The 115,343-nt window shown below is 46.2% G+C and carries 108 protein-coding genes, 1 other RNA gene and 2 pseudogenes (2 of these 111 only partly in view); 42 read left to right on the plus strand and 69 right to left on the minus strand.

The window, feature by feature from the left end:
- The 6 genes from D0A37_RS09555 to D0A37_RS09580 all read right to left on the minus strand — a co-directional run.
- The gene (locus D0A37_RS09555; RefSeq protein WP_242715677.1) for an IS630 family transposase occupies window positions 1-97 on the minus strand; it reaches 859 nt to the left of the window's first position. Within the gene, window positions 1-97 belong to an annotated coding region that runs on past the window's edge; the region does not span the whole gene.
- A 181-nt stretch (window positions 98-278) separates the two neighbouring features.
- Window positions 279-1,001 (minus strand): calcium-binding protein, encoded by a 723-nt coding sequence (locus D0A37_RS09560; RefSeq protein WP_242723562.1) that lies wholly within the window; start codon window positions 999-1,001, stop codon window positions 279-281.
- A 428-nt stretch (window positions 1,002-1,429) separates the two neighbouring features.
- The gene (locus D0A37_RS09565) at window positions 1,430-4,726 is read right to left on the minus strand and encodes a CHAT domain-containing tetratricopeptide repeat protein (RefSeq protein WP_242723564.1); all 3,297 of its coding nucleotides are present in this window, start codon (window positions 4,724-4,726) and stop codon (window positions 1,430-1,432) included.
- 6 nt (window positions 4,727-4,732) lie between these two features.
- Window positions 4,733-5,500 (minus strand): DUF928 domain-containing protein, encoded by a 768-nt coding sequence (locus D0A37_RS09570; RefSeq protein ID WP_242723565.1) that lies wholly within the window; start codon window positions 5,498-5,500, stop codon window positions 4,733-4,735.
- 533 nt (window positions 5,501-6,033) lie between these two features.
- Entirely contained in the window at window positions 6,034-7,989 is a 1,956-nt protein-coding gene (locus D0A37_RS09575) for a sensor histidine kinase (RefSeq protein ID WP_242723566.1), read from the minus strand.
- Window positions 7,989-8,660, minus strand: a complete 672-nt coding sequence (locus tag D0A37_RS09580) for a response regulator (RefSeq protein WP_242723568.1) — start codon at window positions 8,658-8,660, stop codon at window positions 7,989-7,991. The genes D0A37_RS09575 and D0A37_RS09580 overlap by 1 nt, the downstream gene beginning before the upstream one ends.
- Before the next feature lie 299 nt (window positions 8,661-8,959).
- On the opposite strand from D0A37_RS09580, the gene D0A37_RS09585 reads away from it, so the two are divergent.
- Window positions 8,960-9,775: a class I SAM-dependent methyltransferase gene (locus D0A37_RS09585; protein ID WP_242723571.1), complete on the plus strand. Its 816-nt coding sequence runs from the start codon at window positions 8,960-8,962 to the stop codon at window positions 9,773-9,775.
- 86 nt (window positions 9,776-9,861) lie between these two features.
- On the opposite strand, the gene D0A37_RS09590 is transcribed toward D0A37_RS09585, so the two are convergent.
- Complete coding sequence (locus D0A37_RS09590) at window positions 9,862-10,437, minus strand: helix-turn-helix domain-containing protein (protein ID WP_445242511.1); 576 nt, start codon at window positions 10,435-10,437, stop codon at window positions 9,862-9,864.
- 203 nt (window positions 10,438-10,640) lie between these two features.
- Between D0A37_RS09590 and D0A37_RS09595 the strand changes: the two genes are divergently transcribed.
- Window positions 10,641-11,168 carry a hypothetical protein gene (locus D0A37_RS09595; RefSeq protein WP_242723573.1) on the plus strand — a complete coding sequence of 176 codons (528 nt, stop codon included), beginning with the start codon at window positions 10,641-10,643 and terminating at the stop codon, window positions 11,166-11,168.
- A complete protein-coding gene (locus tag D0A37_RS09600) occupies window positions 11,155-11,757 on the plus strand; it encodes a hypothetical protein (protein WP_242723575.1) in 603 nt (200 codons plus the stop codon). The genes D0A37_RS09595 and D0A37_RS09600 overlap by 14 nt, the downstream gene beginning before the upstream one ends.
- Before the next feature lie 61 nt (window positions 11,758-11,818).
- On the opposite strand, the gene D0A37_RS09605 is transcribed toward D0A37_RS09600, so the two are convergent.
- From D0A37_RS09605 to D0A37_RS09620, 4 genes are all read right to left on the minus strand, one after another.
- Window positions 11,819-12,415: a Uma2 family endonuclease gene (locus tag D0A37_RS09605; protein ID WP_242725451.1), complete on the minus strand. Its 597-nt coding sequence runs from the start codon at window positions 12,413-12,415 to the stop codon at window positions 11,819-11,821.
- A gap of 79 nt (window positions 12,416-12,494) precedes the next feature.
- A complete protein-coding gene (locus D0A37_RS09610) occupies window positions 12,495-14,735 on the minus strand; it encodes a phosphoketolase family protein (RefSeq protein WP_242723578.1) in 2,241 nt (746 codons plus the stop codon).
- A gap of 195 nt (window positions 14,736-14,930) precedes the next feature.
- Window positions 14,931-15,164 (minus strand): hypothetical protein, encoded by a 234-nt coding sequence (locus D0A37_RS09615; protein WP_242723579.1) that lies wholly within the window; start codon window positions 15,162-15,164, stop codon window positions 14,931-14,933.
- A gap of 9 nt (window positions 15,165-15,173) precedes the next feature.
- The gene (locus D0A37_RS09620) at window positions 15,174-15,482 is read right to left on the minus strand and encodes a S1 family peptidase (protein WP_242723581.1); all 309 of its coding nucleotides are present in this window, start codon (window positions 15,480-15,482) and stop codon (window positions 15,174-15,176) included.
- Window positions 15,483-15,496: 14 nt separating this feature from the next.
- Between D0A37_RS09620 and D0A37_RS09625 the strand changes: the two genes are divergently transcribed.
- Both D0A37_RS09625 and D0A37_RS09630 read left to right on the plus strand, forming a co-directional pair.
- The gene (locus tag D0A37_RS09625) at window positions 15,497-15,721 is read left to right on the plus strand and encodes a hypothetical protein (protein ID WP_242723583.1); all 225 of its coding nucleotides are present in this window, start codon (window positions 15,497-15,499) and stop codon (window positions 15,719-15,721) included.
- A 138-nt stretch (window positions 15,722-15,859) separates the two neighbouring features.
- Complete coding sequence (locus D0A37_RS09630; RefSeq protein WP_242723584.1) at window positions 15,860-17,236, plus strand: cytochrome P450; 1,377 nt, start codon at window positions 15,860-15,862, stop codon at window positions 17,234-17,236.
- On the opposite strand, the gene D0A37_RS09635 is transcribed toward D0A37_RS09630, so the two are convergent.
- Window positions 17,223-17,399 (minus strand): hypothetical protein, encoded by a 177-nt coding sequence (locus tag D0A37_RS09635; RefSeq protein WP_242723586.1) that lies wholly within the window; start codon window positions 17,397-17,399, stop codon window positions 17,223-17,225. The two genes, D0A37_RS09630 and D0A37_RS09635, sit on opposite strands and share 14 nt — an antisense overlap.
- Before the next feature lie 377 nt (window positions 17,400-17,776).
- Window positions 17,777-18,064 carry a hypothetical protein gene (locus tag D0A37_RS09640; RefSeq protein WP_006632921.1) on the minus strand — a complete coding sequence of 96 codons (288 nt, stop codon included), beginning with the start codon at window positions 18,062-18,064 and terminating at the stop codon, window positions 17,777-17,779.
- 496 nt (window positions 18,065-18,560) lie between these two features.
- Here D0A37_RS09640 and D0A37_RS09645 point away from each other — a divergent pair, with 496 nt between their 5' ends.
- From D0A37_RS09645 to D0A37_RS09655, 3 genes are all read left to right on the plus strand, one after another.
- Entirely contained in the window at window positions 18,561-18,821 is a 261-nt protein-coding gene (locus tag D0A37_RS09645; protein ID WP_242723588.1) for a MoaD/ThiS family protein, read from the plus strand.
- A 498-nt stretch (window positions 18,822-19,319) separates the two neighbouring features.
- Window positions 19,320-20,618: a threonine synthase gene (gene thrC / locus D0A37_RS09650; protein WP_242723590.1), complete on the plus strand. Its 1,299-nt coding sequence runs from the start codon at window positions 19,320-19,322 to the stop codon at window positions 20,616-20,618.
- 124 nt (window positions 20,619-20,742) lie between these two features.
- Entirely contained in the window at window positions 20,743-21,018 is a 276-nt protein-coding gene (locus D0A37_RS09655) for a MoaD/ThiS family protein (protein ID WP_242723592.1), read from the plus strand.
- Between the two features lie 244 nt (window positions 21,019-21,262).
- On the opposite strand, the gene D0A37_RS09660 is transcribed toward D0A37_RS09655, so the two are convergent.
- The 3 genes from D0A37_RS09660 to D0A37_RS09670 form a co-directional block, all read right to left on the minus strand.
- Complete coding sequence (locus D0A37_RS09660; RefSeq protein WP_242723594.1) at window positions 21,263-23,137, minus strand: ribonuclease J; 1,875 nt, start codon at window positions 23,135-23,137, stop codon at window positions 21,263-21,265.
- 274 nt (window positions 23,138-23,411) lie between these two features.
- Window positions 23,412-24,335 carry a 4-hydroxy-tetrahydrodipicolinate synthase gene (dapA, locus tag D0A37_RS09665; RefSeq protein ID WP_242723596.1) on the minus strand — a complete coding sequence of 308 codons (924 nt, stop codon included), beginning with the start codon at window positions 24,333-24,335 and terminating at the stop codon, window positions 23,412-23,414.
- A gap of 107 nt (window positions 24,336-24,442) precedes the next feature.
- Window positions 24,443-25,486, minus strand: coding sequence for an aspartate-semialdehyde dehydrogenase (locus D0A37_RS09670; protein WP_242723598.1), 1,044 nt, complete (start codon window positions 25,484-25,486; stop codon window positions 24,443-24,445).
- Between the two features lie 118 nt (window positions 25,487-25,604).
- On the opposite strand from D0A37_RS09670, the gene D0A37_RS09675 reads away from it, so the two are divergent.
- The 5 genes from D0A37_RS09675 (at window position 25,605) to clpX (ending at window position 30,315) form a co-directional block, all read left to right on the plus strand.
- Entirely contained in the window at window positions 25,605-25,760 is a 156-nt protein-coding gene (locus tag D0A37_RS09675) for a hypothetical protein (RefSeq protein ID WP_242723600.1), read from the plus strand.
- A 740-nt stretch (window positions 25,761-26,500) separates the two neighbouring features.
- Window positions 26,501-27,925, plus strand: coding sequence for a trigger factor (gene tig / locus D0A37_RS09680; RefSeq protein WP_242723602.1), 1,425 nt, complete (start codon window positions 26,501-26,503; stop codon window positions 27,923-27,925).
- A gap of 8 nt (window positions 27,926-27,933) precedes the next feature.
- Entirely contained in the window at window positions 27,934-27,999 is a 66-nt protein-coding gene (locus D0A37_RS29425) for a hypothetical protein (protein WP_445242545.1), read from the plus strand.
- A 273-nt stretch (window positions 28,000-28,272) separates the two neighbouring features.
- On the plus strand, window positions 28,273-28,962 hold the full coding sequence (clpP, locus tag D0A37_RS09685; RefSeq protein ID WP_278187177.1) for an ATP-dependent Clp endopeptidase proteolytic subunit ClpP: 690 nt from the start codon (window positions 28,273-28,275) through the stop codon (window positions 28,960-28,962).
- A 9-nt stretch (window positions 28,963-28,971) separates the two neighbouring features.
- Window positions 28,972-30,315 carry an ATP-dependent protease ATP-binding subunit ClpX gene (gene clpX / locus D0A37_RS09690; RefSeq protein ID WP_242723604.1) on the plus strand — a complete coding sequence of 448 codons (1,344 nt, stop codon included), beginning with the start codon at window positions 28,972-28,974 and terminating at the stop codon, window positions 30,313-30,315.
- A gap of 240 nt (window positions 30,316-30,555) precedes the next feature.
- On the opposite strand, the gene dnaX is transcribed toward clpX, so the two are convergent.
- Window positions 30,556-33,903 (minus strand): DNA polymerase III subunit gamma/tau, encoded by a 3,348-nt coding sequence (dnaX, locus tag D0A37_RS09695; protein ID WP_242723606.1) that lies wholly within the window; start codon window positions 33,901-33,903, stop codon window positions 30,556-30,558.
- On the opposite strand from dnaX, the gene D0A37_RS09700 reads away from it, so the two are divergent.
- The gene (locus D0A37_RS09700; RefSeq protein ID WP_242723608.1) at window positions 33,883-34,152 is read left to right on the plus strand and encodes a hypothetical protein; all 270 of its coding nucleotides are present in this window, start codon (window positions 33,883-33,885) and stop codon (window positions 34,150-34,152) included. The two genes, dnaX and D0A37_RS09700, sit on opposite strands and share 21 nt — an antisense overlap.
- 289 nt (window positions 34,153-34,441) lie before the next feature.
- Window positions 34,442-35,353 carry a hypothetical protein gene (locus D0A37_RS09705; protein ID WP_242723610.1) on the plus strand — a complete coding sequence of 304 codons (912 nt, stop codon included), beginning with the start codon at window positions 34,442-34,444 and terminating at the stop codon, window positions 35,351-35,353.
- Window positions 35,354-35,370: 17 nt separating this feature from the next.
- On the opposite strand, the pseudogene D0A37_RS09710 reads toward D0A37_RS09705, so the two are convergent.
- The 4 genes and pseudogenes from D0A37_RS09710 to D0A37_RS09725 form a co-directional block, all read right to left on the minus strand.
- Window positions 35,371-36,093: pseudogene (locus tag D0A37_RS09710) on the minus strand (DevA family ABC transporter ATP-binding protein).
- A 343-nt stretch (window positions 36,094-36,436) separates the two neighbouring features.
- Window positions 36,437-36,721 (minus strand): transposase, encoded by a 285-nt coding sequence (locus tag D0A37_RS09720; RefSeq protein ID WP_242723612.1) that lies wholly within the window; start codon window positions 36,719-36,721, stop codon window positions 36,437-36,439.
- Window positions 36,721-36,990, minus strand: a complete 270-nt coding sequence (locus D0A37_RS29430; protein ID WP_445242546.1) for a transposase — start codon at window positions 36,988-36,990, stop codon at window positions 36,721-36,723. Before D0A37_RS29430 ends, D0A37_RS09720 begins: the two co-directional genes overlap by 1 nt.
- A 286-nt stretch (window positions 36,991-37,276) precedes the next feature.
- Entirely contained in the window at window positions 37,277-38,014 is a 738-nt protein-coding gene (locus tag D0A37_RS09725; RefSeq protein ID WP_242723614.1) for a phycocyanobilin:ferredoxin oxidoreductase, read from the minus strand.
- A gap of 128 nt (window positions 38,015-38,142) precedes the next feature.
- Here D0A37_RS09725 and tatA point away from each other — a divergent pair, with 128 nt between their 5' ends.
- Entirely contained in the window at window positions 38,143-38,334 is a 192-nt protein-coding gene (gene tatA / locus D0A37_RS09730) for a twin-arginine translocase TatA/TatE family subunit (protein WP_190734631.1), read from the plus strand.
- A 61-nt stretch (window positions 38,335-38,395) separates the two neighbouring features.
- On the opposite strand, the gene panB is transcribed toward tatA, so the two are convergent.
- From panB to D0A37_RS09750, 4 genes are all read right to left on the minus strand, one after another.
- A complete protein-coding gene (panB, locus tag D0A37_RS09735; protein ID WP_242723616.1) occupies window positions 38,396-39,172 on the minus strand; it encodes a 3-methyl-2-oxobutanoate hydroxymethyltransferase in 777 nt (258 codons plus the stop codon).
- Window positions 39,173-39,461: 289 nt separating this feature from the next.
- Window positions 39,462-41,513, minus strand: coding sequence for a tetratricopeptide repeat protein (locus D0A37_RS09740; RefSeq protein WP_242723618.1), 2,052 nt, complete (start codon window positions 41,511-41,513; stop codon window positions 39,462-39,464).
- Window positions 41,514-41,780: 267 nt separating this feature from the next.
- The gene (locus D0A37_RS09745) at window positions 41,781-43,073 is read right to left on the minus strand and encodes an ATP-binding protein (RefSeq protein WP_242723620.1); all 1,293 of its coding nucleotides are present in this window, start codon (window positions 43,071-43,073) and stop codon (window positions 41,781-41,783) included.
- 119 nt (window positions 43,074-43,192) lie between these two features.
- Window positions 43,193-44,950: a serine/threonine protein kinase gene (locus D0A37_RS09750; protein ID WP_242723622.1), complete on the minus strand. Its 1,758-nt coding sequence runs from the start codon at window positions 44,948-44,950 to the stop codon at window positions 43,193-43,195.
- 631 nt (window positions 44,951-45,581) lie between these two features.
- Here D0A37_RS09750 and D0A37_RS09755 point away from each other — a divergent pair.
- From D0A37_RS09755 to D0A37_RS09765, 3 genes are all read left to right on the plus strand, one after another.
- The gene (locus tag D0A37_RS09755) at window positions 45,582-47,012 is read left to right on the plus strand and encodes a form I ribulose bisphosphate carboxylase large subunit (RefSeq protein WP_242723624.1); all 1,431 of its coding nucleotides are present in this window, start codon (window positions 45,582-45,584) and stop codon (window positions 47,010-47,012) included.
- A 137-nt stretch (window positions 47,013-47,149) separates the two neighbouring features.
- Window positions 47,150-47,560 carry a RuBisCO chaperone RbcX gene (gene rcbX, locus D0A37_RS09760; RefSeq protein WP_006632944.1) on the plus strand — a complete coding sequence of 137 codons (411 nt, stop codon included), beginning with the start codon at window positions 47,150-47,152 and terminating at the stop codon, window positions 47,558-47,560.
- A 45-nt stretch (window positions 47,561-47,605) separates the two neighbouring features.
- Entirely contained in the window at window positions 47,606-47,941 is a 336-nt protein-coding gene (locus tag D0A37_RS09765; protein WP_006632945.1) for a ribulose bisphosphate carboxylase small subunit, read from the plus strand.
- A 185-nt stretch (window positions 47,942-48,126) separates the two neighbouring features.
- Here the strand turns inward: D0A37_RS09765 and D0A37_RS09770 are convergent, their stop codons facing one another.
- The 3 genes from D0A37_RS09770 to D0A37_RS09780 form a co-directional block, all read right to left on the minus strand.
- Window positions 48,127-48,768, minus strand: a complete 642-nt coding sequence (locus D0A37_RS09770) for a restriction endonuclease subunit R (RefSeq protein ID WP_242723626.1) — start codon at window positions 48,766-48,768, stop codon at window positions 48,127-48,129.
- A 168-nt stretch (window positions 48,769-48,936) separates the two neighbouring features.
- Window positions 48,937-49,170 (minus strand): hypothetical protein, encoded by a 234-nt coding sequence (locus D0A37_RS09775; protein ID WP_242723628.1) that lies wholly within the window; start codon window positions 49,168-49,170, stop codon window positions 48,937-48,939.
- Window positions 49,171-49,180: 10 nt separating this feature from the next.
- Complete coding sequence (locus D0A37_RS09780; RefSeq protein WP_242723630.1) at window positions 49,181-50,404, minus strand: hypothetical protein; 1,224 nt, start codon at window positions 50,402-50,404, stop codon at window positions 49,181-49,183.
- 219 nt (window positions 50,405-50,623) lie between these two features.
- On the opposite strand from D0A37_RS09780, the gene D0A37_RS09785 reads away from it, so the two are divergent.
- Entirely contained in the window at window positions 50,624-50,893 is a 270-nt protein-coding gene (locus D0A37_RS09785) for a hypothetical protein (protein WP_190660572.1), read from the plus strand.
- Window positions 50,894-50,999: 106 nt separating this feature from the next.
- On the opposite strand, the gene D0A37_RS09790 is transcribed toward D0A37_RS09785, so the two are convergent.
- On the minus strand, window positions 51,000-51,374 hold the full coding sequence (locus D0A37_RS09790; RefSeq protein WP_242723634.1) for a hypothetical protein: 375 nt from the start codon (window positions 51,372-51,374) through the stop codon (window positions 51,000-51,002).
- 663 nt (window positions 51,375-52,037) lie between these two features.
- A complete protein-coding gene (locus tag D0A37_RS09795) occupies window positions 52,038-53,465 on the minus strand; it encodes an IS4 family transposase (RefSeq protein ID WP_242715793.1) in 1,428 nt (475 codons plus the stop codon).
- Window positions 53,466-53,724: 259 nt separating this feature from the next.
- Here D0A37_RS09795 and D0A37_RS09800 point away from each other — a divergent pair, with 259 nt between their 5' ends.
- Together D0A37_RS09800 and D0A37_RS09805 are read left to right on the plus strand one after the other, a co-directional pair.
- Window positions 53,725-53,862 carry a hypothetical protein gene (locus tag D0A37_RS09800; protein WP_242723637.1) on the plus strand — a complete coding sequence of 46 codons (138 nt, stop codon included), beginning with the start codon at window positions 53,725-53,727 and terminating at the stop codon, window positions 53,860-53,862.
- Between the two features lie 552 nt (window positions 53,863-54,414).
- Window positions 54,415-54,984 (plus strand): Uma2 family endonuclease, encoded by a 570-nt coding sequence (locus D0A37_RS09805; protein WP_242723639.1) that lies wholly within the window; start codon window positions 54,415-54,417, stop codon window positions 54,982-54,984.
- A 7-nt stretch (window positions 54,985-54,991) separates the two neighbouring features.
- On the opposite strand, the gene ruvC is transcribed toward D0A37_RS09805, so the two are convergent.
- The 5 genes from ruvC to D0A37_RS09830 all read right to left on the minus strand — a co-directional run bounded on the left by ruvC (window position 54,992) and on the right by D0A37_RS09830 (window position 60,720).
- The gene (ruvC, locus tag D0A37_RS09810) at window positions 54,992-55,525 is read right to left on the minus strand and encodes a crossover junction endodeoxyribonuclease RuvC (protein ID WP_242723641.1); all 534 of its coding nucleotides are present in this window, start codon (window positions 55,523-55,525) and stop codon (window positions 54,992-54,994) included.
- A gap of 90 nt (window positions 55,526-55,615) precedes the next feature.
- Window positions 55,616-56,731, minus strand: a complete 1,116-nt coding sequence (gene bchI / locus D0A37_RS09815; protein ID WP_242723643.1) for a magnesium chelatase ATPase subunit I — start codon at window positions 56,729-56,731, stop codon at window positions 55,616-55,618.
- A 552-nt stretch (window positions 56,732-57,283) separates the two neighbouring features.
- Window positions 57,284-57,661 carry a type II toxin-antitoxin system VapC family toxin gene (locus D0A37_RS09820; RefSeq protein ID WP_242723644.1) on the minus strand — a complete coding sequence of 126 codons (378 nt, stop codon included), beginning with the start codon at window positions 57,659-57,661 and terminating at the stop codon, window positions 57,284-57,286.
- Entirely contained in the window at window positions 57,651-57,905 is a 255-nt protein-coding gene (locus D0A37_RS09825) for a type II toxin-antitoxin system ParD family antitoxin (protein ID WP_242723646.1), read from the minus strand. The genes D0A37_RS09820 and D0A37_RS09825 overlap by 11 nt, the downstream gene beginning before the upstream one ends.
- 289 nt (window positions 57,906-58,194) lie before the next feature.
- A complete protein-coding gene (locus D0A37_RS09830; protein WP_242723648.1) occupies window positions 58,195-60,720 on the minus strand; it encodes an EAL domain-containing protein in 2,526 nt (841 codons plus the stop codon).
- Window positions 60,721-61,021: 301 nt separating this feature from the next.
- On the opposite strand from D0A37_RS09830, the gene dapB reads away from it, so the two are divergent.
- From dapB to D0A37_RS09850, 4 genes are all read left to right on the plus strand, one after another.
- Window positions 61,022-61,849, plus strand: coding sequence for a 4-hydroxy-tetrahydrodipicolinate reductase (gene dapB / locus D0A37_RS09835; protein WP_242725459.1), 828 nt, complete (start codon window positions 61,022-61,024; stop codon window positions 61,847-61,849).
- Window positions 61,850-62,024: 175 nt separating this feature from the next.
- Window positions 62,025-62,735: a DUF8619 family protein gene (locus tag D0A37_RS09840; protein WP_242723651.1), complete on the plus strand. Its 711-nt coding sequence runs from the start codon at window positions 62,025-62,027 to the stop codon at window positions 62,733-62,735.
- Window positions 62,736-62,808: 73 nt separating this feature from the next.
- Entirely contained in the window at window positions 62,809-63,000 is a 192-nt protein-coding gene (locus D0A37_RS09845) for a DUF4160 domain-containing protein (protein WP_242723655.1), read from the plus strand.
- 25 nt (window positions 63,001-63,025) lie between these two features.
- Window positions 63,026-63,358, plus strand: coding sequence for a DUF2442 domain-containing protein (locus D0A37_RS09850; protein ID WP_242723657.1), 333 nt, complete (start codon window positions 63,026-63,028; stop codon window positions 63,356-63,358).
- Between the two features lie 18 nt (window positions 63,359-63,376).
- Here D0A37_RS09850 and D0A37_RS09855 read toward each other — a convergent pair whose 3' ends face one another.
- The 5 genes from D0A37_RS09855 to D0A37_RS09875 form a co-directional block, all read right to left on the minus strand.
- Complete coding sequence (locus D0A37_RS09855) at window positions 63,377-64,000, minus strand: precorrin-8X methylmutase (protein ID WP_006632961.1); 624 nt, start codon at window positions 63,998-64,000, stop codon at window positions 63,377-63,379.
- A gap of 163 nt (window positions 64,001-64,163) precedes the next feature.
- Entirely contained in the window at window positions 64,164-64,967 is an 804-nt protein-coding gene (locus D0A37_RS09860) for a TPM domain-containing protein (protein WP_242723659.1), read from the minus strand.
- A 94-nt stretch (window positions 64,968-65,061) separates the two neighbouring features.
- Window positions 65,062-65,430 carry a hypothetical protein gene (locus D0A37_RS09865; protein ID WP_242723661.1) on the minus strand — a complete coding sequence of 123 codons (369 nt, stop codon included), beginning with the start codon at window positions 65,428-65,430 and terminating at the stop codon, window positions 65,062-65,064.
- Window positions 65,411-70,879: a WD40 domain-containing protein gene (locus D0A37_RS09870; RefSeq protein ID WP_242723663.1), complete on the minus strand. Its 5,469-nt coding sequence runs from the start codon at window positions 70,877-70,879 to the stop codon at window positions 65,411-65,413. Before D0A37_RS09870 ends, D0A37_RS09865 begins: the two co-directional genes overlap by 20 nt.
- A gap of 683 nt (window positions 70,880-71,562) precedes the next feature.
- Window positions 71,563-72,894, minus strand: a complete 1,332-nt coding sequence (locus D0A37_RS09875) for a P-loop NTPase fold protein (RefSeq protein WP_242723665.1) — start codon at window positions 72,892-72,894, stop codon at window positions 71,563-71,565.
- A gap of 338 nt (window positions 72,895-73,232) precedes the next feature.
- Here D0A37_RS09875 and D0A37_RS09880 point away from each other — a divergent pair, with 338 nt between their 5' ends.
- Together D0A37_RS09880 and ftsZ are read left to right on the plus strand one after the other, a co-directional pair.
- On the plus strand, window positions 73,233-74,135 hold the full coding sequence (locus D0A37_RS09880) for a cell division protein FtsQ/DivIB (RefSeq protein ID WP_242723667.1): 903 nt from the start codon (window positions 73,233-73,235) through the stop codon (window positions 74,133-74,135).
- A 335-nt stretch (window positions 74,136-74,470) separates the two neighbouring features.
- Window positions 74,471-75,745 carry a cell division protein FtsZ gene (gene ftsZ / locus D0A37_RS09885; RefSeq protein ID WP_006632966.1) on the plus strand — a complete coding sequence of 425 codons (1,275 nt, stop codon included), beginning with the start codon at window positions 74,471-74,473 and terminating at the stop codon, window positions 75,743-75,745.
- Window positions 75,746-75,801: 56 nt separating this feature from the next.
- Here the strand turns inward: ftsZ and D0A37_RS09890 are convergent, their stop codons facing one another.
- A complete protein-coding gene (locus D0A37_RS09890) occupies window positions 75,802-76,566 on the minus strand; it encodes an MBL fold metallo-hydrolase (RefSeq protein WP_242723670.1) in 765 nt (254 codons plus the stop codon).
- Between the two features lie 184 nt (window positions 76,567-76,750).
- Between D0A37_RS09890 and thiD the strand changes: the two genes are divergently transcribed.
- Window positions 76,751-77,560, plus strand: a complete 810-nt coding sequence (gene thiD / locus D0A37_RS09895) for a bifunctional hydroxymethylpyrimidine kinase/phosphomethylpyrimidine kinase (protein ID WP_242723672.1) — start codon at window positions 76,751-76,753, stop codon at window positions 77,558-77,560.
- Between the two features lie 62 nt (window positions 77,561-77,622).
- Here thiD and dndE read toward each other — a convergent pair whose 3' ends face one another.
- A complete protein-coding gene (gene dndE / locus D0A37_RS09900; protein ID WP_006632969.1) occupies window positions 77,623-78,024 on the minus strand; it encodes a DNA sulfur modification protein DndE in 402 nt (133 codons plus the stop codon).
- Window positions 78,025-78,289: 265 nt separating this feature from the next.
- Complete coding sequence (gene dndD / locus D0A37_RS09905) at window positions 78,290-80,287, minus strand: DNA sulfur modification protein DndD (protein ID WP_242723674.1); 1,998 nt, start codon at window positions 80,285-80,287, stop codon at window positions 78,290-78,292.
- On the opposite strand from dndD, the gene D0A37_RS09910 reads away from it, so the two are divergent.
- Entirely contained in the window at window positions 80,262-80,465 is a 204-nt protein-coding gene (locus D0A37_RS09910) for a hypothetical protein (RefSeq protein WP_242723676.1), read from the plus strand. The genes dndD and D0A37_RS09910 overlap by 26 nt on opposite strands.
- 76 nt (window positions 80,466-80,541) lie before the next feature.
- Here D0A37_RS09910 and D0A37_RS09915 read toward each other — a convergent pair whose 3' ends face one another.
- The 4 genes from D0A37_RS09915 to dndB all read right to left on the minus strand — a co-directional run bounded on the left by D0A37_RS09915 (window position 80,542) and on the right by dndB (window position 85,209).
- A complete protein-coding gene (locus D0A37_RS09915) occupies window positions 80,542-81,105 on the minus strand; it encodes a GxxExxY protein (protein WP_242723678.1) in 564 nt (187 codons plus the stop codon).
- Between the two features lie 130 nt (window positions 81,106-81,235).
- Window positions 81,236-82,921, minus strand: a complete 1,686-nt coding sequence (gene dndC, locus D0A37_RS09920; RefSeq protein WP_242723680.1) for a DNA phosphorothioation system sulfurtransferase DndC — start codon at window positions 82,919-82,921, stop codon at window positions 81,236-81,238.
- Window positions 82,918-83,931 carry an HNH endonuclease gene (locus D0A37_RS09925; RefSeq protein WP_242723682.1) on the minus strand — a complete coding sequence of 338 codons (1,014 nt, stop codon included), beginning with the start codon at window positions 83,929-83,931 and terminating at the stop codon, window positions 82,918-82,920. The genes dndC and D0A37_RS09925 overlap by 4 nt, the downstream gene beginning before the upstream one ends.
- A 165-nt stretch (window positions 83,932-84,096) precedes the next feature.
- The gene (dndB, locus tag D0A37_RS09930) at window positions 84,097-85,209 is read right to left on the minus strand and encodes a DNA sulfur modification protein DndB (RefSeq protein WP_242723684.1); all 1,113 of its coding nucleotides are present in this window, start codon (window positions 85,207-85,209) and stop codon (window positions 84,097-84,099) included.
- 480 nt (window positions 85,210-85,689) lie between these two features.
- Between dndB and D0A37_RS09935 the strand changes: the two genes are divergently transcribed.
- Window positions 85,690-87,282 carry a DGQHR domain-containing protein gene (locus D0A37_RS09935; protein WP_242723686.1) on the plus strand — a complete coding sequence of 531 codons (1,593 nt, stop codon included), beginning with the start codon at window positions 85,690-85,692 and terminating at the stop codon, window positions 87,280-87,282.
- A 98-nt stretch (window positions 87,283-87,380) separates the two neighbouring features.
- Here D0A37_RS09935 and D0A37_RS09940 read toward each other — a convergent pair whose 3' ends face one another.
- The 15 genes from D0A37_RS09940 to D0A37_RS10010 form a co-directional block, all read right to left on the minus strand.
- The gene (locus D0A37_RS09940) at window positions 87,381-87,740 is read right to left on the minus strand and encodes a type II toxin-antitoxin system RelE family toxin (protein ID WP_242723688.1); all 360 of its coding nucleotides are present in this window, start codon (window positions 87,738-87,740) and stop codon (window positions 87,381-87,383) included.
- Window positions 87,733-87,969, minus strand: a complete 237-nt coding sequence (locus D0A37_RS09945) for a hypothetical protein (RefSeq protein ID WP_242723690.1) — start codon at window positions 87,967-87,969, stop codon at window positions 87,733-87,735. The genes D0A37_RS09940 and D0A37_RS09945 overlap by 8 nt, the downstream gene beginning before the upstream one ends.
- Before the next feature lie 38 nt (window positions 87,970-88,007).
- The gene (locus D0A37_RS09950) at window positions 88,008-89,066 is read right to left on the minus strand and encodes an endonuclease/exonuclease/phosphatase family protein (RefSeq protein ID WP_242723692.1); all 1,059 of its coding nucleotides are present in this window, start codon (window positions 89,064-89,066) and stop codon (window positions 88,008-88,010) included.
- A 10-nt stretch (window positions 89,067-89,076) separates the two neighbouring features.
- Window positions 89,077-89,547: a DNA phosphorothioation-associated protein 4 gene (locus D0A37_RS09955; RefSeq protein WP_242723695.1), complete on the minus strand. Its 471-nt coding sequence runs from the start codon at window positions 89,545-89,547 to the stop codon at window positions 89,077-89,079.
- Between the two features lie 134 nt (window positions 89,548-89,681).
- Entirely contained in the window at window positions 89,682-90,011 is a 330-nt protein-coding gene (locus D0A37_RS09960) for a nucleoside triphosphate pyrophosphohydrolase (protein WP_242723697.1), read from the minus strand.
- A 12-nt stretch (window positions 90,012-90,023) separates the two neighbouring features.
- A complete protein-coding gene (locus tag D0A37_RS09965; protein ID WP_242723699.1) occupies window positions 90,024-90,677 on the minus strand; it encodes a Uma2 family endonuclease in 654 nt (217 codons plus the stop codon).
- Between the two features lie 49 nt (window positions 90,678-90,726).
- Window positions 90,727-91,383, minus strand: coding sequence for a Uma2 family endonuclease (locus D0A37_RS09970; RefSeq protein WP_242723701.1), 657 nt, complete (start codon window positions 91,381-91,383; stop codon window positions 90,727-90,729).
- Window positions 91,373-93,439, minus strand: coding sequence for an AAA family ATPase (locus D0A37_RS09975; protein WP_242723702.1), 2,067 nt, complete (start codon window positions 93,437-93,439; stop codon window positions 91,373-91,375). The genes D0A37_RS09970 and D0A37_RS09975 overlap by 11 nt, the downstream gene beginning before the upstream one ends.
- Window positions 93,436-93,711: a hypothetical protein gene (locus D0A37_RS09980; protein WP_242723704.1), complete on the minus strand. Its 276-nt coding sequence runs from the start codon at window positions 93,709-93,711 to the stop codon at window positions 93,436-93,438. The genes D0A37_RS09975 and D0A37_RS09980 overlap by 4 nt, the downstream gene beginning before the upstream one ends.
- An 86-nt stretch (window positions 93,712-93,797) precedes the next feature.
- Window positions 93,798-95,144: a DNA phosphorothioation system restriction enzyme gene (locus D0A37_RS09985; RefSeq protein ID WP_242725462.1), complete on the minus strand. Its 1,347-nt coding sequence runs from the start codon at window positions 95,142-95,144 to the stop codon at window positions 93,798-93,800.
- Window positions 95,145-95,234: 90 nt separating this feature from the next.
- Window positions 95,235-95,810 carry a Uma2 family endonuclease gene (locus tag D0A37_RS09990; RefSeq protein WP_242723706.1) on the minus strand — a complete coding sequence of 192 codons (576 nt, stop codon included), beginning with the start codon at window positions 95,808-95,810 and terminating at the stop codon, window positions 95,235-95,237.
- Window positions 95,811-95,844: 34 nt separating this feature from the next.
- A complete protein-coding gene (locus tag D0A37_RS09995) occupies window positions 95,845-96,288 on the minus strand; it encodes a hypothetical protein (protein ID WP_242723709.1) in 444 nt (147 codons plus the stop codon).
- 198 nt (window positions 96,289-96,486) lie between these two features.
- Complete coding sequence (locus D0A37_RS10000) at window positions 96,487-96,870, minus strand: phasin family protein (RefSeq protein WP_006632990.1); 384 nt, start codon at window positions 96,868-96,870, stop codon at window positions 96,487-96,489.
- Window positions 96,871-96,893: 23 nt separating this feature from the next.
- Window positions 96,894-96,990, minus strand: an RNA gene (ffs, locus tag D0A37_RS10005) — signal recognition particle sRNA small type.
- Window positions 96,991-97,013: 23 nt separating this feature from the next.
- On the minus strand, window positions 97,014-97,280 hold the full coding sequence (locus tag D0A37_RS10010; protein ID WP_006632991.1) for a YciI family protein: 267 nt from the start codon (window positions 97,278-97,280) through the stop codon (window positions 97,014-97,016).
- A 120-nt stretch (window positions 97,281-97,400) separates the two neighbouring features.
- Between D0A37_RS10010 and D0A37_RS10015 the strand changes: the two genes are divergently transcribed.
- The gene (locus tag D0A37_RS10015; protein ID WP_242723712.1) at window positions 97,401-97,955 is read left to right on the plus strand and encodes a 2'-5' RNA ligase family protein; all 555 of its coding nucleotides are present in this window, start codon (window positions 97,401-97,403) and stop codon (window positions 97,953-97,955) included.
- Between the two features lie 136 nt (window positions 97,956-98,091).
- On the opposite strand, the gene D0A37_RS10020 is transcribed toward D0A37_RS10015, so the two are convergent.
- Window positions 98,092-98,778, minus strand: a complete 687-nt coding sequence (locus D0A37_RS10020) for a ComF family protein (protein WP_242723715.1) — start codon at window positions 98,776-98,778, stop codon at window positions 98,092-98,094.
- 72 nt (window positions 98,779-98,850) lie between these two features.
- Here D0A37_RS10020 and D0A37_RS10025 point away from each other — a divergent pair, with 72 nt between their 5' ends.
- Window positions 98,851-101,337, plus strand: coding sequence for a putative PEP-binding protein (locus D0A37_RS10025; protein ID WP_242723718.1), 2,487 nt, complete (start codon window positions 98,851-98,853; stop codon window positions 101,335-101,337).
- A gap of 143 nt (window positions 101,338-101,480) precedes the next feature.
- On the opposite strand, the gene D0A37_RS10030 is transcribed toward D0A37_RS10025, so the two are convergent.
- Window positions 101,481-101,696: a hypothetical protein gene (locus D0A37_RS10030; RefSeq protein ID WP_242723719.1), complete on the minus strand. Its 216-nt coding sequence runs from the start codon at window positions 101,694-101,696 to the stop codon at window positions 101,481-101,483.
- Window positions 101,697-101,757: 61 nt separating this feature from the next.
- Here D0A37_RS10030 and D0A37_RS10035 point away from each other — a divergent pair, with 61 nt between their 5' ends.
- Both D0A37_RS10035 and D0A37_RS10040 read left to right on the plus strand, forming a co-directional pair.
- Complete coding sequence (locus D0A37_RS10035; RefSeq protein WP_242723721.1) at window positions 101,758-102,204, plus strand: hypothetical protein; 447 nt, start codon at window positions 101,758-101,760, stop codon at window positions 102,202-102,204.
- Between the two features lie 116 nt (window positions 102,205-102,320).
- Window positions 102,321-102,476, plus strand: a complete 156-nt coding sequence (locus D0A37_RS10040) for a hypothetical protein (RefSeq protein WP_242723723.1) — start codon at window positions 102,321-102,323, stop codon at window positions 102,474-102,476.
- Here D0A37_RS10040 and rbp (D0A37_RS10045) read toward each other — a convergent pair.
- Window positions 102,473-102,760, minus strand: a complete 288-nt coding sequence (rbp, locus tag D0A37_RS10045; RefSeq protein ID WP_006632996.1) for an RNA-binding regulator — start codon at window positions 102,758-102,760, stop codon at window positions 102,473-102,475. The genes D0A37_RS10040 and rbp (D0A37_RS10045) overlap by 4 nt on opposite strands.
- 96 nt (window positions 102,761-102,856) lie before the next feature.
- On the opposite strand from rbp (D0A37_RS10045), the gene D0A37_RS10050 reads away from it, so the two are divergent.
- Window positions 102,857-103,927, plus strand: coding sequence for an IS630 family transposase (locus D0A37_RS10050; protein WP_242723725.1), 1,071 nt, complete (start codon window positions 102,857-102,859; stop codon window positions 103,925-103,927).
- A 648-nt stretch (window positions 103,928-104,575) separates the two neighbouring features.
- Here D0A37_RS10050 and D0A37_RS10055 read toward each other — a convergent pair.
- Window positions 104,576-106,153, minus strand: coding sequence for a HAMP domain-containing methyl-accepting chemotaxis protein (locus D0A37_RS10055; protein WP_242723728.1), 1,578 nt, complete (start codon window positions 106,151-106,153; stop codon window positions 104,576-104,578).
- A 962-nt stretch (window positions 106,154-107,115) separates the two neighbouring features.
- Here D0A37_RS10055 and D0A37_RS10060 point away from each other — a divergent pair.
- Window positions 107,116-107,271: pseudogene (locus D0A37_RS10060) on the plus strand (transposase); the annotation flags it as partial.
- An 89-nt stretch (window positions 107,272-107,360) separates the two neighbouring features.
- Here the strand turns inward: D0A37_RS10060 and D0A37_RS10065 are convergent.
- On the minus strand, window positions 107,361-107,579 hold the full coding sequence (locus D0A37_RS10065; protein WP_242723731.1) for a ssl0294 family protein: 219 nt from the start codon (window positions 107,577-107,579) through the stop codon (window positions 107,361-107,363).
- Between the two features lie 165 nt (window positions 107,580-107,744).
- Between D0A37_RS10065 and egtC the strand changes: the two genes are divergently transcribed.
- The 3 genes from egtC (at window position 107,745) to egtD (ending at window position 111,299) form a co-directional block, all read left to right on the plus strand.
- Window positions 107,745-108,533, plus strand: coding sequence for an ergothioneine biosynthesis protein EgtC (egtC, locus tag D0A37_RS10070; RefSeq protein WP_242723734.1), 789 nt, complete (start codon window positions 107,745-107,747; stop codon window positions 108,531-108,533).
- Window positions 108,505-109,863, plus strand: a complete 1,359-nt coding sequence (egtB, locus tag D0A37_RS10075) for an ergothioneine biosynthesis protein EgtB (RefSeq protein WP_242723736.1) — start codon at window positions 108,505-108,507, stop codon at window positions 109,861-109,863. Before egtC ends, egtB begins: the two co-directional genes overlap by 29 nt.
- A gap of 380 nt (window positions 109,864-110,243) precedes the next feature.
- Window positions 110,244-111,299: an L-histidine N(alpha)-methyltransferase gene (gene egtD / locus D0A37_RS10080; protein ID WP_242723738.1), complete on the plus strand. Its 1,056-nt coding sequence runs from the start codon at window positions 110,244-110,246 to the stop codon at window positions 111,297-111,299.
- Between the two features lie 293 nt (window positions 111,300-111,592).
- On the opposite strand, the gene D0A37_RS10085 is transcribed toward egtD, so the two are convergent.
- On the minus strand, window positions 111,593-112,204 hold the full coding sequence (locus tag D0A37_RS10085) for a hypothetical protein (RefSeq protein ID WP_242723740.1): 612 nt from the start codon (window positions 112,202-112,204) through the stop codon (window positions 111,593-111,595).
- Window positions 112,205-112,718: 514 nt separating this feature from the next.
- Window positions 112,719-113,030: an RNA-binding regulator gene (gene rbp, locus D0A37_RS10090; RefSeq protein WP_006633004.1), complete on the minus strand. Its 312-nt coding sequence runs from the start codon at window positions 113,028-113,030 to the stop codon at window positions 112,719-112,721.
- A gap of 979 nt (window positions 113,031-114,009) precedes the next feature.
- Between rbp (D0A37_RS10090) and D0A37_RS10095 the strand changes: the two genes are divergently transcribed.
- The gene (locus D0A37_RS10095; RefSeq protein WP_242723742.1) at window positions 114,010-114,780 is read left to right on the plus strand and encodes an SDR family NAD(P)-dependent oxidoreductase; all 771 of its coding nucleotides are present in this window, start codon (window positions 114,010-114,012) and stop codon (window positions 114,778-114,780) included.
- 219 nt (window positions 114,781-114,999) lie between these two features.
- A protein-coding gene (locus D0A37_RS10100; RefSeq protein ID WP_242723744.1) for an MBL fold metallo-hydrolase crosses the window boundary here: on the plus strand, window positions 115,000-115,343 show its 5' portion. The gene runs 493 nt beyond the window's last position; 344 of the gene's 837 nt are visible here — the first part of the coding sequence; the start codon lies at window positions 115,000-115,002; its stop codon lies off the right edge, out of view.

A 115,343-nucleotide genomic window follows, 5' to 3' on the forward strand; every position in this document is an offset into this window, starting at 1 on the left:
CTACACAAAAACGGTTAGCTATTGCTCTTTGTGACAGCGGTTCATTATGGTACACATCCATAATTTTTTGTCTAAAATCAATCGAATAAGTTTTCATTTTTACTAATGCGTGATCCTTGCTAAAATTTGAGATAGTTGTCATTCTAGTGACTGCTGCGGGTCGAGGGACTACTGCTCGAAGATCGCCCTATTTAATTAGAGCTGTATAACATTTTGAAGTTCTATATTTTTCACTCCGTTTAAGTCAGTTATATTATACCTCATCTTTCTAAGAAATGCTATATGTCGCCGGAATTCCTAACTTTAATTAGAGTGCCTTGACTCTGTATCGGTTGAGTATCGAAGGCACCTGGCGGGGTAAAGAGTTTGGCACTTTCTGGTGCATCAAACCCAAATAAAACTGTCACGTTTGTCACGTATTGCAAGTCTACATCGCTAGCAGTCAAACCGCCTGCCAATCCAATTCTATCGGCGCCAACTCTGAAACCTACAATAAAATCGGCATTATTGACATCTGTAACTCCGGGTTCTGCTTGGACGACGTACAAATTGCTGCCCCCGATTTTGATTGAACTATTATTATCATCCAAAGCTCCTAAAATGTCGCGACCCAAACCTCCCACCAGAGTGTCATTTCCGTTACCGCTGACTAAAAAATCATTGCCTCTACCGCCCAAGAGAATATCATTTCCCGCAGCACCTATCAGAAAATCTGCATCTTGACCGCCGCTGAGAGAGTCATTTCCCTCATCTCCAATCAGGAAGTCTTTACCTTTTCCTCCGAATAAAGAATCGTTGCCCAAATCCCCGCTGATAATATCTTCTCCTTCATTGCCATAAACCAAATCATTAGCTGTTGAGCCAGTGACGAAATCGTCACCTGCAAGCATCCAAGCTCCCAAAGGAAAATTAGTTGCCTCTGCGATCGACAAAGTAACAAATTCGGATGTATTGTCGCCAAGTAATTGTCTAGATTCTGACAGATCTGGTTGTAAAGCCATAAAAAAAATCCTCTTAACACTTGACTTAAATCTTAAGCAACCCAGATGAGAAAATCATTCGTTCTACCCACAGACTTGATGAAGTACGGGGTGCAAAATAGATTGCGGGAAAGTGCAATATATGTGAATATGTAGAGTAGATGGTTCATTTCCATCAGTTTTGAGATTGAGAAAATAACTCGGCGGTTTCAACCGCGTCTAAACAAACAAAGTCGGCCTGCGCCGACTAAAGAATAAAGAGCATTTCCGATTGCATCGGAATTATTAGTATCCGAAAAGGAGACGGCAGTGCCGTTTCCCTACAATGTTATTTTGGGTAGGGAAACCGCACTGCCGTCTGCTCTATTATTCCGGTACAACCGGAATTGATATAATTTAGGAGAAAATTTAGGAGAAAAACATTGAGCCAATTCGCTATTAATAAAAACTTACTCTGCCTCCCCAATTAAGGTGAACGCTGCCCAATTTCGCGGCCCAGGATGAGTTTTCATCGTGGTTAACATTGCCTGCCGAAGTGCCTGTGCTTTATTCGGATTCTTCTGAAGGTTTTGATAAAATGCCTGCATCAATTCCGATGTCGGCGCATCGGGAACCGCCCATAAAGAAACAATCACGCTGGGAACGCCTGCCGAAATCAACGCACGCGACAAACCAATCACCCCGTCCCCGGTAATTCTGCCTTCTCCAGTGTTGCAAGCACTCAAAACGACTAAATTTGCTTGCAGTTTCATGTCGAAAATCTCTTCTGCGGTCAATAAGCCGTCATCGCTACCAGAAGGAGCCAGGGCGATCGCACTTCCCAATCCATGCACATCATCCAGCAATCCATGCGTTGCCAAGTGAATAGTCGATGCTTGGGGCATTTTTTGAACGATCGCAGCTTTTGTCCCTTGTGCGCCTGTGATGGCTTGAGTGTTGAGCAGAGGCGCGATCGCGATCGCTTCAGCTTCGGCTCCAGGTAGAGGAGACAATTGCTGTTTGGGCTCTCCCAGAGAGAGAGACACGCTTGGCATGGTGGGATTGCCCAATACTAGAGCCCTGCTGCTGTTGACTGGCTTCTGTGCTAACTTCTGTCGTTGTTGTCGAGTCAAATCCAATACTTGAATCGAGGGGGCGGTGAGAATCGTGTGTTTTTCGATTAAGTAAGTGCCGCTGGCATCTTGCAGGGCCGGAAAGGGCACCTGGAACAGGGCACCTTGGGGAATGAAAATGACGCGGGCATTGGGGTCTGTGGGTAGGAGGCTGGCAATGGGATCGATCAGCAGTTGATGCAGTGTCGGTAAGTCGGGTTGGGGTTGGGTGGAGCCAAGACTGCTGCGACTGCGGACGGCGAGGAATTCTTGATTGCCCACGATCAAGCTGGCTAGAGAGGCGTTGTGTTGCTGCCAGAGGGGTTTAAGGTCAACTTGGCGGAAGGTAATTTCGCCTGTCGGTTGAATTACCCAGATGTAGAGCGCGGATTCTCGCGGTTCGCTTTTTCCCTGAATCTGAAACTCGTCGTAGACGATCGAATACTGCACCAAAGTGGCGTTCTGTGCTTTGGCGATTTGGCGAATTTGCTCCTGGTTCGGAGAAGTGTTTATCATCGGATTGGTAGAACCTGACGATAAGCGTTCTGTCAGGAGATCGACAAAGGCACGAGCGCGTCCCCGTTCGGCAATTTCTAAGGCGGCGATCGGGTTATTCTGAGCCACCCGGACTTCTTGTAAAGTCTGATAGGTGCGCTCTTGCCCTTCAAAGATGGAGACTTTATTCGCGTCGTTGGAGCCGAGCATTTGCCGCATCGATTCCCAAACTTGAATCCCATCGAACAGCATTTTTTCAGCTTCTGTGAGGTTGCCAGCTCTCAAGAACGCCGCTCCCAGGTTGTTGAGCGCCGCACCTTCTCCGTTGCGGTCTTTAATGGAGCGGGCGTTGGCTAAACTGAGCTGTGTATATTCAATGCCTTTGGTATAGTTGCCCAGAGAGTAGTAAGCGGCTCCCAAAATGCCCAGTGCATTCCCTTCCGCTTGACGGTCTTTAATGGAGCGGGCGATCACTAAACTCTGCTGTGTATACTCAATCGCTTTGGCATAGTTCCCCACAGACCCGTAAGCAATTCCCAGATAGCGCAGCGCCGCACCTTCGTCTCGGCGGTTTTTAATTTCGCGGGCGATCGCTAAACTCTGCTGTGAATACTCAATGGCTTGAGCATAGTTGCCCAGAGAGTTGTAAGCAAATCCCAAATCGCCCAGCACAGCACCTTCGTCTCGGCGGTTTTTAATTTCGCGGGCGATCGCTAAAGTCTGCCGTGAATACTCAATGGCTTTGGCCCAGTTGCCCAGAGAGCGGTAAGCGAGCCCCAAATTGCCCAGTGCATTCCCTTCCCCTTCGCGGTTTTTAATGGAGCGAGCGATCGCTAAACTCTGCTGTGCATACTCAATGGCTTTGGCCCAGTTGCCCAGAGAGCCGTAAGCGAGTCCCAAAATGCCCAGCGCATTCCCTTCCCCTTCGCGGTCTTTAATGGAGCGGGCGATCGCTAAAGTCTGCTGTGTATAATCGATGGCTTTGGTATAGTTGCCCAGAGAGTAGTAAGCGGCTCCCAAAATCCTCAGTGCCCTCCCTTCTCCCTGGCGGTCTTTAATGGAGCGGGCGATAGCTAAACTCTGCTGTGCATACTCAATGGCTTTGGCCGAGTTGCCCAGAGAGAGGTAAGCAAGTTCCAAATTTCCCAGTGCCAGAGCCTCCCAATGGCGGTCTTTAATGGAGCGGGCGATGGCTAAACTGAGCTGTGAATACTCAATCGCTTTGGTATAGTTGCCCAAAAAGCGGTAGGCGAGTCCCAACTTGCCCAGTGCCACACCCTCCACTTGGCGGTCTTTAATGGAGCGGGCGATCGCTAAACTCTGCTGTGTATACTCAATGGCTTTGGTATAGTTGCCCAGAGAGTAGTAAGCGGCTTCCAAAATGCCCAGTGCCGTACCCTCTCCTTTGCGGTTTTTAATTTCGCGGGCGATTGCTAAGCTCTGCTGTGAATACTCAATCGCTTTGGCCCAGTTGCCCAGATTGAGGTAAGCACCTCCCAAATGCCCCAATGCTAAACCTTCCCCTTGGCGGTCTTTGATTTCGCGGGCGATCGCTAACTGTTGCTGTGAATACTCAATGGCTTTGGCCGAGTCGCCCAGAGAGAGGTAAGCGGCTCCCAAAATGCCCAGTGCCACAGCTTCTCTTTGGTGGTCTTTTCTTTCGCGGGCGATCGCTAAGCTCTGCTGTGAATACTCAATGGCTTTGGCCGAGTTGCCCAGAGAATAGTAAACTCTTCCCAAATCGCGCAGTGCCAAACCTTCAATGTGGCGGTTTTTAATTTCGCGGGCGATGGTTAAAGCCCGCTGCTTATACTCAATGGCTTTGGCCGAGTTGCCCAGAGAGTCGTAAGTATCTCCTAAAAGGCCTAGTGCTACACCTTCCCCAAGGCGGTTTTTGAGGGCGCGATAAATTTGCAGTGCCTGTTGCCAGGAATTCAGCGCTGCTCTTATTTGACCAGTCTGATACTGTTGAAGCCCCTGCTGTATTAGCCGATCGGCCTCTACTTGACGAGCATCGATCGCCTGAGCGTTAGCCGGAAGTGAGGAGTGGGGAGGAATGTAAAATGCAACAGACAACAGGCAAAAGGCGAGGGGAAACAGGAAGCCCGATCGCACTTTACGATTACTGAATTTAAACAGTGCTAGCGAGAAAGGCTGCATGGGATTTTAGGGTTTGGGTTGCGGGAGTTGGCGTTGTTGTTCGATCGCTCTTATTTGCTTCAATCGATCGCTCCAATCTTTCAAAGGTTCGGCTTCCGAACTAGCGAGAGAATCTAGCAGTTCCAGCACAGCCGCTTGGCTTTGAGAAGTGTCAGAGGCTTTGCGCGCTTCGGCGATCGCGTCATACCACAGCCCCGCCTCCGCATACAGGTCGATCCGCTGTTGGGGAGTTTGGGCGGCTGCAAGTTGAGTCTGCAACGACGCAGCAGGCTGGACTACTTGGATTTCTGCCGTCGCCACCACATTCCTCGAAGGAACCATCGGATCGCAGACCAACACCACTTGCCACTGATAGGATTGCCCGATCGACAGTTGGGGCAGATTTGGGGGCAAAGCAACCGACATAATCCCTTGCTGACTCTGCATCTCGGTTTTGTAGAGCAGTTGTCCCGTGCGAGTAAACAGCCTCAATTGCAGCGGACGAGGAGTGCGATCGGGTACAAACCAGGTAAAGGTCGGATGCCCAGAAATCGTCTCTCCGACATGGCTAAACGGCACCAAGACAGTCAATCTCGCCGATGAATTAGCTTCGCAACTGCCCCCGCGAGTGGTATTCGTCCCGGTGTCTTTCGGTTTAGAAGGGTTTTCAGGAGGAGTATATTTTGCCAGCGCTACAGGAGCGACCCAGAACGAAACACTCAGCATTAAACTCGCAATGCCGGCAGAGTAAACCGTTCGACGCTTCAACTCGTGAGTCATCATCTGAATCCTCATCTGTAACTATCTTCTAGAGTAATCACGAATACACAAACACAATAGAGGACTGTCCGCAAGCTTCGTTTGCGGGAAGGTGCAAAGATATTGGTGTCAGCTTAAGGGCAAACCCTCAGTCCGGCAGTCCGGCAGGGGTTTAAACCCCTGCCTCAAAGCGAAAGTCGTCTGAAGACGACTAATGAGTTCTTCAGTCCTCTTTGAGAGGACTAATGAGTTCTTCAGTCCTCTTTGAGAGGACTTTCGCTATGAGACAGGGAATTCATTCCCTGGCGGACTGCCGGGTGGGCGGGAGGACTGGGTGGACTGACAGCTTAAGTTGACACGCTTTGGGCATTGCCCTATCCAGAGTTGCCGTGTTATCGATCGTTAGATCTGAGCTCTTAAACCATTCTCAAGAACGGGCAAGATGCCCGTTCCACAAAGAGTGAATTTCTTGTGGAACGGGCATCCTGCCCGTTCATAAACGCCTTATTGAAAATGGTGCAATATCTCATCTCAATTAGCTCCGATTTAACCAGCGTGAACCCCACCGCTCACCAGAACCACCGCCGTTTTGCTGGCCAGGTTAACTCGCACACTGTCCCCTTCGGTTGATTCGGGTAGCGCCGAAATGCTCCGCCTAACTGTTTGGCTAAGTTCTTTGCAAGCTGGGTTCCTAATCCTGAGGGTTGAAGTTTAGGGTTTGGATCTTCGGGTATTTCCTTGTCTCGCTCCATTGCAGCCAAGCTAAGCGTTTCTGACTGAGACTGTTTCCCCCTACCATTATCCGCCACCCGAATCACCTGCCGATCGCCCTCTTGAGTGCAAATTACAGTCAAGCGAGTGGCTTCGATCGCGTGTTTCCCGACATTGCAGAGCGCTTCTTCCAGAAAGCGGCAGAGTGCTCGCTTGTGTTCCAACCGCAGATGCGAGGTGTTCAAGGGATCGAACTGCACAATTTTGAATTTGATCGTTTTGAGGTAGGGCAATTCTTGTTCGAGCGTGTTGGAATAGACCTTGTAGAGCAATTCATGCAATGGAGCCTGCAGGGCCAATTCGATCGCACTCCCCATGCGGAGATGCGGTTCATCCGCGATCGCGTCTCGTTGCACAGAGCCGTAAACTGCCCGCAATTCTTGATTCAAGCGTTGCAACTCCGGTAGAAATAACGGCGGTGTGGCTTGTTCTTGAGCAGTTCTCAAAATCACAACCAATGTTTGTAACGGGCCGCTATGAATTGCATTAAAGGTCTGCTCGATCGCAAACTGACGTTCCTCCAACCGCAGTCGGAGTTCCTGTTCGTGGCGATAAAATAACGCTGCCATCAAGCCAGCCCCATTCAACACCAGCACCAACAACACAGGCACGATCGGCACCCACCATCCCAAAAGAATCAGCCAGTAACAGAGCGCGATCGAGCTGACACTGGCGACTAAGAGCCCCAACAAAATTTTCCAGGGCGATCGCAAAAACCGTCCCAGACTTATCCCCAAAAGTCCCCATGCCACAATCCAGAGATATTCCCCTGCGTCTGCCCAAACCCGAAGCAACGATCGGCGATCGAGCACCGCACTAACGATCTGGCTAGTGGCGTGCGCCTGGATTTCGACTCCGTAAATCCGTCCCGGATTGATGCCAACGATCGCACCTGAACTTGCCAAATCCTTCGCGCTAAAAGACATCATCCCAATCAGCACAATCCTGCCTCGAATCCAATCCGGGTTGACCTGTCCCGATTTGATTTGCGAGAGAGAAAGCACGCGAAACGGCATTGTCCCGCTGCGAACATTGAGTAAAATCTGGTTGCCGCCAGCATCCGCCCCCACATATCCGCCAGAGTTTGACTGCACTCTGGTCAATTCAATGCTGCCAAAGCGCATCGCCTCCCGATCGCGAATTCCATTGCCCAACTTAATTCCTCGGGCTGCTAAATAGCGTTCCGCCAGCCGGATCGCCAACGAAAAACGGTATTCCTGCTGGGGGTTGTGAGCCCCCAACAAACTGCGGCGCTGGTAGCCATCCGCATCGAGAACGGCATCTGCAAAGCCAACCTGTTCCGATGGCAGCGCGGGCGGAGGTGCGACGGTAAAGCCACTGCGATCGGGCAGGGCAATCTCCACTCCGATCGCATTCTTGCTGCTGCGAAACACCGATGTTAGTTCAGCATTACCCGGCTCAACCGGAATATCGCGTACAATATCCAGCCCGATCGCAGTCGGTTGATAGGCCTGCAAGCGTTTAAGCAAATCGGCAATTTCGCGATCGGGAATCGGATAAGTTCTGGCGCGTTGAATATCTCCCTCGGTGATACTTACGATTACAATCCTTTCATCGATTGGCTCAGCGGGACGCAGGCGCAGAAATCGATCGAACGTCACCAACTCCAAAAACTGAAGCGCACCGGTCAATCGAGCGATCGTCACAGCGACAATCACCATTACCCCTGGAAGCGCTCCTCGTCCCCAAGTCGTGACGCCCGCTTTCACTGCTTGCCATCGATCGCGCTTCACTAATCAATCAATCCTTGTTCCCTAGCCCGCACTTCCGTTTGAATCCGCAGATTCTTATCATCATCCTTATACACCTCTAGCACATCTCGAATCTGACTCCAGTAAGACTGCACAGTGCGTTCAGAAACATTCATCCGTTTGGCGATCGCAGTATCCTGTAAGCTCTCTTGAAAAGCAAATTGCAACACCTGCATCCAGGCGGGTTTGAGTTGCAGCCCATTGCGGATCTCTCTGGGTGTATAAATCCGCTCGTGCAGCGCCCAATCAACCATGGCCAGCAAGTCTTTCATCGGCTGGCTCTTATCGACAACTGTGAAGCCGCCCATGTGATTGTCGATCGACGGTTTCAGCCAAACTAAAGTCCGAACATGGGCACTCTGCACCACAATATTCAGACTCGGATACTGCTCCATCAACGTTTTGAGGAGTAGAAGCCCTGAATTTGCTTGAGCTATTTCGCCGATCGTCTCTGGCATCACCAGATCCACAATCACCAAATCCGGGGTCGTCTGCGCTATTTGCTCAAGGGCTGCCTGAGCCGTCGGAGCCGTCAGAATGTCTGCCTCTGGATATTCTTGCTTCAGAATGTTAAGCGTGCCACCTAACACCATCGCATGGTCATCCACGACTAAAAATGTTCGTTTCTCTGGTTGAGGTAAAGTCTGGGGCATAATTGATTCGTTACCACACAACATCGTCAGTTTAGGTAATCCGTCAACCCATTTTAGATTGGGAATTTACGATTTTCGATTTGTGACCTAGTTAAAACTAGGGGCTTTAAACCGCTGAAATTCTCATTCAAAATCCCAAATCTAAAATCGTCTCGGTCATCTTCTTACAATAGAGGAATTACCTGGCTCCCGTCCTGCATCTGTCCGCCAACTGGGGTTGTGGATGTCCGCAACGAGAATTGCGCTAAAGCGCAGTTCTATTATAATCTAGGTGTCGCAGCAGGAAAAAGGATAATTTTATGGTAGGAGAAGGTTCGTACAAAGCAAACACGTACAATCTGGAATTTGAGGGAGAAATCCAACGGTTAAAAGCTCAAGTTCTCCTCAGTTGGGAAAAGGAAGCGCGCACTTTAACTTGGTTCGGTTTAGCCGACGGGATGAATGTTTTGGAAGCGGGTAGCGGGCCGGGATTTTTCACCGAAAAACTGTTAGAATTGCTGCCAAACAGTTCGGTAACAGCGGTAGAAATTGACCCGGTACTGCACGAAAAAGCAGTAGGATATTTGCAGGACAAAGGAGGCGATCGAGTAAATCGCATTCAAGCATCGGTGGCGGATACTGGTTTGGATGATAACACGTTTGACTTTGCGATCGCCCGTTTGCTGTTCGTTCACCTTCCAGAGCCCGTCGCAGCAGCTAGAGAAATATTCCGCATCTTGAAACCGGGCGGCAAACTGGTGATTATTGATAGCGACGCGGATTTGTTTTGGCTGACAAATCCACCTTGGTCAGTCCAGATTGTCCGCGAGAAATTCAAGCAGGTGATGGCATCGCGGGGCGGCAATTTATGCGTCGGGCGAAATCTGTGCCGCATTCTCAAAGAAGCTGGGTTTGGTAGCGTTGATTTAGAAGCGGTTGTCAGCCACAGCGATTTAATTGGAATTGAAGCGTTTGAACCTTTGCTGGACTCCGGGCCCATTTTGCAAATGGTCAAACAAGGGTTGATTTCCGAGTCGGAAATAGAAAGCTATCTGGTTTCGCGGGATGAGTTTGTAGCTGCGGGCGATCGATCGATGATGAGTTTTTGGTTGATGGCGTGCGGGGAAAAAAATTAATAAAATTAAAACCAATTTTTCACAAAACATTGATGTTCTGCCGCAGCAAAACCTCTAGCACTCTCGCTACATTCCCAGCCAACAAATCAAATTTCTAAATCCACCCTATTGAGTTCATTCAAGGGTAGATTTAGCGCTTCTGCAATTTGCTCATCCGTCAAACCAAACTGACGCAACTTATCAATTAATTCAATTATTGCGAGGTCTGTGTAATTATTGCTTTGCTGCTGGAAGTCAGGAGTGGCAGGCTGACTTTCATCTGAGGTAGAAGCTGAAGCATCGGGGCAATTGTTGGTGTAACCTATATTAACATTGTTTTTATTCCCAGTGTTTTTATTTCCTAAAGTTATATTTACATTTATGTGACGTTCTAGCACAGATTCAAGATTACTTTTTTTAACTTGTTCGCCAAAGATATCAGATAACATTTGCAAAAGCTCGTGACTGACTTTTTTAACGTGCTTGTCACTGTAACCGTATGTTTCTGCAACCCCAGCATACTTTTGACGATTCAGTATTCCCGCGATAATTCTGCGCTGCAAGTCGTTGAGATGCTTACCTGTCTTAGCGCAGACAGCTTCATCGACGGATTGCAAAGTCTGAGGAATGTCCATAGGTAGGCCGATGAGATCAATGCCGTTACTATATCCTACTTTTTCCAACTTTCTCCAACTTTTTTGACCTCGCCTGCGAATTGTTTGGGCTAATTTGAAAAAGATCCAACTTTTTCCAACTTTTTTTGTATTTAAGTTTTTACCTTAAAAGTCTACTATGAGAATATTAAAATTTCATCACCCAATATAAATCAGAAATTATACAAGGAAGTGATATTGTACCTAATTACTTGCCAATGCAGAGGTAGGAAATGACCGATAAAAAACTAGATCAACCAAGAAATATCACTTTGCTGCCCTATCAGATGCAGAGTGGAGAGAGCCTAACACAAGACACTCAATCCGACATCGAAATTTATAAAGAGGTTCTGGCTGAAAAATTTGCACTAGCGAAAACCGTAGAAGAATGTGATCGACTAATAAAAGTTAGACAAACAGTTCAGGAATTAGATAGAAATAATAGGCAATTAAACTATACAGAACAATCGGCAAAGGCTCAGCTTGTTGAAACCCAACAAAAAGCTACTTTCCAACGTAGACAACAGGTTATCGCTAGTGTTATTTCAGTTGGGATTGGCATTTATTTTATACAAGCTTCTTCTTTGGCAGGATTGCTGTTTTTGATTTTAGGATTGGCTAAACCTTTAGGCTATTCATTGGGAGAGATCGGTGAGCTTTTCGATGGTTTGAAAGGGTTTGCCAAAGATTCAAATAAACTTCTATCTAATGGTAACGACCGGGATATTCAGTCTGAGGAGCCTAAAAATGCAAGATTCTAAACTAGATTTAATTAGTGCGTTAAAATTTGAAAAGCGACTTAAAACTTCGGTTGCGGTGTATCTATCCATAATCCTTCTTACTATAATTGGTGTGTTAGTCAAGATTGATATGGCTTCTGAGTTACAGCAGGCATTGATAGTTATTTTGGGCTTAATTACAATTGCTACTATTGATGCGTTCAGAAAAGCTTTAGATAACACACGATCTTCTTTAGTGGATCAGTTTAGCCAGATCATTGTTCAGGATGGAGGTTTGTACGTTGGTGGTGATTATATGGAGAGTCGAACCGTTAATCAAGGAATTGAAAGAAGACAAACACTTGCAGAAGCTGCTGACGAGATTCAGCAACTTCTGATGCAACTGGAGAAGTCCCAGCCTGCTGCTACTGAAGCTGAAAAAGTAGCCTACGTTAATGATGAAACTCCTATCGATTTAAAATCTCGTTTAGTTAATGCCCTCAAAGCTGGTGGTGAATCTGCTGTCGTCGAAACTACTCTGGATAATAGTCCTTATGTTAATGTTGTTAAGGCTATTCTAAAAGGATGGATATCTTCAAGGGATCTCAGTAGCACAGATAACGATACCTAGAACACAAGAATAACCGATATTACCGATCGGTAATAGCATAGGGACTACTAACTCTGCTTAATTACTGCGGCTGAATCCCCTTCAAAAACTCCCTCCTTGCCTCAATCCTTGAAGGCATTAAAACGCAACGCACCAGCAATTCTAAATCCAACTCTGGCAACAACTCACTTCTTGAAAGTTGCTCGTAATTATCCTCGCACAACCGATAGACAGAAAGTTGATTATTTTTCCAAAACCAGACTTCAGGGATGCGAAGTCGCAAATACTTAGCTAGTTTATTTGTACTCCCGCTAGTCATCGTCACTTCTATTGCTAAATCGGGATGCTCTTTCTTTTCACCTATATAATAAGACTCATCTGGTTCAAATGACACATCTTTGGTTTTATCCCTGCGAGTAGCACTTCCTACAGGAATAAAGTTAATCCCTTTCTCGAAAAAGTAAAGTGCTATAAATATAGCCAAAATACTTTTGATCTCTTCATGGTCTTCGCCCAGTGTCATAAACTCGATCCACCCATCAAAATAAGTTATCCGCAAACCAGGAGAGTCGGCCATCAAAGATTCTAGAGCCTCAAATTGCTCCCAACTATAATAACCGGGGAGAATCAATCGCTGTTCGCCAAGCGTAACTGTTTCTTCTAAAAGTTTTGCTGTCATGGGTAGAGCCATTCTATTTTAAATATTGCTAGCCCCCACCCAGTACAAACCAGGCAGGGGCATTCTCTCACATTCTAACTTAATGAACTAGCTCGATCGCCCTTTTAGTCAACGCCTCAGCAGTCAACCCATTAAACGCCATCAACTGACCAGCACTAGCAGTAGTTTCCCCCCGCTTCCAAGCAAAAGTATCCCGCTTGCAATTGCTGCGTAGCATCACAGGTTCCAACATCCCAGAAGCACCACCTGTCACCCCAATCAAGGCATCTCCGCCAAACATTTCGGCAAATTTCTCATCGCTCAAGAAACCCCCGTCAGCTTCCGAACAAGTATCCCAAGCAACATCAGTTGGGCGGTACAAACGCCGGGGATTCACAATAGAAACAATCCGCACTCCAATTCCTTCTGTTTCCAAAAATGCCGCCGCTTCAAACACTGGCATTAACGTCATGTCGCCGACAACTGCAAACACAACTTTCTTGCTCCCCCCTTGATTGTGGGGAGCTTGGGGGGAATTGACTTCGTGCAGCACTATTGCACCGTCTTGCAAACCTTGGCGAGTCTGTTCAAAAGTAGTGCGAATTGGCAGCGGCGACTTACTTGCAGTAATCACAACTCCCTTATTTCTCGCATTCAAAGCCCACTCATAACAAGCTTGAATACTGTTAGCATCCGGTGGAAACAAAGGAAACACATTTCCGTTCCGCATCATCGCCGCAAAATAAGCCTCAATTTCCGGTCGCTGGTGCGTCCAACCGTTGCGACCTTGTTCCAATGCACCCGCTGTAAATAAGGTGACAGTTGCCGGAGTTGGACGGCGCAATTCTGCCATTGCTTGGGTTACAGTTTGCCAAATTGGTAAACCGTTAATGGCAAAAGATTCGTAGGAACACCACAAACTACGCGCTCCGAATAGCGATAAACCTACCGCTAAACCGGCGCAAGCATCTTCGCTCAAAGGTTCATAAACTTGACCGTTTGGCGATTGATTGTACAGGTCATCTCTCGTCGGGTGAATAATCTTGAGAGCTTGGTTGATATTGGCAATTGCCGATGCTTCATTGCCGTCAGCATTAGTGACAAGAAAATTACGATCGCGCTCGCCAACTTTCCCTACCAAAACCCCCATTGCTGTGGTCGAAATCTTCGGTTCTCCCCCAACTGCAAATTCTTCTAAAGGCAATTCGCCTAAATCGGGTAGCGGCAATGTAAACTCAGTAACAACTGTTTTCGCCGCCGGGCCGCCGCCCGCACGCTCGCAATTTGTCCGCACCAACTCCCAAGCAGCAGCAGTCAAAGCGCGCTCTTTTAAAGCACTGATAATGTGCGGAGCATCCAGCGTATCTTTCGGATAAAGGTTGTGAGATTTTGCGCCGCGCGCGTGGACGCCGGCACCTTTCAACTGTTTGATAATAAACGCAGTTAATTTGCCACCGAGAGCAGATTTTGCCGCTTTGTCAACTCCTTGTAAAACAGCTTTGGTAAATGCCATGCGCTGTTCGAGCGAAAAAGCAGTGCTGTCAACATAATCTTCCGGTTGATTTTTATCGTCAAATTCCTTAGCATCAACTAAGATAACTTCTTCAAAACCGTTACCTTGCCAATAAGCAATCATTTCAGCATTAGTTTTAGTGGAAACCATGCTGTGATGTTCCTGAGAATATCCGTTCCAAACCAACACAGGCAAAAAGTTCGTAACGCTGGGATAAGCAGTGTGGAAATGCGCCATGCTGCTCATCGGATAGGGTTCGCCCATGCCGCCGTCCCCCATTGTGAAAGCAAACAGTTTTTCGCGGTGCAAAAGCGCTCCAGCCATTGCGAAATGCTGCCCTTGTCCGAGGGGACCGGCCGGTGCTAAAAGACCGGGAATGAAACCGGAAAGATGTCCTAACAAACCGTCTTTTTCTCGGAATTTATCGCGCACTTGCTGCACGTTAACAATTCCCATATCCTCCAAAGATCGATCGAGAAACATCGCACTGTAAAATCCCGGCGCGTGATGGCCGACTTCGGTGACAATGTTCTTGTGTCCGAGCATCACCAAAGCGGCATAAGCCTCAGCTTGGCTAGCAAAACCCCCTGGATGTCCCGATGCCTTGCTAGCGGTAACTTGCAGCGTCAGGTAGCGCAGGGCGTCTGCTCCCAGCATCGTTTGAAAGACGGCGACGGGATCGGCAGGATCGGCGATCGACTTGCTCCCCTCGGCGATCGCAGGTGCTTTCCCATAACTCTCAAAACCCGGCACACTCTCGGAGAAATACTGGATTCCTTCGCAAAAACTGGGAATTGCTGACGTTGCCTTCGGCGTAGTTGCAGTCATGCTTTATACCTGAAAAATTTAGATTGGATTAATGTAACAGTAATTTTATAGCTTTCTTGTTGCAAAAAATCATCACTTCTGCTATATCGAATGATAAATAAATAAAATCTCTCAAAATTTAAGCTGAGATCGCCCCACATTTCCACAAGCAAATCAGGGCGATCGAGCAGGAAAAAAATCCTTGCTGATTACCAATTAGGGTTCGCTAATCTCTAACCCTTGCGGAAGTTGATACACAGTCACCGGTTCGCCCGTCGAGGTATCGCGCACAAAGCCCTCCTGAGCGAGGTTCGGTTGGCTTTGGCTAGAGGCGCGGCTGATAGAAATATTGCTGAGAATATCCCAGCCGTTAGGCTTAGTTTGTGATAACAACGCCGTAAAAGCATCGATCGGGATTGCTGTATTTAACCCGGTTTTAATCTCCTCCATCTGACCGTTTCACTGACTCATAATTGTGCCAACAGTATCCCCCTGGGCGTCAATTCCCACAACTCTGCCATCAGCATCAAATACAGGCCCGCCACTCATACCGCGCCTTGTCACAGCTTGATAGCGCAGTCCATAACTTGATGATGCGCGATCGAGGCGAGAAGAGATGATACCAGCAGTAAACTTGAGTTTTCTTTCATATCCAAAGGCGATGGGGAACGGATAGCCAGCAACGTAAATACTAGAACCGACAACAGCACGTTCCGACTCGCCCCTTGGGGCTACTGGATACTGTTCTCGGCTCTGAAACTGTACCAAAGCTAAGTCTTGGTTTGGCTGGTTATCGCCTCAAGATCGATCGCGACCTCGGAATAGCTACCGTGGATCTGCGAGCCTCCGGAAATTCGCGGCAGAAATTGCAAAATCTGTCGAGTTGTCAGATGTTAGGTTTGTTCGGGGGTGTGCGCCAAACTTTAACCAGTTATGCTCCTTGGCAAATCAAAACTGTTCGTTTTACAGAGCTTGGAGAGGATATTTTGAGCACCGTTCGAGAATAAGCTATTAAAATTATTGGAGATGGGACTTACGCAATTCTCCCCTTAAAAACAAGGGTTGGGAGAGATTGAACAAACCTTCAAACCCTTTGAGATTTGTTGATACGGCTAAGTCCTGTGACCCAAACCCCGGTAATTCCTATGACACTACCTAACGGCCCCAAAACCCCCCGCTTTGTGCAGCTAATTCAATGGATCAGCGATCCGCTGACATACCTGGATAAATGTGCCAAACAATACGGCGACATTTTCACAGCTCAATTTGGCAACATGGAGCCATTGGTGATGATCAACCACCCGCAAGCTGTCCAGGAGATGCTCAACAGCAACGCGCTTCACGCTCCAGGCAGCCTGAATAGTATTCTCAAACCCATGCTGGGAGAACAATCCATGGTTATGGTTTCAGGAGAAAGGCACAAACGATCGCGCCAATTATTGATGCCACCTTTTCACGGGGAACGGATGCGGAATTACGGCCAACTAATTTGCGATATCGCTCAAGATGTTGCCAGCAAGTGGTCGGTCGATCGACCTTTTGTGGCCCGCAGCGCCATGCAGGAAGTTACCATGCGGGTAATCTTACAAGCTGTCTTCGGTCTGGATGACGGGCCCCGGTTGGAAGAGATCAAGCCCCTACTTGCCTCACTCGTGGATATGACTGGTTCTCCGTTGCGATCGAGTATGCTGTTTTTCGGCTGGATGCAGCAAGATTTGGGCCCCTGGAGTCCTTGGGGACGCATGAAACAGCGGCAGCGGAAAATTGACGATCTGATATATGCCGAAATTGAAGAACGCAGACTGCAACCAGACGCCAACCGCACCGACATTCTCAGCTTAATGATGGCCGCGCGCGACGAAAACGGGCAACCAATGACCAATGAAGAATTGCGCGACGAGTTGATGACGCTGCTGTTTGCAGGCCACGAAACCACAGCAACGGCCCTAGCTTGGGCGTTTTACTGGATTCACAGTTTGCCCTCGGTGCGCCAGAAGTTGCTGCAAGAATTAGACAGTTTGGGGGAAAATCCCGACCCGATGGAGATTTTCCGCTTACCTTACCTGAGTGCAGTTTGTCAGGAGACGCTGCGAATTTACCCGGTGGCAATGCTGACGTTTGCGCGAGAAGTTATCACGCCCGTGGAACTGATGGGACATCAACTCGAACCGGGTACGGTTGTTTTCGCCTCGATTTATTTGACCCACAGACGGGAGGATTTGTATCCAGAACCGCTGCAATTTAAACCGGAACGGTTTTTGGAGAGGCAATTCTCGCCTTACGAGTATTTGCCCTTTGGAGGCGGCAGCCGCCGCTGTATCGGCTTGGCGCTGGCGCAGTTGGAGATGAAACTGGTGCTGGCAACCATTTTGCGGGATTTCGACCTAGTATTGGCCGAGAAAAAGCCCGTACAGGCCAAACGCCGAGGGGTGACTATAGGGCCTGCCGGCGGCGTGCGGATGGCTCTGCTGGGGCGGCGGATGCGGCAACAGAAGCCTGAACCTGTCGCTAGTGGGGTTTGAAGTCGCAGCGGTTACAGCGGGCGATCGAACTTTCTGCTTTGAGTGCCAACAATTTAGGGAGAAGGTGCGATCGTCCGCCAAGGCCACCATTTTTTGTAGCACCCGCTACAGATAAATAGCTAGAATCCTTAACCTGTAACGCTCGCCCCTTCTCACTTTTCAAATTTTCAGTCTAAAATAGTTGCAGCCTTGCAAACGCAGCCTAAAAGCAAAAGTGGGTGATTGCAATAGTCCTCTTGATATCTCAAAAGCCTGCCTGCCATACTTTAAAAACATATGCATACCCTGTTATTCAGCAAGGTCGGAAGCGCGTTGGCATTGCCAGCAATCTTCCGGCCTCTTTATTTTTTGGGCTACTTGAGGCATTGGAGACAAGATGCAGAAGGCAAGGCAAAAGTATAAATTCTCCCCCTGTCCTCGTCTCCCCCTGTCCCCAATCTAGAGCTTCTGCCTCTAATTCCAATAGAATCTGACAGCAAGTTTAAGGAATCACTAAGGAATAATTAATAACTTGTTAAATTATCTCCTTCTGCCCTTCTCTCAATCTTCTGTTTTCAGAAATTCCGATACCGAGACAGACTTCGGGAGACTCTCCAGATCTTGAATTTCGCTTTCGTGGGCAAAAAACTCGACTTCTTTGTCGTCAATCTGGATCTGATAGCTAGCGGTAGCTGTCACAACCCGCCGCTTTTTTTTATCTTCTATTAAAACCCAACACACGACCGGTCTTACCCATCTCTCAACGTGCTGACTTTGCTTTGTACTTCCAAAGGCATACCAGCCTTTAGCTTCAATAATTTGAAGCACTTTAAAATCGTTATTGGCCATATATATCTCTATCGTGTTAACTTCAGTATTTTTCTTAGATAGAACGGTAGGCTTGCTAAGCAGGACAAGAGTTAGGAAATTCCACGCCACACTTGAAAACCTGATTTTTAGTCAGGATAAGGGGGTTGGCAGGGCCCGGTCTGCGTTGTTGCCTGCTAAATTTAGTGCGATCTTTTTTGTACTCTCCCACAATTACCGTAAAGTATCTATACCGCCGCGTCAAAATGAGTCTCACAGTAGCATCAATAGCCGCCAACTAGACCTTAGCTAGCTGCATTTAAGTGGATGCCACCTGCTTCTAACGCCGGGTTGGTGAGAGCGATAGCTATACAATCCTGTTCAGACTTTTTGCTGCAATCAACTGTCCTTTTTGCCTGATCGGGTAAAACTTAACTAGAGATTGCCGCTTTTAATTTTAAGCCTCGGCGCGCCTAATTCGTAATTAATTGTATGGTGTAGTTGATAATTGCCAAAGCGTCGATCGCACTCAACAGCCGTGTCTAACTCTTCGATTACCGTCACCGTTAAACTGTTCGCCGCCTTCGGTGAAGCCTACGGTGTTTCGGAACTTACATTAGAACTTTCTCCCGAAACCCCAGTGTCTCAAGTGCTCGAAAGCTCGATCGCCCAATATCCTCAATTAGAACAATGGCGCGATCGCACCCGCTTCGGTCTTAACCTAGAATTCGTCTCCCCCGACACCATCCTCCAAGACGGCGACGAAGTTGTACTCATCCCCCCCGTCAGCGGCGGGTAGCCTAAGTTGGTTAATCTGAAATGTTGCACCATTCTCAATAAGCTTTTTATGAACAGGCAAGATGCCTGTTCCACAACAGATGAATTTTCTTGTGGAACAGGCATCTTGCCTGTTCTTGAGAATGATGCAATATCTCAGTTAATCAAAAATTCGAGGTTTTGTAGTTGTGTTCGATCGCACGACTGCCCAATTGTTAGCCCAAAAAAGATTTATTAAGTTTTGTAACAATTTCGTCGGCCAATCCTCCTTCAGCTCGCTCAGGCTCGCGTGCGGGCCTGACAATCTGGATTTCCAGCCCGATCCTGAAAACAAGTCAAATCCTTGTGGGGTCGGCGTCCCGCCCGCCCAAATATCAAAGTTAAATACACCACTGTTTAACTCAAAAGTAACTGAAAAATCAATCCCGACTAAAAAAATCGGGTATGGTTGACGGGGTAAATTGACCGTGCTAATCTTGCACAAGACTAAGAAAACATCGCAAAACTAGAGAGTTGAGCTATGACCCAGGCGACCAGAACCCAATCCACTGCAGCAACCTTCACAGCCCTTAAATGTAAAGAATGCGGTGAAGAGTATGAACTCCAAGCCAAGCACGTCTGCGATTGCTGTTTTGGCCCGCTTGAAGTCAAGTACGACTACGACGCCATCCGCCGCAGCGTCACTCGCCAAACCATCGCAGCCGGCCCCAACTCGATCTGGCGCTACCGCGCATTTTTACCAGTCGCTACAGATAACGTCATCGATGTCGGCACAGGGATGACTCCTCTATTAAAATCCCACCGCTTGGCGCGCCGCCTCGGTCTAAAAAATCTTTATATTAAAAACGATGCCGTCAATATGCCCACTCTCAGCTTTAAAGACAGAGTGGTGTCAGTTGCGCTCAGCAGAGCCAGAGAATTAGGTTTCACCACAGTATCCTGCGCCAGCACCGGCAATTTAGCTAACTCTACGGCTGCGATCGCCGCCCACGCCGGACTCGACTGCGTAGTCTTCATTCCCTCCGACTTAGAAGCAGGCAAAGTCCTCGGCACTCTGATTTACAATCCCACTGTCATGGCAGTTCACGGCAACTACGACCAAGTTAACCGCCTCTGTTGCGAAGTCGCCAATACACATGGCTGGGGATTTGTCAATATCAACTTGCGTCCCTACTATTCCGAAGGCTCGAAAACCCTCGGCTACGAAGTTGCCGAACAGCTAGGCTGGCAATTGCCCGATCACATCGTCGCTCCCCTGGCATCGGGCTCTTTGTTCACAAAGATTTACAAAGGCTTTAATGAATTCATCGAAGTCGGTTTAGTGGACGAAAAGAAAGTCAGATTCAGCGGTGCCCAAGCTGACGGCTGTTCCCCAATCGCCCAAGCCTTCCGCGAAGGCCGTGATTTCGTCAAACCGGTGAAACCGAATACAATTGCTAAGTCGATCGCGATCGGCAATCCAGCCGACGGTATGTACGCCCTCGACATCGCCCGCAAAACAGGTGGCAATATTGAATCCGTCAGCGACACCGAAATCATCGAAGGCATGAAACTGCTAGCAGAAACTGAAGGCATTTTCACCGAAACCGCCGGCGGCACTACAATTGCAGTCTTGAAGAAACTCGTAGAAGCAGGTAAAATCAACCCGGACGAAACTACCGTCGCCTACATTACCGGCAACGGCTTAAAAACCCAAGAAGCCGTCCAAGGTTACATCGGCGAACCCATCACCCTCGAACCAAAAATTGAAGCCTTCGAGCGCGCCCTAGAGCGCGCCCGCACACTCGAACGTTTAGAATGGCAACAAGTTTCGGTTTAATAGTCATTAGTCATTAGTTATTAGTCATTGGTCATTAGTTATCAAGCTGTTGACTGTTGACTGTTGACTACTGACTAATGACTGTTGACTACTGACTAAGGACTACTGACTAAGGACTAAAAAAATGACTGTTAAAGTTTTAATTCCCACTCCCCTGCAAAAATTCACCAACAATCAAGCCACAATAGAATGCGGCGGCGGCAACATTTCCGAACTGATTGAATCGCTGGAAACAAATTGTCCCGGCATCAAAAAGAGCCTGTGCGACGAACAAGGAGCACCTCGCAGATTTCTCAACTTCTACGTCAACAGTGAAGACATCCGGTTTTTGGAAGGTACAGAAACTGCTCTTAAAGATGGTGATGAAGTGAGTATTGTACCGGCGGTTGCTGGTGGTTGATTTTTGACCGCAGATGGGGGCTGATAAACACTGATAAACGCAGATAGTTATTGAATCTATCTGCGTTTATTTTTTGTGTTTATTTTTTGTGTTTATCTGCGGTTGCAAATCAAAGTTTTAATTCCTCTGATTTTTTTTGCAACCGCAGATGGGGGCTGATAAACACCGATGAACGCAGATAATGATTTAATTTAATTTATCTGCGTTTATTTGCGTTTATCTGCGGTTGCAAATCACGATCGAACTAGGAGGCTACGGAAGCTTCTTTTGCAGCAGCAGTCCGGGGACGGCGGCGGCCTGTTACTTTATTCACAGGGGCTGGTACTGGCGATGGTACTGATGATGCTAGTTTAGGCGCTTCAATGGAAAGCTGAGATGTTTGAACAGTTTCCGATCGCACTGCTTCTTCAGGAATTTGCATCAGGAATACCAGCAGCGGATTGCTTTGCAGTTCCCGGCGCATTACCCGCTGAATTGCTTTTTCTATTTGGGTTTGCACTCCTACCCAGTCAATGTCAACTTGCGAGTCAGCAGTGGCGGGTTTGACAAATTCTGACCAGCGATCGCTCAACACTGTTTCAATGGTTTGAGTGATTAATTTAATCACCTCGGCGCGATCGGCTGATGTCACTACACCTTTCAAGTGGACTTCTGGTTTGGCAACTAATTTGCCTTCCCAATTCAAAGCCGCCGCTACAGTTACAACGCCATCTCCGGCCAACTGCTGACGTTCCTTGAGGACGCTGGCTTTCACAACGCCCGATCGAGAAGAATCTACTAATTCAATTCCTGAAGGCACTTGACCAGCGACTCGCATTGAATTTTCGGTCAACTCTACGACATCGCCGTTGTCAATAATCACCATATTGCTAGCGGGAATGCCCATGCTTTGAGCCGTCTTGGAGTGCTGGATCAGCATCCGGTGTTCCCCGTGCACTGGCAAGAAGAACTTAGGACGAGTCATGTTAATCATTAACTTTTGGTCTTCTTGACAACCGTGACCCGAAACGTGAATGCCTTTGTCGCGGCCGTAAACCACGTGTGCTCCTAGCATCATCAGTTTATCGATCGTGTTTACCACTGCGATCGTATTTCCGGGAATCGGATTAGCTGAGAAAATGACTGTATCGCCCTTTCTGATTTTCAGTTCGTGATGTTCGCCGTTAGCAATGCGAGTCATCGCCGCCATCGGTTCGCCTTGGGAACCCGTAGTTAAAATCAGTACCTTGTCTTCAGCCAAATTGCGGATTTCTTTCAACGGTTTGAAAAGACTATCTTCGCATTTGATGTAGCCGAGATTGCGGCAGTGAGCGATGACGTTAAGCATCGACCGGCCAACCACTCCCACATAGCGATTGTTTTTCTTAGCCAAGTCCAAAACAATTTGCAATCGGTGTACCGACGAAGCAAAAGTCGTCAGCATCACTCGTCCCGGCGCTTGAGCGATAATTCTGTCTAAATTCGGCGCCACAGAACGTTCCGAAGCGGTAAAACCTGGAACTTCTGAGTTAGTAGAATCGCTAATCAAGCACAGCACGCCTTTCTCGCCGTACTCCGCTAGCTTTTGCAAATCAAAATGCTCGCCGTCTACAGGAGTGTGGTCAATTTTAAAGTCTCCGGTGTGGATCACAATTCCGACGGGAGTGTGAATTGCCACAGTAAAACTGTCGGCCATCGAGTGAGTGTTGCGAATGTATTCGACTAAGAAATTCTTGCCAATTCTGACAGTATCCCTGGGTCGAACCGTTCTCAATTCAGTGCGGTGAGACACTCCTGCTTCTTCGAGTTTTCCGGCTAGCAAAGCCATCGCCAAACGGGGGCCGTAGATGACCGGAATTTCAAATTGTTTGAGGTGATAAGGGATACCGCCTATGTGGTCTTCGTGACCGTGAGTCACGATCATACCTTTAATTTTGTGGCTGTTTTCCCGCAGGTAAGTCATGTCTGGGAGGACAATATTTACCCCGTGCATTCCATCTGTCGGGAACGCTAAACCGGCATCTAAAAGAATGATTTCGTCGCCGTACTCGAACACACAAGTGTTTTTACCGATTTCGTGCAGTCCGCCGAGGGGAATAACTTTTAGAGCAGATGCAGTTGTTGTATTTTTGTTGATCATGCGTATCCTTTGTTAGTTATTTTTGTTATTGGTCTGTGGTCTTTGGTCTTTGGTCTGTCGTCTGTCGTCTTTCGTCTACTGTTAGTTGGTAGGGCGATATTTTTCCAAATATTTATGGAAAACTCCCTGGCGGGTTTTACTATCCCGTACAGTCAGTTGTCTTGGGCCTTCATTCTTCTATCTTCCGTCTTTAATCCTTGAGTGTTAGCTACTTACTAACACTTAATTACTAATGACTGATGACTCAGAACTAATGACTGATAACAACCAATATTCAGTTGTCTGAAAACTCGTTCTCGCTCGTCTTGCTAGCTGATACTGCTGCTAGCTGACTCAGTACGTCCTTTAACTTTTGAGTTACCTCAAGGGGCGGATCGCACAGGGGCGGACGGGTGGAGCCTACATCCCAGCCTTGAAGTTTGAGAGCTGTCTTGACGGGAATGGGATTTGTGGTGAGAAAAAGAGCTTTAAACAGGTCAAAAAGTTGCAAGTGAATCTGGGTAGCGACTTGAACTTGACCGGCCTCGAAAGCTTTGATCATCTGTTGCAGTTGTTCTCCTACCAGATGGCTGGCTACGCTAACTACACCAGATCCTCCTACCGCCAACATTGGCAAAGTTAGGGAATCATCTCCAGAATAGATGGCAAATTCAGGGGATGTCAAGCACCGAATTTGAGTTGCTTGATCCAAGTTGCCACTTGCTTCTTTTACGGCCACAATGTTGGGGATTTGGGCCAATCGAGCCACCGTCTCCGGCAACATATTCTGACCAGTGCGACCGGGGATGTTATATAACATTATAGGCAATTCTGGAGCAGATTGCGCGATCGCCCGAAAATGATTATATAAACCTTCTTGCGGGGGTTTGTTGTAATAAGGAACCACCTGCAAACAGCCATCTAACCCGAGTTTAGCTGCTTTTTTCGTAGCTGCGACTGCTTCTGAAGTAGAATTCGATCCGGCTCCTGCGATTACCAACGCCTTACCGACCACCGCCTTTTGTACCACCTGAAATAATTCGTACTCTTCATCCCAGGTCATAGTGGGAGACTCGCCTGTAGTGCCGCACACTACCAAGCTATCTGTACCGTGATCGGCTAAATGAACTGCCAATTGTTCTGCTACCGCATAGTTAACGCTGCCGTCTTCCTTAAACGGCGTAATCATTGCAGTCAGAACCCGTCCAAACTTTACCACACTTTCTCCGATTTTAGACTGTTGATTTTTGATTTTAAATTTTAGATTTCAGATGAAAGGTTTATCTAAAATCCCCAATTTCAATTTCCCAATTGCCAGAATTTCCCCTAATTAGAAGCCGCCGCCACTTGGGTTCGCAACAAATTTTTTTCTACCAGCAACTCAGCTATCTGCACCGCATTTAAAGCTGCCCCTTTGCGAATTTGATCGCCCGACAGCCACATCTCCAACCCGCAGGGGTGAGAAATATCTTGGCGAATCCTGCCAACTAACACCTCATCCTTACCGCTGGCTTCTGCGGGCATCGGGAAATAATTCGCTTCCCAGTCTTCTACCAGCTTAACCCCACTTGCCTGCTTTAAGATTTCCCTGGCCTCGATCGCGCTAAAAGGCTCTGCAAACTCTAGATTAATCGCTTCCGAATGAGCACGCAGTACGGGAACCCGCACACAAGTTGCCGTAATTTTAATCTCGTCCGTACCAAATATCTTCCGAGTTTCGTTTACCATTTTCATCTCTTCTTCACAATACCCCAAATCGTTAATCGGGGTGTTGTGCGGAAACAAATTAAATGCTAACGGGTAGGGAAATATATCTGTTTGGGGCGTTTCCCCCTGCAAAATTGCTCTTGCTTGAGCTTTCATTTCCTCCATTGCCCTCGCCCCCGCCCCGCTGGCAGACTGGTAAGTCGCTACAACGATGCGCTGTATCGGCCTAACTTTGTGAAGTGGCCAAACGGCAACTGCCATCAAAATAGTCGTGCAGTTCGGATTAGCAATTATACCTCGGTGAGCTGCTGCTGCTTGGGGATTGACTTCGGGAACCACCAGCGGTACGGTCGCATCCATGCGGAAAGCGCTAGAATTGTCAATTACCACTGCCCCGGCTGCTACCGCTTGCGGAGCCCATAACTTAGAAGTCGATCCACCTGCCGAAGCGAGCACCAGATCTACATTATCAAACGATCGCGCCGAAACTGCTTCGACCGGCAGCATCTCACCGCCAAAAGGCAAAGTTGTGCCTGCTGAACGTTCCGAAGCCAGCAGCTTCAAGTTAGAAATCGGAAAACTCCGGCTGTGCAATAGTTCTAGCAACTCGGCACCGACTGCGCCGGTAGCTCCTAAAATGGCAACTCGATAGGATTGAGACAAATTAGTTTCCTCCACAAATTAAAGTCTAAACGATCGAAATCAAAAATTTAAATAACTGCAATTCTCAATATCAAACTTAATTAATGTTATGCGATATCAGGAGCATGAGAGGATAGCAATGGTGCAGTTAACGGAAACGGTCGATCGAACTTCCCGATTGATCCGTGCGATCGTACCCTGTGCCAGTTTAGCATCTTTTGCCAATCGCCCACGCCCAATCCGCATCCGGTTAAGTTTTGCGATATATCTGCATTTTCGCAGGCGCATCCATTGACTTTGACGGGCGGCAGAGGCCGGCAAGATTGACATCACAGGGCGATATGTGCTATGGTGCATCGGCAATTAGTGGACTTAACCTCCACATTCCTAGCAGCAAAAGCTAGTATCCTCAAACCAAAACTATTTGGCAAGAGCCAAAAAAGTAGCCGGAAATGACTTACAGTCTCATCCGGTAAAGGTGTTGTAGTTGTGCCGTTCCGAGTCAAAGCGTACAAAATTAAAATGCAGGCAAAGTCAGATTTGTATGTATTTTATCAAGGAAATTGGGTCTAAAACCCTGTCCTTCTAGGACGGCTTTAATTTCTTAAATCCCTTCCTAAAAGTCAGGAACTTTCTAGTATACTACAGTAGTCAAGGTTAAACTCCTGCGCCATAGTGCATAAAAACAGTTAACGACACACTTTTAGGCGTAAACCGGGCGACAAAGAGCGGCGAAAACTCTATAAACAGCTAGGGGCTTAACACAGTTCCTTTAACCAGAGAAACAAACTATTTAGTCTTGTTAAGTAGGGTAGGGCATACCCGAACTCTAGGTAAATATCCTAGTACGCTTTTGGAGATAGACCCTCTGGGATGACTGCGAATCAGGCTCGTTAATTGGTAGGATTTCTACGGTTAAAAAGTTTGAGGATTGCCGAAAGGACGCAACATTTTAAGGTCAGTCGCTGAATTAAGAATCCCTTTCCTTTAGGTCAGGGAGTGTCAATACACTATTGTTAAATATCAAAAAAGCCGATGAAAGTAACCCAGGAAAAACTTCCAGCTAGCCAAATTGGTCTGGAAATCGAAGTACCGTCAGAAAAGTCAAAACAAGCTTACGAGCAAGTAATTAAACAATTTGCTCGCGAGGTTAATATTCCTGGGTTCCGCAAAGGCAAAGTTCCCCGTCAAGTTTTGCTACAGCGCCTAGGCCAGACTCGCTTGAAGGCGACGGCTTTGGAAAATTTGATTAATGATTCCCTGCAAAAAGCCCTCGAACAAGAAAAAATTGCCGCAATTGGCAGTTTTGAACTTCGCACCGAGTTTGAAGAATTACTAGCTAAGTTCGATCCAGAACAGCCTCTGATTTTTTCGGCAAAGGTTGATGTACAACCAGAAGTGAAAATGGGTCAGTACACAGGTTTGCAGCTTCAAGCAGAAGAAGCTAAGTATGATGAGGCTCAGGTAGATGAGGTATTGGCAAAATATCGATCGGACAAAGCTGCTTTAATCCCCGTAGAAGGCCGGCCCGCTCAGTTAGGAGACATGGCTTTGGTTGATTTCTCCGGTAGATTTGCGGAAGCGCCTGAAGGCGAAACTCCCGCAGAAATTCCCGGCGGTCAAGCAGAAGATTTTCAAGTAGAATTGTCGGAAAATCAGTTTGTACCAGGCTTTATCCAAGGCATGATGGGGATGAATCCGGGAGAAACGAGAGAAGTTTCTGTGCAGTTCCCAGATGAGTATAGCAGTGAAGAACTAGCAGGAAAACCGGCAGTCTTTACGATTACCCTCAAAGAACTTAAGGAAAAAGAATTGCCTGAGTTGGACGACGACTTTGCCCAAGAAGTCAGTGAGTTTGAAACTTTAGCAGAACTGCGCGAATCGCTCGAAACTCGGTTTAAAGCAGACCAAGAAAACAAGACATCAGCAAATAAGGAAAAAGCTATATCAGCAGCCCTCGTGCAGCTAATAGACGTGGAAATTCCCGAAACAATGGTCGATCGCGAAATCGATTATTTGTTGAATCAACAAGCCGTCCAATTGAAAAATTACGGCATAGATATCAACCAACTGTTTACCGAAGAAAATATGGGCCCGATGCGGGAACGCTCGCGCCCGGAAGCAATCGAGCGCCTCAAGCAGAATTTAGCTCTGGCAGAAATAGCCAAGCTGGAATCCTTATCTGTTGAACCAGCAGAATTAGCAGCAGAAGTAGCAAAAATCAGAAAGCAGTTTCCCAAAGGAGATTTTGACCCCCAAAGGTTGCAGGAATTTGTAGCAGAAGACTTGCTCAAACAAAAAACCCTGAAATGGTTGGAAGAAAAAGGGACAATCGAACTCCTACCTGAAGGCTCTCTGACTCCTGCAGCAGAAGAATCAGAAGAATCAGAAGAATCAGACGCTGAAGATTCAGCAGAAGCAGCCACGAGCGTTGAAGTGGAAGTCGTAGGCGAAGAATAGAGCTTACTGTGTTCAAATGTCCTAATTGCGGGCATGAAATCAACCGTGAGTTGAACGGCGCGCCTGATCCTTAACTACAAGCTCCGGGTGCGCCTGATCCTTACTCAAAGCTCGGGGTGTCCACTAGAAGCAGCGCTGATTTACGAGTAAGTGTTTTAACTCATGCACTCCGCGAGCCTTGCGAGTCGCGCCAGCTTTGCGAGTCGCGCACAAAGCAATCTCAAAACTCAAAACTTCCCATTCCCCCGATATCCGTTCAGAAGAGGCATAATAGTTAAAAGCTGGCGGCTTAATTTAAAGCTTTCATCAGCAGCAGCAAATTGTCTAGAATCCTTGACTGGTGTCTTATGGTTGTATCTCAATCTTCCAATTACCTAATTACAAGCTATAACGATTTTGATGTCAGTTCCAGCCCCAGCAATGTAGTGCCGATGGTACTAGAACAGTCGGGGATGGGCGAGCGGGCCTTTGACATTTACTCGCGCTTGCTGCGGGAGCGAATTGTGTTTTTAGGAACTCCCGTAACCGACGAAGTTGCTGACTCGATAGTGGCTCAGCTATTGTATCTGGATGCCGAAGACCCAGAAAAAGATGTCCAAATGTACATAAATTCCCCCGGCGGCTCGGTGACGGCGGGCATGGCAATTTATGACACAATGCAGCAAATCCGCCCGGATGTGGTGACGATTTGTTACGGTTTGGCAGCGAGTATGGGCGCATTTCTGCTGACAGCAGGAGCCCACGGTAAGCGGATGTCTCTTCCGAGTTCCCGGATTATGATTCACCAGCCGCTTGGAGGCGCTCAAGGTCAAGCAGTAGATATTGAGATTCAAGCTAAAGAAATCCTTTATCATAAGCGTAAGCTGAATCAACTGCTAGCGCACCACACGGGTCAACCGATCGACAAATTAGAGGCGGATACAGAGCGCGACTTTTTTATGTCAGCCGAGGAAGCCAAAAATTACGGTTTGGTCGATCGAGTTATCGAAAAGGAAAACCTTCCGGCGGCGGGAGAGAATGTCACTGCACTGAATTAAGAGGCTGTTATGTCTAAGTACGACTCCCATCTAAAATGTTCGTTTTGTGGCAAGTCTCAAGAGCAAGTACGCAAGTTGATCGCAGGACCCGGGGTGTATATCTGTGACGAATGCGTTGACTTGTGCAATGAAATTTTAGATGAGGAGTTGTTTGACTCGAGTGCAGTGCCCGCAGCGGCGGTGGCCCCGAAGCAGGAAACGACGCCAAAGCGCCGCGCTACCTCGGGCAAAAGTATGTCGATGAGCCAAATTCCCAAGCCCAGGGAAATTAAAAATTACCTCGACGAAAATGCGATCGGGCAAGATGAGGCGAAAAAAGTGCTCTCGGTGGCAGTTTACAACCACTACAAGCGCCTGAGCTTTATCCATGCCAAAAATAGTGGCAAGCACCCGCCGGAAGAAGTAGAACTGCAAAAATCGAATATTTTGTTAATCGGGCCGACGGGCTGCGGAAAAACTCTCCTGGCTCAGACGTTGGCGGATATGCTGGACGTGCCCTTTGCGGTGGCTGACGCGACGACGCTGACGGAAGCAGGCTATGTCGGGGAAGATGTGGAAAATATTTTGCTGCGGTTGCTGCAAGTGGCAGATATGGACGTGGAAGAGGCGCAGCGCGGCATTATTTATATTGATGAAATTGACAAAATAGCCCGCAAGAGTGAAAATCCTTCGATTACGCGGGATGTGTCGGGAGAAGGGGTGCAGCAGGCGCTGCTGAAAATGCTGGAGGGGACGATCGCCAATGTACCTCCCCAAGGTGGCCGCAAGCATCCCTATCAAGACTGCATCCAAATTGATACCAGCAATATCATGTTTATCTGCGGCGGCGCTTTTGTCGGTCTGGAAAAAGTTATAGAGCAGAGAACGGGTAAAAAGTCAATGGGTTTTATTCAGCCCGGAGAAGCTCAGCCGAAGGAAAAGCGGGCGGCTGATGTACTCAAGCAACTGGAACCGGATGATTTGGTGAAGTTTGGGATGATTCCTGAGTTTATTGGGCGGGTGCCGGTGGCGGCGGTGTTGGAACCGCTGGATGAGGAAACGCTGATGGCGATTTTGACGGAGCCCCGAAATGCTTTGGTTAAGCAGTATCAAAAGCTGCTGAAGATGGATAATGTGCAGTTGGACTTTAAGCCGGATGCGATTCGGGCGATCGCCCAGGAAGCATACCGCCGCAAAACTGGAGCGCGGGCGCTGCGGGGAATTGTCGAAGAATTGATGTTGGATGTGATGTACGAGTTGCCGTCGCGCAAGGATGTTGCCCGGTGTACGATTACTAAGGAGATGGTAGAGAAGCGATCAACCGCCGAGTTGTTGGTACTTCCGTCTTCGCTGCCCAAGCCAGAGTCAGCTTAAAAGTAGATATTCACAATCACTAGGTGACTCTAATTCAACCTAAAACTTTTAGGGTATTAAGAAACCTGGAAGGGCGGCCACTCTTAGCAGCGCCCTTACTAAAAAAACCGGGTTTCTCGGTTTTTTTTAGTGATCTATAGCAATCATCGCATCATTTGTGATTTCTTACTCCCTCCCCGCGGGTTCGGGGAGGGTTGGGGTGGGGTAAAAAATTTACGACTCCTGCAAGGATTGCTATACTTACCAATCTATAAAATCATCCTCACCTAACTCAGAAGATAACTCGGGAAAATCCGGTTCAGATTCCAATCTAAAAGTTTCCGATTCCCAAATCTCCAAGTCATCAGACAAATCGACTACTTCCCCGTCAAACATATCAGCCAATTGCCTAGCCGTATTCGCGACATATTGAGCGTCATCACGCACCGCTATAGCCTGAGCGTTAAAGTCATTTTGAGAGTCGGTAGAACCGTTGGTGGGCGATCGCGATTCAGAAATTGCCGGCACATTAACGGCGGTATTTTCAGGCGCTGGCGGGTGTTTTTGTTCTTCTCCACCCTTCCCCAAAAAATCATCTGTAATCTCAGCATCCGCCGACTTCTGCACCTGTTGGCCCGCATCACTCACAGGATGAGAATTCCTAGGATTTTCGCCAACACGTCCGTTAGAAGTAGGCAAATCCTTGGCGCGGGAACTATTAGTTTCAGCGGGATTTGTCAAGCCGACTTTTACTGTTACTCGACGGTTAAAAACTTGCAAAAAAGCTTCTTCAATATTAGCTACTTTGTCTTTAACCATATTGAGCAACGGCTGCGAACTAATCTTAACATGAGCAGTATTATTGCTAAAAATTACTAGCTGTCCATGTTGGCGAAGCAGCGATTGAGTTCCATGCGGCCGCACGCGCTCAAGTACCTGTTCCCACACTCGATTTAAATCGATTTCATCGGCTGAATTAGTCGGTGAATAATTTGTTTGATTCGTTTCAGCAGTTGGTACAGGTGCGGGAATCGCAGCAGGAGGTGTGCTTTCTATTCGATTAGCCACAGGCGGCGACTGAGGCGGAGGATTTTGCGAATTGGAAACTGAAGATTGTTCAATATTAGATATCTGACTCCCCCCCTTAGCAAGGGGGGGTTGGGAGGGGTGAATTTGTGATGGAGTAATATTTTTAGCTGGTTCGGCTGTTGTTTGCTGCTGAGTTCTAATTGCTGAGGGCAACAATCCCAATAGCGTTACTTCCAGCCACAAACGCGGCTGAGTAGTGTTTTTAATTTGCACTTCGTGGGTTTGCAAATGTTTCTGACCTGCCAAAATCAACTCGGCATCCCAATTGCGGGCAAAATCCCCCAGTTTTTCCCAAGTTGCCGATGTTAAAGCTACTAAATCTGACCGCTTTGGTGCAGCTTTGGCTATTAGTAAATCTCGGTAAAAACTCGCGAGACTTTGCAGCACAATTAGCGGTTCCCGACCGCGATCCATGAGGTGGCGGGTCATGTCTATTAGTGCTGTAGCGTTATCTGTATCAATAGCTTGCAGCAAATCCATTAAGTCGTTTTCCGGGACTGCACCGACTAAATCCCAAACTTTTTCGACTGTTACTTCACGCTGAAATAAGCTTAGTTGGTCGAGCAAACTTTCGGCATCTCGCAGACCTCCTTGGGCGATTTGAGCGACCATTTGTACTGCATCGCTGGCAATATTGATATTTTCTAATTGGGCAATTTTGTGCAAGTGAGCAATCATTGCATCGAGGGGGATGCGGCGGAAATCGAACTTTTGGCAACGAGAAATAATAGTTGGTAATACTCTTTGTGGGTCGGTTGTTGCGAGTACAAATACAACGCGATCGGGCGGTTCTTCTAATGTTTTGAGTAGAGAGTTGAATGCCTGGGTGCTTAGCATATGGCAATTATGAACCAGAAGACAGTTAGCCACAAAATTGTGGTTGTCTTCTACTTCAATATCATAAACTCTCTCGACCCCAGCGACTTTTACAGATTCGACTGTCTCCAAACTTGTAATCCATTGAAGGGATTGAATACTTTTTAAAGTCTGATACCCATTTTCTACTGGTTTCAGCACCCATGTGTATGTAGTCGTAGGTTTTACAGGTGTTAGACCTTCTGTAAAATTTAGTTGTTGTTGGGTATCCCAAACCTGTGAGCCAAGTGGCAAGGAGTTGGTTTTCTGCCCTAGAATATCCTTCTGTATGAATTTGGATGCTTGGACTTCCTTCTGGGGAAATGCTGAGCGAGCCATCATCCATGTACCACCAAGCAAGTCCTTCTGGAGTGACGCGATCGAGCCAATCCATTGTGACGTATTTTCCGTTTCCGTTGGGTTTAACAGCGTCAAAGACATCTCTAAGTTGGGGATGGCAGGCTGTATTGCAACAGACTGATATATTTCCGTATCCTCGGTTAGGTGTAACTCGTAACTTTGGTCGCAGTGTCGAAAGGCAAGAAGCTTTGTATTCCAACCATTCCCGCTGCTTTTCTCCGTGTGTCCAGCCCAATCTTGGAAATCGGCTATATTTATTTGGGTAGGTGATAAAACCGTCTCCAAGCAATGTTCCGTAGATGAGTCCGAGTGTTTCTGGTTGCAAAACTTCGGCATTTGCCAAGAACTTTTCCGTTCTTGCATCCCAAAGTCCATGTCCTTTTTTATACGGATGTCGCTGCCAATTAGACTGAATACTCTTAATCCCTTTGCCTTTTTTTTGTAAAAAGTCTGGTATTTCGAGTTGTTCTCCACAGCCACACGCACAGAGAGGTCGGATGGCTTGAGCCTGTTCGAGAATAGAGGCAAAGTCGTAGGATTTTTGTCCGTAGGTATTCCCGTAAAATTGATGTCCTCTGGCAAATCTCCGCAAGCGTCCATCTGTTCCAATTTTGTGAATGACGGTGCCGCACCCACATTCACAGGGGATAGTATCTTCACTCCTTCTTTTACGTCTTTTGCTCGTATCCATCCCTGTTCTGTCCTGATTGGATGATTGCCAGTACATCTAATTTCTCGGTTGGCGGTTTTAATCACCAGTGTTTGTTTCTCCCCTCGGTCTAACCACCTCAAAACTTTTTTAAATTCCCAAACTTCTGAAGTTTCGTTATAGCTGAGAACTTGTTTTCCTTTGATGTTGGGATTGTCGATCCGCATCAGACCTTCGCTAGTTTTTACCTGAGAATCACCGGTCAAACACTCGTCTATTACATATACTTTATAGCGGCACTGTACGGGAGCAAATTGAGCTCGTTCGATCAAATCCCGAATGTTATCTACTCCCGTGTTGCTGGCTGCGTCGATTTCGATGACATCTAGTGTTGAACCTCGGGCAATTTCTTGGCAAACGTTGCATTTGCCGCAGGGTGTGGGTGTGGGGGCATCCGTAGAAATACAGTTGAGGGATTTGGCGAAAATTCTGGCACTAGAGGTTTTCCCGGTGCCTCTGGGGCCGGTGAATAGATATGCTGGTGCTATGCGCTCTTGTAGGATGGCGCTGGTGAGGGTTTGGGCGATCGCCTCTTGACCGACTAATTCGGCAAATGTCTGAGGGCGATATTTGTGATGCAGGGGTTCGTAGGTCACGATCGAATATTGGTGGTATTAGCTGTAATCTTAGCTAAGGAGACGTTGTTCGATCGCAAAGAGAGCTCGACTTTCACAGCACGCCGCCCGGTCGGCTGGCACGGCGTCCGTGAGCCAACAGTAGGAATTAGCACCCTCCTAACGTCCGCCCCTCGATCGTCCGGGCGATCGGCTGTTCTCCTTGATGTTTTCTGCTGCTGGCTCCCCGAGTTACTATTAATTTATGTGTATTTCTTTTTATTTTGCTAGAAACGGAGACCGCCGAATAAACATTTTTTTAGCTATATTGGTATAATATATTACAGACAATTCACCATTTCTATTTGCCAGTGCCAGCGCGGGATTTTCCGATATTTCGGAAACCTGCTTGCAGTTAAAGATAAAGTATTAATTAGAGGGTGCGTGCTCCAGTTGCAGAAATCCAGTTGTACGAAGATGATGGTGGAATGATGTCAATGTTGGTTGATCCAGTTGCACTACCAGCTCTACTCTGGAGTCCTGTAGAAATATAGCGTCAAATTTTACCCTTTAAAAGCCCATGTCAACCCAAATAATCCTTGTAGAACCAAGGTTGGCAGTAGCCTCTCCCAAACCTAAACAGGCTAAACCCGGAGATCCGTCCTCAGACCAACTCTTCATGGGAGCGTCGGGATTACTGTTGTTATTGCTTATCGGTTTAGCGGTGTTTACCAAGCTAAAACTCGACGATTTGAGTAAAAAGCTCAAATTTGAGGAGTTTAGAAATCGAGAACTCCAGAAAAAATACAAAATGGCTCTGGAAACCATGTCAAAGATGGAAAAGAATCCCGACCTTATCCACTCGCGAGACTTTAATTTAGACTACCTGAGAATGCGGATGGCGGAAGAAGTCTTTCACTTTGCCATTGTCAACCAGATCAAGGTAAAAGTCAAAGAAAAAATTAGTATTGCCCTGCGTCCGACTCAGGGTGCAGTGGGAGATAAAAACGGGAATGCCGGCAGCGGCAGGCAAGTGGATTCGATGTTTGATATCGAATACGAAACTGGCGATCCCGCAGTAAAAATAGAAAAACGTGTGCTGTTTCGGATTCAAATTAAGTTGATGAAACTGCCGACTCAGGCAACATCAGCGACAATTAATCAAATTATTGACTGTTTGGAAACTTATCTGAGTCCTTCAGACGACCACGACAGTTGGCAGCCGACAATTCAAGGTCGCATCGTTCATATTGAGTGGGATCAAAAAGCCAAGCCGACGCCGATGTTGGTGCTGGAACAGTCGAATGAAGGGGTGAATGTTACCTTTAGGACTACGAGAACGCCTGCCGGCAGACCTACAAATGTCAATGATAGCCAATTGGTAGGAGCTAAGGGTCAAAAAAGTGGCAAAAGTAGTTCTAAAACTCCAGCCAAAGGTGCAACCAAAAGTCCTGCCAAGGTAGGAGCAAAGCGTCCCGGTTCTCGGAAATAAGTTTAGGTGGGTTAATATTATTTTCCCGAAAGAACGCCGGTTGTCACCGTTGTTGATGTGTCTTGTGCGAGGTAGCCGTCTTCCATGTGAATAATGCGATCGGCGATGTCTAAAATGCGGTTGTCATGGGTGACAAGCAAAATAGTGCAGTGTTGTTCTTTGGCCAAACCTCGCATAATTTCTACCACATCTCGACCTGATTTACTGTCTAGTGCTGCTGTGGGTTCGTCTGCTAATACTAATTTCGGCTGGCTGACTAATGCCCGGGCGAGCGCAACTCTTTGTTTCTGGCCCCCAGAAAGACTGTCCGGGTAATAATCTATTCTTTCTCCCAAGCCTACAGCTTGCAGCATTCCCTCTATTTTATCATTAGTTTCTTGGGGAGAAAGATGGCTGTGCAGTTCTAAAGACATTTGCACATTTTGCCTAGCACTCAAGCATTTGAGCAAATTGTGACCTTGGAAAATATAGCCGATGTCGCGGCGGATTTTAACTAATTTATTTTTCGGCGTTCCCCGCAATTCTTGGTGGAGAATTTTCAGACTACCTTCTTGGATCGATCGCAAACCTCCAATCAAGGTTAACAATGTTGTTTTACCAGACCCCGAAGGCTCAGTCATCAGAACGATTTCGCCAGGATAAATTTATAGGTTGATATCAAATAAGGTATGTTTGCCAAGTTGTCCTTCGCCGAAGGAATGATTGAGATTTTTAATTGAGACAACAGGTAAAGTATTCATAGTAATGACTATATTTAAAACTATAAAATTAATGCCATATAGAGCAACAGCCCAGGCTCATAGAGAACCCATTTGACATCTAAGAGGCGAGCCTCTTAATCATCAGCCTAATAAAACAAAGATTCATGGATTTATCTTGGCAGTTGCATTACCTAAAGTTCTCTAGAAGTTCTTAACGAGGATTTTGCGCCTTTCCATCCAAGAATTTAACCGTTCAATTATCCACCTTGCCACCACCGGAACAAATCCTGACTTGCGCTGTGCTTCCTTTTTTTGTTTAGATGGTTTTTTCGAGAGTTCAAACTGGATTTTAGTCCTAATTTGTGGATAAATATTCTGTAATTCAATAGTCAGATGTTCGGGGGTGATAGCCGCAATCTAACAAGATGGTAACTTTGGGAATATTCACGGGTTTAGATTTGAAATAATCGAGGTTTTTACTTAACATCTCAATCAAACCTGCATCATCTGATAAATGGGCTTTTCTGCAATGAGTAAAGAAGGAAAACCCAAGGGTATCAATGGCTAGGTGTCTTTTAATGCCATTCGTTGATTTGTAAAAACAATACCCTTTCGATGCAATACGGGTATTACAAGTATTTTTTACAGCTTGTGAGTCAATAATCATTAACCTAGTCCATTTCGGTTTTTTTTGACCTGCTCACGAACTTGAGAATGTAAAACTCTCATCAGTTCTTCAAGCACACCCTGTGACCGCCATTGCTTGTAATACCAATAGACGGTAGAATATGGGGATAAATCCTTGGGAAAGTCTTGCCAATTGCACCCATTCTTGAGTTGATAGAAGATGCCATTTAGGATTTCTTTTTTAGTCGAGTTAGGTGGTATAGTTGGCTTTTTAATGGGTAATATTTGAGGTAATATGGGTTCAAGAATTTCCCATTCAGCGTCTGTGAGATTACGCTTAGGATGACATGAGAGCTTAAGGGTATTTTTATGACTATTTTACCTCAAAACCTGAGCGGGGAAAACCAACTTGAAAGCCTTTCCAGGTTTCGGTTTAAACTGAATTATCTTATAGCTTTTGGGCGCGATCGCGTGCTTTGAGACGATCAACAGAAGGATGTGATCGCTCGCAAGATGTCAAATGGGTTCTATAAAGTAGGTGATTTCCTAATTAAGTTTTGCCCACCTACTATTAAGTATTGTAAACAAATTTTACCTATTTAGGGATATCAAAAAGCACCTCGGTCATGTAATGTTCGGCCCAATCTTTACCGAAAGCTTTTTCGAGTATGCGACGGGTTTTGTCGTTTTGCTGCTGCTGGGTGCAGTAGTAAATTTGAGCGTCGAGAATTTTCGATGCTTCGGCGGCAGAGACTGGTTGGGAAGCGACTGCCTGTTTGCAGTGAATTTCAACGTAGGATTCAACTATGTCCAGAAATCTGCTTTCTTCTTCGATCGACTCTGGTCGCACAAACAGACAAAATTCTGAGAAAATATCCCCCCATTCGGGAATTTGGCGGGGACAAGAAAATTGCTTGATCGGCAAAATTTCCAGTTGGGTTCGGTAGGTTTCCGACAAAGTTCGATCGGGATTGAGGGGAGAAAGGTCTGCGATCGCGGCGCTAACTTGACCTTTGCCTGCTACGATATCCGTACCAAACATCGGCAAAGCGTAATTCGGCCTCGGAAACATCACGCAGTGCAGGATATCCAGCATTGGCCCGACTTTAGCGAGTTCGAGGTGTATTTTGCGGAACTGGGGCGTTTGATAGCAGCGGTTTTCAATGATCAGTTTTTCTCCTTCCAAGCGCCCTTCTACGTATCCCAACTCAGCGGGCAGGTTGTAGGGTTCGAGGTCGAGATAGCGGTGCCATACTGCTTCCATCCGGTCTGCTAAATCGCGGATGAGATGGTGCTGTTGGTCGCGCAGAGAAGGCTGGGATATTTCTAACATTCTTATTTATCGGGGGATAGCTTAATAAAACTTGATTCTACTGTTGCAAGATGCAGGAAAAAAGGTAGATACTTTAACAATATCAGTAGATTGACTTACGATCGAGCAAGTTTTACAGGAGATTTTGTATGTTTGGTCTGGGATTGCCTGAAATGGGCATTGTTGCGGTGGTGGCTATTCTAATTTTCGGCCCCAAGAAGATTCCTGAGTTAGGAAATGCTTTGGGGAAAACGCTGCGGAGTTTTAAGGAAGGGGTTGGTCAATCTGAGGATGAAGCTGTTGAGAAGGATAAAGAGGAAGAGGGCCAGCCGAAAGTGTAAATTAGGTTGGTAGTGAGGATTTTAGTCCTGCTTTTTAAGGGCTCAAGCCCTCACTAAGAACCTATTCGGGAAATTTGCGTTCTCTAACTTCGAGGGAATAATCTGTGACAGCTTGGGTAATCGTTTCTCGCAAATTGGCGTAAGCTTTGGCAAAAGGCGGCTGTTTTTCGGAAAGTCCCAACAAATCGGAAGTAACTAAAACTTGACCGTCGCAGTGCGGCCCGGCGCCGATACCAATGGTGGGAATAGTTAATTTTTGGGTAATTTGAGCGGCTAAGTCGGCGGGAATGTGTTCTAAGACGATCGCAAACGCACCTGCTTCTTGAAGTGCGATCGACTCTGCTAGGATGCGATCGGCTGCTTCGGCAGTTTTCCCTTGTTTTTTGTAGCCGAGTTGGTGTACCGACTGCGGAGTTAAACCCACGTGTCCCATCACCGGAATTCCGGCGGATGTTAGCTGCGAAACTGTGGCGGCCATTGCTGGATATCCACCTTCTAATTTTACAGCTTGAGCGCCGGTTTCTTTCAAAGCTCTCCCGGCCGAGTGCATGGCTTGCTGGGGACTTTCTTGGTAAGTCAAAAACGGCAAATCTACAACAATTAATGCTTGTTTAACACCACGGCGCACTGCTTTAGCGTGGTGCAGCATTTCATCGAGGGTTAGCGGTAGGGTTGTGTCGTAGCCTAAGACTGTCATGGCGAGGGAATCGCCGACTAGGATGATATCTACGCCTGCTTGATCGATGAGTTGGGCGATCGCATAATCATAAGCTGTCAGGGCAACAATTGACCGCCCTTGTTGTTTCCACTGAATTAATTGATGAGTAGTGACTGACATTTTAGTGCAAAAATATAATATTATCTCCGGCTATTACTTATAATACCAAATATAACAAATTATATACAATCCATATTGTAGGGTATATGAGGCGCGGCGATTAAGAATTGTCACAAAAACTTGAGCCAATTAATTCAGCGCCTCACGCAACAGCAAAAACTCAATGCACGCCTGCACTGATGCGCTTCAGCACTAGGTATAAGCTGCGATCGATCGACTAAATAATCAATAATTTAGGCTGCATATTATAGATTTTAACAATATTTCTAAGTGAGAGCGATATTTTTATTTATTCCTGAAGTTCGGCTAATAACTGTTGCCCGAAACGGTGTTTTTCCAATTGCTCAAATGTCAAATGTCCTTTACTGATTCCTTCCCGCCACAGATCAACATAATTTTCCCACACAATCTGAATGTTGGGATAGTTTTCTGGCAATTTGCTGCGAAAAATTTCCACAGCTTGTAAACACAGCGGTTCGGCTTCCGAGTACCTGCCTTGGGAACGATAAAGTCCGGCTAAATTGTTGATGTGAATGGCTAAACTGGGATGGTCTTCTGGGAGCGAGCGCCTGTCTATTTCTAATGCTTGCAAATACAGCGTTTCCGCTTCTGAGTATCGGCATTGGGATTCATAAAGTGCGGCTAAATTGTTGATATCAGTGGCTAAACAGGGATGGTCTTTTGGGAGCGTTCGCCTGTCTATTTCTAATGCTTGCAAATACAGCGGTTCCGCTTGCGAGTACCTCCCTTGGGAACGATAAAGTTCGGCTAAATTGTTGAGGCGAGTGGCTAAACCCGGATTGTCTTTTGGGAGCGTTCGCCTGTCTATTTCTAATGCTTGTAAATACAGCGGTTCTGCTTCCGAGTACCTGCCTTGGGAACGATAAAGTCCGGCTAAATTGTTGAGACGAGTGGCTAAACTGGGATGGTCTTCTGGGAGCGAGCGCCTGTCTATTTCCACTGCTTGCAAATACAGCGGTTCTGCTTCCGAGTATCTGCCTTGGGAACGATAAAGTCCGGCTAAATTATTGAGGTGGTTGGCTAAACTGGGATGGTCTTCTGGGAGCGCTCGCCTGTCTATTTCCACTGTTTGCAAATACAGCGGTTCCGCTTCCGAGTACCTTCCTTGCGAGTCATAAAGCCCGGCTAAATTGTTGAGGTAAATGGCTAAACGGGGATGGTCTTCTGGGAGTGAGCACCTGAATATTTCCACTGCTTGTAAATACAGCGGTTCCGCTTCCGAGTACCTTCCTTGGGAATGATAAAGTTGGGCTAAATTGTTGAGGTAAATGGCTAAATCGGGAGCGTCTTCTGGGATCGAGCACCTAACTATTTCTAATCCTTGCAAATACAGCGTTTCCGCTTCCGAGTACCTTCCTTGGGAACGATAAAGTTCGGCTAAATTGTTGAGGTGAGTGGCTAAACTGGGATGGTCTTCTGGGAGTGAGCGCCTGCCTATTTCTAATGCTTGCAAATACAGCGGTTCCGCTTCCGAGTACCTTCCTTGGAAATAATAAAGTGCGGCGAGGTAATTTAAACTACTTGATAATGCCAGTTCCACATCTAACTCTTGTTGAAGGGCGATCGCCTTTTTGAAATACTCGATCGCCAATTCATACTCATCCTGAAACTTTTCGCACTCTCCAGACTCGATCCTTCTGTAATAAATCTTCCCCATACTGGCATAAAGACTTGCCAAACTGGGGTCTTGGAGTCCTGTTTTCTCTTCGGTTCGCGCGATTAAATCCCGCAAATCTTCCAGCGGAATCAAACTCGGCGGTTCGCGATCGTCCTCTGCAACTAGGGCTCGAAACGGTTCAAATTCAGTTTTGGGAACAGCCGCAGTTTTTTTAGTATCAAAGCGAAACACACCTTTCCGCCAACTCCAAAAATCAGGAGATTCATTGCTAATCAAAACTTCAATTTGTCGCGTCACCCACAAGACAATCGAAAACGGAAACTCCCGCAATGCTTCCCGCGTCCATTGCAAATAACCAAAAAACACTTCTTGTTCCGATCGACTTTCGCCAAATTGTTTAAAAAACCGCAGTTTCTCCACACCCGTCACGGTGATCACGGCTTTTCCCCGCTGCTGCAAATATGCTTCTTGTTCGACTAAATTGGCGATCGCCGATCGCAAACTCGGTTCACCCCTCGCCAATTCTACGCGATAGCGGCGGATATCCGGTTCGAGTTCTGCTTCATAATCCGAAATCAGGCGATCGCGACAGTCGCTATCATCGCAAACTGCGATTAGCAAGTTGAGAATATCTTTACCCGCTTCTATTGACACGAGTAAATCTTCATAATTATCTTGGTTTTGACTGTTGAGATTCGACATAATTAATTGTCATTTGTATCGAAGTCTCGATCCCCCTAAATCCCCCTTAATAAGGGGGACTTTGAGAACACTCTTGTCCCCCCCTTCTTAAGGGGGACTTTGAGAATACTCTTGTCCCCCCCTTCTTAAGGGGGCTAGGGGGGATCGACTTTGGACTCAGACATTACCTTAGTCTCCCTTTGCTGGGACGAAAGTTTGTGCGATCGCGTTGCTAACGGTTTCAACCGCCGTTTTAACGCCGAGTTTAATTGTTGATTATAAAAGAAATTATTCAAGCGGAAAATCATCTCGCTGCTTTAACAATTCTAGCACGATCGGGTGAATGTCGTACCACAAAACACCATTGCGATATTCCAAAACATATAACCCATGCAGCAAGTCCAAAAACCCTTGTGCTTTCGGGTCGGCAGGTTTAAAATCTCTGTAAGTTGCCATCAACATCTCATAATCAGTTGTTCCTAAACGGGTATCAAAATCGATCCGTAATTTATTAATCGCTTCCTCAAACACCTCAGCATTAATTTTAATCGCAGCTTCTGGATTCCGTCGCACCAACCGCAAACAAATGCGGCAGCATTCGTTTGCAATTCTAATCAATTCTCGCAATACTCCACCGCTGTAGGCGACAACGCGATCGAGTGTTTCCGGTTCGATCAATTCGCTTCCCAAGCGTTTAGCTAAAATCTCTTTCAATCTCGCCGCCGGTTCCGCCATTGCAACAGCATCAGCATTCCGGCTTTCCCCGCGTTTAAACAGCTTAGTTACTGGCATAAACACGACTTGATTGTTAGTTTCCGTTTCCACGGTAGCGGCCAAAGAGACATCTCGCAGCGCCGAAATAGGAGTTGTTAAAATTATTCTAAAATTTGGCAAGAAAAGCGCTTTAATGTGTTCTTGATAAACTTGGCGAACTACACCTAAATCCAACTTATCCAGGTCATCAATCACCACGATTATGTCTTTTTTCGCGCCTTCTCGAACTACCGCCGCAATCTCGTTAATTGTCGCAACCAAATCAGAAACTTTGCGAATAAACTCTTGTTTGATTTCTTCACGAATCGTCGCATCAGCTTTTAACTTGCCTTGAATCATCTTAAACAAGTTAAAACCCACCGATCCGCTGGCGCCCAATTCGTCAATTTTTGTTTTAGTTTTAGTGGCAAACCAGTTATAAAATGATTCTTTAATTGATTGTTTGATGGGAATTTGCTGTTTTTCGGCTGCATCCATCAACTGAACTGCGATCGCAAACAAAATATTGATATGATTAACATCCGACATTTCGATCAAGTCGGAAATCGAGAAAAAGACTGTAAAATAGCGATCGTCCATCTGGCGGCAAAACTCAGCCAACAGTGTAGACTTACCGCAACCGCGATGTCCCGTAAAAATAATTTTACCGCTACCGGAAGGGTCATCTTCGACTAATTGCTCTAATTCTTCAAGCACTTCTGTCCCGTATTCTACTCGGAAGTTCTCGACTTCTTTCGGAGTTATCAGCGGCGATAACTCCATGTTTGCATACGCTGTCCGAAATGATTCTAATAATATTTTTGACATGGCACTCTGAGGATACTATTTAATGTTATTTATGATTATCAACTAATTTTCTTTAGTCCGCGCAGGCGGGCTTCGTTTGTGTAGAAGCGGTTTCAACCGCCGAATCATCAATGGAATAATTACCGCCATCCCAACCACCTGAGCACGGGAACAACTAAATAATGACTAACTCCCAAACAAAGCCCGATCGCACTTCCCAACAAACCAAAAAACACAATAGAGCCCCAAACTTGCAGCCAGCCGAAGGTAACGTTAGACAGTGACAAAATCCCAAAGAAACTCCCGGGAAAAATGTTCCAAGCATTCAGAAACAGAAATATTCCCGTAGAAAAAACAGCCACTACCAAAGCATGAACTAATTGATGACTCCGCAAACCCATTCCCACAGTCAAAGAGGCGATCGCAAAAGCTCCCAAAATAACCCCCTGCACACCGCTAGAAGCTGTTGCTTCCATCCAGCACAAACCCGCCAACAAATAACCCTGAGCTCCCATCAATCCAGACAGCCAATACTGTTTTTGCTGGCGAAAACTCCCCGCATCCGTCAAACCGATCGCAGTTCCCAACCCCGCAAATCCAAACAGCAGCACTTCCGGCCCGACAGCGAAAGTCATGTTAGGAATTAATTGCTGCAAACCTTCATTCAGAAAACTGGCAATTTCCGGGCCTAGAGGCGAAGCATAACCCAAAACCAAACCGCCGATCGCCCCCGCACTTCCACCAACGGCACCCAGCACCATTTCCCAGCCTGTATCCAGAGAAGCTACCACGATTTGGGCGATCGCGCCGAACAGCACAACCGTCAAACTTGCTGTTTTTTGCGCCCCCCCCACCACTATTTGCCGACAGAATTCTAAAATAGCTTGACCGATTGGGGCGATCGCGATTTTGCCGTTACTCCTAGCATAAATCTCCTGCAAACGCGATCGAACATCGCCAGCCGTCGCCGGACGCTGCTGCACATTCGATCGCACCATATCGTCCAACAAATTCGCCAAAGGCGGACTCACAGATACAATATGGCGCCACCGCAACTCTCCCGTCATCGGATCTTCAATTTCCGCCGGATACTTCCCCGTCAGCAAGTGAATGCAAGTCCGCCCCAGGGCATAAAAATCCGTTGCCGGCACCACACCGCCGCCCACAATTTGTTCCGGCGGACTGTACCCGGGCGAAATCAACCGCGTCGAACTCGGAGAATGTTTCCCCACCGATTCGACACCGCCCATTTGTTTAACTCCCCCAAAGTCGATCGTCACCAATTGCAGTCCGCCCAAACCCTTGCTTAGCAAAACTTGGGGCGATTCTGGGTCTCGCAGCATCAAATTTGAGGGTTTAATGTCGCGGTGAATAATTTGACACCTGTGCAACTCCTCTAAAATTTCCACAGCTTGACTCAGCCAACTAAACACCCATTCCTGCGGACATCCTTGAGGGTGCTCGTCGAGAACCTCTTCTAAAGTTTTGCCGTGAATCTTTTCCATTACCAAACAAGGCAGCCGCTTCGCCGCAGGATTTCCCTCGCCACCTGCAAAATTTTGCGTTTGGACGTGAAAATAACCGTCAGGCTCGACTCTCGGGACGCCCGGGTGCCGCAAACGTGTCAAAACCCAAGCTTCTTGCTCGAACAGCTTCAGGGCTTTGGCGGAAGTTTCGAGCAACACTTTCAGGACGCGATCGGTTTGAGTTTCTGTGTCCCAAACTGTGAAAATCGCTGCAAAACCCCCGGAACCGAGGCTTTCTAGAGGGACATAGCGATTTTTTAGTCGCAGAGGAGCCCCGCAACTATGACAAAAATTGTTGCCCCAAGTCTGAGGGTAGGGCCTTGGGCAATCTGGATTGATGCAGTGAACGGCTTTTGAAGGGGGGTGAGGCACAACCAGAGTAAAAATGGGGCTAAATATCCATAGTAGACTTACGCGCAGCTAACGCAGGAACCCGGTTTTCAGCGAGGTTAAATGGCTGTAACGACGGATTTGGTTTGAGAAACGAGCTTGCTCTTGCTGCACAAGTCCTGTCCATATTATGTGGTATCCTGTCGATTTTTGAGTTGGCAGTTTGGGAGTCACGGGATTTTAGATTTGGGATTGGGGATTTGGGATTTGGGATTGCATACTGGATTGCAGTTGAGATCGATCTCAACTACCAACCACAATTTTAGGTATTTCTAACTACTTCCCCCTGGCCCATTACCCCTTACCAATTCTGATTTTTAAGTATTAAATTCTTTACATAAACCGTATTAATCCGCTGTTCCGCTTGCTGCACAATATATTTCGATCGAGCGAAATTTTCCCGCCGGCTCTGCGATCCCCAGCCTTTCCTCCTGCATCCCTCGTAGCTTGCATCTTATAAGATATGTTACAAATCTTTTCCAGATGTAAAGCAAAATAAACAATACTTATGATGATTAAAAGAATATTAAAATCTCAGAGCGCCACTTTATTGATATATTTTTAACAGCCTGCGATCGGGCAAAAAAATTAAGCGAATACTAGGAAGCGAGATATGGCTTACGCGCAAACCCAAACTCAATCAAAGGCTGGGTATAAAGCCGGAGTTCAAGACTATAAACTAACGTATTACACGCCGGACTACACGCCGAAAGATACAGATATTTTGGCTGCATTCCGCGTCACACCGCAGCCGGGAGTTCCCCCAGAAGAAGCTGGAGCTGCTGTGGCTGCTGAATCTTCCACAGGTACATGGACGACTGTTTGGACTGACCTCCTGACCGACCTCGACCGCTACAAAGGCCGTTGCTACGACATCGAGCCAGTTCCCGGTGAAGACAACCAATACATCTGCTTCATTGCTTATCCTTTGGATTTGTTTGAAGAAGGTTCCGTCACCAACTTGCTGACCTCTTTGGTCGGTAACGTGTTCGGTTTCAAAGCCCTGCGCGCTCTGCGGTTAGAAGACTTGCGGGTTCCCATTGCTTACCTGAAAACCTTCCAAGGCCCTCCTCACGGTATTACCGTTGAGCGGGACAAATTGAACAAGTACGGCCGTCCTTTGCTGGGCTGTACAATTAAACCCAAATTGGGTCTGTCTGCTAAGAACTACGGCCGTGCCGTTTACGAAGTTCTGCGCGGCGGTTTGGACTTCACCAAAGACGACGAAAACATCAACTCGCAACCGTTCATGCGCTGGCGCGATCGCTTCTTGTTCGTTCAAGAAGCTATTGAAAAAGCCCAAGCAGAAACCGGCGAAGTCAAGGGTCACTACCTCAACGTAACTGCCCCTACCTGCGAAGAAATGATGGAGCGGGCTGAGTTCGCTAAGGAAATCAAAACCCCCATCATCATGCACGACTACCTGACCGGTGGTTTCACTGCTAACACCACCTTGGCCAAATGGTGCCGCCGCAACGGTATCTTGCTGCACATTCACCGCGCCATGCACGCCGTGATTGACCGTCAGAAAAACCACGGTATCCACTTCCGCGTGCTTGCCAAGTGCTTGCGGATGTCCGGCGGCGACCACCTGCACTCCGGTACAGTTGTGGGCAAACTCGAAGGCGAAAAAGGCATCACGATGGGCTTCGTAGACTTGATGCGCGAAGACCACATCGAAGAAGACCGCGCTCGCGGTATTTACTTCACCCAAGATTGGGCCTCCATGCCCGGTGTCATGCCGGTTGCTTCTGGTGGTATCCACATCTGGCACATGCCGGCTTTGGTGGAAATCTTCGGCGACGACTCCTGCTTGCAGTTCGGCGGCGGCACCTTGGGCCACCCTTGGGGTAACGCACCTGGTGCAACTGCTAACCGCGTTGCTTTGGAAGCTTGCGTCCAAGCTCGTAACGAAGGTCGCAACTTGATGCGCGAAGGCGGCGACGTGATCCGCGAAGCTTGCAAATGGTCTCCTGAACTGGCTGTTGCTTGCGAACTCTGGAAAGAAATCAAGTTTGAGTTCGAGGCAATGGATACCGTTTGATGATTTTGGGTTTGAGATTTTAGGTTTTAGGTCGCAAACTTGCTGGGAAGTCTTTATCTTTGAAGAAGATTTACTTGTAAGTTTGCATCCAAAATCTAAAATCCAAAATCTAAAATTTGAGGGGGCTGGGGTCAAAAATGGATCTCAAACAAGTTGCGAAAGACACCGCTAAGGTGCTGGCAAGTTACCTAACCTATCAATCCGTGCGGGTTGTGGTCGCTCAGTTGAGCGAGACCAATCCTCCTGTGGCAATCTGGTTGAGCAACTTTTCCTCAACGGGCAAAATCCAAGATGGAGAAGCTTACATTCAAGAATTGTTGTTGGAAAATCAAGATTTGGGATTTCGGATCATGACTGTGCGAGAATCTCTGGCCCAGGATGTGACAGATTTTTTGCCTGAAATGGTTCGCACTAACATTCAACAGGCGAATATGGAACACAGACGCCAGCATTTAGAGCGAACTACGCAACTTAATTGGTCTGTTCCTAGCAGTAATCCTGAAACATCAATAGATTCTGAACCGAATCTGGATAATTTGTCGAGTTAATCGATCGACAAGTGCGATCGAACACACACCTTAGAGATACAAAAAATGAAGACTTTACCTAAAGAGCGTCGTTACGAAACTCTGTCCTATTTGCCCCCCCTGACAGACGCGCAAATTGCCAAGCAACTCCAGTACATCCTGGATCAAGGCTACATTCCCGGCGTAGAATTCAACGAAACCTCTGCCGCTGAAATGCGCTATTGGACTCTGTGGAAGCTGCCTTTGTTTGGTGCTCGCAGCGTCCAAGAAATCATGACAGAAGTTCAAGCTTGCCGTCAAGATAATCCTAGTTGCTACATCCGCGTCATGGGTTTTGACAACGTGAAGCAGTGCCAAGTGCTGAGCTTCATCGTCCACAAGCCTAACACCAGAGGCTACTAAAAAGTTACCCCCTTTATTACTCGGCGATTGAAATCGCTAGCAACGCGAGTACACAAACTTTCGTCCGCGCAACGCGAGACTGAATAAATAAAGGGAGATTTGGTATAAAATTTGAGGCTGGGAATATTCCCAGTCTCTTTTTTTAGGTTCGTAGTAAGAAATGCAAGTCCTTCTTCTTCCGTTTGCTATAGTTTGCAAATAGCTTTTAAAACTTGCAGCAACAAAATTGAAGGTTCGGGCTCCATCAAAGTCAGAAAGGGCATTAGCTGATAGGTTGGGGGATTTCCTCTGCGGATATTGACAAACTGATAAAACTCTCCGCTAGTTGCCAATCCCCAAACAGACTCTTGATATTCTAAACTTTTAGAGGCGTAAGTTAGAAGTTGGGGCAAGCCAGCGCGGGGAGCAATTAGACAATTTTTAGATTCTATTACTAAAATCCAAAATGGTATATCAGCGGCAATTTGTTTCTCTTTATTGATTGCTAAAATGTCAAATCTGCCTGTAATCGTTGTGTCTTCATCTTCTATAGTTATGTTAGCAATGTCTTGTTCTAGACTCATCTTGATTGGGCGGCGGTAGAAGCCAGCCAATCGCATTAAGGGAAACGTAGTTAAAGCTTGTACCAGTCCTTCAGAGACTCTTTCCACTGAGAGGTATTCGCGAAAATCGTTGCGGATTTGGGCGAGTTCTAACTGTTCTATCTCTGTTAAGGATTCTAAGGATAAAAAATTTGTGTACGTGTCATTATTAAGCTGCTCTTGGAATTTCAAAAATTGACTGACTTCACCGAGCGTTATATTTTTGGCGTTAATAGTTGTTGTCATGTGTGATAGTTATTTAAGTTTTAATTAGAATTCTAACATAGAGATTGTGATAGTCAATTTGTACCATTCTTAGGAACAGGCAAGATGCCTGTTCCACGACATATTAAATTTTTTGTGGGGCGGGCATCTTGCCCGCCCATGAAAGTGACAAATGGGATAACTGCGAACCTAATCTATCCTTTCCATCACAATTCCATCAACTATTTCATAACCCCAATTAAAATGTCGATTTGCTAGCTGCTGGGCCATGTCATATTCGCCCAAATTGCAGAGTTCAACTAACATTTGATATGCTTCATCTCTTTCTCGCTGCAACCTTTCCTCCCGCAGTTTTTTTCTCTCTTCCTTAGAAGGATTGGGTCGCTCTTCTCCCAGCGGATTGATATCGCTAATTCCTTTCATATCAGCCTCATTAAAAAGGGATTGATTCGACTATTTCGCCGTCAACTATTTCGTAGCCCCAGTCGGGGTTTGCAGCGATTTGTTTTTCAACTATACTTCGGCCGAGAGGAGTTTTGTAAGCTTTTTGCAAAGAGGAAATACTGGGGATTTCGGCGGCGGTTGGTGGCTCTTTTAGTTCGATGTTTGGCGGTTCAGGGACTATTTCACATAGGGATTGATTTAAGGCAAACTGAGGCGCGATCGCCCCTAACTTCCGCATTACGCTATCCTTGGTAATTTGCGGTTTTTCGTTGAAGGAAGAGGGCAGATATGGTGTGTCAACTCCCTGCTGTTTTGCTTTGAGTGCATCATCGGCAAGGCGATCGCACTTTCGCAAAAATCCCTCCCACAAATCTTTGCCCAAAACCGGGTTTCTCAAGTCAGCACGGGCTTTAGAGACTGCTGCTTCCAGCGGTTCGCCTTTGTGGACGTAATACTGAATTCGCTCCTCTTCAAAAGCAGGATAAGGCACTTCCGGCTCGATTTCCCAATCCCGCTTGACTTTCTGACTTTCTCCTAACGGAATTCCGGCGATAAATTCCTCCCAAAAAGGCGAGGTTAAGCCTTTTGTCATGCTGTCAATAACTTTAAATGCCCAGCCAGAAGGATTGCCAAACCATAAATTACGTTCTTTGGCATATTCTTCTAAGGCTCGCTGAAAGTTGTGCAGTTCTTCTTGGGAGTTCCAAGGGCCGCTAAATCGGTAATGAGGCGTGACAGCAACGGCTATTTGCTGGCGAGGTTGCCCGAAAAATTTGTCGGTTTTAACTGCATGATTTGGGGGTGATGTTTCGGGGATTATTTCTATAGCCTGATTGTGGGTTTCGCGGCTTATCTGTGGTATAATATCTCCCGGATTTGGTGTCCAAAAGTTATTAAGTTTTTCCTCGAAAGCATCAATGTCCGCCCAGAGTTCTAGGGTGTCCGTGTTGGGATTTGTTAATTTTTCTTTCAGGAGCGATCGCACTTTGAGCAGGCGTCTCGCGAGTTCTTGTTCTTCGTGATTTAAGCCGGTAGCTTTTTCAATTTCGCTGCTGTTAGTTTTTACCCATTCGGCAGAGTTGGACTTTTGTGATTGCCATTGCAATAATTGGCAAAGAAAAATACTCGCCGCGACTCCGCCAGTAATTGTGGCGAGTTTGGGATAGTAGATGGCGGGGTTTCCTAGATTTCCTAAAAATATTCCTATTTTCATTTTGTATATTCTTAATTCCCGTAATAGTAAGGTGCGACGAAGAGCATCTTACCTCGACTAAACTAGCAGTGAGAAACTTAAGATTTTCTTTAAGCTTCTGTCTATTCCCGACTGAATGGAGTTCCTAGAGTCAAAACGGGGATCGCTTATTCGATCGCCTGATTGACAGGACTGAGTTAAACGTAATAATAAATTATTTACTGTAAAGCTCCTGCCAAAATGAATCCAGAACGCCAAGAGGCTTATTTGAACTTAATCGAGCGAGTGCTTACCTGTCCCAACGGCCAAGAACCAGAGGTTTTGAGTTCCTGTTCCGATTTAATTGATGCGGGATTTGTGCAAATGCTAATCCAGATATCGGCTTCTATGGCGCGCGAAGGTGACGAAGATACTGCTAATTTTTTAGTGCAACTTGCTCGTTTGCTGGGGAAATCTTTGGGTTTGTCGCCGGATTTGAGGCCGGCTGGGTACAGTAGTGCAAAGGGGTAGAGAAAAAGTGCGATCGCCTCGTTGTATCATGTTTTGAGAAATGAGGGCGATTCCCTACCCTTCTGGATAGCTTTGCTTTACCTAATTTTTAACTGCATCGATGGCTTTACAGTTGATATTCGAGAGGCTCGCAAAACTCATTCACCCCAGTTTTAAATACATAAATAATCACCGAAGTCACCAAAATATCAGGGCAAATTTTTGCGGCAACTAAATCTCTAAAGGCTGCATTCAATTGTCCGTTTGTCAACTCTTCTTTAACCTCGGATTTGCAGATAGCAACGCGGCATCTTTTGGCTAATCCGTCTAACCAATTTTCTGATATATTCGGTTCTTGTCCGGCTTGAATTGCTAGAGATATCGCTGCATCTTCGATGTTGCCTTCGCAATCTTCGATTGCGTCTAGGGCTTTTAGGGCTTCGGGATATTCGGCTAATTGTGAGCGAAATTGGGCAATTTGTTGTGAGGTAATAATCACCATATTATTTTCCTGTGTTCTCTGCTGGCGGGATAAGTTTAGCAATTAAAGTTGATATTATAGCATTTTTTTCTTTGGGTTGGGATTGATTGTTTGAATTTTATGACTGGTGCAATAGTTCAATGTGGTTTCAACCCCCGTCTCATAGCGGAGTCCGACGAGGGTTGAAACCCCCGTGTCATAGCGGAAGTCCTCTCAATAGGACTGATGAGAAGGATTTAAAAGCTAATTAATCATGTTCAAAATGTTAGATTGCGATGTTGCGAAGTCCGACGAGGGTTGAAACCCCCGTCTCATAGCTGAAGTCCTCTGAAGAGGACTGGTGAGAAGGATTTCAATGGTAATTAACAATGTTCAAAATGTCACCCTTAATTAACATTGTGTACATCTTCAGTCCTCTTTCAGAGGACTTTCGCTATGAGACAGGGGTTTCAACCCCTGGCGGACTAGGGGACTAACGACAAATCCGAATCGCCTTTTCAACCTCTGGCGGACTATCGGACTGACGACCAATCCCCACAATTATTGCTACAATCAAAAAAACCAACCGCCTCAAAAACTCCCCAATGTTGGATAAAATATGGCGATTCCTCAAACAATTAATTCAGCGGGTGTTCCGCACTTTTTCCCAGGCTTTTAACCCCCCCTGGCCCCCCCTTGGTAAGGCTATGCCTTACTCACATCTTTCTTAACAAAATCAGGCTTGACATCCGGGGGGGAATGGGTGGAAACTAATTTCCATGTACCAGCAATGTCATGCAAACGTTGCCAGCCTCGCCACAGGGTCTTGACACCCGGTTCACCATCACATGAACGTCCTAAAAATCCACCTAATTTTGCAATCCAACGAATGCAATTACTTAAAGTTGGGGGTGATTCACTAGGGATAGGAGTCCCATGAATTGTGCAGTAAAGTGCTTGCCATTCATGGGTTTCGAGAATGGTGTCCCCTCCCAGCTCAGGATGATGACGAGATTCGTAAATCATCCACAATAACCGCCATGCCACAATTGTGTAGGTTGAGATTGCCCGTTCGATGCGCTCGGCAGTTTCTAATTGTAGCTGTTCTAAACCGCATCCACTTTTAAGAACGTAATGATAGCGTTCGATTAACCAACGGTAACTGTACCAGCGTAAGCACTGGACAAGATCAGAGAAACCATTAATGGGCAAGGTGGTCAATAACAACCAGCTTACAGGCTTCTCTGTGGTCGGTGGGTTGTTTTCACTAGCCAGAATCACTTGCACTGTCAGCGGCTGTAAATTTTGGTGGTGAGGGTGGCTTTGAGGAGGTAGAATTTCGACTGTTGTAGCCTGCAGGTTCAGAGTCGCTTTACGAGCTTCTCGCTGCGGATTAGCTCGCAATTCCAAGTCCAGTTGTCCGGCGATCGGTACTTTGGCGATCGCACCTTGTAGTCGCTCTACTTCTTTTGTACCATCAGAGTTCTTGACTTGACGGTTGTGATAGGCGCGAATTAACAACTGAGAATTCTCAGGTCTTTCAGTCGCTAAAAAGTCATAGATGTCGGCTTCGCGATCGGCTACCGTTAGTACAGTAATTGATTCTGGCATCACCTTCTGGGTCGCATCAAGAGCTGTTAACCAACGTTGGCTTTCTTTGTCTTTGGTTTCGGTTTGATTTCTGGAATGCTTCTTACCAATAGTCGCAGGATCTCGCGCCCATACTTGTTGGTGCAACACTCCTAATGGTACTCCATTGGCAGAGCTACAAAATACTGAGTGAACTTTCAGACCCCGACTGGTGGCACTATCCAAGTGTCCCATTCCTTTCTTGCTGGGATGGTGGGTGAAATTCAGTTCTGTGGTGTCCTGAATCGCCAGAACCATTGGGTGTACTTTGATTCGTTCGATGGTACTTCTTTGGTGGGCTTGGCGAATCGCATCTGACGAGACTCGTGGAGATGACCAAAAGTCATAAGCCCCTTGGGTGGCTGCCCAATCCCCTGATGCTTGTGGCACAGTGGCATGGGGCTGTGAGGCTAAGTCTGAGACAATTCGCACCAGTCTTTTCTGGCGACGCCGATCGCCTAAACAAGCAAATTGTAGTTCTGCTACTGCCCATTCTGCCGTCATAGTTCCTCACTCGCCTCTGATACCGTAATTTCAGGCTTACTTGATTCGGTTCCTGGTTGTCAATCCTACTCCAAGGGAGCGAGCGCCCGGAGGTCGCTCCGGCTTGAGCCGGAGCGCCTTTGTTAAGAAAGATGTGAGTAAGGCATAGCTTGGTAAGGGGGGGGAACAAGAGGAAACAAATCTTGCTTCCCCCCTTACTAAGGGGGGACTGAGGGGGGTTCCTCCAACTTTGACTGATGCGGAATACGAGGCGAAGTTGATGGAACTTCTCGAAGGGGTGAATGAGGGCTGGGGAAGAGGGGATGTTGCGAGATTCTTAATCGCAAAACGCATTAAAAATGGTGAATTGGCGGCGTGGTTGGGGAGGTTTGGCGATCGATTGTTGGAGGGCGGGTAGGAGGGCACCGCCGCTACGGATGCGGTGGTATCGCTTGAGGTAATAAGCAATATGATTTAGTGAATTTCAAAAGGGAGATCGCCTCCTCCAACAAACCTTGAGAATTCAAATCAGATTATCCTGAAGCCTAGAATAATTGGGGCATTACCCTGGGTAATTTAGGATTGTTTGAACAAGAGAGTGCCTCCTATGACAAAGCCTTATAAATCAAACCCGATTACCAGTTTCCATCGAAAAACCGGAGAATAGCACTTAAAAAATCAGGAATTATATAAGGGTTAATTATTCATTAAAACTGAGATATTGCACCATTATCAATAACTATTCTATGGGCGGGTTATCCTGACCAACCCCTACTACCCACCAGAAAATCTACTATTTGTGAAACAGGCCGGAAAACCTATTCTTGAGAATGGTGCAATATATGATTTAAAACACACATTCTCAATAAAATGGCGCTAAAATAGATTAATCGGCGAGTGAAATCGCTTCTACACATACAAAGTCCGCCTGGGCGGACTGCACAGAAGAAAAGAGAAAAGAGATAATAAAATGACAACCATTAGTTTAAACTTAGATACTGTCGAACTAACAGATGAACAGTTTTACCGTTTATGCCAGATGAATCGAGATTGGCAATTTGAACGGACACCTAAAGGAGAAATCATTATTATGTCACCCGTAAGCGGAGTTAACGCCCATCGAGAAGCCTATTTAATTACAGATTTGGGCTTGTGGAACCGTAAAACGCAGCTAGGGAGAGTGTTTAGTTCCTCTACAATTTTTCGCTTGCCTAATAATGGCTATCGAGCCCCTGATGCCGCGTGGGTTAGGTTAGAAAGATGGTCTGCTTTAACAGCAGAAGAACAAGAGAAATTTCCGCCAATTTGTCCTGATTTTGCCATTGAATTGCGATCGCCCCCAGACCCGCTGCGACCGCTTCAGGAGAAAATGCAGGAGTATCTAAACAGTGGTTTAAGCTTGGGTTGGTTAATTAATCCTCTAGACGAACAAGTCGAGATTTATCGCCCTTCTCGCGAAGTAGAGATTGTACAATTTCCTGTAAGTTTATCGGGAGAAGATGTCTTGCCCGGATTTGTGCTTAATTTGCCGATGATTTGATATTGTATCAAATTTTTCCGGTTTCCAACTGTATTTTCTTCGGACAAATATCATCATCGTACCAACCAGTCAAAGCCACCGCCAAAGCATCCGCCGCATCGTCGGGTTTCGGAATATAACCCAACTCTAACTCCCGCGCCACGGCCTCTTGCACTTCAGATTTATCCGCATTACCGCGCCCGGTCAAAGCTTGCTTAATTTGAGCCGGCGTAAACTCGAACAGTGGCACTCCACACTGCGCTAATACCAGCGTCAAAACACCCCGCGCTTGCGCTACAAGTATGGTATTCCCCATCTTGTAAAAAAACAGTTTTTCGGCAATTGCTATATCAGGTTTAATCTGTTCAATTACCTCGTGCAAATCGTCGTAAATTGTTTTCAACCGCTGTCCCATTTCCTGTTTTGGCGTTGTTTTTATGACGCCGCAATCAATCATGGAAACAACGTTTTTATCTTGTTTTCCGGGGACAATGTGACAGGAAATTGCGCCGTATCCGAGGCTTGCTAAGCCGGGATCTAATCCTAAAATTCGTTTTTCCATTGCCAGAATTAGTAATTGGAACAGGGGAAGGAGGCATTAAAAATTTGGGAAATGTTTCCTCACCACCCATTACCAATTACCAATTATTAATTACCCCTCAGTTGTTTCTAGGCCGAATACCCGATCGAACACTTTAGTCACTTTATAGCCCGAATCTATTGATTCTAGCGGGTCTTTCCGCAATCGGTGCCGCAAACACAGAGTCATCACCCGGCGAATATCGTCCACAGTCACCTCTGTGCGGCATTCCAAAGCCGTGAAAGCTTTCGCAGCCCGATTCGTCACCAAATCGCCCCGCAGCCCGTCTACGTCCAATTCCGCGCAAACTTGGGAGATTTTTACCCGCAACTCTCGATCGATAGTTACCGATTTCAACCTTTCCTGGGCTTCTACCAGCCTCTGCTGCATTTCATCTTGTTCGCGCTGGTATTTCGCGAGAAACTCCGGCGGATTTTGGTCAAAACTCGATCGCTGTTCGACAATTTCCACTCTTAAATTCGGGTCTTTTACAGTGCGAATTTCTGCGTGCATCCCGAATCTGTCGAGCAACTGCGGCCGCAATTCTCCTTCTTCTGGGTTGCCGGAACCGATTAAAATAAACTTAGCCGGGTGGCGAATCGAAATTCCTTCTCTTTCAACAGTATTCCAACCGCTGGCGGCAGAGTCGAGCAAAACATCGACTAAATGATCGTCGAGCAAATTGACTTCATCAACGTAAAGAATGCCACGGTTAGCTTTAGCTAAAAGGCCGGGTTCAAAAGCTTTAACTCCTTCCGACAAAGCTTTCTCGATGTCGATCGTACCGCAAACTCGGTCTTCGGTCGCGCCCAAAGGTAAATCTACCATTTGGACTTTTTTGCGGGCGATTTTAATGTCAGTTTGAGATAAAGTGCGATCGCGCACCTCATCGCTCATCAAATCTGGATCGCTGGGATGACTGTTAAAAGGATCGTCAGCCACCACCTCAATTTCTGGCAGCAAGTCAGTGAGGGCGCGGATTGTGGTAGATTTACCAGTACCTCGATCGCCCATAATCATCACCCCGCCAATTTTGGGATCGATGACATTCAAAAGCAGCGCCAGTTTCATCTCCTCCTGGCCAACAATCGCAGTGAAGGGAAAAACAGCGCGGCGGGCTGGGGTAGCGGTAACGGTTGGTAGAGCGCCCGCATTTAGGGTATTGCTGACTTCGGCAGTAGGACTCACAGGATAACTCAAAATATAATAATTGCTTGTTTATTGTAGGGGATAAGGGATTGTCTGGGGCGATCGACCCTAATCAATCCCAGTTGTAGGGTGCCCACGGAGTACAGATCGCCTTAAACACCCAAGCGCAACTAAGATTTTCTTGATCACGACTTACGCATCAAAACCAAAGAAACCGGGTTTTTTGCCGTTTCTGCGGTTTGTAACGAAATATTCTCGCAAAAAAACCCGGTTTCTGACCACCGGTGCGTTCAGGACTATTTATTTGAATTAAACCTTTGGGGCGAGGATGCCCACCCCACAAGAGTTTGAAGCCAAAGAACCAGGTAAATTAAATGCGGGCAGTTTTCAAATTTTGCGTGATCGGGCAACCCAAATGTAAACTTATATAACGATTTTGTCTACTTTGCATAAAAACCTCAAGTTGGCCCAGATAGATAGTTAAGAGCGTTAACGCAAATAAAGATTTCCTCGTTGACTTACATGAATTTGGGTTTTGGGGAAAAGTGCGATCGCCCTTTCCCAAAACCTTTTTTAATCAAAGAGCGATCGCTACCAATTAATTACCCTTAAAATTGTTACCTTTGCAAACTCTCCATCTGCCGTCACCAAACTTGCTGAATTTTGGATTGCCATTGCTGCAATAACCGCATCCGGTAGTTTCAAGCGATGTTGCTGGCGAATTTCAATTATTTTCTCAATCAAAACACCATCAATCGCCACTAAACCAAGAATCTCCACTCGTTGAAGAAACTGCTCAAAAATCTGACGATCGTCTTGAGTCAGCCCAGGAAATACCAGAAACTCTATTTGGCTAATGACTGAAACTCCGAGCCAATCAGCATCTTTAAGTAATTCAATGAGTTGAATATTCCCTTGAAGCAGAGCCACGATAGCATTCGTATCCAACACATAGCGATTACCACTCATCGCGTAGATTCCTCTGCATTGTTACTGCATCTCCCTGCCAAGTTAATCGCCCCACCAAATCAGAGAAATCATAGCTGGATTTTTGCTTCCCCTCTGATGAAACCGGATTCAAAACCACGGAAATTTCCCGTTCTTTTAGTAATTGTAATGCAGCCCGTACAACTTCTGAAGCTGATGAGTACCTACCGTTTTTGACGGTTGATTCAACAAACTGTTCTAGTTCAGGAGTTAAGGATATGTTCATGATGTTGAGTCACCTATTTGAGTCAACTATTATCCCCACAATAACAAAAATTATCAAATTTTATGTCCAGGACGCCTCAATATCAAAGAAACCGGGTTTTAACCTAGATAAAAGGCATGGATAGAGTATTTTCGTAAAAAAAAACCGGTTTCAGGCTACCCGTGAATGTCTGAGATGAGCAGATGGCGCGATCGATGGTGCGTCAACTCTTAAATTATTAATTATCCCGAAAAAAACCCGAGCTGTCACACCCTACTGATACTAATAACTAATAACTAATAACTAACAACTACCACTGCGGATCGGAAGCCATCAAAGCAGTCGCAGCCTCGCTCGGTAACGGCTTAGCAAAAAAATAACCCTGACCGTATTCGCAGCCGATCGCCCTTAACCTAGCTAATTGTGCCGCCGTCTCCACACCCTCAGCAATCACATCCATCCCCAAAGCATGAGCCAGCGCCACAATCGTCCGCACGATCGCCACATTCTCCCCCTCGCTTTCGATCTCCATCCGCCCCACAAACGACTTATCAACCTTCAAAGTATCCGTAGGAAAACGACTCAAATAACTCAACGACGAATAACCAGTGCCAAAATCATCAATTCCCAACTTGACATTTAACCCTTTCATCTGCTTCAAAACCGCGATCGCTGACTCCACATCATCCATCACCACACTCTCAGTAATCTCCAACTTCAAACTCTCGGCACTCAAACCCGTTGTTTCCAAAATCACCTTCAGGCGATCGACCAAATCCGGCTGAGCAAACTGCTTCCCCGATAAATTTACACTCATAATCAAAGGTCGATCGAAACCAAACATTTCTTCCCACAGCCGCAACTGCCGGCAAGCCTCCTCCAGCACCCACTCACCCAGTGGCACAATTGCCCCGGTTTCCTCAGCCACCGGAATAAACTTCATGGGCGGAATCAAACCCCGCAGCGGGTGTTGCCAACGCACCAAAGCCTCAAACCCAATAATCCTACCGCTTGCCAAAGATACAAACGGCTGGTAGTGCAGCAAAAACTCCTGACGCTTGAGGGCCATCCGCAAATCAGTTTCCAACTGCAACCTCTCCACCGCCAAATCGTGCATCGAAGCATTAAACACCTGATACCTTCCCGTTCCCAAAGCCTTCGCCCGGTACATCGCCGTGTGGGCGTCCCGCAGCAAGTGTTCCGGCTGTTCCCTGACATTAGCAGCGGGTTCGCCCCCCAGCGCAATCCCGATGCTCGCAGTGACAAACACCTCCTGCCCCTTCAACTCAAAAGGTACAATTAAAGCTTTGTGAATTCGATCGGCCAAATCCACCGCACTGTCAACATCAATATTCCTCACCAAAATCGCAAAATCGTCGCCCCCCACCCGCGCCACAGTATCCCCGGAGCCAATAATCGCCCTCAACCGCAGCACCACCGCCATCAGCAGTTCATCCCCCACCAAATGACCCAAAGAATCATTAATCACCTTAAACCGGTCTAAATCCAAAAACAGCACCGCAAACAGATAGCTGCGCCGGCCCCTAGTATTGGCGATCATCGCCCGCCCCAGGCAATCCACGAACAAATCCCGGTTCGGCAAACCCGTTAGAGAATCGTGAAAAGCATCGTAAAGCTTCCTGTAAGCACTGACACCCACACCAGTCACCACCAAACCCAAAGTCGGCGACACCAGCGGCACCCACCCACCCCAAATAAAAATCCCACAACTAATCCCTAACAGCCCCATCAATGCAGCACCCCCAGCCAATCCCACCCTCACAGGGTGCTGAATCCGCCAAGCCAAAACCCCGCCAACCATCGCCCAAGCACCGTTCCACAAAATTTCCGCCCATTCCGGCCACACCCAAAATAGCGATCGCCCATCCAAAACCGCACTCAATATTTGGCTGAGCATTTGCGCGTGCAGCAACACCCCCGGCATTTTCGGACTTTGCTTTTTAACCGGGCTGTAGGGCGTCAAAAACAAATCTCTGGTACTCGGTGCCGTCGTCCCGATCAGCACAATCTTGTCCTTAACCCAGCTTGGGTCAATTTCCCCCTTCAATACCTGCCTGATACTGACTTGTCGCGCCACATCCTTACCAGAACGGTATTTGAGCAAAACTTGGTAGCCTTTGGCGTCGAGATTTGCATAGCCACCGCTGTCAGAAGTTAAAGGCACAAATTCTGCCTTTCCCCAGTTGATTTGGTGGGGATGAACAGCGCTATTTTTCTGCTGTACTCTGTCTTTGAGATACAACAAAGCCACTTGCATAGAAAACGATAAAGCAATCTTTCTATCTGGTTGCGAGACTGAGAGCAAATTGCGGCGTACAACGCCATCAGGATCGAGCACGAAGTCGTTAAAACCGACCCGATCGGGCGGTATCCCAGGGGGCGCAGCCACTCCCTGACTTTCTGAATCGCTCAACTTATAGATCGCCACCACATTCGGTGCTTTCAGCCGGGCCAGCAATTCCTCGTGTCCCGGTGCTTGAGGCAAATCCCGGTACAAATCCAAACCGATGACTTTTGGCTGATACTTTTGCAGTTTGGCCAACGTTTGGGCGATCGCACCGTCGGAAATCGGAAATCTCCCCAAAGCTTGAATATCCGCCTCAGAAATGGCCACTACCAACAGTCGCGGATCGGGGCCCAAATCTGGCTGCAAGCGCACTAACGAGTCAAAACTCCCCAATTCCAAGCTTTGCAGGCCTCCCAACTGCCGAACTCCCATATTCAGCAGCGTTACAGTCACGCCAGCAAGCATTGCAGGCAAAATCCTGACCCGTCGGTTATGAGAACTCAGGTCGAAGCCAGTTGCGACAGACATGACATATCGAAGATTTCGAGAGAATTTGGCAGCCACAGAAAAAATATGTCGGTGCAAATTAGCTTTGCACCAGTCTGTTCTTACAGAATTGAGCTTAATATGAGATTGAATGTAATTTTTTCAGAACTTGTGCCGCAACCGAGTTTCTTTAAGCTAATTACTCGATTTGGCCAAGTATTTCTCGAATGGGAACCTGGTTTTTGAAGATTTGCCGACAAATCCTGTCTTTCATTCCTTGTTTCCCCAAATTCGCACAAGCGTTAAAATTAGTCGATCGAACTTTCAGGATATTTTTGAGATGATGGCGAATCAACTTCCGATTCCGGTGATTGTTAACGGTGCTGCAGGCAAAATGGGCCGCGAAGTAATTAAGGCGATCGCCCATGCTAATGACATGACCTTATTTGGGGCTGTAGACCGCTCTCCTGAATGCCTCAACGCCGATGCCGGGGAATTAGCCGGATGCGGCCCGTTAGAAGTTCCCATCACGGACGACTTGCAAGGAATGCTGGTATTAGCAGCTCAGGAAAAGCAGTTAGGAGTGATGGTAGATTTTACGCATCCGAAGTCGGTTTATGAAAACGTGCGATCGGCCATAGCTTACGGCATTCGCCCGGTAGTCGGCACTACCGGCTTGAGCAGCGAGCAAATAGAAAAATTAGCTGAATTTGCTGACAAAGCCAGCATCGGCTGTTTGATTATACCCAATTTCTCGATCGGCATGGTTTTGCTCCAACAAGCCGCCGTCACGGCATCTCAGTATTTTGAACACGTAGAAATTATCGAGCTGCACCACAATCAAAAAGCCGACGCTCCCAGCGGTACGGCCATTCAAACTGCCCAAATGCTAGCAGAAATGGGAAAAACTTTCAATCTCCCTGAAGTTGAGGAAAGCGAAAAATTAGCCGGAGCGCGGGGTTCAGTCGCCGATGAAGGGATTCGCATTCACAGCATCCGTTTACCCGGTTTAATTGCCCACCAAGAGGTAATTTTTGGCGGCGCTGGTCAAGTTTATACTTTACGGCATGATACGAGCGATCGCGCTTGTTATATGCCCGGAGTCTTGCTGTCTATACGCAAAGTCCTGGAACTGCGATCGCTCGTTTACGGCCTGGAAAAAATCTTGTAGTCATTAGTCATTAGTCATTAGTAATGTGGAATTAATCTAACTTCTAACTTTTGACTTCTAACTTCTGATTTTTGACTTCAACATCAATCCGTTAAATCTGTTAAATCCCTTAATATAATCCGCTTCCGAACAGACAGCCGTTGCATCCCGTACATTGCTAGTTGCCGAACTTCCTATGCTAATTCCCTTAACCCGCGAAACCTTTCAAGAACTAATTCCCGCCGTCGCCACGGGAGCGCAATACAAATATATCTGGGGAAAACCGCCAGATTTTTTGAGGCGAATGTTAATCTCTGCCGTCACCGTAGTTTTCCTCCTCGTAGTCTACAACTTCGTCGGTTCAGATGTCGGGCCGCTAGTTTTAATCACCGGATTGATAGCTGGTTTGTACTGGCTGTGGGGGCCAATTTTGTGGGCGAGTTTGCGGAATGCAGAATGTCGCAAATATCAATACTGCGGTTTTTGGCAAGGACGAGTTTTGGATATATATATTACAGATGAAGTCACCAGTCAAGAAGAAACAGTCAATCAAAAAGGACAACTCGTAATTGTTGACAACCTAGAACCACGCATCAACTTAGAAGTTGGCGACAAAACCGGATTTACTACTACACTTCGAGCTCCATTGCGGAAAGATCACCAAGGAATTGTCCCCGGCCAAGCTGCTTTAATGTTAATTATGTCAAATCAAGAAGATTTAGGCAGAATTGCCAAAGTTTCAGATATTTATATTCCCAGCCGTGACGTGTGGGTGAGCGACTATCCTTATCTGCGTAGGGATTTGTTTGTAGAAATGAGCCAGCAAATTAAAAAAGGCAGAAAAAAAGACCGCGATCGCACTAATCAAAGCAGAGATGTAAAAAGGCGATCGCCCGCTGATTATTAATATTGATCGTAGCCACAAAATTAAGAGCGATCGCAAGTTAAACTTAGGAGAAAATTAACTCTGATAACAGCTAATGCCTACGGTTCTTCAGGTTGGCCCCTACAGTTTCATCTTTTTTAGTTCCGATCGAGGCGAACCCGCCCACATTCATGTTAAGCGAGATCGGCCACTTGCTAAATTTTGGATTAATCCTGTATCTCTAGAAAAAAATCGAGGCTTCAAAGAACATGAATTAAACCAGATCGCTCATCTTCTAGAGGAATAAGAACAAACATTGTTGGAGGCTTGGGATGACTACTTTGATCCTTGAAACAGAACCCCTTGTGATTAAAGTCACGGTGACAGACGAAAAAGTGATTGTGGACTTAGCTGATGGTCGCAGTTTGAGTGTTCCCTTAGCTTGGTATCCCCGTTTGTTGCACGGTTCCCCGGAGGAAAGACATAATTGGCAGCTACTTGGAGATGGTTATGCCATTGAATGGGTTGATTTAGACGAACATATTGGAGTTGAAGGTTTGCTAGCGGGCCGACGCAGCAGTGAAAGTCAACGATCGTTTGAAAGTTGGTTAATTAACCGCAACACTGCTCAAAATAATCCAGAACGACTAATAACTAATGACTAATGACTTCTGACTTATCGATCAACTGTTCCCCTCTTGACCGTAAGCTTGCCAAGCCAAATCCACCAGCCCGTTAACAATAGCCACAGCTACTACCGCAGAGCCCTTGCGGCCCTCAATCCGTATGTGAGGAATCATCGAATCGTGCAGCCGCGACTTCGCCACGTCCACCCCTACAAACCCAGAAGGCGTCCCAATCACCAAAGCCGGCCGAATTTCCTCAGATTCAATCAAATCTACGATCGCCGACAAAGCAGTTTGAGCCTGGCCCACCACAAAAATCCCCTCAGGATAGCGTCTTGCCAAAGTTTCAATCCCCCAAGCAGCCCGCGTCCTTTCCTTTTGGGGGCGTGTCAAAGCCTCCATCGAACAGTAAACCGGATTCGCAAAGGTATTTTGGATTAGGGGCGTAATGCCCACCTGCACCATCGGCACATCTACCACGATCGTAGTCCGAGCAGCCAAAGCTGCCGCCCCAGCCTGCAAAGCCTGATCGGAAAAACTAATTAAAGACTTGTACTCAAAATCAGCAGTCGCATAAATCACACGGCGGACTATTTCGTACTCCGCCGCTGAAAAACCGTGGTCGCCAATTTCGTTATCGATTAATCCCAGACTCTGGGCATCGCTTACGTGCCATTCCATTTGTTGGATAGCTGTCGCCTGTGAGTTGTCAGGTATCAGCTTACCAGCTTTTAGTCATTTGTTGACTGTTGACTGTTGACTGTTGACTGATGACTGATGACTGTTGACTTATAACTGATGATTGTTGACTGGGAACTGCCAACTGCCAACTGCTAACTGACAACTAAGTTTCCGACGAAGAAGATTTGCCCAACACCGGAGTCAGGAATGCCACCAAAACTCCGATCGCAAAACCGGCCACATTCCGAACCACAGGCAACCAGTCAGAAGTCCGAGTCACCACCGGCCCAAGTCCGAAAGCAAAAAACAGAATGCCCCACAGCGGCGAAAAAATCAGCGCCCACTGCCAAGCCACAACCTGTCCCGGCTTCCGAGGCTGAGCCGCAAACCCGCAGATGACGCCGCCAACCACCGACGTAATTAACGTCAGAATCCACTGTTCCCTCGGCAAACCCGGAACCACGCGGCATCCGCCCTGACGCAAACAGCCTTCTATCGACTCCAAAGATTCAATAATCGCTCGATCTTCCCCATTGTCCCGCACAAAAAATTGATTACCATAGCGGGTTTGCAGTTCCACCCAAAAAGTGCGCGGCAGCAGCGGATACAGCGAGTCGCCCACATTAAAATTAAGCAAATTGCCCCCTCGGGGGTCAGCAACTAGCAACACACTCTTGTTATCTAGCCCCCAATAACTTTTAACAGCCAAACCGGGCGTGCGATCGTACTGAGTCAGCACTCGCAGTTTCCAGCCGGTTTCGGCTTCAAATGCCTTTAAATTTTTTGCCAAACTTTCTTCTTCAATATCCGTAAGGGCTTTAGCTAAGTCAATGATCGGCGTCTGAGTTGACGGCAACAAATCTGGATTATTGAAAGCGTGGGCTGCTGGTGCGATCGCCCACACGGACAAAGCCAGAAAAAATGCGGCAACAGAGGCTAGAAATTTTCGCGGGAAAAGCTGTGACATAGGAACTTATAATCTGGGTCTTAATTGTGAATGCTAGCTGGCCGTCTTAACCAGAGGATAAGAGAAAACTCATATTTCTTTACAATTATTTACTTTACAGGAAGCCGATACCAAGGGGAAGAGTCCGAGTAAGGAAAGTTTGGAATCCCTCTTCCCTCTTCCCTCTTCCCTCCTCCCTCCTCCCTCTTCCTTCTTCCCTCTGCCCTCTTCCCTCTGCCCTCTTGCTTCTTCCTTCTTCCCTCTGCCCTCTGCCCTCTTCCTTCTTCCCTCTGCCCTCTCCCTTCCTCCCTCTGCCCTCTCCCTTCCTCCCTCTTCCCTCTTCCTTATTCCCTCTCCCTCTCCCTTCCTCCCTCTTCCCTCTTCCCTCTTCCTTCTTCCCTCTTCCTTCTTCCTTCTTCCTTCTTCCTTCTTCCTTCTTCCTTCTTCCCTCTTCCTTCAGACTACTATTGAGATTTTGCCCCAACCCCCTCACAGAGACGCCGATCGCGATCGCTCACATTAGGATTAGTTCTCAGATAATCCCCCACCCAATCGCAGCCCCTCACCAGCAAATCGTCAAGATCCAAATTCCACAAAATCACCCGATTATCTCGGCCAGCAGAAGCCAGAACCTTCCCATCCGGGCTAAAACTCACGCTCATCACGCTATCCTTGTGACCCGTCAAAGTTTTCAGCAAAGTCCCGCTGCGACTCCACAGCTTCACCTTATGATCGTAACTACCCGAAGCAACCAACAAACCATCCGGGCTAAAACCAACGCTAGTCACGCTGTCGCTAGAACCCTTCAGCAGCGTCGCCACCAAAGTCCCGTCCACCTTCCACAATTTCACCGAATTGTCGTAACCAGCCGAAGCCAGCATTTTGCCATCAGGGCTAAAAGCCACCCCCAACACAAAACTGTTGTGAGCTCCTTCAAAAGTTCTCAGCAAACGACCGTCCCGATTCCAGAGTTTGAGAGTACCGTCATCGCTTGCAGAAGCCAGCATCGAGCCGTCGGGACTGAAAGTCACCCCAGTCACCCAGCCTGTGTGTCCCGTCAAAGTTTTAATCAACCTGCCGTTTCTAGTCCAGAGTTTCACAGTCTTATCCTTACTCGCCGAAGCCAGAACCTCGCTGTTGGGGCTAAAACTCACGCTCATCACGCTGTCGGCGTGGCCGTCGAGAGTGAATAGCACAGAAGGCGAACACGGGAATAGCGGAGCCGAAGGACAAGGGAGAATATTATTCGTGCCATCTTCTGTCAAACTCCAGACTTTCACCGTTTTGTCGTAACTCCCAGAAGCAAGTAGCTGGCCGTCAGGGCTGAAACTGACGCTGGCGACTCTCTGAGTGTGTCCTTCCAAGGTTTCTAGCAAAACTCCCGTGCGACTCCAGAGTTTGATAGTTGTGTCCGTAGAAGCAGAAGCCAGCCTTTGGCCGTCGGGGCTGAAAGTAACGCCTTGCACCCGGTTTTGGTGTCCGTCGAGGGTTTTGAGTGGCACGTCATCGAGCCGCCACAGCCTGACAGTTTTGTCAAAACTTGCCGAAGCCAGGGTTTTGCCTTCCGGGCTAAAACTCACCTGAGTAACTCGATCGGCGTGTCCCTCAAAAGTTCTCAGCAAACGACTCTCTGGTTTAATGTTGCTAGCATCGGTTGGGCGTTTGTCGCCCACACCAGCCAGAGTCCAGAGTTTGACAGTCCCGTCTGCACTTCCAGAAGCAAGTGTTTGACCGTCGGGGGAGAAACTGACACCAAATACCCACTTGCTGTGTCCCCGCAAAGTTGTTAGCAGTTCACCTTTTTTTGCTTTTGTTGAATTTTCTGTTGGTGGGTGTTTGAGTGCAGCGATGCTCCAGATTTTCACCGTTTTATCTTCACCCGCACTGGCGATCGTTTCACCATCGGGGGAGAAACTGACGGTGTAAATTTTTGAGGGTTGTCTGTTTTCGCTGTGCCACAAATTAGCGATTAACCTGCCGTCAGAACTCCACAGTTTCACAGTACCGTCATCGCTCGCCACAGCGATTATTTTGCCGTCGCGGCTGAAGGTTAGCCAATTTACGGGAGCAAATTGTTCGATCGTCCGCAGCAGCGTGCCGTCGGTTTTCCAAAGTTTGATAGTTTTATCTGTAGAGCCACTGGCGATCGTTTGACCGTCAGGGCTAAAAGCAACGCTGGTAACGCTATTAGTATGCCCGTTGAAAGTTGCCAGCAAACTGCCGTCTGTTTGCCAAATTTTGACAGTTTTATCTAAACTAGCCGAGGCGATAATTTTGTTATCTGGACTAAACGTGACACAGGAGACGCTGTTAGTATGGTCTTTTAAAGTTGCCAGCAAACTGCCGTCGCGCCGCCAAAGTTTGACGGTTTTATCTACACTGGAAGAAGCTATTGTTTCGCCGTCTGGACTGAAACTAAGACCCCAAACTACATCGCCGTGTCCCTCCAAGCGGTTGCGTTCTTTGACTCCATAAACTGCCTGCTGGAGGGCAGCAGAAATCAGAATTTCGGTGTCTTTGAGAGTAGAGATTTGTTGGGAGTGTTCGAGCTGTCTCCACTTTTTACCAGCTCTCAAACTTTCCATCATGGCGTCAAATTTGTTGTTTGAGAAATAAAGTGCTTCAGAAGCTGCTGTTAGGGTACTAATTTCGGCTCGCTGAGTTTGAGCGACAGCTAGCTGTTTTTGACCCACGGCCCGCCACCAAAAGTTTACGGCGGCGATGGTCGAACTGGTTAGCAGCATGACGCCGATCACTGCTACTCCCAACAGTTGTTTGAGAAAACTATTGGCTCGGTAGAGCTGTGCTTGACTCATTTTTTTGTCGGCTTCTGCTTTGTGCAGTCTGGCTTCTAAGCCGAATCTTTGGCGGATTGGTCGCACTAAATAGTCGTGTACCAATTGATAGCGGTCTTCGGGCGCTTCCCGTAGCAGAAATAGCAAACCGTGACCAACTAAAATGTCTAAAATTAAGTCGAGATTGTCGGTTTTTTTTTGTCGGCTTTCAGGGTCTTTTGCGAACTGTCGCGGTAGGGAAATTCTGTTTCTGCCGATCGCCGATAATTCGGTTTCGCGGGCATCGCCTGGCTGCGAACCTGTAACTAACGAGAGTTCGTGTTTGGTTTTTATCAGGCGAACGCCTCTTTCATCTGTCAGGGAAAACAAGATTTTCCACGCTGCATCTTCGTTAACCAGGCCACAGTCAGAGATGACTCTTTCGAGCGATCGTTTCACTAATTCCGCTTTGGGATTGTCCCCCAATTGCTGGTATTGGGCTAGACTGGTAATACCTTCTTCTTGCAGTTGCGCTCCTACTACCTGCAATTCGATTGGTCGCACTTCTTGCAGTTCGTCTGCTAAATCTTCTACGAAGGCATCGATTAGTGCCGGCTCTAAATAAAATTCCGCCCGTTCTGTTAAGTGTCCAATGACAGCCCGCGCGTCTTTGATAGAAAAACTCCGCAGTTGGTAGCGGATACTTTTGTCGAGAATATTATTGTTAATAGCGTCAAGATTAGGGAAGCGATCGCAATCTAGTAAGTAGTGCAAATAATCTTCCCGCAAGCACAGAATTATCTTGACATAAGGCAAATTTAAAAACCAGCCCAAAAAATTATAAAAAAGTTGTCTTTGTTCCATTGAAGTCGAAACAAAGAAAAACTCTTCAAATTGATCGAAAATCAGCACAGTTAACAAATTATTTGTGGCATTTTCGCGCAACTGATCTATAATAAAAGAAGAGACTTCCGAGCTGCGAGCAGGAATAACCGAGCAACTTTTTTTGTGGATTCCGTGTAGTCCTTTCGAGATTAATTTACTTTCCTCTTCGGCTTGTTTGTCGTACAGTGCGCTGTTCAAAGCATTTTCTAACTCCACCAGCCAGTCGGTGTAAACTTTGACTACTACGGGCAATGTATCGCGCGCGCCCGGAGTAATGTTTTTCAAAGCTGGTACTAAGCCGGCATTGACTAGAGAACTTTTCCCGACCCCGCTGGGTCCGTGAATAATAGTTAATTTATGGTCGTCCCTGCTAATTCTTTCTAGCAAGCTATTGATATCTGTTTGGCGCGAGTAAGCTGTCATGGACGCTGCGATGGCAGCTTGGTTTTGAGCTGAGGGGCCTGAAGGATTGACAGCTTGGCGCTGCTGCTGCAATTGGCTGGCTCCGATAAAAGCTCTAAATCCGTATTGATATTCGATCGACCGCTGGGTTTTTTTAATCCGAAACGCTTTAAGATACTCTCCCTGCTCGAAATAAACCGCTTGCAGTTCCGTCAAAATATCGATGTAAAGTCGGGGGTCGTACTTCGGCTCGCTTTGAGATTGAGCCAACTCCAAAGAATGAACCGCCGCTTCCCACTGGCCTAGCTGCCGCAAACTTCGGGCTAAAAGTAAAAGATACGAACTTCTGTCGGATTTGGGATGTTGGATTTTAGATTTGGGTTCGTTACTTGACTCGTTAGAGCCCACAAATTCTGGATAATTTCCCTCAAACCCCAATCTCAAATCTTCAATCAGCAATCTCAAATCGTTAGGCGTTTGATCCAAAATCGCCAAAGCCAACTCGGCTAGCTGGCGGGCTTGACTCCACCTCGACTGTTGCAGGGCAACTTCAGCCAAAAAGCCGTAATCTTGAGCTAGTTGGCTGGGAGTACCGTAAGTGAAGTGCAACTGCAAAGAATTTTCAGCTAATGCTTGCAACTCTCCCCAAGCTTTCAGGCGCTGCAGCACTTCTCCGAGGTGTGCTGTCACCTCAGCTACCAATTCCGGGCGTGAAGCAAGGGAGAAAGCGTTTCTCGATTGTTCCAGGCTAATCCAAGCTTGTTCCCAGTGCTGGCGGTTGGCTACCGGGTTTCTGGCTGCTTGCAACCGGTGACACAGGGCTATGTGAAACAGCACTATGCCTTCTCTCTCTAAAAATAAAACTTTGGGGACAGGATTCGACAAGGAGGAGAAGGTTTCTGGGTTTTCGGGATGCTCGAAGTTTGCCAGTTCCCAGTTGCCCGTTTTCTGCTGCCAAAATAGTAAACTTTCTTGGTAGTGAATTAAGGCAGTTTCGGTTTGGTCGCTGACATAGTAATCTCGACCGAGAACGAATTGCAGGCTGGCTTTGAGGGCCGGTTCTAATTCTTCACCGCGATTTTGTAAATCTCTTAAAGCTAATTCTAGTTCTCGGCGTGGCAAAGAGCCGATCGCCAAATCGAAGGTATTGCCGGGACTCAATGGCGAATAGGAGTGGGCATCTGAGTGTCGTCGGTTTTGGGGCCCTGAGTTAAAAGTTAGAAAGCGTTCTCCAGGGCTGATTTCGCGCTCCAAGCCGCGTTTTTCGCACGGGGTTTCGCAGGTTTCACAATTAGCGATGGTGCTGACGTTGCTGCTGGCGAGTTCTTGATTGAGTTCGCCTATTTTAAATATAGTATCGGCCCGCCTAGCGAGGAAATTAATTAATTCATCAACGCCCATTTCAAATTTAATTGTGGCGGCGGCCCAACTTTTGAAATCCGGGGCCAGACGAATCATTTTGGTCACGATGTCATCTGTTACCCACAAAATCACTGGGCAGGAAAAATTTTTGCGGAATTCGTCTCGCACTTGATTGGTAGAGGCCATCAGTTCGTCGATCGCTACTACTGTTTCTAAACCAAATACCATCAAAGCCGAGGCAGAAACCCCAGGCGAGTGTCCCTCCTGCAAAGTGCTTGCCTGCAGAGTAGTGTAAAGGGTTTTGACTGAAGCTGGCAGGACGAGATCTTGAATGGGAACTGGGGACACTTCTCGCAGCCGCTGCGCTATTTGCTGGCGCAACTGCTCGTAGTTGCAGCGCACCAAAATTAGCGAGAATTGGTGTTGAGACATTGTGATGGACCTGACCAGAGTTTTGAGCGATCGCTCGTTGTAGTTGGCAGTTTCTTGTACCTTAATTAGATCGGTCATGCGTGCACCTCTTTTGCATAAATCAATTACCTAACTCTCGCCAATCGTGACTAAAAGCGTATCTACCTAGAGATGGTCGTCTCTGTCTGCCGCTTTATCTCTGTATAAATACGTAGTTTTCCGTACCTCACCTATCAATACTTACATAGTTATTAGATCCAATGTAAAGATATCATACCTTTCAATCTCAGAGAATGCTAGACTTCCAAATAAAAAATTAATGCTGCCTTAGATTTTTTGATTCAGCGATATATAAAAAACTACATATCATAAATAGCCAGCCCCTAAGTTAATGATAATACCAACGACTAGCTATTAGTAAACAATTGCGATCTATCTGTAGCTGGCATTTAACACAACAGCCAAAACAATTGTGCTTCGGGATGGGATTAGTGGAAATTAACAGCAACAGATAAAAACAGACCTAGGGGGTCTGGCATTGCAGATATGAGAGTTGAGAGTGGGGAAAGTCCTTGGGGGCAGCAAAGTTTGACACGACAATAACATTCACCGCATATAGCCCGCATTCAACAGAAACCAGCCAGCGGCAAAAACCGCTGGCTGATTTTTGTATTGGATTGTTGGAGTGTGGAGTTTGGAGCGGGGAATTTTAAGTTAAATAGTTTCTCTGTCCCTCATGGGTAAGGGTTATTAGAGTGGGGAAGCAATCTCAAAAATCCCAACTATTTTGGTTCACGGCGCTGCTGCCACTCCTTATATTTTCTGGTTTCTGCTAGGGCTGGATTAATCCCAAACCAACGACCTTCTTGATCGCGGTATTCAAAGACAAACATACTTCGCAACAAAATTTGAGACTCTTCTTCGCCGGTTACACTTTGTCGGGTGACGACTTGAAACAGCAATTCCCATTCGATGTCATTGATGGCTCCCAAAAGGTCATCGCGATATTCTTGAATGACACTTTCGAGGCATTCGCGAGAGAAGGGAGGGTCTTCGTGTTGCAAACAGCTATACAAAAGCATCAGTAGATTGCGAACGTGACCGCCGCTAATCCGGCAAAGTCGGTCTAAAGTTTCGGGAGAGTCAAACACCTGGGAAATCAAATCAATGCGTTGATGGGGAGCAACTGCGGGGAAAGCTCTAGCTAATACTAGCTGGCGCAGCAGTGCCATTCCTTCGAGGTGGTCGTCCCCCGATCGCATTTGCACCGGTACCATCGGCATCACCTTGGGCTTGACTCCAAATCGACTGGCGAGGCGGCCAAAGTCGTTGGAAAAAATCAAAGTCAGGGGAATCGTGTAGACGACATGGCAATTGAGTTTTTTCAACTGTTCGCCACGGTCTAAAAACAGATATTCTGGTTGGGTGCGTCCGCTGGGTTTGAGGGAGGCGTCGAGGCGATCGAGGTTGTCAACGATGACTGCGAGTCCTTTTTTCCCTTGCTGCTTGAGTTCGGCGTTAGCTCTGTTGAGGAGTTCTTCGTTGATGGACTGCAAGATGCTGTTGGTGCGGGGTTCGAGATATTGCCTGAGTTGCGATCGCAGTTTGGGAGAGTCTTTAGTTTTAGCAGTAACTCTAGCAATGCCTACAGATAACTCGGCTTCCGCTGACAAATCTATGGGAGTCTGCAAAAATTCTGCCACTTCTGCAAACAGATTGGTAAAGTAGCTCGGCCTGAGTTTGATTTTAGCGGATTCCATTGTTTCGCTGACTTGGCGGGCAATGCTCAGCAAAATATCGCTAATGTCTACATCGCCCATGTCTAAGTCTTGGGAAGACTCGAAGTAGACGACGCAAAAACCTTCTTGCTCTAACTCAGCTTTCAGCCGAAACAATTCGGTAGATTTGCCACACCCGATATGTCCTGTAAATAGCTGACAGGTTGGCTGGTCAGGGGAGATGCGGGTAATGGTTCGCTGTAAAGATTCAATGATTTTGCCGCCACGCACGGAACCAAAATCAATGTAGTATTGATAATCTCCTGGGTCTCCCGCAACAAGGGTCTTGCTCGGGTTGCAGGCTTTATAGAATCTGTCTAATTCGAGTGGGATCACAATTGAAGCCGAATAAAAGTTAAAAAAGTTAATCGAAAGTCTAAACTTTCGTTAGTTGAGTTTAGTTTGATTTGTAACCTTTTGCCCTGTGGGGTAATGCCCTAAATACCCAAAGAACCTTGAGCTGGTAAGGGGTTTTCCCGGCTCGGGAATTGGGAATTTTTAATTAATAATTTTTTATTACTTAGCGGACTCAGTGATATTACTGATATTGCCAGGAGTCTGGGTAAATTTGCGGGGATCTGGTTAAATGGTAGGGGAAAACAGGGTTCAAGAGAGAAAGATTAAACAGTTTTGAATTTGTGCTAATCCTTAATTACTATATTGTCAAGAGGTAGATGGCTAGTTTTGGAGCGGTTTCTCAAACAGAGTTAGGGCGCAGGCGCCAAAAGTTGCGGCAGCAGAGGCGCGCTCGATTGGCGGCTCTGGTGTGGCAAATGCTAGCAGCGAGCGCAATCGCTGGAGGTTTGCTGTGGTGGATTGCTCAGCCGGCTTGGTTGATTGCCCGATCGGAACAAGTGAAGGTGGAGGGCAATCAGTGGCTGTCGGATAAGGCGGTGCGGTCTTTGGTGCCGCTGTCTTACCCGCAGTCGCTGTGGGGGATTCAACCGCAGGCGCTGGCCGAAAAGCTGGAGTCAACGGGGCCGATCGCCAAAGCTAAGGTGACTCGCAACTTGTTTCCCCCGAGTTTGACTATAGAAGTGGCAGAACGCCTGCCGGTGGCGGTGGCGCAGCCGACAGCGGTGTTGAGATCCAACAGCGACAAGGAAAAAGTGGGGTGGCTGGACGCTCGCGGAGGTTGGATGCCGTCGGATAGTTATACTGTTGTACGATCGCAGAATAGTTTGATCGGGCCCGGCAGCATTCCGGGAACGCAGCCTCAGCGTTCTTTGCCCACTTTAAAAGTCATCGGGCCTTTGGAACAGTATCGCGCCTCTTGGCCGAAGTTTTACCAAGGACTCAGCGGCTTGACCGTGAAAGTGTTTGAGATTAATTGGCAAAACCCGAACAACTTGATCTTGAAAACAGAGATCGGTACCGTACACTTAGGGCCCTACAGTTCCAAGACTGCGGAGCAACTTAAGGTTTTAGACCGAATGCGACAATTGCCAAAACAGATAGATTCAAGCAAAATAGCCTACATTGACTTGAAAAATCCTGCTTCGCCGATCGTCCATTTGCCAGAACTCCCCCCCAGTTCGGAGAGTTCCACTCCCGCACCCACTCGCGCCCAGAATTGATTCTCTGTCAACAGAAGGTAGAAGGTATCGATCGATAGGCAGAATTTTTGCCCATCAGGATGGATACGCAGGGCTGGAAATCAGCCGAGTTTTTGGATAGCGCTCCGCGTGTGGGGCTAGTATCCATTTTTTTTCCTTCTGCCTTGCTTACAACTGCCTTAATCCGGTCAAGTACCTGGATGGCGTCAAGCGAGGTCTGGGCTAGCGAAGTCGGGCAAATCCGAGATTGCTAACATTAAGCATCGCTCAGTGTTAGTTTTTCGCGCAACTTAGCCTATAGTTGATTGTGAATTGGCGTTTAGTTAACAAGCTGTAATCTACTATCCCCGACTCTAATGAAGCTTAATAATAGACAGGGGTCTGACCAAGACAGTCCCCCTTCGGAAGAAGTAAAAAATTTTCCGGTGGCTGCAGATTCCGCCAATCCGTTTAGACGCAAGTCTGGTTATGTAAATGTAGATAGTATTGATATCGATCCTATGGTCAATCCCAAAGACATAATGCCCAGCAGTGCTGCCAAAATCAAAGTAATTGGCGTCGGCGGTGGTGGGGGCAACGCCGTTAACCGGATGATTGCCAGCGAGGTTTCTGGTGTCGAGTTTTGGTGTGTGAATACAGATTCTCAAGCTCTGGTTCTCTCAAATGCTCCGAAACGCTTGCAAGTAGGACAGAAGTTGACGCGCGGTTTGGGCGCGGGGGGCAATCCGGCGATCGGTCAAAAGGCTGCGGAGGAATCTCGCGACGAGGTTGCTAATGCTCTGAATCATGCGGATTTGGTATTTATCACAGCCGGCATGGGCGGCGGTACGGGCACGGGCGCGGCTCCGATTGTGGCTGAGGTCGCTAAGGAAATGGGCGCCTTGACTGTGGGCATAGTGACGCGGCCTTTTACGTTTGAGGGACGGCGGCGCACCAGCCAAGCAGAGGAAGGGATTGCGGCTTTGCAAACCCGGGTGGATACGCTGATCGTAATTCCTAACGACAAGCTGCTGTCTGTGATTTCCGAACAAATGCCGGTACAAGAGGCTTTTCGAGTTGCTGACGATATCCTGCGCCAAGGGGTTCAGGGTATTTCTGACATTATTACTATTCCCGGTTTGGTGAATGTTGACTTTGCTGACGTGCGGGCAGTAATGGCGGATGCGGGTTCGGCTTTGATGGGCATCGGCGTGGGTTCTGGCAAGTCGCGGGCTAGGGAGGCTGCGATGCAGGCTATTTCTTCGCCTCTGCTGGAAGCCTCGTCTATTGAGGGCGCTAGAGGTGTGGTGTTTAACATCACTGGCGGTACTGACATGACGCTGCACGAGGTGAATGCGGCGGCTGAGACGATTTACGAGGTTGTCGATCCGAATGCCAATATTATTTTTGGAGCGGTGATTGACGAGCGGCTTCAGGGCGAAATTAAGATTACTGTGATCGCTACTGGTTTTTCGGGAGAAGTTCCGTCGCCTCCGGCTCCGGGGCGGACGCAAAATGTTAATGCTCCTTGGCGAGCTGCAACTGTGCCGACGAGTCCGGCTCAACAGACGCCTGATCCGACAACGAAACCGCCGCAGGATTTGGGATTGGATATTCCTGAGTTTTTGCGTAACCGTCGCCCGCCTAGATAAATGTGGATTTGGGATTTTGGATGGCGGATTAAATCTAAAATCTCAAATCTAAAATCTCAAATTTCTAGGGTTTGGCCTGGTTCGGGTTCGAGGAGTTGGGTGGAAAGTCCCGATTTTGCTAGCAAATCGCGAAATTCGGGGATGCTGCCAACCGCTCGCACTAACATTGGTAAAATGCCTGTGGCTCGGATGTCTCCCGCCGCTGTAGGCAGGAAAAACCGAGGTTTCAGTGTTTGGGCGAGGCTGAGGGCTTCAGAAGGCCCGATGATGACTTGTCCGAGGAATGGGAAGATTTGACCGATGACTGGGGCGATCGCTACGTCTACTGTGTCTATTTTCTGTTTAACTTTGTCTAATGGTGGCAGGTGCGGTTCGTAATAAAGTGTCTGGCCGCTGCTTAAATCTTTGAGCAAGTAGCCGTTTTCTTCCTGTCCGGGCCCAATTTCGGCTCCGGGTACGGCGGTTATTTGTAACTTTTCTTTAAAATTTAACTTTTGCCAATTTACTAAAGATGTGATATTGGTGTAGCCTAAACTGCTGAGGACTTTGGCGGCGGTGGGTGAGGCGATCGCGGGAATTGTGCGATCGAGCTGTTCGAGTGTTGGTTTGTGGCAGTGGTCGTCTAATCCTTGGGAAATCAGGATGAGGTCGATCGGCGGTAAGGTGCTGGGAGTGAAGGCGACGGGGGTGTTATGGTAGGCGGTGAACAGCCAGGGTTGACCGTAAAATACGAGGGGATCGACCAGCCAGGGATCGACGAGGATGGTTTGGCCCGAGATGTGGAAGATCCAAGAGTTGAGGTCGATTCGGGTGATTTTCACAGTTGTTTGCAATAATTCTTTACAATTGGTTTAATCATAGCTAATTTTGTTTGGGAATTTTAACCGTTTCGGAAGCACAGGCGGGACGCCCGTGGCACGGGGAAGCACAGGCGGGACGCCCGTGCCACAGATCTGATTGGGATTTGTCTGGGGAAAGTTGGCGTTTATCTGCGGTTGAAAAAAGATGATTAAATCGAAAATTCCTGTGGCTTTGACTGTGGCTGGTTCCGATAGTGGCGGCGGGGCCGGAATTCAGGCGGATTTGCGGACTTTTGCGTTCCACTGCGTGCACGGTACAAGTGCTTTGACTTGCGTGACGGCTCAAAATACTTTGGGGGTGATGCGAGTTGATGCTTTGTCTGCTGAGGCTGTGGCGGCTCAAATTGAGGCGGTAGTTGGGGATATTGGGGTGGATGCTGTGAAGACTGGGATGCTGCTGAATCGGGAAATTATGGCGGCGGTGGCTTTACAGGTGGAAGCTTTGGGAATAGGGAATTTGGTTGTCGATCCGGTGATGGTTTCACGATCGGGCGATCGATTGATTGATGAGGGGGCGATCGCGTTTTTGCGGGATGTTTTGATTCCAATGGCTGCTGTCGTGACTCCGAATCGGTTTGAGGCTCAGATTTTGAGCGGTTTGGAGATTGTTTCTCTAGACGATATGCGATCGGCGGCGCAGCAGATTTACCGTTTGGGTGCGAAAGCTGTTTTGGTGAAAGGCGGCGGGATGGCGGGAGATTTGCGGGGAATTGATGTTTGGTTTGATGGTGCGCGGTTGGATGTGTTGAAGACTGAGAATGTTGATACTGGGAATACTCACGGGACTGGTTGTACTTTGAGTGCTGCGATCGCTGCTAATTTAGCATTAGGGAAAGATTTGTTTACCGCGGTGACATTGGCTAAGGATTATGTTACTACTGCTCTCAAATATGCTTTGGATATTGGGGAAGGTCAAGGGCCAGTAGGTCATTTTTTCCCGCTTTTACTGAAGTAAATTGTGAACTCATCCCTTCTTTTCCCTTCTTCCTTCGCGTCCTTTGCGTCTTCGCGGTTCGTTTAATTTCTTAATTTTTCAGGCGATAAAGCGATCGCCACCAAGTCTTCGATTTTCTTAATATTCGGATCGCCGGCTAAATAACCAATCCCTCGGTGCAAGTGCAGGCGAAATTGTTTGGCTAGAGTTTCTTTTTCTGTGCCTAAATTGTCTTGGTGACACCGCTGCTTGAGGGCCATTATCAGGATATCGGCCATGTCGCCGCCGAAAACATCCCAGCTTAATTCGACGTTGCTGTCGCTGGGAATTGGTACTGGCGATGGGATGCTGGGTTCGGCGAGCGATCGGCAAAATCCCCACCTGCATAAAATATTCCACTGATCGATTTTGGTCGATCGTTTCAGTTTTGATAGTTGGTCTTTGCCTGTTTGGGAGAGGCGGATGCGATCGAGTGGTGGTTCCATGAGTTTAAGATTGTTTGGTATATTGTAAAAAGTGTTAATGTTGGGGAAGCAAAGCCTCTAGATAACGAGAAATAATTAACATTTTTTTACACGGCGCGACTTGATAAAAAGGTTGTTTTTTGGTATTTTGATTGTAGTAGGATTTATCCTTAATAATGGGATGGTGGCAAAAATAAAATTTTCGCAACCATCCCATTATGCTATATATACTACCGCAACCCCAGGGCAAAGTCAAGGGGTTGCGGCTATTTTTTAGGGCGAATTTTTATTCCCAGAAGTAACCTTTTTCGACCGTGGTTTGGTGTTTGGCGGAGTCGTATTTGAGGAGGTAGCTGTGGGCGATCGCCTCTAATTCTTGGAGTTTTTCGTATTCTACTTTTCTAATTTCCGTGTCGGTAGAAAGCAGGATGACTTGGTGGCTGGCCGAGGGAAAATAGCGTTCGACTAGGTTGTTTCTGTGGGAGGAGTCGAGGCGGCCCAAGGGAGTGTCGATCGCCACTGGCAATTGTCTCCCGGATACTCTAGCCAATCCCCACAAAAAGGCGATCGCCAGCAATTGTTTTTCCCCGGCTGAAAGTCGGTGTTTGGGTACCGGTTTGCCTTCTGGATCGTAAATGGAGAGGCTAAATGTTTGAGTGTCGATCGCAACTCTGTGCACGAGGTCGGTTTTGTGCAACAGGTAGCGGAAACAGTCGGTAATTTCTATTTCGAGTTTGTTGAGTTTTTTGAGAGTTAGTTTTTCTTTAAAGAGTTTCAGGGTGGCTTGGGCTTTAGCGATAGAAGCGATGACGTGTTGGCTGTTTCTGATGGTGATGTATTCGCTGCTGTAGCTTTCTAGTTCTTTTTTAGTTTTGTCTAATTCTCTCTCTAATTCAGCGACGCCGCGGTTGGCTGATTCGCAGGCTGCGGATGCGATAGCGACTGCCTTTTGGGCTTTCCTGACCTCTTCTTCTAGTTTTTCGTAGGCTTCGGGGGAAGCGGCGGCGGCGAGTTCTCTGTCTGTGAAGTCGATTTCTGCTTCGATGTTTTGGATTTCTTCTATTTGGTCGCGGGCTAGAATTTGCTGGGCTTTGATTTGGTAGCTAAGGAGGTTATCTAGTTGCTGGATGCTGTTGTTTTCGGCGTTCATCCAGGGCGGGGCGTCTGTTCCGGCTTGCTGTTCGAGTTCTTGGTTTTCTTGGCGGATGAAGTCTTGAATTTTATCTAGCTGTTGGGGATTTAAGGAGATTTCCGCGATATAGTTTAGAAGGCGATAGCTTCTTTGTTTGATAACATTTTGGGCAATCTTTGCTTGCTGCTGGCTGGCTTCTGTTTCTGCTTGAATTTTGGCTTCACTTAGCAAAGGCGAAATTAGGGCTAGTGGTAGCGTGTTTGATGCCAATTCCATCATAGATTGACGGGTTTTGTCTGCCTGATTTCTGTAGTCGTTTAGCTGTCTGTCTAGTTGACTGCGATCGGCGGCTATTTTCCCGCCTTCATAAATAAACTTTTCTGATGCTTGTTGCTGATTTTTTTGAGCTTTATCTAACTCGTTTTTAAAGCTGGCTTGTTCTTGCTTAGCTGAGTCTATTTCATCACTAATTTTCTTAAAAGTTTGTTCTATTTTTTCTAAAGCAGCCAAGTCTTTTTTGCCAGCAATTTCTTTCCGCTTGCGGCCCGCTAATATTTCTAAATCGACGGCGAGGCGTTCTGCTAATTCTAAACCTAAAAGAGATTTAATTGCCCCGACAACAAACTCCGGCGGTGTTTCGAGTTCAGCGAGTTCTTTTACTTGTTCACCGTCAAACAGAAATAGGTTGGATATTCCGACGGGTAAAAGGGTTTCGATGTATTCGTCCCAGGTGTTAGTAATTGCTTTGTCTGACCACCAATCGCTGACTATTTCGCTGTAGATAAGAATGCTTAAATTATCTTTGATATCGGCTTTTTTCCAGTATCTAACTATTTTGAATTGAGCTAATTTGTCATCTTGGACTTGTTCAAATGTTAGTTCGACGCGGGTATCTTCTAATGGGGGAGTGTGGCGGTTGACGCATTGATTGAGAAAGTCGCTGTAGCTTAAATTGCCTCTGGTGGAACATTGGGCCCGGCCACCGTAGAGGGCGAGGCGAATGGCGTCCATGAGGGTGGTTTTGCCGCCGCCATTCATGCCGCCAAATAAAATGACTGGGCAGGGATTCCCGTCTTTTTCGGGGCGGAGATTGATGGTTTGGGTACCTGCATAGGGGCCGAAGTTTTTGAGGACGAGTTCGAGGAATTGCATTGTAGATGTAGATGTTGTTGGTTGGTGGGGGGGGCGGTTAGCAACGGATTTTGTAGCGGATTTAACGGATGGGTGGTTGGTGGGGGGACGGTTAGCAGCGGATTTAACGGATGGGTGGTTGGTGGGGGGACGGTTAGCAGCGGATTTAACGGATGGGTGGTTGGTGGGGGGCGATTAGCAGCGGATTTGGTAATCACCCACCAATCATCCGTTACATCCGTTACAAAATCCGTTGCTAACCGTCCCCCCCTTTGCTACCAATCAATCACATCGGTTGCATCTTCCTCCTGGTTCTGGGGTCTAATGCGGGGAGGTAAGGGGAGTTCCGCATCTGTTTCTTCATAGGTTCCTGAACTTCCTCTTGTCCAACCCCTGCCACTTGTTTTCGGCGTCCACAAGTATGGTTGAATGTGTTTCTGCCAACCTTGTAGAGATTTTGGTGGGAGGATGCGGTGATATTCTAACTTGCTGCGTCCAAAGTTTATAAATAAACCTACTTGCGCTCCTGTAGCTGCTACGTAAGCTATTATTTGAGCTTTATCTTTATCGGTCATTGGATAATTTACGGCTTTATCCTCTACTACAATACCTTGATTCACCCAATGGTCTAAATAGAGGATTCCCATCCAAACTTCACCGTCGTAAATTTGTCTGGGATACTCCATTTCTGTTGTTAAACCGGATTCTATCATTTCCGCATCAAAGGCTCTTTGGTAATGTTTTTCTCTTAAACCTTTTTGCGTCCTCCGGTGTACTCTCATTGCACAGCCGATGATGCTGTATGTAATATCCTGATGAGGAATATTAGGATTAATCATGGTCGTAAAAATTTTGTAATTTAAACGATGAGGGTTGGGTAATAATGAGGTTAGTTGACAGCCTATTGTATCCGATCGCTCGGCGGGGTGGCTGTCAACAAGTTTGGGTTTAACCGCAGGCTAGCGCGTGCTAATCGCTAGGTTTTTCCTCTCCTGAATTGGGCGGTGAAAATTTAATATCCGCCCAAGATAGCTGTCTACTTTGATTGCTGTTGCTTTCGAGTTCTTCTTTAAGTTTGGCAAGATCAACGGTATCGTTTTTTGCGGAACTGTTCGTTTGGGCGATCGCATCTTTGAATTGCTGAATGTTTTCCGTCGGATTTGCTTTAATATCTTCCACCGCTTTTTTTAAATTGCGTTGATAGTGGGCGTTGCCAATCGCTTCTTCCTTCGATCGCGAACTGGTTTCAAAGCATTTGTCCAAATCGGCGTAAATGCCTGTACGGCGGGGCTTCGTGTAGTATTGGCGTTCTGTATCCAGGAGTTTTGCCATCAATTCGAGGTGCATTTTGTCCTCGCTGCAAATCTCTTCGATCGCAGTCCATTCATCGCTACCGAGGAGTTTTCTTTCGGCGGCGGGACGGGAATCTTCAAAAGGTTCGCCCGTAACTTCTTCGTAAATCCGGGGCAAAGAGTCGTCAAATTCATGCTTTTCTTCCAGCCAAATTCGGCGGATTTCGCTAAGTTCTTCCGGGGTAATTAAGGTGATATCGCGCATTTCTAGGGGTGCGGTTTTGCGGACGTGGGTTTGTGCTTCCAAGACTCGTCTCAGCCAGTGTTCTCGCCAGAATTTGGTGTAGGGCCCTGGGATGGGTTCGACGGAGGTTGTGTCGTCGCCCATGTTGCGTTCAAACAGTTCTACTCTACCGTAGATGCGGCGGAAGTCTCTTTTTGGGTGATCGTCTGGAATGTCTAATTCGTTGCGAATATCGAGTAGAGGCTGCATCCATTCTTTTTCCTCATCGTTTTGAATCATTGCCTCCATAGATTTATCTTGGCTTACCATTGTGCAAACCCAACAGCCAAAGCGAGAATTTCCACAACTAGGGGTGGAAGTATCGACAACTAAAGGACATTCATTGTCTGCTGTTGCACCTCGATACATAGTTAGCAAATCTTTATTGTTATTTCCCCAAGGATTATCCCACTGCATCAAGTAAAGCCACACTTCATCTGTTCGCCAGTCTTCAATGGGAAGGTAAATATAAGAGTTAGGGCGAGTGGGATTAGCATTAAGGCGTTCGCTTACCCGCCACTCCCTATGTTTAGCCATATTTGCGGCGCGTTTAGCACTTTCAGCCTTGCGAGTACCTAGAACAAGAATCACCTCGCCGCTAGTTCTAATTATTTCACGAATAAAAGAACCGGTTGGTTGTATTTTTAATCGTTCCGTACACCATCTAAATCGGTTTCTAGGTGCTGGGTATCCTTTACCTATTAAGCACGCCCAAAAGGTATCTTGAACGGCTGGATAAGTTAAATGAGTTTCTATTGGCATCCCCTGTTCTTGGGCTGCAACTTTCATGCGTTTTAGAGAATTATGTACTCCAGCAGCTACTATAGGGTTTTCTACCAGTGTATCATTTGTTAAAACATGAATTTTTTTGTGGCGTTTCTCAATAGGTAACTCTGCAATCGCATACCAGACAAGTTGTAGGACTGCCGAACTATCTTTACCGCCACTCCAACCGATTACAAGTGGGAGTTCATCTTGACAATAAAGCTCTTGAATTTCCTTTTTTAAAATTTCTATATCTGCCATTAAATCGCCAATATTGCGGGGCGGAAATAGTGACATTTGTTGTAAATCATTCATTTTCTAGATCTCCGTTTTGATTTTCCGTTTTGATTTAAAGTAAACACATTTTTGCGATGCCACTGAAGCGCATCTTTTCTCGGATAATCTTTCTCTGAACTTGGCAAAAGAATAAGTTCGCCGTGAAACTCTTTCATTAATCTAGCGTGTGGTGAGTCCTCTTGTAAATCAATATCAACTATAATTTGATAACGATCGTCAACAGCCAACCATCCTCGATCGAAGGCCCAATGATGATTTTTACACAATGAGAGTCCATTATCTGGTCTATTATCATAAAACTCGGAGAACGGCTTGATATGTGCGCCATCTACAATACTTTGACTAAGTGAACGATTGGTGACTTTTAATCGACAAAAAGCACATCGGTAATCATACAAATGCACGACGGATTTACGGAAAATAGCCTCTCTAAATAAAGATTTTCGTAAATACACTTTTGGTTGTGCATCTGTATCACTAGATTCAATACTCTCTAATTCATTCCAGGTAGAATCTTGGAGAGACTGATTTATTGTCAAAACATCTTCTATCTGTTTTTGGCTTGAGGAAAACCAGGCAGATATCAGTATATCTATTAATTCTTTTTTTGCATTATAGTCTCGCAATAAATCAAATAATTCATCATCTATTTTGGCTTTTTCAACATCTCTTCTTAAAGAGTCGATGTTGTAAGGGCGTCCTCCCGTGTATTGTTCGCTAAATTTAACGTGCCAAAATTTAGGTGTCTTGTTTTTTAAATGAAAAAACGGAATAGTAAAATTAATCTCCTCAAAACGGTCAGAACTCAATACAGACCAGTATCTTTTGAAGGTGTTAATTAATGGCTCGGAAACAGTAATATTGTTCTCATTAAGTAAGCCTTGTGTAATTAAATCAATTACAGACAGTAGCAGTATTGGCTGATTGAGAGCCTTACCTCCTTCTTTATTCTTGCCTACCTTAATCTGATCAAAACAATTGCGATAGTATGCTAAATTCTTATTTACGGACTCTTCTCCTGTAGTCATTTTCTCCTCCCGCTATGATTAAATACAATCCGACCTAAAATTTAACACTTTTTTCAACAAAAAGTTAAGCACCGCAAAGCACAACCCTAACGCAGAAACTAGATAATTTAAGCAGTGTCAGCAGACTAAAAAGTAATTTTCTAGCCTAAACAGGAGATAATTATATCACTGTCTGCGTGCATCTGCGGTTTCCAAACCCAACCGATTTTTCAAATAATCACTCATCCAACTAACACTCGCCCTCGACTTAGAAATCCCCCCTTTCAACAAAATCCCACCCTCCCAATCAGGATTAGAAATCGACCAATCAACCTGCTGCAAAAGGCTCAAACGTTCCTCCCAACTCTCAGGAAAAACCGACAGCAAAGCGGCCCCAACTTCCCCCAAACACTCAAGCACAACACTGTGACAGTGTACGCAATCCCGGCGCATTTCCCCCGCCGCAACTTGCTTGTGCAGAACTAATTGCCAATCTGGAATAAAACTGCTAACCGCATTCCAATAACTAACCGCCTGTTGTATTTTTTGAGCAAGTTCTTCCTCTTTCTGTTCTTTTTTGGTGCGAGAACCAGAGGGTTTTGCCTGTTCGCTGCGGTGAATATTAGACAGCAAAGCCATGATAGCACGATCGATCGCACTCAGCGTAAACAATTTGTGCGATCGCCCGTTCAAACTCCCCTTCTCCATCTCAGTCAAACACCGGAAAACCTCAACCTGCTTAACAACAGCCTTCACCACAAAAGCGCGATCGTCCCGGTGGTTGTAAAGTACACTTAGCGACGCCTCCAAAGGAACTTGAAAATTATTCAAATCAGCAAACATCTGCTGCGATTTTTCCAACCCAATATCGAGAAACAAAATCAGCGCCACCGTCTCATATCCCAACTGCGGATTTTCCCTCAAAGCCATTTCAAAAGCCGCCCGGCGATGCTGTCCGTCATTAATAGTAAACTTAGCATCCATCGGCACCCGCAAGCGACCGATTTTCCGTTCTTCTGCCTCATTTCCAACCGCTTCAAAAGTAATATCCGCATCAATCGAAGCAGCAATTGCCCCACAAGTATAATTTGTAGGATTCTTGACAAAATAATCAGCAATTTCGGGAATCCTAGCTTTGTTAAGCGCGCGTTTCGCCCGCATAGACGGTGGCAATTCTTCAGATTCAAAGGGAAACAATTTCGGCAAAAAACGCACCGGACACATCGACACGTAATATTCGCGGCCCGCTTGAATTCCCCGGATGACCGGCAAAATGTATTCAAAGGAAGGAGTAGACATATTTTTTTGTGAAACCGCAGATACATCTGAAGCAAGGGCGCGAGGCAATTAACTCGCTAACCCGAAAGTCCGCCGGGGGTTTAAACCCATCGCTGATCCGAAAGTCCGCCGGGGGTTTAAACCCATCGCTGATCCGAAAGTCCGCCGGGGGTTTAAACCCCCGTCTCATAGCAAAAGCCGGTTAAAACCGACTGAAAATCTTGAAATTTATCTATATTTAGTCCTCTTAAGAGGACTTTCGCTATGAAACAGGGGTTTTCAACCCCTGGCGGACTCAGACGGTGGCGCGTAAGACCCAGACGCATCTGCATCAAGCCCGATCGCTCCTCAGCTATTGACAAATTAAACATTAAATGATATACAACGTAGAAAATATTAGTATTTTAAGTATTTCACAAAACTTTTTAAAAAACAACAGTTGACATAAAATTTAACCCATGATATTTTAAAAAAAATAGCCTACTTATATAAAAACAGCCAATGACGAACTCCCCAGCGGATGACCTCGCTAGCAAAATTTTAGAAAAAGAAAATAGCGACAGACAGGAAATCGCACTTTTATTAGATAATTATTTAGGAAAGGACGATCGCATTTTCGTACAAAAAACCCAGATGGGAAACAGCGAAGCATACATCGGTTCAGTCACCCTAGAATGGTTAGACTCTCGCGTCCGTTTCGCCTCGCAAATGCCGCTTTTCCGCCAAAAATTCGACCTCCAAACGAACAACATCGTCCGCGACGACGAAACCATTGACGAAATTATCCAGCGTCCCTTAGATTGGTCGCGCCAAGCCGCCCTCACTCAATATTTAGCAGCCCGAAAATCGCACAAATTCCCCGCAGTTTTAGTAGTCGTCAGTCCCCCGTGGGTAGATAATCCTCTAGCCGAGGAATGGGATAAAAATGGCGTAGCAACCAAATCCGCGACTGAATTTACATCCTTTGATAAAAACGAGAACTTAGGGCTTTTGAATGTCTCTCAAAAAGTCTCAATTTTTGCCTTAGACGGTCAGCATCGGCTGATGGGAGTTCAAGGTTTAATGAGTTTAATTAAAACCGGAATCCTGCAAAGATACAACAAAAATAAAAAACCTGTCGGGGCTGCAATTACTCTGGAAGATTTAGCAGAAGAGTATCAAATAGACCCCGAAACAGTGTATAAATTAGCTCACGAAAAAATCGGAATTGAGTTTATCCCGGCGGCGGTAGCGGGGGAAACGCGACAGCAAGCACAACGGCGCGTGCGATCGATCTTTGTGCACGTTAACCTAATGGCGGTAACGCTGAGTCAGGGCCAGCTAGCATTATTGAACGAGGACAACGGATTTGCGATCGCGGCCCGAAAAATTGCCGTCACCCATCCCTTATTAAAAGAACAAGATGACAGAAACCCCCGCGTCAATTGGGACAGCGCGACAGTCGCAGCAAAATCAACTGTCTTAACCACATTGCAAGCGCTGCAAGATATGTCCGAACGGTATTTAGAATACAAATTCCCTCATTGGAAGCCGGAACGAAAAGGTTTAATTCCCATGCGTCCCGAAGATGAAGAACTGAAAGAGGGAATTGAAGAGTTTAAAAAATTGTTCGATCATTTAGCAACTTTGCCCAGCTATCAAAGAATTGAAAGCGGCGAAGAAACGACGGAATTGCGCCGATTTAGTTTTGAAAAGCCAGGCGGCGAGGGAAATATTTTGTTCCGTCCAGTCGGTCAAATTGCTTTAGCTAATGCTTTGGGAATTCTAGTATTTAGAAAGAAACTTTCCCTGAAATCTATTTTCGACAAACTCCGCAGATTCGATGTGGATGAAGGATTTAGCCACATGGACAATCCTGAGTCTGCGTGGTACGGGATTTTGTACGATCCGAACAAAAAGCGAATGCTAGTTTCTGGAAAGGATTTAGCGACGAAGTTAATTGTATATTTGGTGGGGGGAATTCAGGACGATATGGATCGAGCTCATTTGCGGCAAGCGGTAGCGGAAGCGAGGACTTTTGAGAATAAAGCTGTTAGTTTTAATGGCAGGTTTGTGCAGCCGCAAGAGGTAGGATTGCCGCCAGTGCTGAGCTAAGTTTCTATGCTGATAGCTGCACCAGTCAGGGAGTGAAATCTAGGAGTATTTTAACGCGCGATCCCTAAATTTTGCTCCTAGTTAACGTTATTTCTTGATTATGATTGTTGCTGATTGCGGAAGCTATCGATAATGTCATTAATTTCTTCAACGGCGACCGTTTCTTGGTCAGATTTGGCATAGATGATGAGCAAGATGAAACAAGTGGTTGATGTGACTTGATAAATAATGCGATAGCCTCCACTTTTTCCTTTACTGATGTCGCTGTTTTTGGCTCTTACTTTGAATACGGTGTAGCCCGTACCGGAAATGCGATCGCCTGGACATTCGCCTGCTTGCAACTGCTGTAGGAGAGGTTGCAAGTCGGTTTGAATTTGGCGATAGCGTTTGGCGAGGGTTCGGAGTTGGCGCTTGAATTGATCTGCAAACAGAACCTGGATGCTGGGTGGTTCAGACATCAATACCATCCCAAAGTTCTGCGATCGGGTGAACTTTGCCGTCTTCTACTTCCTGAAGCGCAATCCGGAGGCTGTTGAGGATATCTTCTTTAGATAGCTCGTCTTCGTCTTCTTGAAATAGTTGACCCAGGGATTGCAAAATCAGGGTTTCGATCGGCAAGTTGAGTTGGCTAGCTTTCTGAAGAAGCTGCTGTTCTAAGTGATCGGGGATGGTGAGGGTAATTTGCATGGGGTTGGCCTCTCGCTTTAAATAGTATAGACTAATTCTCACAATCTAGCCGCTGTCAATAAAATGAGTTCGGCTCCTACAGGCAAATGATCGGACTCGGTTGCCTCCAAAACCGAACTCGATTTAGCACCCCAATGCTTGGAATACCAAATATAATCAATCCGGCAAACCGGATAATTTAATCTCCAATTCGAGCTTTTTACCAATAACTTAAGTTCCCAACCGTGAGGCCAGGTAAAACCAAACCCAAATCCAGATTTTCGGAAAGAATCTTGCAAGACTTTCTGCACGCTGTCATAGTCTTGAGTTTCGTCTGTCATATTAAAATCGCCCGCGACAATTACTGGCAGAGTTTCTCGCTCAACTCGCTGCACTAAGTCTTGGATTTCAGGCGAACGTTTGTCATATTTGTAAACTGGAATTTTGAGAAAACGCCATTTTTTAGAGAGTTTCAACCACGGCCCGGTAGCTTGCATATTATAAATCACTACTTCTTGTTCGTTAAATTTAATAATTGCCCGCTGCTGCGTTTCTGGATGGCCGGCTAAGTGCAGTATTTCGCTGGATACAATCGGATATTTACTGAGAATTCCTACAGGGGGAGTGCCAATTTGATAGGGGTAGTCTGCTTTTAACCAGGTGAAAGCTCTTTCGGTATGTTTCCTAACGATTTCTTGTAAAAAGATAATATCTGGTTTTTGCTTCTGAATCAGTTTAAATACAGTAGGTGACTGAGTTTTATGCCAACTGAGGTTATGGGATAAAATTTTGATGCTGGGCTGCGAATCTGTGATGTTGATGGGTGCGGGAGAAAAGTATTTGACGTGCAGCCAACTTATTAGAAGAATGCAGGCGATCGCCGAAATAATAGTAAACCATCTTTTTTTGATAACTGACAAGCCGATGATGGGAAGCAGGAAAGTTGGGAAAAAAATTAAGGGTATAAAAGTGCTAATTAAGGCAATAATCCACAGTCTATCCCAAAAAATTAGTTTGAGAATGAAATAACAGATAATAAATGCTGAGTAACTGTAAGCAAGAAATTTTGCAGATTCCTTAAGCCCTTTATTTATTACATCTGCTAGTATATACTTCATTTGGAATCTATTAAAATAAGAACTTGCTTAAATCGAATTCTTCATTTGACCGATGTTGGTTGTCTCTTTCTGAAATCAAAACCAACAAAAGGCGATCGGTATAATCCGCCGCGCCCCGCAACTCTTCGCGCAAAATTTCCAGTCCACCGTTAGCATATTCTTCAAAAATTTGCAAGCGTTCTGCTTCCAATTTTTCGTCGAGATGGGAGAGGATTTGAGGATTTTTGGTTTCGGCGATCGCAATTAACTTAATCGCCATATCGTAACCCCTGGATACAAAGATATCAACATCGATCGCCCCCGGTTCTCGTTTAGAAATTTCCCCTAAAGGCGATCGTTTTTTCCGCTGATTTCCCAACGCGGCGGCGAAGGCGATGACATCGGCGTAAGTCTGAAATGGCGCGGAGTTGTTATCCGATAAAGTTAATGATTTGACTAACTCCGCTTTATCTTTAGCAATTCTAATTTTGTTAGCAACCATTGCAAATAACTATCTAAATTTTGATACAACTACATTGGTAAATAATCTAATTATCTCGGCCCCGTGGGCAGATTTTATCTAAATTGGTGGCGGGAGATATTGTATGGCGCGTTAAACTCGCTCTACAGGTATTGTTATTTTAGACTTTTTGTCCGCAATAACATAATTTTTTGTGCAAAACCTCCTCTTGCTTCCCGCCGCTTCGTTTGTTCGTCCAAAAGTCGATCGCCCGAAATGCCAAAACTCACCATCACCGCATCTATCACCTCATACAAATCCGCCAATTCCGCCACCAAATCTTCCTCATCAGCCTCCGCCGCTTCCCCCGCTTCTTCAATCAATTTCTGCCGCAAAGCTTGACGGTATTCTGCCTCAGACAAAATTACAATCTCGCATTCATTCCCACTTTGGCGAATAATTTCAGGAATGCGATCGCGCACCAACTTATGATACTCTTTTTCCACGTTAAACTCCCTTCAACCTTGACTAAAAGTTTGAATCAACCAGCGATTAATTTCCCCGTCATCTTCTGTTTGACTCCGATTCAAAGCTTCCTCCACTAACGCTATTTCTAAGCCAGGTAAAACCAATGAATTTTGAATTGTCCCACTCCCTCCCGCAGTAATAGCAAATGCAAATACAGCATTCGTATTTGCATTAGCTGCCCAATATTCTTGAACCTCAGAATGTTCGTAAATTAAACGCTTTACTCCCAAATCATCCGCACTAGAAGATGCTCCTATTTCCACCACTAAAGCTGGAGGTGCAAACACATCCAAATTAATTGGCGTCTTGGTGCGAGGAGGTAATTCAAAATCTGCACCTATATAATAAGACAAATCAGGTTGAAATTCCCGAATACCTGTTTTGCGAAAACTGGCATTAATTAACTCCACTATTCGGATATTTCTAAAAGCCGTATAAAAATTGACAACTCTCGAAACTACTGAATTATGACGACTGTGCAATGGCCCGACTGGTGACATTTCTACCCTCATGTGTTCTTGATAGTAATAAAACTTGCCCTTTTCCCATGCTGAATCATCAGCAAAAGTTAGAAACTCTTCCCACGTCGCCTTCACCCAAATATCCGTTTCCAAAACCTGCGTAATTGCCGAATTAGAAGCCATAATCCACCTCTACAATTTCTGTATATTCAAATTCCACGTCAAACTCCATTCAACCTTGACTAAAAGTTTGAATCAACCAGCGATTAATTTCCCCATCATCTTGCGTTTGACTCCGATTCAAAGCTTCCTCAACTAACGCAATTTCTAGCCCTGGTAAGACCCGCGACTCTTGAATTCTCCGGCTACCTCCGCCATTAATCGCAAAGGCAAAAACCTCCCGCGTGTTTGCACGTTCAACCCAATATTCACTAATTCCTGCATTTTCGTAAAGCAACCGCTTACTGCCTAAATCATCGTTAAAAGAAGATGCACCAATTTCTATTACCAAATTAGGCGGATCGTATTGATTTAAATCAACAGGTGAATTGCTGTCATTAGGAGGAACTCTCAAATCTGAACCGATGTAGTAAGCTAAATCAGGTTGAAACTCACGAATACCTGCTTTCCTAAAACTGGCATTAGCAAATTGAACTACTCGGATATTTCTCAATGTAGCAAACAGAATAACTACATACGGGATGATTGAATTATGACGCCCGTGCAAGGGCCCTACTGGTGACATTTCTACCCTCATGTGTTCTTGATAGTAATAAAACTTCCCCTTTTCCCATGCTGAATCCTCAGCAAAATTTAGAAACTCTTCCCACGTCGCCTTCACCCAAATATCCGTTTCCAAAACCTGCGTAATTGCCGAATTAGAAGCCATAATCCACCTCTACAATTTCCGTATATTCAAATTCATTTGGACTGCGCCTAACTAAAGGATAGCGCGTCCCGCCGAGTTCGATCGCATCTTCTTCACAATCAGCTTTCGGAGAATTGTACACCAGCACGTATTCCCTGCCGGTGCAACTTTCCATCTCTTGAGCAACTTCTCCGCGCCACTGAGTTTTAGTTACCAAAACTACCAATTGATTCGCCAACTTCGGCAGTTTATTTGCAATTTGCTTGCGATAAATCTCGTCCAAACTGCCAAAGGGAGAATCCATTACAATTGGAAACGTACTGCTATCCGGGCCCATCAAAGTATTTTTTTGACTCCACTCACGCACGCCCTCAATAATTCCGCCGATAAACGATAAACTGAGAATTTGATTCTCTCCTGTAGAAGCGGCAACCAAAGATTCTTTTCCCGACGTATTTTCTACTAGCGTCAGTTCGTATTTATCACTCAACTTTGGGATATAAGGAGTAAAAGAAATTTGACTGAAAATATCTTGCACCCGCTTTTCCAACTGAGAACAAAACTGTTTTTCTAAGCGCGATCGCACTTCAGTTAGGCGATCGATCGCATCCTGAGCCGCAGCAATCCGGCGCTGAGCTAATACTTGCCTTTGCTCATTCAGTTGCTGCTTGTCGATTTGCTTGTCCAAGGCCGACACCTGCACATTCAAACTCTCAATCTGCTGCTGGTTAGAGCCTGTTTCCCGGTGCAAATCGCCAATTTTTGCCTCAATTTCATCCAAGCGCTTTTGCAAGCGGCTGACATCGCCGTCAGGAAAATTTCGCAGCTTGTTGTGAATATCGTCTAACTGATTTTCCACCCGAGAAAGTTCGGTTCTGTCGCGGCTGATATTCCCTTGCTGTCGGTCAATTTCCTCCCAAAAATCAGCCACTTGTTTATCAATTTCATTTACCCGATCGCTAATCCGAATAGTTGTTTCTTCCACATCCCCAACACCCGCCTTATCCATCCAACCGCTAACCTGTTGGCGAGACTCAGAACCCTCCACCAATTCGGCACCGCAGATACACCGCTGCTGCGCTAATAACTCTTCCAAAAACGGTCGCTGAATCCCAGAAAGCAACGAGCCGCCTTCCCGCAAACCTTCAACAATTACTTTAAATTCAGCCGCCGCATCTGACAGAAATACCCCATAGCCGCGCACCGAAATTGCTCGTTTTAGAGCATCTGTAGCCTGTAGAATTTGTTGTTTTAATAAACTTTTCTGCATTTCCAATTCGTCTCGCAACTTTTGTAAATCCGCAGCACCGCTAAGTTCCAACAAATTACCATTAACGGCTTTTTTTAACTCCCCTTGGTTGGCCAATTCCCGCTCGATTTCTACTTGTCGGCTCGAAAGTTGCTCAGCTTCTTGCTCAATTTTTTGCTTGTCTTTTAAAAGTTTCTTCGTTTCAGCATTCCCAATTATATTTAAATCTGTCTCAAGAGATTTTTTGGCTTCTAGTAAATGCCGGATCGAGCGATTCAACACTTCCACCCCCAGCAACTCCTTAGTAGCTTCCGCAATTTCTGCCTTCTTGTCATAGCGGACAATTTGCTCGATTCGCTCCCCATCAAAAAAGAAATATTTATGTAAACTTTCCGGCAAAATCCGCCCGATAATATCATCGGGATGCTGATCCGGCTTCAGCCATAGACCGTTATCTTTTGCTACATTCAGAAACAATTCAGCCTTGCCATGTTCTACAGTATTTTCACTTTTATAAGCACGACAGATGCGTTTTGCTTGGTAGCGCGTGCTGTCATGTTCAAACACAATTTCCGCCCAACAACCTACGGCTTTTCCCATTTCCGCCTCAGCCAGAGCGCGCTTGTTTACTAATTGTTCTTCTGCCGCAAAAGCCGCGCTGAATTGTCCGTAAAGTACCCACGTAAAGGCATTCATTAAGGCCGTTTTTCCAGCGCCATTATTTCCGTGAATTACTGTAATATTTTGTACCCCACAAGCTAGTTTTATTTCGGGAGTTTTGCCATAAAATTGACGAAAATTGCATAGAGTAATTGAGATTAACTTCATACAATGGCTTCCTTGATAATTTTTAAAATGTCATCGTTAATGTGGCGGGGAGCTCTCATGTACAGTTTATCTTTTTCAATTTCCAATACCCGCTCAATAATTTGTCGAACTTCGGGCGGCGCGCTAGTAATAGGTTCCTGTACGTCGCTGAATTCCTGATGAGTTTGATAAGAAGAACGCTTTTCTGCTAAAATGCTTGTCGGTAAGGCTGCGATCGCACTATCTTCATATCTAAATGCCATAATCAGATTTTCATGCAGATTTTCAGTCATTTTTTTTTCAAATATTAAAAACTAGCAACTCAAACTGCGATCAAATAATTCTCTATTCTCAAACATAAACCGAAGCTTAATAAATGTCAAATGTCTAATAGCCCGTAACGCTTCTGAAGTTGCAGCAATTTCACTCTAGCTTCCCCAGCATTGTCGGCTAAATCGGCAAATTCCAAGAACCGCTTCAACTCTTTTCGCAGCAAATTGCGCTCGACTTCTAAGGTTTCACGACCCAAATCTGGAGGCAAAACTATCATGTCAAATAAAGTTGCCCTTTCCTTCCCCGGATGCGGCCGCAAAATCCGTCCCCGGCGCTGAATAAACTGGCGCGGATTGCTGCTGCTTGCTAAAATTACAGCATTGCGAATTGCAGGAATATCCACGCCTTCATCCAAACATCGAATCGCTACCAAACCTTGCAATTCTCCACTTTCAAATTGCTGGCGCAATCGTTCTCTTTCTGCTAAAGGAGTGGCCGCCGTATAAGTGTTAACTCGGTAGCCTAATTCTGAACCCAATAACTTCGCGGTTTCTGTTAGTTGGCGGTTGTTATTTCGGCGCGCACCTCCTTCTATCGCACCGTCGCCGCAGTAAAATAAAGTATGGGCTGTGTCGAGACGGTGAATCATTAATTCTCGCAAAGCTGTTAATTTATTAGCCGCTGCCCCAATTAACCGGGCTCGCTGCATTAATAAAGTCGTTAAAGCATCGTTTTCTTCGACTTTTTCATCGCCCCAAAGCGCCCAGCCAATCTTTTGAGTTAAGCGGGAATACTTGCGGGTTTCCGCTTCTGTCAATTCTACTAAAATTGGATAGTATAAATAATGTACTAATGCTTTTTGGCGGATGGCATCTGCTAAGGTGAGTTCCGGCTGCAAAACTGGGCCGAAATAATCTAAAATAGCTTCGGTTCCTTGTTCGTCGAAATGCCTTTCTGGGGTGGCGGAAAGGGCGAGTCGCAGTCCAATATTGCGCGGCAAACTTTCTCCTAAACGGGGTGCGCCTAAGTTGTGAACTTCGTCTCCAATAATCAGGGTTTTTTCGGGGAAATAGCGCAGTTGCGATCGCAAACTATCTCCCATTAAGGTAGCATTGGTAGTGATGATTGTGAGAAATGCTCGCTCGCCAGAGCGCACTTCATACAAACCCCCAGCCAGCTTATTCTGCCAACTGCGGGCGCTATCAAAAGCCAAAATAGGTTTTAAACCAAATTTCTCGGATTCGCGCGCCCACTGATTCACCAGGTGGCAGTAAGGGCAAATTACGAGCAGGACTTGCAGGTTAATTTTATTGTATAATTCAGTGGCGATCGCCAGCGCAGTAATCGTCTTGCCGCTACCCGTCGCCATCTTCAGCGTACCGCGTCCCTGATTCGCAAACCAATTAGCAACCGCCACTCGCTGATACTGCCGCAATTGCAGCGATGGCGGCATCTTCGGAAACCCAAATTGCGAATTATTAGCCGTTGAGCGATTCACCTTTAAATGCCGTTAGATGCAAAATTCCCTATACTCAACTTTAACTTACGGGCGCTCGAAACTTAACAGCCCAAACAAATCATCCGCCGACAGTTGCAAATCCGACAGCACATCGAGCACAGGTAAAATATCCTGATTCTCTTTCGCCTCTGGTTGCTGCTGCGGTTTAAAAACAAGAACTAATTTTTCTGCCGGGTCAATCAACCAACCCAGTTTAGCATTGTGATTTAAGCAAAACAAAATATTATTAATGACGCGAGTTGGATTTTGATCCGGCGATAAAATCTCAATTGTCCAATCCGGCACAATTTCAAACCTGTTTTCTACTTCTCCCTTAGCATTGAGAAGAATGCGCGACCACTCAAACACTGCTATATCTGGAACAATAGAACGTCCCCCAAAAGTGCAACGCAATTCTGAAAAAGCAAAAGCTAACTTTTGCGGTTCTCCCACCTGATTAATTCTATTCCCAAAACGAGTTTGTAACGTGCTGTGTTTTCCTTGGGGCATAGCTTTTTGAGAAAGTTGCCCGTCAACATACTCGCTAGCCGGCTTAGTCTCTGGCAATAGCAGAAACTCTTCCAGAGAAATCTTTGACCGAGACTGAATTGACGTTACCATAAGCCATTAACCCCTCAACAAATCAACTCCGCCATTAAAAATCTGCATCGCCGTCTGTTTCCCAATCAGCACAACTCTCCGATTCCACACCAGTAGGGTGCATCGCACAAACCAACAAATTTCCCCCGTAAACTTGACCGTGATAGTTGCGACAACCGCGACAAGCCGGCTGCTGCGTCGGCGAAGGGTCTACATAAGTCACCATCGACAAATCTATCTCATCAAACTCCGGGTCGAAGTCGCGGCAAATTTCAATTATCGGTTCGATAAATTCATTAAATAAACCGTCAAATTCATTGAAATAACCGTCAATGTCGTTAATCAGATTATTTTGTACTTCTTCTGTAAACTCTTCCGACATTTTTGCCAAAACGTCCAGCATTTCGACAAACTCTTCGCCCATTTCGCTGAAAAAATGCTCTACTTCAGAAACAGCATTTTCCATTACTCCGAAAAAATCTTTAGACCAATCTTCCATGAATTTGACAGCTTGCTATTACAAAATATTTTACAGACAAGTGCAGCCAGCCTCATGTGAAGTGCTTGCACCTACTTTCAATTCTATTACCTATTGCCTGATATCCGTCCACATCAGACAGGGGAGATATTCAAAAAGGGAACTCAAGAGTATTATCCTGAGTTCCCTTCATGCTTTGCTGAGCGAGCTTTTTTGAGTTTAATCCCGCTTCAGCCGCCGCAATTCCTCTTGTAAATTCTGCACCTGTTCGCGGAGCTTGTCTACGCCGCCTGTCTCTTTAGCATCTTTTGCCGAGACATCTTCTTCCTCAGAAATAATTTCAATCCGCCGAGGTTCAGCCGGTTTTTCGTTCCCAGCCGATGCTACGGGGGGCTGCTGCTGCTGAGCCTGTTGCACCATGTCATCAACAAACCGGCGAGCTTCTTCCGTTGACATCTCGCCACGCTTGACTAATTCGTCTGCCAGCTTTTGGGCTTCAGTGCGTAATTCAGTTAACTTGCTGCCAGCTTTTTCACCAGCGTAGGAAGCTAGCCCGACACCAAGGTAAACTGCTTTTTGTAAAATATCTCCGAAACCAGGCATAGGAGCTACACCTCAAAAAACTGGGTGAACCGGAGACCACGCCTATTACAAGCATCCCGTGTTGCTGCTACCTTCCGGTCCTGACAAGATTTGGGCGTTGGAATCGCGTGGGTCCAGTTCATAAATGAGTATAACACAGTTATTTATTCTTCAACCACACACCAGTGATAAATTTCATAAATAACGCAACCATTCTTCACCAGCGGGTCTTCAGCGACGATCGCCTTCGCCTCATCCATCGAACCAGCCTCAAACAGCAACATACCGCCGCCCCGCCGCCCCCAGTAGCCAGTTTTCGCTCGGTGTCCTTTAGAAATCAACTCTCGGACATAAGCTCTGTGAGCTGGCACGTATTGGTCAAAGACAGGCTTTTCGACAATTCCTTGCTCAATTTTGACAAACCAAGGCATTTTTATTTGGGATTTTAGATTTTATATTTTAGATTGGGAATGGGTGATCAGCAATGGGATCTAGGGCAAATGCTCTATATTCCATTTTGCACAATCCTTTCTTAACTGCGATGTTATCCGATGAACCAGTCAAAACAGCGATTTTTTATTGCCCTAGTGCCACCTCCTGATATTGAACAGCAGATTACTGAGATTCAACGGTATTTTGCGGCCTCCTACAACAGCCGCAGTGCTTTGAATTCGCCGCCGCACATCACGCTGCAACCTCCTTTTCACTCGTTAGCGGAGGATATTCCCAAATTAGAGGAAAGTTTGAACCAGTTTTCTGCAAATCGGCTGCCCATTCCCGTTACTCTATCCGGTTTTGCTGCTTTCGCGCCCCGCGTCATTTACGTTGATGTTGTCAAATCACCCGAATTGCTGGAGATTCACAAAGATTTGATGAGTTATTTGGAGGCAAATTTGGGAATTGTCGATCGAGTTTCTCAGACTCGCCCATTTGTACCGCACATGACAGTAGCCTTTCGCGATTTAACTAAAGAGAATTTTAAAACGGCTTGGTTGGAATTCTCCGGGCGATCGCTCCACTTTGAGTTTACCGCTTCGGCGTTAACCTTGCTGCTTCATAACGGCAGCCGATGGAACATCAGCAAACAGTTCCCGCTTTCGACCTAAACTCTCTCTCTCCCTTCTCTTTCTTCGTGTCCTTCGCGTCTTCGCGGTTCGTTTTCCCAAAAAAATCTTATTAGCAAATCCTGATTAATATCATGTGCTCACTACAAACCTTTTTAAACTTAAAGCCAGTCACAACTTACCGATCGCTCTTATTCGGAGTTGCAAGTGCCACAGTTCCATAAACCGAAATTCCCGACAGTTTCAATATTTGAATTGCCGACTTAACCGTAGTACCGCTAGTGTAAATATCATCAACTAACAGCACTCGATCGCGCGGGAGGCGACGACGAAAATCTTTCCCCAAACTTAAAGCATTTTTCATTTCCGCTTGCCGCTGCTGTGGCGTCAGAGCGAATAAAGCCTGAGTATTTTTCACCCGCTCCAAACCGTGCCGCTGCAAAGGCAAACCAGTCAGATCACAAAAACTTTCAGCCAACAGTTCCGCTTGGTTAAAACCGCGCTCCTTGACCTTTTCTTTGTGCATGGGAATCGGTACAACTGTTAGATTGTCTATAGCTAATTCGGGAAAACTCAGCCAAGATTCTGCCAGCCAGCCGCCTAGAGGTTTGGCTAATTGCGGATTGCCGTCATATTTCAAAGCTGCGATCGCCCGTTTAAGAGCCCCGCCATACTCACCCCACACAAAAACACGCTGCTCTGAATGCCAAAATCGACCAGGATCGCTTAACTGACATCGCTGAAGTTGCTTGTGACAGTACGGACAAAACTCTCCGGCGGCTGGTCGCTGACAAAGAGGACAGTTAGACTTAAGAAATAGATTGAGAAAAGATTTGACTAATCCCGTCCATTGTCGCTTTTTCATCCTAAAATTGTGGTAAGTGATTAATGGGAAAAACTATCAAATTCAATTTGTTTCCACTGACAGGATCGCAGCGTGAAAAACCTCTACTGGCTAGACGAAATTCAACCTTCAGACCGAGAGGCAGTGGGAGAAAAAGCATTTTACTTGAGCTGTTTGCTCCAGAAAAAGCATCCTGTTGTACCGGGTTTTGTCGTGCCAGCTACCACATTCTGGCAGTTTTTAGAGTCGATCGAGTGCCTAGAACCGCTGTTTGCTGACTGGCCACACTCTTCCCTGCACTTGAATGTCGATGAACCCAGACAACTGCAATCGATCGCCCGCAGCATCCGCCACCAAATCCTCGCCAGCAAACTGCCAGATTCACTGCTCTCCACCCTAGAGTCTGCGGTTTCTCAACTCAACTCAAAGTCAAACTTAAACTCCACAGCCTTAATTTTTCGCCCTTCCCTGACTTCCTGGAACCCGAAAACAGTCGGCATTCTGGAATCTCAGGCAGTACCGGCAGAACCAGAAGCCATTGGGGCAGGACTCAAACGAGCTTGGGCAGAAATGTTCAGAGCCCGAAGTCTATTTTACTGGCAGCGGTGCGGCCTGCGGGTACAGCAAATCAATCCCGCAGTTTTGGTGCAGCCACTTCAAGAAGCGATCGCCGCAGGCGAGGTAAAAACAAAGGCGGGTGCACAGTGGGAAATCCAAGCCACCAGCGGTTTGGGATTGTCCCTCGCTAGGGGAGAAACCATCCCCGATTACTATCAAGTGCAGCCGGAAACAACCGCCGTTAAATTCCAGCGGATCGGTTACAAAACATTAGCCTACAATCTCAAACTCGGCGATGGAGAACCGAAAAAAAAACTGCATATCGGCAAGTTTTCTGCTTTCCCCATTCCCGATTCTCCATTTCTACTTCATGATTTTGGTGACTGTTGCGTGCAAGTTTTAGCCCTGGGAGAAGAAGCACAAACAGAATACGTTTTAGAGGAAGCGCAACTGCGAGAAATCATGGAATTGAGTAAAAAAGCGATCGCCGAATTTGACTCGGATTTAATTTTGGAGTGGACGTTAAATCAGACAGCAAACAGCAGCGAACCGCAGTTTTATTTCACTCAAGTTCGTCTTGTGAAAGGGGAAAAAGTCGCGCCGATAGAGGAAAATCAGATCGCCCTCCCGCAGCCAAACTCGATCGCCCCAGCCCGAACTCCTGCGATACTCAGAGGTGTGGCAGCAGCATCAGGAAAAGCCGAAGCAATTGCCCAAGTTATGACTAATTCCCACCCAGAAAACGCGGAATTCTTAGCAGGAGGCATTTTGGTAGCCCGGACAATCGATCCGAATTGGCTGCCTTGGCTGAAGGTTGCTGCTGGGGTGATTGCGGAACAAGGAGGCCTGACATGCCACGGCGCCATTTTAGCGAGAGAATTGGGGATTCCCGCCGTTGTGGGAGTGGCAGGGGCCACTCGGGCGATCGCCTCGGGCGATTCGGTGTTGGTAGACGGCGATAGCGGAGAAGTTTTTGCCATCGCCGAACAGGATGCGATCGAGACAGGAGACAGCCGCCGACTTCGGGACACAGCAAAAAATGCAGACCAGTACAGTACAGCAGCGAAAATGTCAATAGCCAAGCACCAATCTTCTACCTCGGATCGATCGTCAAATTCCGCGCCTAAATCTCCACAATCTGAGTCTACTCAATATGTTTGGGGCCCACCAACAGCGACTCAACTGCTAGTTAATGTCAGCCAAACAAGTTCGATTGACCGCCTCAAAAATCTGCCAATAGACGGCATCGGATTGCTGCGATCGGAATTAATGGCATTGGAAGCCTTGGACTGTCAAAACCCCAAAGTTTGGCTACAAGACGGTCGCAAATCGGAATTTGTCGATCGCATGGCGGATTGCCTCAGTTTATTTGCTGCCGCCGTTTCGCCGCGGCCAATATTTTATCGAGCGCTCGATTTGCGCGAGTCAGGCGCCCACGGCAGTTTCAGTTATACCTTTGAACCCGAATTATTTGATTGGGAACTGTGCGTACTTCAAAAAGTCGGCGAGTCAGGCTATACAAATGTTAATTTAATTTTGCCTTTCGTGCGCTCAGTTGACGATTTTATCTACTGCCGCCAGCGCTTAGAAACAGTTTTGAAAAACCGCTCAACAGACTTTCAACTGTGGATTATGGCGGAAGTTCCTTCGGTGTTATTTTTATTGCAAGATTACGTAAAAGCCGGAGTTCAAGGAATTTCCATCGGCACTAACGATTTAACCCAATTGCTGTTAGGAATTCACCGCCACTCCGACCAGGTAGCAGGTGCTTTCAACGGGCGCGATCGAGCAGTGATGAGGGCGATCGAACAATTAATCCGACAGGCCCGGGCCGCCGACATTCCTTGCTCAATCTGCGGCGACGCTCCAGCATTGTATCCTAACACCGTTGAATCCTTCGTGCGGTGGGGAATTTCGTCTATTTCGGTCAATGTCGATGCTGTAGAACAAACTTGTAGGGCGATCGTCCGCGCCGAACAGCGCCTGCTACTAGAAGCCGCTCGATCGATAATTAACAATTAACCAGTCCCGGACGCATTTGACCTCAGAAATCCCGTTTCTACTCTAAATCATAGCTTTTGCGAGCAGCCACCCGCTCACAAACCCGGTTTCTAGACCACCCGTGCGTGCAGAACTATTAACAACTACAGAAACAAACCCGGTTTCTAATTAAATATATCAACCGCGCAGACAGTGAGGACATTTGTAATTAGACCGTGAGGAGATTTGTAATTGGTGAAACTCTTATTTTTATTGCTTCTTCCTTCTTCCTTCTTCCTTCTTCCTTCTTCTTTCTTCCTCCTTCCTTCTTCCTTCTTCCTTCTTCCTCCTTCCTTCTTCCTTCTTCCTTCTTCCTTCTTCCTTCTTCCTTCCGCTATCAAAAGCTCCGATTTTTAAGTTAGGATAGAAATATCATTAACACTTGACCAGGAGCTAGAAACAGTGAAATCAAAAATTATTGCAACCGCAGCAATACTTGCCGCCCTCGGCTGTCTGCATCCCCACCCAGCATTATCTCAACCTGCAACTGACGGCGGAACAAAACCCGGATTTTGGCAACCTCAAGCGCAGGTTGACAATACTCGCAACATTACCCTCAGACTGTTAAATGAAACGGGATTAAACCTAGAATACGGTCAATCAGGTGCCAGCTTGTCATCCTTGCCCGTCGGAACCAGCAAAAACATCATTGTTCGTATCAGCAATCGCACCGGCGACATTGCCAATATTCCGATTAATACCGCAGGAGGAAACGCAACTTTGAAATACGACTATAACGTTGACTCGCAGACAAACATTCTGACGATTCGCATCACCAGATCAGAGCCCCGCACTACGCAAGACCGCTCAGTTTATATTGATGAAAAAGGGCGAGTTTACTCTTTCTAAGACTCACGCTCATCAACCCGGTTTTTCCTGATAAATTTTGCTTTTAGCAGCGAGGTATCCGGGAAGAAATCGGGTTTCTCGACTCCCGTGCATAAATTCTGTCTTTCTCAAAAAGTATGAATCAAGTGCAGCCCCGAAAGAATCGATTTTTTTGTGCAGCGGATTTGACATTGCATCCCCAAAATCAACTGCTGCTAGCAATTCGGCGCTACTGGCGCACTGGTGCATCAGGTGGGTTTCGAGAAGATGTCAACCGCCGCATCGCAGACTAATATCCGTCGTTTCTCTTGATACCTGCGCCTCGATTTCCCTCTTCTTTGGGTTTAGCTTTGTTCACTCGCAAGGGGCGTCCCATCCACTCTGCGCCGTCTAATTCGGCAATTGCAGCGTCTTCTTGGGCATCCTCCATCATCTCAACAAATGCAAAACCGCGCATCCGACCGGTTTCCCTGTCGGTAGGCAAGACAACTCGCTTGACTGTGCCGTATTCTGCAAATACTGCTGTCAGGTCTTCTTCGGTGGCGCGGTAAGACAGATTTCCAATGTAGATAGTCATGTCGATCGAACTGAACTTGTTGTGCTATAGCAATCCTAAATCATTATCATGATTGTGATACAATTATATGCAATACTCGATCGTGACCATAAAAAAATGAATAACTTACAACTGCAACAAAAAGATAGGCAAAAAGAAATAGATTGTTTAGAATCTTTCATTAAAAGCGATATAGATGCCAGAGAACTAAAACGAGCAATAGCTGTAAGGATGGCGCTCTCAGGTAATATCTACCATGAGATCAGCAAAATTTTAGGTGTAAGTAATTTTTTTATTGGTTATTGGAAAAAACAATTTAAAACCAAAGGCATCGCCGGAATCAAACTAGGACATAAAGGGTCAAAAGGGTATTTAACAGCTCTACAAAATACTGAAGTAATCGAGTGGTTAAGAAATAAAGAATATGGGAATTTAGATGAGCTAGTTACTTATTTAGAACAAGAATTTGGTGTGATATATAAATCAAAACAGAGTTACTATGAACTTTTTGACCGGGCGAAAATTAGTTGGAAAAAAACTCAAAAAATTAATCCTAAATTTGATAAAAAACTGGTAAAAAAAAAGACGGAAGAAATTAACGATATTTTATTTAAAAACAAGGCTGGTATAGAGTCTGGGGAAATAATAGTATTGTTTTTAGATGAATGTCATCTACTTCATGGTGATCTGACTGGTTATGTTTGGGGTCAATCCCAAATCCGAATTGAAGTCCCAATTACCAATGAAAAAGATAGACAAACTTATTTTGGCGCACTCAATTATCAAAGCAAAGAATTCCATGTTCAGAGCCATCCATCTGGTGATGGAAAATCAACAGTTAAATTCATAAAATACTTACAAGATAAATATAAAAATCGCAAGATTATCTTGATTTGGGATGGAGCTAGTTATCATAAATATGGAGAATTTAGAGACTTTTTATTAGAACTCAATGCTGCCAAAGAACCTGCTAATTGGTCAATTACTTGTATTTTATTTGCTCCCAATGCTCCCCAACAGAACCCCGTTGAAGATATTTGGTTACAAGCTAAAAACTTTTTAAGAAAGTATTGGTATTTATGTAGGTCTTTTAAGATTGTCAAGTTTCTGTTTGAGTTTTTTACTAACGAACATAAATTTGATTTCCCCAAAATACGTCAATATACTTACACACAGAAAATCATTTAGGATTGCTCTAGATATAGAAAATCATTTAGGATTGCTATATACATAATAACCTGTTAATTTAACTGTCAAGTGCTCTCTGGCATACAACTGGGCGATCGACTCTGACTAAAAGGGTTTGGCACACTGACAAACTCTTTGTACTAGCTGCAATAGTTAGCTTGATCAAAATTCATCTCCTGACTCTCCCTTCGAGTGAGTGAGTAGATGAATTTTGGGGCAGTGAGGAATCCCGCCCCTAAACAATACTTGATTTTAATCAGCTCAGTGATGGGTGGGGGACGCATCGCCAAGCATCTTCGGAAACAAAGCGAGTAACAAGGTATAATATATCAAGTTGCTCTTAGCTACGATCGTTGATATAGCAGTTCTCAACTTTCGTGAGGTACTTCCGAGTTAATTACCAATTCCCTACTTCTTCAATTCTTTAATCTAAAATCTAAATTTGTACTTCACTCACTTGAGAATTGCTATACACATCTACATAGCCCTTTGAGGAAACATACTTGACATCTCCCCAGCCCTTTCATAGAGGGGGATATCTCACCTTCAATACTTTGGCAAAATTGGGAATTGGAAATTGGAAAGGGGGAATTGGGAAAATTTTCTCCCCATCTCCTTCATCCCCGTTTAGGATATTACTTTTCTCAATTAAACTAAGGATGTGAGATTTAAAGCCGCTTTGTTAAGGGTTTGAGTGCCAATTCGACTTTGGGTAATACCGCTGGCTGTTTCCGTTGCTCCTTTATTCAAAAGATTCATCGCATCTACCACTTGCTCAATAGCGATCGCCTGCTGTTTGGTATTCAGATAAATTTGCTGACTGCTCACAACAACACTGTTAATAGCATTAGCAACCTTGTTAAAATTATCCGCCGTACCTTCAGTCAATTTCAGGCTATTATCTAAAGTTTTCTTTCCCTCATCTGTCACCATTACTGTTTTATTAATGGAATTATTAATACCGTTTATCAAATCATTAATCTGATCTGACGATTTTTTACTTTGATCTGCCAGTCTGCGAATTTCCGTCGCCACCACCCCAAACCCCTTTCCTTGTTCTCCGGTGCGTACTGCTTCCACTGTAGCGTTAATTGCCAGCATATTAGTTTGATTTGCCAAATCGCTGACTAAATTGGTAATATTAGCAATCTGATTGGTTTGCTGGCTCAAATGTAAAACTTGCTCGGCGATAGCTCCGACTTTTTCCGTCAAACTCAACATTCCCTGCTGGGTTTTATGCACTACTTTACTGCCTTCTGCTGCCAGGTTTAAGACATTACTGGCATTCTCAAGGGCTGACTCGGCTTGCATAGCTGATTGCCTCGATGATGCGCCCAATTCATCCATTGTGGTAGTTGTTTGATTAACAGAAGCAGCTTGTTGTACAGCAATACGTTCCTGTTGCTCAATTGTCGCAGCGATCTCGGTGGAAGAACTGACAATCATATTAATAATACCTTTCAGGGCCTTATCTAAAGGTTTGGCGATCGCCATGCTTAAAGCTACGCCTAAAATAATCGCTGTGAGCGGTCCAACTGTCATCCCCAACAATACAGCTACTTGAGTATTCTTACTATCATTGTATGCGGTTTCATAAGCCTCATTGGCTTGCTTTCTGTTGGCTTGAACCACTGCTAAAGTGGCGTTTTCTGAATTTATAAATTTAAAGCGAATTAATTTAGCCTGCTGCCTAAGTTTATTCAAAAGGTTACTAGCTGTCTTGGCTCTTGCCATTTCTGGCGACTTACTTTTACCCTGATTAATTAGGTTTAGCTGCAAAGCCAAAGGATTCAAAATTCCCACTGTTTCAAATTCTTGATTAATTCGCAGGAGTTCTTGATCTTCCTGCTCCCACTCCTCCCAATACTTAAGCATTTGTTTATAGAGTGCGTCTTCCTCTGGGGTACGTGGAGTGGCTTCGTATGCTTTAAACCCATCTTTAATTTGCTGCCAAGCCTTGTCCATTCTGTTTAAGGCATCTTGCCTTTCTTCTTGACTGAGTGCCGGATTAATTAGCGCTCTCTCTGATGACTCAATTTGGGTTTGTCCCTCGTTAATTTTCAATAAAGCTTCAATACTCGGTAAGTTATTTTTACCGAGAGTCTCTATGTGTTGACTGAGATTAGATGTTGAACTCCATCCTACCCAGGCAACTAAAAATACTAAAATTCCCATCATCAGAAATGCACTGATCAGTCTGGTTTGTAAATTCAGGTTTCTCAACATAATATTTTTTTTCCTTTTACTACCGTGAGCCTCGCGGGAGTCATGAATACATATTGTATAGTATAATTTTTATCACCTACACGAGGTACAGGTTGACATTTTACATTTTACGTTTTACGTTTGACAAGTAGTAATTAATTGCTGAGTACCTTCTGTTCGTGAGAATGGCTATAGATGTTGGGTGATAACGTGGCTAGGGTAGCTCTTTGGTTGTCATCCTGCTGAATTCATTTTGATAAACCGCTTTATTGTACAGGTTAAAACCTGTAATTACACAAACCCAGCCTGCCCACGCCAACTAGAAAAACGGTAGGATTATAATTAAGTTCGGAGTTCAAAGATATCGCCTTACTCAGAGAAATGAGGTATCACATCGCTGACTAATTCATAACGGTCAAAATTGAAAAACACAGATTGACTAATGAACTCAATTATCTCAACATTTATTTCCAAAGCTAAACTAAAAAATACCTATTCGCACAGTTTTGAATGACAGTTACAGAGCGAATAAGCGAGGGTAACTCCCTCGACCAAACAGGCTTGATCTTACCTATTTTAGCAAAGGAAACATACTCGCCTGATCGCGAAAAAACGGCTGCAAGTAAACTCGGGAGATTGATTATTAGTCTTTGTTATTAAATTTTTGCTTGCCCAACTTCTTCCCTTTAGGTTAGCCCTTGCGAGAGTTGAAAAAATTCGATATGGTATGTCTAAATGCCTTAGCGATTGCTGTAACGGAACTGAGGAAACATCTTTTAACCATTACCTAGCTTCTGTTTTCTTTGAGGTAGAGTAAGCATAGCAGACAGTTTGTTATACCATCGCACTCGTTCGGAAAACTTACAGAAAGAACGCCAGCGCATCATTCCAAACAACCCTCACGCAGCCAAACAACGGCAGCTCAGCTCAGTCGGTGTTGGTCTGTGGGGTAAAATCTGTACTCATAGCGGGCTTTCATTGCTATGGTAAATGCGTTAAAAGGGGTATCCAGTAGGCGGTATGGGCAAGCTGGATACCCAAAAGCTTATGGGAACGATGCTCTAGGGAGTCCTAGTTATTTTGTAGCTTCTATTGGCGAGGGGCCCTTGGAAGTTCTGAAACAATATATCCAGAATTAAGAAAAGCCGTCCTAAAAGGACGGGGGTTTAAACCACAATCTCTGATAACTTTAATCAGTTTGGCGTTGAGAGGATGTTACTGCTTTTCCTTAGTCGATCGAGATTGACTGAGGCCCGGTGCTTTTACCGTTGGTGGTTTCGGCTGGGGGAGTAGTGTAGGATGTTGAACCCGCTTGCTCGTCGATCCAGCTTTTAACGGGCTCTTCGTGAAGGTTGAGTCGAAGCAGGCCAGATAAAAATCCGCCTGCGAAGGCGATCGGCTGTTGGATCAATTCTTGGGCCATTGGGATGAGTTCGTCGAGGAACATTCAAGAGTCTCCTTGTGCTGCAGGGGTTATACCTTAACTTTACCGTTTGTACTGCGATGCTGGCAGCGGGCTACAAAAAACCTTGTTCCCAGCGCTGAAAAGGCGCGATCGGGCAATTTTTCGGTTAATGGCCTACAATGCTAATCAATTTGCTGCAAAAATTTTATGTGCCGTTTGCTTGGCTACCTCGGGGAGCCGATTTTACTCGATGCTATTGTGTACAAGCCGGAACATTCCCTAATTGTGCAGAGTTACGAACCCCGCGAAATGACTTCTGGCGTACTCAATGCTGACGGTTTTGGTATTGGTTGGTATCACCCGCACCTAGATACTGACCCGTTTACCTATAAAAATGTACAGCCAATTTGGAGCGACGTTAACCTTCCGAGTATCAGTCGATACGTTGAATCCGGATGCGCGATCGGATATGTTCGCAGTGCAACTTCAGGACAAGCTGTAGATTTGAGCAACTGTCAGCCGTTTCAGCACGATCGCCTGCTGTTCGTACACAACGGCTTCGTGAAGAATTTTCGGCAAACTCTTTATAGACCAATTCGCGAGCGACTCAGCGATACCATTTATCAATCAATTAACGGCACTACAGATTCAGAGCATATCTTCGGTTTGTTTGTCAATGAATTGACAGCCGCCAATGTGACTCTAGAAGCTGCTTTGCAAAACACGCTGAAAACTGTGGCAGAGCTAGCAAGCTTTCACCAAGTAGAATTTTCAGCTAATATCATTATCAGCGACGGACACCAGCTCGTTGCCTCTCGCTTTGCTGCCCAAAAAACCCCTCCTTCCCTCTATTGGCTGCGGGACGATTTAAATTTCCCGAATTCTGTCATCATTGCTTCTGAACCTTTATTTGCAGGCAATTGGCACGAGTGCCCAGTCCAGAGCATTATCAGTACCGGAGTAGAGCGTGATATCGAAATCTATCCAATCTTGTAGAGAGGCAATTTATCGCGATTTGCAGCAGTGTCGCCGTGGCACTTTCAAGCTATTTGCAGACATCGACTACGATACTTTTTGCCGCCAAGCTCATCCTGATTTTAGTCCGGTTGGCTGGCACTTAGGTCACATTGCTTATACTGAGGATTTGTGGCTGTTGCAGCGGTGTGCTGGGTTGCAGCCAGTCTTTCCTGAGTATCACCGACTGTTTGCTGCTGATATTTTGCCTAAAAAGCAACGGGTTTTTCTGCCGACGTTACCTGAAGTTAAATTATATCTGGACGCGGTGAGAAAAAAGGTGTTAGATTATTTGGAAGTAGCGCCGATCGACGAGCAAGAACGTCTCTGGCGGTTTATTATTCAGCATGAAAGCCAGCACTGCGAAACTGTTGCTTTCGTGTTGCAAATGCAAAGGAAGAAGGAAGAAGGAAGAGGGAAGAAGGAAGAAGGAAGAGGGGAGAAGGAAGAAGGAAGAGGGGAGAAGGAAGAAGGAAGAGGGGAGAAGGAAGAAGGAAGAGGGAATGAGGAAGAAGGAAGATTAATTTCCAATTACCGATTACCAATTGCAGATTACCAATTACAAATTACGGATTCCCGGGCGATTGAAATTCCAGCCGGGGAATTTTACATGGGAAGCGATGCTGCTGAGGCTTTAGATAATGAGCGATCGCGCCACCTGTGTTATTTAGAAGCATACTCGATCGATCGCTATCCCGTCACTTGCCGTCAATACCAAGATTTCATGGAATCCGGCGGCTATCAAAACCCTGATTGGTGGTCAGTAGACGGCTGGAAATGGCTGCAAGGCGAAGCCGTCTCTCAACCGCTTTACTGGTCAGAAAATCCAGCTTTCAACAACCACCCAGTCTGCGGTGTCAGTTGGTACGAAGCCGAAGCTTACTGCAACTTTATCGGCAAGCGTTTGCCATCGGAAGCCGAATGGGAAAAAGCTGCGAGTTGGGATGCCACTACTCAAACATATCGCATCTATCCTTGGGGAGAAGAACAGCCAAACGGCAGCCTGTGCAATCACGCCAATAATATTGCCAATACCTCACCAGTTGATGCCTTTCCCAAAGGAGCAAGTGCGATCGGCTGCTATGATATGTTGGGGAATGTTTGGGAGTGGACTGCTTCAACCTTTGACGCCTATCCGGGATTTGAAAGTTATCCTTACAAGGGGTATTCTCAAGTTTATTTTGATGGAGAACACCGGGTTTTAAAAGGCGGGAGTTGGGCGACTTTTCCGCAGGCACTGCGATCGACCTTTCGGAATTGGTATTATCCGGGTGTGCGGCAAATTATTGCTGGTTTTCGCTGCGCTAAGTAGTTCGCTATGTAATGAAAACTGCAATCAAATTGGTTCGGAGTAAGGACTAAAGTTCTCGCACTTTTCAGAGGGCTTTAGTCCTCACTACTTGCCTTATAACGCTTATTTTACGGACATCCTATAAATGCCTGAAGAGGGTATTTGCAACGAAATTTGTTTGCGAAATGCCTAACTTTTTTCCATGTAACAAGCTCAAATAAAACAAGTTTGGTTAATTATTTAATAATTTTTGTGGAGAAATTTTAAGTTTTAATTGTGGATGCGATCGCCATCCGGTGAGACTATACAGAACCGAGATCGGCAGGAAAAATCTGACTTGAGCGCGATATTTGGCAACGCAACTGCGTGCTATACCGATATGTGCATCTAAAAATTACTTTATGAAATCCCCAAGACTGTCCGACACAACCAACTCAGCCTTAACGAAGGAAAACCGGCTGCACTTAGAGCGACTGGTGAGCGCTGCAGCACTGACACCCGCAGAAATCAATGCTGGCAGCGATGCAGTTAGCGGGTTGACTCAAAACCCCAAATCCCTGCCTCCAAAGTATTTCTACGACGATCGCGGCTCAAACCTGTTCGAGTTGATTTGCCAGTTGCCGGAATACTACCTGACACGCACTGAGACGGCGATTTTGCAGGGGTGCGCGGGGGCGATCGCCAATTTAACGGGCCCCTGCGAAATTGTGGAACTCGGCAGCGGCAGTTCCACCAAAACTCGGATTCTCCTCGATGCTTACAGTCAACGGGAATATCCCCTGCACTATTTGCCGATCGACATCAGTCCTACTATCCTAGAAAGCAGCGCTTGTCAACTGTTAGCCGATTATCCCTCGCTCCAGATTCACGGACTTGTCAGCACTTACGAATTAGCCTTAGCTAAAATTGCACCGTCGCCGTTGCCAACCCGAATGATTTGCTTTCTAGGAAGTACCCTCGGTAATCTCAACGCTCAAGAATGCGATTTGTTCTTCTCGCAAATTGTCGGTGCATTGCAGCCTGGAGAGTATTTTTTGCTGGGAATTGACTTGGACAAATCTAAAGATATTTTAGAGCCTGCCTACGATGACAGTCAAGGAGTAACAGCGGCATTTAACTTGAATATGCTGCGGCATTTGAATCGAAAATATGAGGGAAATTTTGATTTGGCGCAGTTCGATCATTGGGCTTTTTACAATCAAGAGGAATGTCAAATTGAAATGCACTTAAAAAGTAAAAAAGCGCAAACAGTGCAGTTGCGCGCTCTCAATTTAACGGTTGAATTTGCAGCGGGAGAAACTATTCGCAGCGAAATATCGCGCAAGTTTAATCTAAATACTGTAAAGCAAGAACTTTCGCAGCGTGGCTTAATGCCGGTGCAAGTTTGGACAGATCCAAATCAGTGGTTTGGCTTGATGCTTTGCCAGATGTCAGAAGTTAATTCCGCCGGGGAATGAATTGGCAGGCTAATAGCTAAAGTCCTCTTAAGAGGACTAAGGAGTTTAACAGGACTTACGCACTCTAGATGGTGTTGCAAGGCTTTGAGATTCTTCAGTTCCTTCGCAATGCTCAGGACTCAGAATGACATAGTTACCTTGTTAATGCGTAACTTTTATCTCAGTCCTCTTAAGAGAACTTTAGCTTTGAGGCAGGGAATTCATTCCCTGCCGGATTGTAAATTTAACGTTTAACAAGTCAAATCAGGACTAAAGTCCTTACTACAAACAAATTCCCAATTCCCAATTCCCAATTAACAAATCGGCCGCTGTCCGGGTTTTACGGCGTGAATGTACTCGCTGCCCGAAGTCGGCCATCCCCGCTTATAATAAGCTTCCTCCGGCTTCCCCCAGCCCAACTGCAACAAAATTTCTAGAAAATCCAACTTTTCCCAGTTCGAGAGGCTGGCCCATTCTGTGCGCTGGGCTATAGCCTCTACATCAACAGGCTCGATCGATCGAAAATCCTTTCCACTGTTAATACTTAAATACAAATCCATCCCGGCAGTTACCTGCTGCCAGAATTCCAACATAGCAATCTTAGCTGCCTTCAACGTCATCAAATCAACCGGTAGAGCTATTAATTCGTCATCTACTGCCGGATAGCGTAGAGTATTGCCTTTAACCGCAATTTCCCGCCAGACAATCCCAGAAACTTGATGTTCCCGCTGGTATTCGTGCACGGCCGCCTTAAAATTTTGATAAGCAGTGAACTTCTGAACTCCCTCAGATTTGAGAAAGCGGTCAATCACGGGGTTGCCTGTAGCAGGAGTTTCAGTCAAGTTGAGGCGCCGCCCATGCAAGCAGGCTTGGCGCTCTTCTTCGAGGATTTTAATGAGTTCCGCCGTGCTGTAGACCTTGGACATCTTTATTCAGGCAAAATCAAGATACTGGCTGATATTCGGCTGGTTTCCTCAACTAATCTTCGGTAAAGATAGTTTGGCTGTTCTGGGCAATATTCAGTTTTGCAGTTATTCTAACTTTTCTTGCTGCTTAATTGTAGTTGGATAGTTTACAAGAGTCGAGCCACGAAATCCCGACAGCCTCTTATAAAAAGCAGTTATAGCAATCCTCGCATCATTATTTGTGAATTTCTTACGGACTCAGAGCAGGTTCGGGGAGGTTTGGGGTGGGGTAAAAATTTACGACTCCTGCAAGGATGGCTATAAGAGGATACCGAATCACGAACTAGACTGGCAAATTCACCGCAGACGTACCTCGCGGGATTTTTCGCCAAAAACAAAGCCCCCTCGAATGAGGGGGCAAAACTGATTTAGAGGTTTGGGAGTTTTATTTGATGGGTCGCTCGAACAACCCGAAAAAAAAGCAGCATTCGCACCTGCCGTCAACTACCAAAACTCAAATTTTCAGTCTCAAAGCTTAGTAGCGTCGTGAAGAGCGATCTTTGTCGCCCCAGCCGCCGCCGCCACCCGAGGGGCGTTTGTTGTCTTCGCGAGGTTTGGCTTTATTGACTTTCAAGTCGCGGCCCATCCATTCAGCACCGTCTAGAGCTGCGATGGCTGCTGCTTCTTCTGCCTCGCTTGCCATTTCCACAAAAGCAAAACCTCGCATCCTGCCTGTTTCCCGGTCCATGGGTACTTGGACGCGGCTTACAGTACCGTACTCGGCAAATACTTCGTTGAGGTCGTCTGATGTTACCTCATATGAAAGATTACCCACGTAAATCGACATAAAATCTCCAGAATCATTAGGGTGCAGAGACTTAGATTCGGAGAGACGCTTGTAAATAAACACCAACAAACTACGCCACCGAATTTAATTCTTGGAAAACCACTATAACATGAAGCCAGCATAATCAGCAATTGGCTGTCATAATTTTCAATTTTCGGTGCCGTCGGGCAATCGCCAACAGAAAGTATTCCTGATAACTGACATCTTACGCTCTTGCCGTCATCCACTTGGTTTATTGTTGCGCGATCGACCTGATATCTGAGATTTTTCGTCGCTGTTACCAGGTTGATTGGGTCTGATTGAGAACAGTGCCTGAGATTCACTTATAACTGACCTCCGGCACTGTTCCCCCTGGGCAAGCATCTTCCCTCTTCCGCCAGATATAAATGTTTTTAGCCCAGGATTAATCTTCCGAGTCAATCTCCCCTCTTCCATCTCCCGTCTCTCATGGCATCCGATTTAGCGCCAGAGAATGAGGGTTCCCCAATAATTATCAAAAGAGTTATTAGCCATATCTACGCGCATTTTATACATATATAGCAATCCTCGCATCATTTGTGAGTTTCTTACTTCCTCCCCTTACTAAGGGGAGGGTTGGGGTGGGGGAAAAATTTTACGACTCTTGCAAGGATTGCTATATAATCATAATTATTTCTATAAGATTTCCAGTTTATTCATTTTTTAAGGCTTTGTGTAGTTTCTCTATTTGCTCTTTCTATAATATGATTGTATGCTGTCATTTTTACACTAATTACAAGAAGTTTGTTTTAGATTATACCGTATTTAAATTCCTAAAAGCTTATGTCCTGGGAAAGATGCGATCGCACTCATGCCTCCCTAGCATTGTAAAAGTTGAAAGCCCACAGTCCACAAAGATTGTCTGGTACAGAGAGAAGCAAGGCTAGACAAACGAGCGTGAAGCAGTTATAGAGGATTTTAAATGGTTATAAACAGTTCGTTGACCCGGCCCTTGGCTGTGGTGACAGGTGCCTCTAACGGTATTGGTTACGAACTCGCCAAACAGTTCGCTCAAAACGGATTCGATCTCCTAGTCACCGCCACCGGAGCGAGCATCAATGAAGCGGCTCAAGCCTTTGAGGGGCTCGGTGCCAAAGTCGAGACAGTGCAGGCAGACCTCGCTACCTACGACGGTGTTGAGATGCTCTACAACCAGATTAAAGCGACTAATCGGCCAGTGGAGGCGATCGCAATTAATGCAGGTGTCGGCGTCGGGGGCGACTTTGCCCGCGAGACAGACTTGAAGGACGAACTAAATCTGATTAACCTCAACGTTGTCTCGTCTGTGCATTTGGCTAAACGGGTAGTTAAGGATATGGTGGATCGCGGCCAGGGACGGATTCTATTCACTTCGTCGATTGCCGCCCTAATGCCGGGGCCATTCGAGGCAGTATATGCAGCATCCAAAGCCTTCATCCACTCGTTTTCCGAAGGACTCCGCAATGAGTTAAAAGATACAGGTGTAACTGTCACCTCGCTGATGCCCGGCCCAACCGATACTAACTTCTTCCACCGGGCGGGAATGGATGACACGAAGGCGGGCGCAGACAAGAAAGATCATCCAGCCGAGGTTGCCAAGCAGGGATTTGAAGCCTTGATGGCCGGTAAGGACAACATCATTGCAGGTTCACTCAAAACAAAGATTCTGGGCAGCGCGAGCAAAGTTTTACCTGATACCGTCAATGCCGAACTGCACAGTCAACTTACTAAACCGGGCTCGGCTAACCAATAATTTCCGCCCGTTTTACTATTCTTATGTGCAGATTTAAAGAAAGTAAATATCGCAGATAATGGCAAGATTGCAGCCGATAAAAGCGTGTTTACTTCTCCCAGTATTGGCGATTTAGCACAGTTTTCTCAGGCGTTCATCGATGCCATTATGCAGCATCGGCCTTGGATGCGAACTGAGGAATAAATGGTTTCGGCCTAAGTAATTTAGTGCAGCACATTTATGCAAATTCATCATCTCAATTGTGGCTGTATGTGTCCCATTGGTGGGGCGCTTTTCGATGGCTTCAGTCGCGGTTTGACGGCTAACCTCGTCTGCCACTGTCTGCTCGTTGAAACGAATCAGGGGCTTGTTCTGATCGATACCGGCTTCGGACTGCGGGATATCCAGTCGCCTTACTCTCGGCTCAGCCCGTTTTTCGTCCATTTTAATAACATCCAGTTCGATCGCAAGTACACGGCCATCCATCAAATTGAACAGCTCGGATTTTCACCAAGCGATGTGCGCCATATTGTACTCACCCACCTCGATTTTGATCATGCCGGTGGTCTAGAGGATTTCCCTGA

It is taken from the genome of Microcoleus vaginatus HSN003 (genome assembly GCF_022701255.1).
GTDB lineage: Bacteria > Cyanobacteriota > Cyanobacteriia > Cyanobacteriales > Microcoleaceae > Microcoleus > Microcoleus vaginatus_B.

Bases quoted from the DNA above. Each gene is read 5' to 3' on its own strand.
- D0A37_RS09845 (WP_242723655.1), top strand. From the start codon at position 62,809: ATGCCTACGGTTCTTCAGGTTGGCCCCTACAGTTTCATCTTTTTTAGT.
- D0A37_RS09980 (WP_242723704.1), bottom strand. From the start codon at position 93,711: ATGACTGAAAATCTGCATGAAAATCTGATTATGGCATTTAGATATGAA.
- D0A37_RS09790 (WP_242723634.1), bottom strand. From the start codon at position 51,374: ATGGTGATTATTACCTCACAACAAATTGCCCAATTTCGCTCACAATTA.
- D0A37_RS10065 (WP_242723731.1), bottom strand. From the start codon at position 107,579: ATGTTCCTCGACGAACTCATCCCAATGGCCCAAGAATTGATCCAACAG.
- D0A37_RS09675 (WP_242723600.1), top strand. From the start codon at position 25,605: ATGGTGCAGTTAACGGAAACGGTCGATCGAACTTCCCGATTGATCCGT.
- D0A37_RS09990 (WP_242723706.1), bottom strand. From the start codon at position 95,810: ATGGTAACGTCAATTCAGTCTCGGTCAAAGATTTCTCTGGAAGAGTTT.
- D0A37_RS09935 (WP_242723686.1), top strand. From the start codon at position 85,690: ATGACGAACTCCCCAGCGGATGACCTCGCTAGCAAAATTTTAGAAAAA.
- D0A37_RS09600 (WP_242723575.1), top strand. From the start codon at position 11,155: ATGCAAGATTCTAAACTAGATTTAATTAGTGCGTTAAAATTTGAAAAG.
- D0A37_RS09955 (WP_242723695.1), bottom strand. From the start codon at position 89,547: ATGGTTGCTAACAAAATTAGAATTGCTAAAGATAAAGCGGAGTTAGTC.
- D0A37_RS09660 (WP_242723594.1), bottom strand. From the start codon at position 23,137: ATGATCAACAAAAATACAACAACTGCATCTGCTCTAAAAGTTATTCCC.
- D0A37_RS09560 (WP_242723562.1), bottom strand. From the start codon at position 1,001: ATGGCTTTACAACCAGATCTGTCAGAATCTAGACAATTACTTGGCGAC.
- D0A37_RS09795 (WP_242715793.1), bottom strand. From the start codon at position 53,465: ATGACGGCAGAATGGGCAGTAGCAGAACTACAATTTGCTTGTTTAGGC.
- egtD (WP_242723738.1), top strand. From the start codon at position 110,244: ATGAAATCCCCAAGACTGTCCGACACAACCAACTCAGCCTTAACGAAG.
- tatA (WP_190734631.1), top strand. From the start codon at position 38,143: ATGTTTGGTCTGGGATTGCCTGAAATGGGCATTGTTGCGGTGGTGGCT.
- dndD (WP_242723674.1), bottom strand. From the start codon at position 80,287: ATGCAATTCCTCGAACTCGTCCTCAAAAACTTCGGCCCCTATGCAGGT.
- D0A37_RS09720 (WP_242723612.1), bottom strand. From the start codon at position 36,721: ATGATTATTGACTCACAAGCTGTAAAAAATACTTGTAATACCCGTATT.
- D0A37_RS09820 (WP_242723644.1), bottom strand. From the start codon at position 57,661: ATGAGTGGTAATCGCTATGTGTTGGATACGAATGCTATCGTGGCTCTG.
- D0A37_RS09970 (WP_242723701.1), bottom strand. From the start codon at position 91,383: ATGGCTTCTAATTCGGCAATTACGCAGGTTTTGGAAACGGATATTTGG.
- D0A37_RS09965 (WP_242723699.1), bottom strand. From the start codon at position 90,677: ATGGCTTCTAATTCGGCAATTACGCAGGTTTTGGAAACGGATATTTGG.
- rbp (WP_006633004.1), bottom strand. From the start codon at position 113,030: ATGTCGATTTACGTGGGTAATCTTTCATATGAGGTAACATCAGACGAC.
- D0A37_RS09870 (WP_242723663.1), bottom strand. From the start codon at position 70,879: ATGACCGATCTAATTAAGGTACAAGAAACTGCCAACTACAACGAGCGA.
- ruvC (WP_242723641.1), bottom strand. From the start codon at position 55,525: ATGGAAAAACGAATTTTAGGATTAGATCCCGGCTTAGCAAGCCTCGGA.
- thrC (WP_242723590.1), top strand. From the start codon at position 19,320: ATGACCCAGGCGACCAGAACCCAATCCACTGCAGCAACCTTCACAGCC.
- D0A37_RS09765 (WP_006632945.1), top strand. From the start codon at position 47,606: ATGAAGACTTTACCTAAAGAGCGTCGTTACGAAACTCTGTCCTATTTG.
- D0A37_RS09595 (WP_242723573.1), top strand. From the start codon at position 10,641: ATGACCGATAAAAAACTAGATCAACCAAGAAATATCACTTTGCTGCCC.
- D0A37_RS09655 (WP_242723592.1), top strand. From the start codon at position 20,743: ATGACTGTTAAAGTTTTAATTCCCACTCCCCTGCAAAAATTCACCAAC.
- panB (WP_242723616.1), bottom strand. From the start codon at position 39,172: ATGTCAGTCACTACTCATCAATTAATTCAGTGGAAACAACAAGGGCGG.
- D0A37_RS09775 (WP_242723628.1), bottom strand. From the start codon at position 49,170: ATGAAAGGAATTAGCGATATCAATCCGCTGGGAGAAGAGCGACCCAAT.
- D0A37_RS09585 (WP_242723571.1), top strand. From the start codon at position 8,960: ATGGTAGGAGAAGGTTCGTACAAAGCAAACACGTACAATCTGGAATTT.
- D0A37_RS09915 (WP_242723678.1), bottom strand. From the start codon at position 81,105: ATGATTAATCCTAATATTCCTCATCAGGATATTACATACAGCATCATC.
- rcbX (WP_006632944.1), top strand. From the start codon at position 47,150: ATGGATCTCAAACAAGTTGCGAAAGACACCGCTAAGGTGCTGGCAAGT.
- D0A37_RS10085 (WP_242723740.1), bottom strand. From the start codon at position 112,204: ATGTCCAAGGTCTACAGCACGGCGGAACTCATTAAAATCCTCGAAGAA.
- D0A37_RS10015 (WP_242723712.1), top strand. From the start codon at position 97,401: ATGAACCAGTCAAAACAGCGATTTTTTATTGCCCTAGTGCCACCTCCT.
- tig (WP_242723602.1), top strand. From the start codon at position 26,501: ATGAAAGTAACCCAGGAAAAACTTCCAGCTAGCCAAATTGGTCTGGAA.
- D0A37_RS09825 (WP_242723646.1), bottom strand. From the start codon at position 57,905: ATGAACATATCCTTAACTCCTGAACTAGAACAGTTTGTTGAATCAACC.
- dndB (WP_242723684.1), bottom strand. From the start codon at position 85,209: ATGTCTACTCCTTCCTTTGAATACATTTTGCCGGTCATCCGGGGAATT.
- ftsZ (WP_006632966.1), top strand. From the start codon at position 74,471: ATGAAGCTTAATAATAGACAGGGGTCTGACCAAGACAGTCCCCCTTCG.
- dndE (WP_006632969.1), bottom strand. From the start codon at position 78,024: ATGGAACCACCACTCGATCGCATCCGCCTCTCCCAAACAGGCAAAGAC.
- D0A37_RS09570 (WP_242723565.1), bottom strand. From the start codon at position 5,500: ATGAGGATTCAGATGATGACTCACGAGTTGAAGCGTCGAACGGTTTAC.
- D0A37_RS10055 (WP_242723728.1), bottom strand. From the start codon at position 106,153: ATGTTGAGAAACCTGAATTTACAAACCAGACTGATCAGTGCATTTCTG.
- D0A37_RS10010 (WP_006632991.1), bottom strand. From the start codon at position 97,280: ATGCCTTGGTTTGTCAAAATTGAGCAAGGAATTGTCGAAAAGCCTGTC.
- D0A37_RS09640 (WP_006632921.1), bottom strand. From the start codon at position 18,064: ATGGCCAATAACGATTTTAAAGTGCTTCAAATTATTGAAGCTAAAGGC.
- D0A37_RS09880 (WP_242723667.1), top strand. From the start codon at position 73,233: ATGGCTAGTTTTGGAGCGGTTTCTCAAACAGAGTTAGGGCGCAGGCGC.
- D0A37_RS09580 (WP_242723568.1), bottom strand. From the start codon at position 8,660: ATGCCCCAGACTTTACCTCAACCAGAGAAACGAACATTTTTAGTCGTG.
- D0A37_RS09840 (WP_242723651.1), top strand. From the start codon at position 62,025: ATGCTAATTCCCTTAACCCGCGAAACCTTTCAAGAACTAATTCCCGCC.
- thiD (WP_242723672.1), top strand. From the start codon at position 76,751: ATGATTAAATCGAAAATTCCTGTGGCTTTGACTGTGGCTGGTTCCGAT.
- egtC (WP_242723734.1), top strand. From the start codon at position 107,745: ATGTGCCGTTTGCTTGGCTACCTCGGGGAGCCGATTTTACTCGATGCT.
- D0A37_RS09705 (WP_242723610.1), top strand. From the start codon at position 34,442: ATGTCAACCCAAATAATCCTTGTAGAACCAAGGTTGGCAGTAGCCTCT.
- dapB (WP_242725459.1), top strand. From the start codon at position 61,022: ATGGCGAATCAACTTCCGATTCCGGTGATTGTTAACGGTGCTGCAGGC.
- rbp (WP_006632996.1), bottom strand. From the start codon at position 102,760: ATGACTATCTACATTGGAAATCTGTCTTACCGCGCCACCGAAGAAGAC.
- D0A37_RS09785 (WP_190660572.1), top strand. From the start codon at position 50,624: ATGAATCCAGAACGCCAAGAGGCTTATTTGAACTTAATCGAGCGAGTG.
- D0A37_RS09755 (WP_242723624.1), top strand. From the start codon at position 45,582: ATGGCTTACGCGCAAACCCAAACTCAATCAAAGGCTGGGTATAAAGCC.
- clpP (WP_278187177.1), top strand. From the start codon at position 28,273: ATGGTTGTATCTCAATCTTCCAATTACCTAATTACAAGCTATAACGAT.
- D0A37_RS09780 (WP_242723630.1), bottom strand. From the start codon at position 50,404: ATGAAAATAGGAATATTTTTAGGAAATCTAGGAAACCCCGCCATCTAC.
- D0A37_RS09975 (WP_242723702.1), bottom strand. From the start codon at position 93,439: ATGAAGTTAATCTCAATTACTCTATGCAATTTTCGTCAATTTTATGGC.
- D0A37_RS09610 (WP_242723578.1), bottom strand. From the start codon at position 14,735: ATGACTGCAACTACGCCGAAGGCAACGTCAGCAATTCCCAGTTTTTGC.
- D0A37_RS10000 (WP_006632990.1), bottom strand. From the start codon at position 96,870: ATGCCTGGTTTCGGAGATATTTTACAAAAAGCAGTTTACCTTGGTGTC.
- D0A37_RS10050 (WP_242723725.1), top strand. From the start codon at position 102,857: ATGAATAACTTACAACTGCAACAAAAAGATAGGCAAAAAGAAATAGAT.
- clpX (WP_242723604.1), top strand. From the start codon at position 28,972: ATGTCTAAGTACGACTCCCATCTAAAATGTTCGTTTTGTGGCAAGTCT.
- D0A37_RS09725 (WP_242723614.1), bottom strand. From the start codon at position 38,014: ATGTTAGAAATATCCCAGCCTTCTCTGCGCGACCAACAGCACCATCTC.
- D0A37_RS09950 (WP_242723692.1), bottom strand. From the start codon at position 89,066: ATGAAGTATATACTAGCAGATGTAATAAATAAAGGGCTTAAGGAATCT.
- D0A37_RS09860 (WP_242723659.1), bottom strand. From the start codon at position 64,967: ATGTCACAGCTTTTCCCGCGAAAATTTCTAGCCTCTGTTGCCGCATTT.
- D0A37_RS09565 (WP_242723564.1), bottom strand. From the start codon at position 4,726: ATGCAGCCTTTCTCGCTAGCACTGTTTAAATTCAGTAATCGTAAAGTG.
- D0A37_RS09940 (WP_242723688.1), bottom strand. From the start codon at position 87,740: ATGTCTGAACCACCCAGCATCCAGGTTCTGTTTGCAGATCAATTCAAG.
- D0A37_RS09605 (WP_242725451.1), bottom strand. From the start codon at position 12,415: ATGACAGCAAAACTTTTAGAAGAAACAGTTACGCTTGGCGAACAGCGA.
- D0A37_RS09925 (WP_242723682.1), bottom strand. From the start codon at position 83,931: ATGACTACAGGAGAAGAGTCCGTAAATAAGAATTTAGCATACTATCGC.
- D0A37_RS09830 (WP_242723648.1), bottom strand. From the start codon at position 60,720: ATGTCTGTCGCAACTGGCTTCGACCTGAGTTCTCATAACCGACGGGTC.
- D0A37_RS10020 (WP_242723715.1), bottom strand. From the start codon at position 98,778: ATGAAAAAGCGACAATGGACGGGATTAGTCAAATCTTTTCTCAATCTA.
- D0A37_RS09630 (WP_242723584.1), top strand. From the start codon at position 15,860: ATGACACTACCTAACGGCCCCAAAACCCCCCGCTTTGTGCAGCTAATT.
- D0A37_RS09745 (WP_242723620.1), bottom strand. From the start codon at position 43,073: ATGTCAAAAATATTATTAGAATCATTTCGGACAGCGTATGCAAACATG.
- D0A37_RS09615 (WP_242723579.1), bottom strand. From the start codon at position 15,164: ATGGAGGAGATTAAAACCGGGTTAAATACAGCAATCCCGATCGATGCT.
- D0A37_RS09850 (WP_242723657.1), top strand. From the start codon at position 63,026: ATGACTACTTTGATCCTTGAAACAGAACCCCTTGTGATTAAAGTCACG.
- D0A37_RS10040 (WP_242723723.1), top strand. From the start codon at position 102,321: ATGAATCAAGTGCAGCCCCGAAAGAATCGATTTTTTTGTGCAGCGGAT.
- D0A37_RS09770 (WP_242723626.1), bottom strand. From the start codon at position 48,768: ATGACAACAACTATTAACGCCAAAAATATAACGCTCGGTGAAGTCAGT.
- D0A37_RS09855 (WP_006632961.1), bottom strand. From the start codon at position 64,000: ATGGAATGGCACGTAAGCGATGCCCAGAGTCTGGGATTAATCGATAAC.
- D0A37_RS09700 (WP_242723608.1), top strand. From the start codon at position 33,883: ATGCAGGGGTTCGTAGGTCACGATCGAATATTGGTGGTATTAGCTGTA.
- D0A37_RS09800 (WP_242723637.1), top strand. From the start codon at position 53,725: ATGGAACTTCTCGAAGGGGTGAATGAGGGCTGGGGAAGAGGGGATGTT.
- D0A37_RS09995 (WP_242723709.1), bottom strand. From the start codon at position 96,288: ATGGAAGATTGGTCTAAAGATTTTTTCGGAGTAATGGAAAATGCTGTT.
- D0A37_RS09805 (WP_242723639.1), top strand. From the start codon at position 54,415: ATGACAACCATTAGTTTAAACTTAGATACTGTCGAACTAACAGATGAA.
- D0A37_RS09945 (WP_242723690.1), bottom strand. From the start codon at position 87,969: ATGCAAATTACCCTCACCATCCCCGATCACTTAGAACAGCAGCTTCTT.
- D0A37_RS09985 (WP_242725462.1), bottom strand. From the start codon at position 95,144: ATGCCGCCATCGCTGCAATTGCGGCAGTATCAGCGAGTGGCGGTTGCT.
- dndC (WP_242723680.1), bottom strand. From the start codon at position 82,921: ATGAATGATTTACAACAAATGTCACTATTTCCGCCCCGCAATATTGGC.
- D0A37_RS09740 (WP_242723618.1), bottom strand. From the start codon at position 41,513: ATGTCGAATCTCAACAGTCAAAACCAAGATAATTATGAAGATTTACTC.